Source organism: Aestuariimicrobium sp. G57 (assembly GCF_050110855.1).
In the GTDB taxonomy this organism is placed as follows: domain Bacteria; phylum Actinomycetota; class Actinomycetes; order Propionibacteriales; family Propionibacteriaceae; genus Aestuariimicrobium.
Genome location: NZ_JBNINW010000002.1, coordinates 235583 through 350359, shown reverse-complemented (window position 1 = coordinate 350359; position 114777 = coordinate 235583). Strand labels below are relative to the sequence as shown.

101 protein-coding genes, 1 pseudogene and 1 riboswitch (2 of these 103 only partly in view) are annotated in these 114777 nt (G+C 68.3%); of the genes and pseudogenes, 46 read left to right on the top strand and 56 right to left on the bottom strand.

Annotated elements, in window-relative coordinates; all coding sequences use genetic code 11:
* Together gyrA and gyrB are read right to left on the bottom strand one after the other, a co-directional pair.
* Positions 1-2481, bottom strand: partial view of a DNA gyrase subunit A gene (gene gyrA, locus ACQCX5_RS05655; RefSeq protein WP_434541299.1) — the 5' portion only. Its footprint begins 180 nt before the window's first position; only the first 2481 of its 2661 coding nucleotides appear in the window; its start codon is at positions 2479-2481; its stop codon lies off the left edge, out of view.
* Between the two features lie 149 nt (positions 2482-2630).
* Positions 2631-4760: a DNA topoisomerase (ATP-hydrolyzing) subunit B gene (gyrB, locus tag ACQCX5_RS05650; RefSeq protein ID WP_434541035.1), complete on the bottom strand. Its 2130-nt coding sequence runs from the start codon at positions 4758-4760 to the stop codon at positions 2631-2633.
* Between the two features lie 344 nt (positions 4761-5104).
* Between gyrB and ACQCX5_RS05645 the strand changes: the two genes are divergently transcribed.
* Complete coding sequence (locus tag ACQCX5_RS05645) at positions 5105-5830, top strand: hypothetical protein (RefSeq protein WP_434541034.1); 726 nt, start codon at positions 5105-5107, stop codon at positions 5828-5830.
* Positions 5831-5852: 22 nt separating this feature from the next.
* Here the strand turns inward: ACQCX5_RS05645 and ACQCX5_RS05640 are convergent, their stop codons facing one another.
* The 8 genes from ACQCX5_RS05640 to dnaA all read right to left on the bottom strand — a co-directional run bounded on the left by ACQCX5_RS05640 (position 5853) and on the right by dnaA (position 14390).
* Entirely contained in the window at positions 5853-6407 is a 555-nt protein-coding gene (locus ACQCX5_RS05640) for a hypothetical protein (RefSeq protein ID WP_434541033.1), read from the bottom strand.
* Positions 6404-6976 (bottom strand): hypothetical protein, encoded by a 573-nt coding sequence (locus tag ACQCX5_RS05635; RefSeq protein WP_434541032.1) that lies wholly within the window; start codon positions 6974-6976, stop codon positions 6404-6406. The genes ACQCX5_RS05640 and ACQCX5_RS05635 overlap by 4 nt, the downstream gene beginning before the upstream one ends.
* On the bottom strand, positions 6973-8364 hold the full coding sequence (locus ACQCX5_RS05630) for a hypothetical protein (protein WP_434541031.1): 1392 nt from the start codon (positions 8362-8364) through the stop codon (positions 6973-6975). The genes ACQCX5_RS05635 and ACQCX5_RS05630 overlap by 4 nt, the downstream gene beginning before the upstream one ends.
* Positions 8365-8457: 93 nt before the next feature.
* Positions 8458-9090 (bottom strand): DUF721 domain-containing protein, encoded by a 633-nt coding sequence (locus ACQCX5_RS05625; protein ID WP_434541030.1) that lies wholly within the window; start codon positions 9088-9090, stop codon positions 8458-8460.
* A 53-nt stretch (positions 9091-9143) separates the two neighbouring features.
* Positions 9144-10400, bottom strand: coding sequence for a DNA replication/repair protein RecF (recF, locus tag ACQCX5_RS05620; protein ID WP_434541029.1), 1257 nt, complete (start codon positions 10398-10400; stop codon positions 9144-9146).
* A 6-nt stretch (positions 10401-10406) separates the two neighbouring features.
* The gene (gene gnd, locus ACQCX5_RS05615) at positions 10407-11288 is read right to left on the bottom strand and encodes a phosphogluconate dehydrogenase (NAD(+)-dependent, decarboxylating) (RefSeq protein WP_434541028.1); all 882 of its coding nucleotides are present in this window, start codon (positions 11286-11288) and stop codon (positions 10407-10409) included.
* Positions 11289-11359: 71 nt separating this feature from the next.
* On the bottom strand, positions 11360-12520 hold the full coding sequence (dnaN, locus tag ACQCX5_RS05610) for a DNA polymerase III subunit beta (protein ID WP_434541027.1): 1161 nt from the start codon (positions 12518-12520) through the stop codon (positions 11360-11362).
* A gap of 496 nt (positions 12521-13016) precedes the next feature.
* A complete protein-coding gene (dnaA, locus tag ACQCX5_RS05605) occupies positions 13017-14390 on the bottom strand; it encodes a chromosomal replication initiator protein DnaA (protein ID WP_434541298.1) in 1374 nt (457 codons plus the stop codon).
* 561 nt (positions 14391-14951) lie between these two features.
* On the opposite strand from dnaA, the gene rpmH reads away from it, so the two are divergent.
* The 8 genes and pseudogenes from rpmH (at position 14952) to ACQCX5_RS05565 (ending at position 20523) form a co-directional block, all read left to right on the top strand.
* Positions 14952-15089 (top strand): 50S ribosomal protein L34, encoded by a 138-nt coding sequence (rpmH, locus tag ACQCX5_RS05600; protein WP_434541026.1) that lies wholly within the window; start codon positions 14952-14954, stop codon positions 15087-15089.
* Positions 15090-15101: 12 nt separating this feature from the next.
* Positions 15102-15533 (top strand): ribonuclease P protein component, encoded by a 432-nt coding sequence (rnpA, locus tag ACQCX5_RS05595; RefSeq protein WP_434541025.1) that lies wholly within the window; start codon positions 15102-15104, stop codon positions 15531-15533.
* Positions 15533-15871, top strand: a pseudogene (gene yidD, locus ACQCX5_RS05590) (membrane protein insertion efficiency factor YidD); the annotation flags it as partial. The gene rnpA and the pseudogene yidD, both read left to right, overlap by 1 nt.
* A gap of 86 nt (positions 15872-15957) precedes the next feature.
* Complete coding sequence (yidC, locus tag ACQCX5_RS05585) at positions 15958-17028, top strand: membrane protein insertase YidC (protein ID WP_434541024.1); 1071 nt, start codon at positions 15958-15960, stop codon at positions 17026-17028.
* 235 nt (positions 17029-17263) lie between these two features.
* Positions 17264-17806 carry a protein jag gene (locus tag ACQCX5_RS05580; protein ID WP_434541297.1) on the top strand — a complete coding sequence of 181 codons (543 nt, stop codon included), beginning with the start codon at positions 17264-17266 and terminating at the stop codon, positions 17804-17806.
* Positions 17803-18447 (top strand): 16S rRNA (guanine(527)-N(7))-methyltransferase RsmG, encoded by a 645-nt coding sequence (gene rsmG / locus ACQCX5_RS05575; protein WP_434541023.1) that lies wholly within the window; start codon positions 17803-17805, stop codon positions 18445-18447. Before ACQCX5_RS05580 ends, rsmG begins: the two co-directional genes overlap by 4 nt.
* A 142-nt stretch (positions 18448-18589) precedes the next feature.
* Positions 18590-19540 carry a ParA family protein gene (locus tag ACQCX5_RS05570; RefSeq protein WP_434541022.1) on the top strand — a complete coding sequence of 317 codons (951 nt, stop codon included), beginning with the start codon at positions 18590-18592 and terminating at the stop codon, positions 19538-19540.
* 257 nt (positions 19541-19797) lie between these two features.
* Entirely contained in the window at positions 19798-20523 is a 726-nt protein-coding gene (locus ACQCX5_RS05565) for a ParB/RepB/Spo0J family partition protein (RefSeq protein ID WP_434541021.1), read from the top strand.
* Positions 20524-20817: 294 nt separating this feature from the next.
* Here the strand turns inward: ACQCX5_RS05565 and ACQCX5_RS05560 are convergent, their stop codons facing one another.
* From ACQCX5_RS05560 to ACQCX5_RS05545, 4 genes are all read right to left on the bottom strand, one after another.
* Positions 20818-21288, bottom strand: coding sequence for a DUF3817 domain-containing protein (locus ACQCX5_RS05560; RefSeq protein ID WP_434541020.1), 471 nt, complete (start codon positions 21286-21288; stop codon positions 20818-20820).
* A 34-nt stretch (positions 21289-21322) separates the two neighbouring features.
* Positions 21323-22042, bottom strand: coding sequence for an SURF1 family protein (locus ACQCX5_RS05555; protein WP_434541019.1), 720 nt, complete (start codon positions 22040-22042; stop codon positions 21323-21325).
* Positions 22039-23028 carry a D-alanine--D-alanine ligase family protein gene (locus tag ACQCX5_RS05550; RefSeq protein ID WP_434541018.1) on the bottom strand — a complete coding sequence of 330 codons (990 nt, stop codon included), beginning with the start codon at positions 23026-23028 and terminating at the stop codon, positions 22039-22041. The genes ACQCX5_RS05555 and ACQCX5_RS05550 overlap by 4 nt, the downstream gene beginning before the upstream one ends.
* A gap of 65 nt (positions 23029-23093) precedes the next feature.
* Positions 23094-24506, bottom strand: a complete 1413-nt coding sequence (locus ACQCX5_RS05545) for a PLP-dependent aminotransferase family protein (protein ID WP_434541296.1) — start codon at positions 24504-24506, stop codon at positions 23094-23096.
* Between the two features lie 66 nt (positions 24507-24572).
* Between ACQCX5_RS05545 and ACQCX5_RS05540 the strand changes: the two genes are divergently transcribed.
* Positions 24573-25178, top strand: a complete 606-nt coding sequence (locus ACQCX5_RS05540) for a hypothetical protein (RefSeq protein ID WP_434541017.1) — start codon at positions 24573-24575, stop codon at positions 25176-25178.
* A gap of 9 nt (positions 25179-25187) precedes the next feature.
* Here ACQCX5_RS05540 and ACQCX5_RS05535 read toward each other — a convergent pair whose 3' ends face one another.
* The 3 genes from ACQCX5_RS05535 to trxB form a co-directional block, all read right to left on the bottom strand.
* Complete coding sequence (locus ACQCX5_RS05535) at positions 25188-25898, bottom strand: hypothetical protein (RefSeq protein WP_434541016.1); 711 nt, start codon at positions 25896-25898, stop codon at positions 25188-25190.
* A gap of 7 nt (positions 25899-25905) precedes the next feature.
* A complete protein-coding gene (trxA, locus tag ACQCX5_RS05530) occupies positions 25906-26229 on the bottom strand; it encodes a thioredoxin (protein WP_434541015.1) in 324 nt (107 codons plus the stop codon).
* Between the two features lie 118 nt (positions 26230-26347).
* A complete protein-coding gene (gene trxB / locus ACQCX5_RS05525) occupies positions 26348-27322 on the bottom strand; it encodes a thioredoxin-disulfide reductase (RefSeq protein WP_434541014.1) in 975 nt (324 codons plus the stop codon).
* 133 nt (positions 27323-27455) lie between these two features.
* Between trxB and ACQCX5_RS05520 the strand changes: the two genes are divergently transcribed.
* Positions 27456-28415, top strand: a complete 960-nt coding sequence (locus ACQCX5_RS05520; RefSeq protein WP_434541013.1) for an NADP-dependent oxidoreductase — start codon at positions 27456-27458, stop codon at positions 28413-28415.
* 16 nt (positions 28416-28431) lie between these two features.
* Here ACQCX5_RS05520 and ACQCX5_RS05515 read toward each other — a convergent pair whose 3' ends face one another.
* Positions 28432-29295 carry a GTP-binding protein LepA gene (locus tag ACQCX5_RS05515; protein WP_434541012.1) on the bottom strand — a complete coding sequence of 288 codons (864 nt, stop codon included), beginning with the start codon at positions 29293-29295 and terminating at the stop codon, positions 28432-28434.
* 135 nt (positions 29296-29430) lie between these two features.
* Entirely contained in the window at positions 29431-30051 is a 621-nt protein-coding gene (locus tag ACQCX5_RS05510; protein WP_434541011.1) for a hypothetical protein, read from the bottom strand.
* Between the two features lie 61 nt (positions 30052-30112).
* On the opposite strand from ACQCX5_RS05510, the gene ACQCX5_RS05505 reads away from it, so the two are divergent.
* Positions 30113-31165 carry an LppM family (lipo)protein gene (locus ACQCX5_RS05505; protein ID WP_434541010.1) on the top strand — a complete coding sequence of 351 codons (1053 nt, stop codon included), beginning with the start codon at positions 30113-30115 and terminating at the stop codon, positions 31163-31165.
* A gap of 368 nt (positions 31166-31533) precedes the next feature.
* On the opposite strand, the gene ACQCX5_RS05500 is transcribed toward ACQCX5_RS05505, so the two are convergent.
* A complete protein-coding gene (locus ACQCX5_RS05500) occupies positions 31534-32484 on the bottom strand; it encodes a sugar-binding transcriptional regulator (RefSeq protein ID WP_434541009.1) in 951 nt (316 codons plus the stop codon).
* A gap of 215 nt (positions 32485-32699) precedes the next feature.
* On the opposite strand from ACQCX5_RS05500, the gene glpK reads away from it, so the two are divergent.
* A complete protein-coding gene (gene glpK / locus ACQCX5_RS05495; protein ID WP_434541008.1) occupies positions 32700-34214 on the top strand; it encodes a glycerol kinase GlpK in 1515 nt (504 codons plus the stop codon).
* A 133-nt stretch (positions 34215-34347) separates the two neighbouring features.
* Here the strand turns inward: glpK and ACQCX5_RS05490 are convergent, their stop codons facing one another.
* The 6 genes from ACQCX5_RS05490 to ACQCX5_RS05465 form a co-directional block, all read right to left on the bottom strand.
* Entirely contained in the window at positions 34348-34656 is a 309-nt protein-coding gene (locus tag ACQCX5_RS05490) for a hypothetical protein (RefSeq protein ID WP_434541007.1), read from the bottom strand.
* Between the two features lie 246 nt (positions 34657-34902).
* On the bottom strand, positions 34903-35481 hold the full coding sequence (locus ACQCX5_RS05485) for a hypothetical protein (RefSeq protein ID WP_434541006.1): 579 nt from the start codon (positions 35479-35481) through the stop codon (positions 34903-34905).
* Positions 35478-36065 (bottom strand): RNA polymerase sigma factor SigM, encoded by a 588-nt coding sequence (gene sigM, locus ACQCX5_RS05480; protein ID WP_434541005.1) that lies wholly within the window; start codon positions 36063-36065, stop codon positions 35478-35480. Before sigM ends, ACQCX5_RS05485 begins: the two co-directional genes overlap by 4 nt.
* Entirely contained in the window at positions 36062-38146 is a 2085-nt protein-coding gene (locus ACQCX5_RS05475) for a protein kinase family protein (protein WP_434541004.1), read from the bottom strand. Before ACQCX5_RS05475 ends, sigM begins: the two co-directional genes overlap by 4 nt.
* A gap of 14 nt (positions 38147-38160) precedes the next feature.
* Positions 38161-40236, bottom strand: a complete 2076-nt coding sequence (locus ACQCX5_RS05470; RefSeq protein WP_434541003.1) for a DUF6049 family protein — start codon at positions 40234-40236, stop codon at positions 38161-38163.
* Between the two features lie 42 nt (positions 40237-40278).
* Positions 40279-41757, bottom strand: a complete 1479-nt coding sequence (locus ACQCX5_RS05465; RefSeq protein WP_434541002.1) for a CCA tRNA nucleotidyltransferase — start codon at positions 41755-41757, stop codon at positions 40279-40281.
* A 913-nt stretch (positions 41758-42670) separates the two neighbouring features.
* Here ACQCX5_RS05465 and ACQCX5_RS05460 point away from each other — a divergent pair.
* The 4 genes from ACQCX5_RS05460 (at position 42671) to ACQCX5_RS05445 (ending at position 47861) form a co-directional block, all read left to right on the top strand.
* Positions 42671-44431, top strand: a complete 1761-nt coding sequence (locus ACQCX5_RS05460) for a PHP domain-containing protein (protein WP_434541001.1) — start codon at positions 42671-42673, stop codon at positions 44429-44431.
* 141 nt (positions 44432-44572) lie between these two features.
* Positions 44573-45235: a uridine kinase family protein gene (locus ACQCX5_RS05455; protein WP_434541295.1), complete on the top strand. Its 663-nt coding sequence runs from the start codon at positions 44573-44575 to the stop codon at positions 45233-45235.
* Positions 45236-45381: 146 nt separating this feature from the next.
* Positions 45382-46584, top strand: coding sequence for an ATP-binding protein (locus ACQCX5_RS05450; RefSeq protein WP_434541000.1), 1203 nt, complete (start codon positions 45382-45384; stop codon positions 46582-46584).
* Positions 46581-47861 (top strand): tetratricopeptide repeat protein, encoded by a 1281-nt coding sequence (locus ACQCX5_RS05445; RefSeq protein ID WP_434540999.1) that lies wholly within the window; start codon positions 46581-46583, stop codon positions 47859-47861. The genes ACQCX5_RS05450 and ACQCX5_RS05445 overlap by 4 nt, the downstream gene beginning before the upstream one ends.
* A 130-nt stretch (positions 47862-47991) precedes the next feature.
* Here the strand turns inward: ACQCX5_RS05445 and ACQCX5_RS05440 are convergent, their stop codons facing one another.
* On the bottom strand, positions 47992-49293 hold the full coding sequence (locus ACQCX5_RS05440; protein WP_434540998.1) for a S1C family serine protease: 1302 nt from the start codon (positions 49291-49293) through the stop codon (positions 47992-47994).
* A 246-nt stretch (positions 49294-49539) separates the two neighbouring features.
* Between ACQCX5_RS05440 and ACQCX5_RS05435 the strand changes: the two genes are divergently transcribed.
* The gene (locus ACQCX5_RS05435; protein WP_434540997.1) at positions 49540-50871 is read left to right on the top strand and encodes a hypothetical protein; all 1332 of its coding nucleotides are present in this window, start codon (positions 49540-49542) and stop codon (positions 50869-50871) included.
* A gap of 378 nt (positions 50872-51249) precedes the next feature.
* Positions 51250-51361: riboswitch (SAM riboswitch) on the bottom strand.
* Positions 51362-51389: 28 nt separating this feature from the next.
* Here the strand turns inward: ACQCX5_RS05435 and ACQCX5_RS05430 are convergent.
* A complete protein-coding gene (locus tag ACQCX5_RS05430) occupies positions 51390-52007 on the bottom strand; it encodes a MerR family transcriptional regulator (RefSeq protein WP_434540996.1) in 618 nt (205 codons plus the stop codon).
* Positions 52008-52080: 73 nt separating this feature from the next.
* Between ACQCX5_RS05430 and ACQCX5_RS05425 the strand changes: the two genes are divergently transcribed.
* Together ACQCX5_RS05425 and ACQCX5_RS05420 are read left to right on the top strand one after the other, a co-directional pair.
* Positions 52081-52626: a DUF4188 domain-containing protein gene (locus ACQCX5_RS05425; protein ID WP_434540995.1), complete on the top strand. Its 546-nt coding sequence runs from the start codon at positions 52081-52083 to the stop codon at positions 52624-52626.
* Between the two features lie 4 nt (positions 52627-52630).
* Positions 52631-53098, top strand: a complete 468-nt coding sequence (locus ACQCX5_RS05420; RefSeq protein ID WP_434540994.1) for an OsmC family protein — start codon at positions 52631-52633, stop codon at positions 53096-53098.
* Here the strand turns inward: ACQCX5_RS05420 and ACQCX5_RS05415 are convergent.
* Positions 53037-54920 (bottom strand): DUF2339 domain-containing protein, encoded by a 1884-nt coding sequence (locus ACQCX5_RS05415; RefSeq protein WP_434540993.1) that lies wholly within the window; start codon positions 54918-54920, stop codon positions 53037-53039. The two genes, ACQCX5_RS05420 and ACQCX5_RS05415, sit on opposite strands and share 62 nt — an antisense overlap.
* Positions 54921-55035: 115 nt before the next feature.
* Entirely contained in the window at positions 55036-55581 is a 546-nt protein-coding gene (locus ACQCX5_RS05410; RefSeq protein WP_434540992.1) for a dihydrofolate reductase family protein, read from the bottom strand.
* Between the two features lie 80 nt (positions 55582-55661).
* Between ACQCX5_RS05410 and ACQCX5_RS05405 the strand changes: the two genes are divergently transcribed.
* A complete protein-coding gene (locus tag ACQCX5_RS05405) occupies positions 55662-56264 on the top strand; it encodes a DNA-3-methyladenine glycosylase I (RefSeq protein ID WP_434540991.1) in 603 nt (200 codons plus the stop codon).
* Positions 56265-56283: 19 nt separating this feature from the next.
* Here ACQCX5_RS05405 and ACQCX5_RS05400 read toward each other — a convergent pair whose 3' ends face one another.
* Entirely contained in the window at positions 56284-57447 is a 1164-nt protein-coding gene (locus ACQCX5_RS05400) for a cytochrome P450 (RefSeq protein WP_434540990.1), read from the bottom strand.
* A gap of 269 nt (positions 57448-57716) precedes the next feature.
* Here ACQCX5_RS05400 and ACQCX5_RS05395 point away from each other — a divergent pair, with 269 nt between their 5' ends.
* Positions 57717-59087, top strand: a complete 1371-nt coding sequence (locus ACQCX5_RS05395) for an MFS transporter (protein WP_434540989.1) — start codon at positions 57717-57719, stop codon at positions 59085-59087.
* 1 nt (position 59088) lies between these two features.
* Positions 59089-59511 (top strand): hypothetical protein, encoded by a 423-nt coding sequence (locus tag ACQCX5_RS05390; protein WP_434540988.1) that lies wholly within the window; start codon positions 59089-59091, stop codon positions 59509-59511.
* Between the two features lie 334 nt (positions 59512-59845).
* On the opposite strand, the gene ACQCX5_RS05385 is transcribed toward ACQCX5_RS05390, so the two are convergent.
* From ACQCX5_RS05385 to ACQCX5_RS05365, 5 genes are all read right to left on the bottom strand, one after another.
* Positions 59846-60457, bottom strand: coding sequence for an RNA polymerase sigma factor (locus ACQCX5_RS05385; RefSeq protein ID WP_434540987.1), 612 nt, complete (start codon positions 60455-60457; stop codon positions 59846-59848).
* A 248-nt stretch (positions 60458-60705) separates the two neighbouring features.
* The gene (locus ACQCX5_RS05380) at positions 60706-63129 is read right to left on the bottom strand and encodes an ABC transporter permease (RefSeq protein ID WP_434540986.1); all 2424 of its coding nucleotides are present in this window, start codon (positions 63127-63129) and stop codon (positions 60706-60708) included.
* Entirely contained in the window at positions 63129-64004 is an 876-nt protein-coding gene (locus tag ACQCX5_RS05375) for an ABC transporter ATP-binding protein (protein WP_434540985.1), read from the bottom strand. The genes ACQCX5_RS05380 and ACQCX5_RS05375 overlap by 1 nt, the downstream gene beginning before the upstream one ends.
* Before the next feature lie 162 nt (positions 64005-64166).
* Entirely contained in the window at positions 64167-64838 is a 672-nt protein-coding gene (locus tag ACQCX5_RS05370; protein WP_434540984.1) for a response regulator transcription factor, read from the bottom strand.
* Entirely contained in the window at positions 64835-66241 is a 1407-nt protein-coding gene (locus tag ACQCX5_RS05365; RefSeq protein ID WP_434540983.1) for a sensor histidine kinase, read from the bottom strand. Before ACQCX5_RS05365 ends, ACQCX5_RS05370 begins: the two co-directional genes overlap by 4 nt.
* Before the next feature lie 138 nt (positions 66242-66379).
* Between ACQCX5_RS05365 and ACQCX5_RS05360 the strand changes: the two genes are divergently transcribed.
* Positions 66380-68386: a hypothetical protein gene (locus tag ACQCX5_RS05360; RefSeq protein WP_434540982.1), complete on the top strand. Its 2007-nt coding sequence runs from the start codon at positions 66380-66382 to the stop codon at positions 68384-68386.
* A 30-nt stretch (positions 68387-68416) separates the two neighbouring features.
* Here ACQCX5_RS05360 and ACQCX5_RS05355 read toward each other — a convergent pair whose 3' ends face one another.
* Together ACQCX5_RS05355 and galE are read right to left on the bottom strand one after the other, a co-directional pair.
* Complete coding sequence (locus tag ACQCX5_RS05355) at positions 68417-68551, bottom strand: DLW-39 family protein (protein WP_434540981.1); 135 nt, start codon at positions 68549-68551, stop codon at positions 68417-68419.
* A 34-nt stretch (positions 68552-68585) separates the two neighbouring features.
* On the bottom strand, positions 68586-69575 hold the full coding sequence (galE, locus tag ACQCX5_RS05350; protein WP_434540980.1) for a UDP-glucose 4-epimerase GalE: 990 nt from the start codon (positions 69573-69575) through the stop codon (positions 68586-68588).
* Between the two features lie 407 nt (positions 69576-69982).
* Here galE and ACQCX5_RS05345 point away from each other — a divergent pair, with 407 nt between their 5' ends.
* Complete coding sequence (locus ACQCX5_RS05345; RefSeq protein WP_434540979.1) at positions 69983-70801, top strand: sulfite exporter TauE/SafE family protein; 819 nt, start codon at positions 69983-69985, stop codon at positions 70799-70801.
* A 6-nt stretch (positions 70802-70807) separates the two neighbouring features.
* Here the strand turns inward: ACQCX5_RS05345 and ACQCX5_RS05340 are convergent, their stop codons facing one another.
* Complete coding sequence (locus ACQCX5_RS05340) at positions 70808-72595, bottom strand: hypothetical protein (RefSeq protein WP_434540978.1); 1788 nt, start codon at positions 72593-72595, stop codon at positions 70808-70810.
* Positions 72592-74514, bottom strand: coding sequence for a PQQ-binding-like beta-propeller repeat protein (locus ACQCX5_RS05335; protein WP_434540977.1), 1923 nt, complete (start codon positions 74512-74514; stop codon positions 72592-72594). The genes ACQCX5_RS05340 and ACQCX5_RS05335 overlap by 4 nt, the downstream gene beginning before the upstream one ends.
* A 602-nt stretch (positions 74515-75116) precedes the next feature.
* Here ACQCX5_RS05335 and ACQCX5_RS05330 point away from each other — a divergent pair.
* Positions 75117-76400 (top strand): O-acetylhomoserine aminocarboxypropyltransferase/cysteine synthase family protein, encoded by a 1284-nt coding sequence (locus tag ACQCX5_RS05330; protein ID WP_434540976.1) that lies wholly within the window; start codon positions 75117-75119, stop codon positions 76398-76400.
* Positions 76401-76406: 6 nt separating this feature from the next.
* Here the strand turns inward: ACQCX5_RS05330 and ACQCX5_RS05325 are convergent, their stop codons facing one another.
* From ACQCX5_RS05325 to ACQCX5_RS05310, 4 genes are all read right to left on the bottom strand, one after another.
* The gene (locus tag ACQCX5_RS05325; protein WP_434540975.1) at positions 76407-77555 is read right to left on the bottom strand and encodes a hypothetical protein; all 1149 of its coding nucleotides are present in this window, start codon (positions 77553-77555) and stop codon (positions 76407-76409) included.
* The gene (locus tag ACQCX5_RS05320) at positions 77552-78043 is read right to left on the bottom strand and encodes an RNA polymerase sigma factor (protein WP_434540974.1); all 492 of its coding nucleotides are present in this window, start codon (positions 78041-78043) and stop codon (positions 77552-77554) included. Before ACQCX5_RS05320 ends, ACQCX5_RS05325 begins: the two co-directional genes overlap by 4 nt.
* 39 nt (positions 78044-78082) lie before the next feature.
* Positions 78083-79279 carry a hypothetical protein gene (locus tag ACQCX5_RS05315; RefSeq protein ID WP_434540973.1) on the bottom strand — a complete coding sequence of 399 codons (1197 nt, stop codon included), beginning with the start codon at positions 79277-79279 and terminating at the stop codon, positions 78083-78085.
* A gap of 92 nt (positions 79280-79371) precedes the next feature.
* On the bottom strand, positions 79372-80178 hold the full coding sequence (locus tag ACQCX5_RS05310) for a PadR family transcriptional regulator (RefSeq protein ID WP_434540972.1): 807 nt from the start codon (positions 80176-80178) through the stop codon (positions 79372-79374).
* A 481-nt stretch (positions 80179-80659) separates the two neighbouring features.
* On the opposite strand from ACQCX5_RS05310, the gene ACQCX5_RS05305 reads away from it, so the two are divergent.
* The 7 genes from ACQCX5_RS05305 (at position 80660) to ACQCX5_RS05275 (ending at position 86113) form a co-directional block, all read left to right on the top strand.
* Positions 80660-81523, top strand: a complete 864-nt coding sequence (locus ACQCX5_RS05305) for a mechanosensitive ion channel family protein (RefSeq protein WP_434540971.1) — start codon at positions 80660-80662, stop codon at positions 81521-81523.
* A 232-nt stretch (positions 81524-81755) separates the two neighbouring features.
* A complete protein-coding gene (locus ACQCX5_RS05300; RefSeq protein ID WP_434540970.1) occupies positions 81756-82232 on the top strand; it encodes a hypothetical protein in 477 nt (158 codons plus the stop codon).
* Positions 82233-82379: 147 nt separating this feature from the next.
* A complete protein-coding gene (locus ACQCX5_RS05295; RefSeq protein ID WP_434540969.1) occupies positions 82380-83225 on the top strand; it encodes a HesA/MoeB/ThiF family protein in 846 nt (281 codons plus the stop codon).
* Complete coding sequence (locus ACQCX5_RS05290; protein WP_434540968.1) at positions 83146-84459, top strand: molybdopterin molybdotransferase MoeA; 1314 nt, start codon at positions 83146-83148, stop codon at positions 84457-84459. The genes ACQCX5_RS05295 and ACQCX5_RS05290 overlap by 80 nt, the downstream gene beginning before the upstream one ends.
* Complete coding sequence (gene moaC, locus ACQCX5_RS05285; RefSeq protein ID WP_434540967.1) at positions 84456-84932, top strand: cyclic pyranopterin monophosphate synthase MoaC; 477 nt, start codon at positions 84456-84458, stop codon at positions 84930-84932. Before ACQCX5_RS05290 ends, moaC begins: the two co-directional genes overlap by 4 nt.
* Positions 84925-85869 carry an NTP transferase domain-containing protein gene (locus ACQCX5_RS05280; protein ID WP_434540966.1) on the top strand — a complete coding sequence of 315 codons (945 nt, stop codon included), beginning with the start codon at positions 84925-84927 and terminating at the stop codon, positions 85867-85869. The genes moaC and ACQCX5_RS05280 overlap by 8 nt, the downstream gene beginning before the upstream one ends.
* Position 85870: 1 nt before the next feature.
* Positions 85871-86113: a MoaD/ThiS family protein gene (locus ACQCX5_RS05275; protein WP_434540965.1), complete on the top strand. Its 243-nt coding sequence runs from the start codon at positions 85871-85873 to the stop codon at positions 86111-86113.
* 34 nt (positions 86114-86147) lie between these two features.
* Here the strand turns inward: ACQCX5_RS05275 and moaA are convergent, their stop codons facing one another.
* The 3 genes from moaA to ACQCX5_RS05260 are packed head-to-tail and all read right to left on the bottom strand — an operon-like array spanning position 86148 to position 88089.
* Positions 86148-87143 carry a GTP 3',8-cyclase MoaA gene (gene moaA / locus ACQCX5_RS05270; RefSeq protein ID WP_434540964.1) on the bottom strand — a complete coding sequence of 332 codons (996 nt, stop codon included), beginning with the start codon at positions 87141-87143 and terminating at the stop codon, positions 86148-86150.
* On the bottom strand, positions 87140-87586 hold the full coding sequence (locus ACQCX5_RS05265) for a molybdenum cofactor biosynthesis protein MoaE (protein WP_434540963.1): 447 nt from the start codon (positions 87584-87586) through the stop codon (positions 87140-87142). Before ACQCX5_RS05265 ends, moaA begins: the two co-directional genes overlap by 4 nt.
* A complete protein-coding gene (locus ACQCX5_RS05260) occupies positions 87586-88089 on the bottom strand; it encodes a MogA/MoaB family molybdenum cofactor biosynthesis protein (RefSeq protein ID WP_434540962.1) in 504 nt (167 codons plus the stop codon). The genes ACQCX5_RS05265 and ACQCX5_RS05260 overlap by 1 nt, the downstream gene beginning before the upstream one ends.
* A gap of 193 nt (positions 88090-88282) precedes the next feature.
* Here ACQCX5_RS05260 and ACQCX5_RS05255 point away from each other — a divergent pair, with 193 nt between their 5' ends.
* Genes ACQCX5_RS05255 through ACQCX5_RS05240 form a run of 4 tightly spaced genes read left to right on the top strand, consistent with a single transcriptional unit; the run spans position 88283 to position 91330 of the window.
* A complete protein-coding gene (locus ACQCX5_RS05255; RefSeq protein WP_434540961.1) occupies positions 88283-88672 on the top strand; it encodes a TOBE domain-containing protein in 390 nt (129 codons plus the stop codon).
* A gap of 47 nt (positions 88673-88719) precedes the next feature.
* The gene (modA, locus tag ACQCX5_RS05250) at positions 88720-89424 is read left to right on the top strand and encodes a molybdate ABC transporter substrate-binding protein (RefSeq protein ID WP_434541294.1); all 705 of its coding nucleotides are present in this window, start codon (positions 88720-88722) and stop codon (positions 89422-89424) included.
* A complete protein-coding gene (locus ACQCX5_RS05245) occupies positions 89421-90212 on the top strand; it encodes an ABC transporter permease (protein ID WP_434540960.1) in 792 nt (263 codons plus the stop codon). Before modA ends, ACQCX5_RS05245 begins: the two co-directional genes overlap by 4 nt.
* Positions 90209-91330 (top strand): ABC transporter ATP-binding protein, encoded by a 1122-nt coding sequence (locus tag ACQCX5_RS05240; protein WP_434540959.1) that lies wholly within the window; start codon positions 90209-90211, stop codon positions 91328-91330. The genes ACQCX5_RS05245 and ACQCX5_RS05240 overlap by 4 nt, the downstream gene beginning before the upstream one ends.
* A gap of 286 nt (positions 91331-91616) precedes the next feature.
* Here ACQCX5_RS05240 and ACQCX5_RS05235 read toward each other — a convergent pair whose 3' ends face one another.
* On the bottom strand, positions 91617-93575 hold the full coding sequence (locus tag ACQCX5_RS05235; protein ID WP_434540958.1) for a penicillin-binding transpeptidase domain-containing protein: 1959 nt from the start codon (positions 93573-93575) through the stop codon (positions 91617-91619).
* Between the two features lie 111 nt (positions 93576-93686).
* Between ACQCX5_RS05235 and ACQCX5_RS05230 the strand changes: the two genes are divergently transcribed.
* Together ACQCX5_RS05230 and ACQCX5_RS05225 are read left to right on the top strand one after the other, a co-directional pair.
* A complete protein-coding gene (locus ACQCX5_RS05230; protein WP_434540957.1) occupies positions 93687-94352 on the top strand; it encodes a response regulator transcription factor in 666 nt (221 codons plus the stop codon).
* Positions 94349-95749, top strand: a complete 1401-nt coding sequence (locus ACQCX5_RS05225) for an ATP-binding protein (RefSeq protein WP_434540956.1) — start codon at positions 94349-94351, stop codon at positions 95747-95749. Before ACQCX5_RS05230 ends, ACQCX5_RS05225 begins: the two co-directional genes overlap by 4 nt.
* On the opposite strand, the gene ACQCX5_RS05220 is transcribed toward ACQCX5_RS05225, so the two are convergent.
* From ACQCX5_RS05220 to ACQCX5_RS05210, 3 genes are all read right to left on the bottom strand, one after another.
* Entirely contained in the window at positions 95746-96918 is a 1173-nt protein-coding gene (locus tag ACQCX5_RS05220; protein WP_434540955.1) for a hypothetical protein, read from the bottom strand. The genes ACQCX5_RS05225 and ACQCX5_RS05220 overlap by 4 nt on opposite strands.
* Before the next feature lie 113 nt (positions 96919-97031).
* Positions 97032-98324 (bottom strand): citrate synthase, encoded by a 1293-nt coding sequence (locus tag ACQCX5_RS05215; protein WP_434540954.1) that lies wholly within the window; start codon positions 98322-98324, stop codon positions 97032-97034.
* Between the two features lie 102 nt (positions 98325-98426).
* Complete coding sequence (locus tag ACQCX5_RS05210; protein ID WP_434540953.1) at positions 98427-99071, bottom strand: TetR/AcrR family transcriptional regulator; 645 nt, start codon at positions 99069-99071, stop codon at positions 98427-98429.
* Positions 99072-99242: 171 nt separating this feature from the next.
* Here ACQCX5_RS05210 and ACQCX5_RS05205 point away from each other — a divergent pair, with 171 nt between their 5' ends.
* On the top strand, positions 99243-99815 hold the full coding sequence (locus ACQCX5_RS05205) for a VIT1/CCC1 transporter family protein (RefSeq protein ID WP_434540952.1): 573 nt from the start codon (positions 99243-99245) through the stop codon (positions 99813-99815).
* Positions 99816-99895: 80 nt separating this feature from the next.
* A complete protein-coding gene (gene fumC / locus ACQCX5_RS05200; RefSeq protein ID WP_434540951.1) occupies positions 99896-101314 on the top strand; it encodes a class II fumarate hydratase in 1419 nt (472 codons plus the stop codon).
* Positions 101315-101411: 97 nt separating this feature from the next.
* Here fumC and ACQCX5_RS05195 read toward each other — a convergent pair whose 3' ends face one another.
* Together ACQCX5_RS05195 and ACQCX5_RS05190 are read right to left on the bottom strand one after the other, a co-directional pair.
* On the bottom strand, positions 101412-102701 hold the full coding sequence (locus tag ACQCX5_RS05195) for a hypothetical protein (RefSeq protein WP_434540950.1): 1290 nt from the start codon (positions 102699-102701) through the stop codon (positions 101412-101414).
* A 181-nt stretch (positions 102702-102882) separates the two neighbouring features.
* A complete protein-coding gene (locus ACQCX5_RS05190) occupies positions 102883-105117 on the bottom strand; it encodes a 6-phosphofructokinase (protein ID WP_434540949.1) in 2235 nt (744 codons plus the stop codon).
* A gap of 687 nt (positions 105118-105804) precedes the next feature.
* Between ACQCX5_RS05190 and ACQCX5_RS05185 the strand changes: the two genes are divergently transcribed.
* Positions 105805-107145, top strand: a complete 1341-nt coding sequence (locus tag ACQCX5_RS05185) for a CapA family protein (protein ID WP_434540948.1) — start codon at positions 105805-105807, stop codon at positions 107143-107145.
* A gap of 33 nt (positions 107146-107178) precedes the next feature.
* On the opposite strand, the gene ACQCX5_RS05180 is transcribed toward ACQCX5_RS05185, so the two are convergent.
* A complete protein-coding gene (locus ACQCX5_RS05180; protein WP_434540947.1) occupies positions 107179-108267 on the bottom strand; it encodes a branched-chain amino acid aminotransferase in 1089 nt (362 codons plus the stop codon).
* 235 nt (positions 108268-108502) lie between these two features.
* On the opposite strand from ACQCX5_RS05180, the gene gdhA reads away from it, so the two are divergent.
* Positions 108503-109849, top strand: a complete 1347-nt coding sequence (gene gdhA / locus ACQCX5_RS05175) for an NADP-specific glutamate dehydrogenase (RefSeq protein ID WP_434541293.1) — start codon at positions 108503-108505, stop codon at positions 109847-109849.
* A 189-nt stretch (positions 109850-110038) separates the two neighbouring features.
* A complete protein-coding gene (locus ACQCX5_RS05170; protein WP_434540946.1) occupies positions 110039-110923 on the top strand; it encodes a hypothetical protein in 885 nt (294 codons plus the stop codon).
* A 14-nt stretch (positions 110924-110937) separates the two neighbouring features.
* Here ACQCX5_RS05170 and ACQCX5_RS05165 read toward each other — a convergent pair whose 3' ends face one another.
* On the bottom strand, positions 110938-111855 hold the full coding sequence (locus ACQCX5_RS05165) for a MerR family transcriptional regulator (RefSeq protein WP_434540945.1): 918 nt from the start codon (positions 111853-111855) through the stop codon (positions 110938-110940).
* A 156-nt stretch (positions 111856-112011) separates the two neighbouring features.
* On the opposite strand from ACQCX5_RS05165, the gene ACQCX5_RS05160 reads away from it, so the two are divergent.
* Positions 112012-112308 carry a WhiB family transcriptional regulator gene (locus ACQCX5_RS05160; protein ID WP_434540944.1) on the top strand — a complete coding sequence of 99 codons (297 nt, stop codon included), beginning with the start codon at positions 112012-112014 and terminating at the stop codon, positions 112306-112308.
* A gap of 103 nt (positions 112309-112411) precedes the next feature.
* On the opposite strand, the gene ACQCX5_RS05155 is transcribed toward ACQCX5_RS05160, so the two are convergent.
* Positions 112412-113584 (bottom strand): hypothetical protein, encoded by a 1173-nt coding sequence (locus ACQCX5_RS05155; protein ID WP_434540943.1) that lies wholly within the window; start codon positions 113582-113584, stop codon positions 112412-112414.
* Positions 113585-114546: 962 nt separating this feature from the next.
* On the opposite strand from ACQCX5_RS05155, the gene ACQCX5_RS05150 reads away from it, so the two are divergent.
* On the top strand, positions 114547-114777 hold the beginning of the coding sequence (locus ACQCX5_RS05150) for a PIG-L deacetylase family protein (protein WP_434540942.1). 534 nt of this gene lie beyond the right edge of the window; 231 of the gene's 765 nt are visible here — the first part of the coding sequence; the start codon lies at positions 114547-114549; its stop codon lies off the right edge, out of view.

The following is a 114777-nucleotide window of genomic DNA, read 5'->3' as shown; positions in this document are numbered from 1 at the left end:
CTCATTCGACTCGGGGTACAGCGCGATCACGCTGACCTCGTCGCCCTCCTTCACCCGGACGAACTTCACGCCCATGGTGTCGCGGCCCTTCACGGGCACCTCCGAGACCTGGGAGCGGGTGACCTGGCCCGAGTTGCGGATCGCGATGACCTCGTCGTGCTCGCTGACGACCAGGCCGCCGACGAGCTTGCCGCGGTCCTCGTTGAGCTTCATGGCCTTGATGCCCAGCCCGCCACGGTTCTGTTCGCGGTACTCGCTGACGGCGCTGCGCTTGGCGAAGCCGCCGTCGGTGACCGTGAACACGAACCGGTCGTCCTCGGGCAGGTCGGCGTTGATGATGGCCATGCTCAACAATTCATCGCCCTCACGGAACTTCATGCCCGTCACGCCCGACGTGCCTCGTCCCATCGGACGAAGCTGGTCATCGCTGGCCGAGAACCGGATGGCCTGGCCCTTGCGAGAGATCAGCAGCACGTCATCGTCCTCGCTGCAGACCCCGGCACCGACCAGCTCGTCGTCCTCGTCGCGGAACTTCACCGCGATGATGCCGGCCTGTCGCGGCGAGTCGTACAGCGACAACTCCGTCTTCTTGACCAGGCCCTTGCGGGTGGCCAGCAGCAGGTAGGGCGCCTCTTCGTAGTCGCGCAGCGTGACCACCTGGGCGATGCGTTCGTCGGGCAGGAAGCTCAGCAAACCGGCGACATGGCCGCCCTTCGCATCACGACCGGCCTCGGGCAGCTGCCACACCTTGGTGCGATAGACCCGGCCCATGGTGGTGAAGAACAGGATCCAGTGGTGGTTCGACGTGGTGAACAGGTGCGCCACCTCGTCATCGGCCCGCAACGCGGCCCCCTTGACGCCCGAACCACCGCGCTTCTGCAGCCGGTACTGGTCGGTGCGGGTGCGCTTGGCGTAGCCACCGTGGGTGATGGTGACGACCATGTCGAAGTCCGGGATGAAGTCCTCTTCGCTGACGTCACCTTCGGGGGCGACGATCTCAGTGCGGCGCTCGTCACCATACTTGTCGGTGATCTCCTGCAGCTCCTCGCCGATGATCGAACGCTGCCGCTCTTCACGGGCCAGGATGTCCTTGAAGTCGGCGATCTGGCGCTCGTACTCGGCCAGCCGGTCGACGATCTTCTGCCGCTCCAGGGCCGCCAGGCGGCGCAGCTGCATGTCGAGGATGGCGGTGGCCTGGTCATCGTCGATGTCCAGCAGGTCTTTCAGGCCCTCGCGCGCGATCTCGGTGGTACGCGAGGCGCGGATCAGCGCGATGACCTCGTCGAGGGCATCGAGTGCCTTGACCAGGCCGCGGCTGATGTGGGCCAGCTTCTCGGTCTCACGCAGGCGGTACTCGGTGCGCCGACGGATGACTTCGAGCTGGTGCTCGATCCACAGGCTGATGAACTGGTCGAGGCGCAGGGTGCGGGGCACCGAGTCGACCAGGGCCAGCATGTTGCAGCCGAACGTGTCCTGCAGCTGGGTGTGCTTGTACAGGTTGTTCATCACCACGCGCGGCTGCGCGTCACGCTTCAGCTGGATGACCAGCCGCTGCCCGGTGCGCGCCGAGGTGTCGTCGCGCATCTCGGAAATGCCGCCGATCTTGCCGGCGTTGACCAGGTCGGCAATCTTGCGGGCCAGGTTGTCGGGGTTGCACATGTAGGGCAACTCCGTCACCACCAGGTTGGTGCGACCGTTGTCGTCCTCTTCAATGTTGATGACCGCACGCATCGTCACCAGGCCGCGGCCGGTGCGGTAGGCGTCCTCAATACCCTTGCGGCCCACGATGCGCGCACCCGAGGGGAAGTCGGGGCCCTTGATGCGGGCGATGCAGGCCTCAAGCAGTTTTTCGGCGGGGGCGTCCGGGTTGGCCAGCGACCACTGCACGGCGTCGTTGACCTCGCGCAAGTTGTGGGTCGGGATGTTGGTGGCCATGCCGACCGCGATACCGGTCGAGCCGTTGACCAGCAGGTTCGGGAACCGCGCCGGCAGCACCGAGGGCTCGAGCTCCCGGTTGTCGTAGTTCGGCTGCATGTCGACGGTGTCCTGCTCGATGTCGCGCACCATCTCCATGGCCATCGGCGCCATCTTGCACTCGGTGTACCGCATGGCCGCGGCCGGGTCGTTGCCGGGCGAACCGAAGTTGCCCTGCCCCTGGATGAGCGGGATGCGCATCACCCATGGTTGCGCCAGGCGCACCATGGTGTCGTAGATCGCCGAGTCGCCGTGGGGGTGGTACAGGCCCATCACCTCACCGACGACACGCGAGCACTTGTTCCAACCGCGATCGGGACGGTAACCACCGTCGTACATCGCGTACAACACCCGGCGGTGCACCGGCTTCAGGCCGTCACGCACGTCGGGCAGGGCTCGTCCGACGATGACCGACATGGCGTAGTCGAGGTAGGAACTCTCGACCTCGTCCTTCAGGTCGATCTGTTCAATGCGGCCCTTCTGGGGTGCGGCGATCTCGTCGACCATCGTCTCGGACTCGGTCTCGGGCGCCTCGTCGGGCAGGATGTCGTCAATCGGCGATTCGTCGTCAGCCATGGGTAATCCTCCTGGTTCGCGAGCAGGTGCTCAGCGCAGGTCGTGGGTGGCAGGTGGTGGTGAGAGGTGCTCGGTGATGCTCAGATGTCCAGGAACCGGACGTCGCGGGCGTTCTTCTGGATGAACGAGCGCCGCGCCTCGACGTCCTCACCCATCAGCACCGAGAAGGTCTCGTCGGCACGCACCGCATCGTCCAGGGTGACCTGCATCAGGATCCGGTTCTCCGGGTCCATCGTGGTGTCCCACAGGTCGCTGGCATCCATCTCGCCCAGACCCTTGTAGCGCTGGATCGGGTTGACCGTCGGCAGCTTCTTGCCCGAGGCGATGCCGTTGTCACGCAGCGCGTCACGCTCGGCATCGTTGTAGGCCAGTTCGTGGGGGGCATTGGTCCAGCGCAGCCGGAACAGGGGGGGCTGGGCCAGGTAGACATGCCCGGCGTCAATCAGCGGCCGCATGAAGCGGAACAGCAGCGTCAACAGCAGCGTGCGGATGTGAGAACCGTCGACATCGGCGTCAGCCATCAGCACGACCTTGTGGTAGCGCAGTTTGTCGATGTCGAACTCCTCGTGCACACCGGTGCCGAGCGCGTTGATGATCGCCTCGACCTCCTGGTTCTGCAGGATGCGGTCGATGCGGGCCTTCTCGACGTTCAGGATCTTGCCGCGGATCGGCAGGATGGCCTGGGTGCGGGGGTTGCGCCCGCCCTTGGCCGAGCCGCCGGCGGAGTCACCCTCGACGATGAAGACCTCGCATTCCTCGGGATTGCGCGAGGAGCAGTCGCTCAGCTTGCCGGGCAGGCCACCGCCGCCGAGCAGGCCCTTGCGGTTGCGGGCGATGTCACGGGCCTTGCGGGCAGCGATGCGTGCCGCGGCCGCGGCCTGCGACTTGCGGACGATCTCTTTGCCCTCGGCCGGGTTGCGCTCGAACCAGTCACCGAGCCGGTCGTTGACGACACGCTGGACGAACGACTTCGCCTCGGTGTTGCCGAGCTTGGTCTTCGTCTGGCCCTCGAACTGGGGCTCGGCGAGCTTGATCGAGACGATCGCGGTCAGGCCCTCACGGATGTCATCACCCGAGACACGGTCCTCACGCTTCTTGATCATTCCCCAGGTCTCGCCCCACTTGTTCACCGTGGTGGTCATCGCGGCGCGGAAGCCCTCGTCGTGGGTGCCGCCCTCGTGGGTGTTGATGGTGTTGGCGAACGTGTGCACCGAGGGGGTGTACGAGGTGTTCCACTGCATCGCCACCTCGACACCCATGCCCTCTTCGGGGCGGTGCGCCTCGACGGCGATGACGCTGGGGTGCACCGACTCCTTCGATGCGTTGAGGTATTCGACGAAGTCGATCAGGCCGCGGTCGTACTTGTACGACACGGTCCGGGAGCGCTCACGCTCGTCCTCGGTGGTGAACTCGGGGTCGTCGGAATCATCAGCGGGCACATCGGTGCGCAGGTCGGACAGCGTGATCGCGAGGCCCTTGTTGAGGAAGGCCATCTCGCGGAAGCGGGTCGAGAGCACCTGGAAGTCGAAGTGGGTGGTCTCGAAGATGTCACTGCTGGGGTAGAACGTGATCGTGGTGCCAGTGGCCTCGGTGGCCTCGAGGCGCTGCAGTTCGCCCACGGGGGTGCCGAGCTCGAATTCCTGGCGCCAGTGGTAGCCATCGCGAAAGACCTCGGCGATCATGTGGTCGCTCAGCGCGTTCACGACCGACGAGCCCACGCCGTGCAGGCCGCCCGAGACCTTGTAGCCGCCGTCGCCGAACTTGCCGCCGGCGTGCAGCACGGTCAGCACCAGCGTGACGGTCGGGATCTTCTCGACCGGGTGCTGCTTGACGGGGATGCCACGGCCGTTGTCGACCACCCGCACGCCGCCATCATCGAGCAGTTCGACGACGATGCTGTCGCAGTAGCCGGCCAGGGCCTCGTCCACGGCATTGTCGACGATCTCGTAGACCAGGTGGTGCAGGCCGCGGGCGCCGGTCGAACCGATGTACATGCCGGGGCGCTTGCGGACGGCCTCGAGACCCTCGAGCACGGTGATGTTGCCGGCGTCATAGCTGTCGGCATCGACCTTGGTGTCGGCACTGGTCTCATAGTCGCCCAGGGATTCTGCGTCACCGGGGGCACCGTCGAGGGTGGGGTCGACGCCTTGCGGGTCCCCCTCCGCATCGATCGTGTAGTCCTCGGGGAGGGAGTTGTCGGCGTCACTCAAGAGAGCGTTCTCCTCGTTCCAGGTCATGGGCTGCGTGCCCAGCGTTCCGAGTCTACCAAGCCGACGTCCAAAACCATGCTTCTGCGGGGGCGGCCCCAGCAGCGATTTCGCACCAACCGCCAGATTTCGGCGATTGGGCGCGATCAACCCCGGTTTGGACGGGGCCCCACGGGGGCAGGGCTCAGCGCGTGTGGGGCGATTTTCTAGCACAAGTGGCACTGGGGCCGGTTCCGCACCCCGGATCACCGGGAACGGCTGCACACGTGGCGCTGGCGCCAGTTGTGCAACTTCGGGGCCCGCCCAGCTGCACCCCACCAGACCCGACCACGGTTATCATCACGCAGGTGAGCACCCCGCACCCTGCCAGCCAGGCGACCCCCACCCGGGCGCCGCAGCAGGACGACGTCGCGCCCGACGAGCAGCCGGCCGGTGCGACGACATGGCAGGACCCACGCCGACTCGATACCGACTGGGACCCACCGAGCTGGCGCGACCGGTTTCCTCTGCAGACCCAGTTGCTCGGCCTGTTGCTCGCGCTGGCTCTGTTCGCCGGGGTGGTGTGGGCCGCGGGCGGTTTCAGGCGCACCTCGAGCCTGCGCCAGGTCGACTGGCACACCCCGGCGGTGACCGGTCCGGCCGAGATCACGCTCACCAGGGCGTGGCTGGTGTACTCCGACTACGGCGACCCCGAGATCCTGCTCGAGGCGATGTGCCGCCTGGTGACCGACACGGCACCGCGCAACCAGACCAGCGGTGTGCGCCACGGCATCGGCATCAGCATGGGCGGCGAGGTCATCCCGGAACGTGACCAGCGGGTGTTCTTCCAGCCCGATTCGAGCCAGGCGCTCGGACGACGTGAGCTCTCGCCGGGCACCCCTGCGGTGCCGTGCCAGGTCGAGGCCACCCTGCCCGAGGGATTCACCGAGCAGCCCTGGGTGCGCGTCGTGATCCGTGAGCAGGAATACCGCAAGAGCAGCTTCGGCTCGAATGACGACCGCACCTGGGTGCTCACCCGCAATGGCGTCGTCATGAACGTGCCGTTGACGGTGCGTGACGAGCGCAAGAAGTAGCACCGCCCGGGGCGGTGGGCGCTCAGGAGGGCGGCGGCAGCGCCAGCGCCGGGTTGTGCCGGAACTGCATGTAGTGGATCGTCACCCCGACCAGTTGCTCGGCCGCCCAGGTGGGCACCAGGTAACCGAGCCAGAATTCCCCGTCGCTGTCGACCTTGCACGACTCGTGGTCGCGCGGCAGGTTCTGGAACGTGCTGTCCCACAGCATCCGGTGCGACCCGAGCAGTTGCAGGCCGCACACGCTCTGTTCGTTGGCACCCTCCAGGCGGAACTTCACCCAGACATAGGTCGCGCCCTGCGGGGCCTCGGACGTGGTTGAGGACGACCGCTCAAAACTCGTGTGCTGCTGGTGTTCGAGCACGGTGTACCGCGCCCCGGAATGCGGGTCGGTCCAGGTCTGGCCGACGGGCACGACATGGCTGACATAGGCGTCCATGCGCACGTGGACGAACACGCCCCAGCCGATGCCCCACGCCAGCACCACGGCGAGACCGACGACGAAGCCGATCCAGTGCCGCCAGCGGCGGGCCGGGCGCGAGGCCACCCGGTCGGGGGCCACCTGCTGGTCCTGGGTCACGGCTTGTACACCTCCAGGGTCGACTCGGGCCAGTCGACCCGGGCCAGTGCGGACTCGTCCCAGACCTGGTCGATCGTGGCGGCGGTGACCCCCAGCGGCATCGTCAGCTCGGGTTCGCGGAAGACGATGACGCTGGTGGGCACGCACGACAGGCTGGCCCCCGTCAGGGTGGTGCGGGTCACCTCGAAGATCACCGTGCCCGTGCTGACGAAGCCGGGGTCGGGAAAGCGCAGGTTGTCGTCCTCGGCCCGCTCGATGGTGCCACCCCCGCTGGTGCGCAGGAAGCAGCGAACCCCCGCGTTCTCGCGTTCGCGGGGGGTGGCGAAGCGCAGGTGCACGGCTACGAACCGCTCGGGGGTGATGGTCGACTTGCGCACCCCGTCGACGGCGTACTGGCCATAGCTGAGCGACAGCACGGTGATCAGCTGCCCGTTGTCGAGGTTGAGGGGCTCACCGAGCGTTGCCTTCTTCTCGAAGTCGGCGGTGGCGGTGTCGCGGAACTGGCCCAGCAGTCCGGCGACAAGCACCGAGACGATGACCAGCACGGCGGTCATGGGGGTGACCTTCATGGGGCCACCCCGACCTTGGCCGACTCAGTCTGTGCCGATTCAGCCTGAGCAGCCTCAGCCTGTGCCCGGTGTTCGGGACGCACCGCTGACGGGTCGGCCGAATCCCGGAACAGGGTCAGCACCCGCTTGAACGCCACCGCCAGCAACGCCAGTTCGAGGGTGGTGCCGAAAGGTGCGGTGAGCCCGGTGATCAGGTCGGCCCAGGCCACCCAGAACTCGGGCGCCCGACCGCCGAAGAACTCGATCACCGAGTCGGTGAACCCGTCGGCGACCACGCTGACGACCGTGTACAGCAGCACGTATGCAGCCAGGAACAACACGCCGCCACGCATCACCAGCCGCAGCGACTGGAACGTTGGCAGGTATTTGTCGTTGAGGTCCCCGAACAAGGCCTCCTGCACCTCGATGATGGCGCGCCGCCCGGTGGTCCCGGCGTTGGCGCGGCGTCGTCCACGCTTGTCGAGCACGATCTGGCGCTGGGTGTCGAGGTGGGCGCTCAGGGGCTCGCCCTTGCGCCACATCTCGGCGAAGCTCAGCACGTGTGAGCCATAGACCAGGGCGGCCACGGCGAGCCACACGATGGGCTGCACGAAGGCGTGGGTGAACACCGGCCACAGCCAGTTGATGAAGTTGCCGAGGGCGTCCCAGAGCTGGGGCAGCAGCTCGTGCACCGTGCCGATCGTGGTCTTGAAACCGGCATTGACGGAATAGAACCAGGCGGCAACCCGGGTGGACTGCAGGCTGGCCAGCAGCGTCGAGAGCAGGGTGCCCGAGACGAACACGACCAGGAACAGGAAGAAACCCTCGATCAGGGCCGCCACCAGCCCCAGGGGCCGGAAGTCGGTCTTCTCGTGGGCCAGGTCGACCAGTCGCCGCACGATGTAGAGGGCAGCCACGATGATGATGAGCTGGCGGGCCTCGTCGAGGGTGCTGGGCCGGATATTGCCGAGGATCGTGTCGGTGAACAGGCCGCGGATGACGATCTCTTGCGCGACAAGGGTGTTGGCGACCCTCTGCACGTGGTCAAAGGCGGCATAGATGCCCAGGAATGGCAGTAGCGTCACGGCGATCAACCGGGTGAGGGACTCGTCGCGGTCGTCGTCCACCTCGTCGCGGGGAACCTCGTCGCGGATGCCCAGGATCTTGCCCATCACCTGCAGGCTGACGATCATGGCGCTGAGGGTGAACACCAGGCCGAGCGAGAGCAGGGCGAGTGCCAGCCAGGGCAGCTTCTCAGACGCGTACGCCGCCCCCAGCAGGGTGGCCTGGCTGAGCACATAGGCGACCATCGTGATCGGCACTGCGCGGGGCATCGCCTGCCACCACACGACGAGGGTGTCTCGTCCCATGGTCGACAGGTGGTCCCACCAGGTGTTCAGTTCCCTCACGGGGTCGGCTCTCTCATGACGTAGGCAGGATAACCAGCCCGGGGTCGCGGTTGCCGCAAACGAGCCACCGGGACGAGTTCCCACCTGAATGGGCTACCCATACGTGTCGCGCGGGCCGCGGCCGTCGCGCACGCTGCGGATCCCGTGCTTCCAGCTGGGTGCTTCGGGGCCGAGCACCAGGATCCGGGTGACCGAGCCGTCGCCGAGGCGGCCGTTCAACTCGGCCAGCAGGTTGGGGGCGATGGCGCGCAGCGCCGTGGCCCAGGTGGTCGACTCGGTGCGGATCGTCAGCACACCATCCTTGAACCCCTCGGGCGTCGAGTGCGCGGCATTGGTCGGCCCGACCAGGTCGGCCCACTGCAGCAGCAGCGTGCGCAGGTTCAGCTGGGTCGACCAGCCGCGCCGGCGCACCAGGTCACCGAGCACCGAGGCGAGCGGCTGTGGGTCGCGGTCGTCGGGGCGTGCGGACGAGAACTGGGCCGGGCCCCACGACCGGCGTCGGCGCCTGCTGGTGCCGGGCCCATCCGTACGGACGCCGCGGGGCGGCGGCAGGTTCACCCCGCTCGGCCCCGACGCCGCGGTCTGGTGGGCGACGGCCGTGGCCAGGTCGATGCCGGTGGCGTCGTGCCGGGCGAGCAGGTCACGGTCGTCGTCCTGCAGACCGGGTTCGTCGGCACTGTCGGGTCTCTCGGTCCCGGTAAACGAGTTGTCCCCAAAGTTGTCCACAGCCTGTGGGTTATCCACACCCCTGCTGGGTGGTGTGTGTGCTGGTGGCGTCGTCATTCGGCGCTCCCCGACGTGGATTCGTCACGATGTTGCCCACCGGTCGATGCCTGGCTGTGCACAACTCCTGTGGAAAACTCCGGACCGGCCAGGTGCACCTCGCCGCCGGCCACATCGAACCGCCTGCCATCGAGGCGTTCCGGCACGTCCGCGCCCACCGCGGCCGTGACCAGTACCTGCTCGGCATCGCCGATCGCCTCGGCCAGTCGCTGCCGGCGCACGGCGTCGAGTTCGGCGAAGACATCATCGAGGATCAGCACCGGTTCGACGCCGTCAGCCCGCACCAGCTGGAACGCCCCGAGCTTCAGGGCCAGCGCCAACGACCAGCATTCGCCGTGGCTCGCGTACCCCTTTGCGGGCAATTGCCCAATCGACAGCACGATCTCGTCGCGGTGCGGACCCACCAGTGAGACCCCACGGGCCAGTTCATCGGACCGCAGCGCCACCATCGCGGCCAGCAGCCGGGCCTCGAGCTCATCGCGGCCCACGGTCCCGCCCTGGTCACCCGTGTCCATCGGTCCCAGGTCGATACCCGTGCGGTACGACGCGGCGACCGTGTTGTTGGTGGGGGCGATGTCGGCATAGGCGCTGGTGACACCCGGCATCATCTCGGCCAGGGTATCCAGGCGCGCCAGCAACAGCTCGGCACCGATGCGGGCCAGCTGCCCGTCGAAGACCTCAAGGGTGAACAGGGCGTCGCCGTCCACCTGCCCTGCCCGTGCGCGTGCGCCCTTCTGTGACAACTGCTTCAGCAACTGGTTGCGCTGCTTGAGCACCTTGTCATAGTCGGCCTTGACACCCGCCATGCGGGGCCACCGGGTGATGACGACGGCATCGATGAACCGGCGCCGGTCGGACGGGTCACCCTTGACGATGGCGAGGTCTTCTGGCGAGAACAGCACCGTGCGCAGCACCCCCAGCAGGTCGCGGGGGCGCTGCTGGGCGTTGCGATTGATGCGGGCACGATTGGCCTTGCCAGGGGTGATTTCGAGTTCGAGCAACAGCGAGCGCGCATCGTCACGCCCCGCCCGCACCCGGGCCCGGGCAATGGCCTGGTCGGCCCCGGCCCGCACGAGCGGCGCGTCCTGGCTGACCCGGTGCGAGCTGAGCGTCGACAGGTACTCGACTGCCTCGACCAAGTTCGTCTTGCCCTGCCCGTTCTGGCCGATGAACAGGTTGACCCCCGGTGCCATTGGCACTTCGGCGGTGCGGTAGCAGCGAAAGTCAACCAGGCTCAGGTGCTCAACCCACACACCAGATCAGTCATCCTCGGGCAGCACCGCATGGCCGCCGAACTCGTTGCGCATGGCCGCGATCATCTTCATCGCGGGCGAGTCCTCCTGGCGCGACACGAACCGGGCGAACAGCGCCGCCGAGATCGCCGGCACCGGCACGGCCAGGTCGATGGCCGACTGCACAGTCCAGCGGCCCTCGCCCGAGTCGTCGGCCCAGCCCTTGATGTTCGACAGGTCGTCGTCCTTCTCGAGGGCATTGACCAGCAGGTCGAGCAGCCACGAGCGGATGACGGTGCCTTCCTTCCACGACTTGAAGATGTCGGGCACGTGCTCGACCTCTTCGGCGGCCTCGAGCAGCTCCCAGCCCTCGGCATAGGCCTGCATCACCGCGTACTCGATGCCGTTGTGCACCATCTTGGCGTAGTGGCCGGCACCTGAGGGGCCGGCGTGGACGAAGCCGTAGGCACTGTCGGGCTTGAGGGTCTCGAAGATCGGCATCAGCGCCTCGACGGCATCCTTCTCGCCGCCGGCCATCAGGGCATAACCGAGTTCCTTGCCCCAGACGCCGCCCGAGACGCCGCAGTCGACGAACTTGATGCCGACCTCGGCCAGTTCGGCCGCGTGGCGCTTGTCGTTCGTCCACTTCGAATTGCCGCCATCGATGATGATGTCACCGGCGCTGAGCAGGCCCTTGAGCTCGCCCACGACCGAGTCGACGGCCTGTTCGGGAACCATGACCCAGACCACCTTGGGGCCCTGGGTCAGCTGCGAGACCATGTCGGCCGCCGAGGTGGAGTCGGAAATCTCCTGGTTGCGGTCGAAGCCGACCACAGTGTGACCGCCTGCGCGCAGGCGGTCACGCATGTTGCCGCCCATCTTGCCCAGACCGATGAGACCGAGTTCCATGTGGAGTCCTTTCGAAAGACGAAGGCTGCGGGCAGTCCGGGACTGTCCGCAGCCAAGCGTAGACCCCGCGATCAGTTAGGCAGGCGCATCAGCATGATGACGTGGCGGTAGTCGTCGTGCTGGTCGCCGTCGATCGAGTCGAGACCGGTCACCAGGCAGGGCTTGCCCGGTGCCGTGAACGAGAAGTGGACGAACGGCGCATCGACGGCCGACAGCGCATCAGAGAGGTAGTGCGGGTTGAACCCGGCCGCGGTGATCGCGGGCTCGCCGCCGGCGTGGTTCTCGACGACTGCCTCGATCGCCTCGGACGCCTGGGCCTGGTCACCGGTGGCCGCCTCGAGGGCGATCTGGCCATCACCGATGACCATGCGCAGCGGGGTGTTGCGCTCAGCCACCAGGGCGACACGCTTGACCGACGCGATGATGTCGGCGGTGTTGGCGCGCACGCTCACGTTGGGGCTGATGTTCATCAGGTGGCGCACCTTGGGGAACTCGCCGTCGAGCAGGCGGGTGGTGATCTGGCGCACGCCGCCGTTGCCGTCCCCCTCGAAGCCGATCAGGCCGTCACCGACCGATCCGGACGACAGGCTCATGGTCACGGCCTCACCGCTGGTCATCGACTTGGCGGTCTCGTTGAGCACCTTGGCCGGCACAAGGGCAGCACCGCTGGTCTGTGCCGAGGCGGGGTTCCAGGTGAGTTCCTTGAGCGCCATGCGGTAACGGTCGGTGGCCAGCAGCGACAGCTTGTCGCCCTCGATCTCGAGGCGCACGCCGGTGAACACCGGCAGCAGCTCGTCACGGCCGGCAGCGACGACGACCTGGGTGACGGCCTTGGCAAAGTCATTCGAGGTGACCGCACCGGTGGCGGCGGGCATCTCGGGCAGGTTCGGGTATTCGTTGACCGGCAACGTCTGCAGCGTGAAGCGTGCAGACCCGCAGACCAGTTCGGCCTTCGACTCATCGCTGGTGAACTCGACGGGCTTGTTCGGCAGCGAGCGGGCGATGTCGGCCAGCAGCTTGCCCGAGACCAGCGCCTCGCCCTCGTCGATGACGGTCGCCGGCACGTCGATCTGCGCCGAGGTCTCGTAATCGAAGCTCGACATTGTGACGCCGGAGTCACTGGCCTTGATCAGCAGACCCGCCAGGATCGGCACCGACGGCCGCGTGGGCAGGCTGCGCGCAGCCCATGCGACGGCTTCGGCCATGACATCGCGGTCGAGGCGGATCTTCACTCGGGTTCCCCCTGGTCTGGACAAGCTGCTCTGGGACAGTGTGGTTTCTCGGCGCGTCGCACCCAACAGGTCGCAACCGTCGGTGCTTCGGCATGGGCATCATATCCAAGCCGGCCCGGCTGTCCGCCCCTGACGGCTGCTGGTTGCACCTTGGGTTAAGACTTCTTGTCATTCGTTGCGCCGACAGGGCTGACGAACACTGTCCCCAAGATGTGCGCCGACTGACTTGAACGGCTTGTAGTTACATGTCTTTTCATCATGGTGGTCACTGCTGTGGATACTGTGGACCAGAGGCATAGCTCCTAGTCAGCACGCATGATCGGACGTCCACAGGTGATGTGGGTGGGGTGTGGATGCGGGCCGGTCGTTGTGGACGAGTCAGGGGTGCCCGGGCTTCGTCCACAGTTGTCCACAGCCTCTCCACTGCTGCTCCCACGGCGTCTGCACAGGATGTGTGCACGATGACCGCACAGGGTCTCTGGCCGCATGGCGTGGTTCAGCGACCGGCTTCCTGCTTGATGCGGTTGGTCAATTCGGTCACCTGGTTGAACACGCTGCGCCGTTCACTCATCAGGTTCTTGATCTTGCGCTCGGCGTGCATGACGGTGGTGTGGTCCTTGCCACCGAACTGCTGGCCGATCTTGGGCAGTGACAGCTCGGTGAGCTCGCGGCACAGGTACATGGCGATCTGGCGGGCGGTCACCAGCACATGGGTACGCGAGGTGCCGGTGAGCTCGTCGACGGTGATGCCGAAGTACTCCGCGGTCGTCCTGATGATCAGGGAGGACTCCACCGGTGCGTCGCCGCCCTCGGGCATCAGGTCGCGCAACACCTGCTCGGCGGCGTCCACGTCGACTGCCTTGCGGTTCAGTGAGGCGAACGCCGTCACCCGGATCAGGGCACCCTCGAGCTCGCGGATGTTGGTCTGGATGCGGCTGGCGATGAACTCGAGCACCTCTGGTGAGACGCTGAGCCCGTCGGCGGCCGCCTTCTTCTTCAGGATCGCGATCCGGGTCTCGAGGTCGGGCGGGGTGATGTCGGTGATCAGGCCCCACTCGAACCGGCTGCGCAGCCGCGGCTCGAGCGCCTCCAGGGCCTTGGGCGGCCGGTCAGACGTCATCACGATCTGCTTCTGCGCGTTGTGCAGTGTGTTGAACGTGTGGAAGAACTCTTCCTGGGTCTGGATCTTCGACTCGAGGAACTGGATGTCGTCGATCAACAGCACGTCGACGTCGCGGTAGGTGCGCCGGAACGCCGAGGTGCGGTTCTCGGAGATCGCGTTGATGAACTCGTTGGTGAGCTCTTCGGTGCTGACGTACTTCACCCGCAGCCGGCTGTAGAAGTTGCGCACGTAGTGGCCCAGGGCGTGCAACAGGTGCGTCTTGCCCAGCCCGGAGTCGCCGTAGATCATGAGCGGGTTGTACGACTTGCCCGGCGCCTCGGCCACGGCGACGGCGGCGGCATGCGCGAAGCGGTTGGACGGGCCGATGACGAAGGTCTCGAACGTGTACTTGGGGTTCAGGCGGCTGGCGTCGGCCTCGTTGACCTGCAGCTGGCTGGCCAGGTCGATCACGGGGGCTGACGCTGCTGCCTCGTCCTCGCCGTCGTCGTCGAGGCGTTCGGGTGCCTCGAGGTTCAGTTCGAGGTCGGGCTCGATGGTGATGGCCAGGCGCATCGACTTGTGGAAGGCGTCGGACAGGTATTCCTCGAGCTGGTGGCGCAGCTTGGTCTCGATGTGCTCGCGGGTGAACTCGTTGGGCACGGCAACCATCACTGTCGACTCATGCACGGTGAGGGGCTTGGTGCTCGAGAGCCAGGCGCGGCTGGGGTTGCTGACCTGCTTCAGGATCTGCTGCCACGCCTCGTCCAGTGAGACACCGGCGGGGGCGGGGGGAGCATCAGCGGCCGGGTTCTGGTCCCACGATGCCTGCTGTCCCATGTGTTCCTCCCGGCGCGGGTGCCCCCTGCGCATCAAAGATCGTTGTGGCGGGCCACTTGGCGGTGGCGTGCGGTGGTCGTGGCCACAGCATCCGGCCGTCGGTGCGACGTGGTGGTGACCGGGTGGTGACCATGGGTGTTGACCGTGGTGCCGCGGCGGCGGAGGTGACAGTTTTGCACAGTTCTGTCCACAGGGGAACAGGGTGTGGAAAACCCATGCCTGCGTGTCATCCGCGTTCTGGGAACGCTAGTCACGTCCAGGCCCCGAGGCAACTCCGAGTAAGGAAAAGCACAGAATTTCCGGCGTGTCGGCTGGACTACATGGCTGTGATTCGTTTGAGTGCCCCAGGGCCTCGCCCTGCCGGTTTGCCCGGGCGAGGCAGAATTGCGTATCGTTGACCAGTCACCGGTTGCCGGTGTCCACTTCCCGCACGCCCTGTGGCACCCCCTGGTGTCCCGTGGCCACGAACGACAACTAGACGGAGAGATCCCCGTGACCAAGCGCACCTTCCAGCCCAGCAACCGGCGTCGCAGCCGTACCCACGGCTTCCGCGCCCGCATGCGCACCCGTGCCGGCCGCGCCATCCTCGCCGCCCGCCGCCGCAAGGGCCGCGAAGAGCTGTCGGCCTGAGCCAGAGACATCATGCTTCCCGCCTCGTCGCGGCTGAAGTCGGCAGCCGAGTTTCGGCTTACGATTCGCCGCGGCGTGCGGGCGGCTCGTCCCACCCTCGTCGTGCACGCCAGGCTGTTGCCACCAGCAGAACTGGCAGCACCAGGCTCGGACTCGACCAAGAATCCTCAGGATCCCACCCCCGCTGCCACCGCACCGAGGGTGGGCTTCGTCGTGTCCAAAGCGGTGGGCAATGCCGTGGTGCGCAACCGTGTGAAGCGACGCCTGCGCCACCTCGTCCGTCCACAGCTCGAGGGTTTTCCACAAGGTGTCCACCTGGTCGTCCGGGCGTTGCCGGCGGCAGCGACCGAACCAGAACGAATGGCGGACGACCTGGCCGGGGCGATCCGGGCCGCAGTGAGGCGACTCGGCGAGCACTCCCCCACTGCTGCGGTGGTGTCGTGATGTCAGCCTCGACTGCGCACGAGCACGGGTTTGATGGGCACGGGTTTGAAATCCAGCCTGATGACCCCCGCATCGTCCGAGCGCGGTTCAGGTTCCGACCGCTCACGTGGCTGCTCATTGGCTTCGTGCGGCTGTGGCGGGCGCTCATCTCGCCCCTGTACGGCAACGTCTGCAAGTATTACCCCAGCTGTTCGGCCTACGGCTTGCATGCCCTCCAGGTCCACGGTGCGTTCCGCGGTTCTGCCTACACCATCTGGCGGATCCTGCGCTGCAACCCGTGGTCCAACGGTGGCTACGACCCGGTGCCGGGCACCCAGGAGGCGCTCGCCTGGGAAGAAGAACGACGCCACCGCCAGACCTGCCCGGCTGACCATGACGCTGGGACCGAACACCAACACCGAGGTGTGCAGTGAACACTGTCGTAATGGCTTCCCTCTGGGACAGCTTCATGGGCCTGTTGTCATCGGCGATCCAGCCGCTGTACTGGGCCGTGTCGGGGCTGCTGGCCCTCTTCCACTGGCTGTGGACCCCGGTCTTCGGCTACGACTCCGGCGTCACGTGGGTGCTCTCGATCATCTGCCTGGTGATCCTGATCCGCACCCTGCTGATCCCGCTGTTCGTCCGGCAGATCAACACGTCGCGGCGCATGCAGCTCGTGCAACCGAAGATTCGCGCGTTGCAGGAGAAGTACGCGGGTGACCGCGAGAAGCTAGGCATCGAGACGCAGAAGTTGATGGCCGAAGAAGGCGTCAACCCCATGGCGTCGTGCATGCCCCTGCTGCTGCAGATGCCGATCTTCCTGGCCCTGTTCCGGGTGCTCGACGGTGCGGCCCGCGGCATCCCCCGTGGCAAGTTCTTCCGCGATGACCCCGACCTGATGCACTCGCTGCAGAACGCAGATTTCCTGGGCGCGAGCCTGGCGGGCAAGGTGTGGCCGATCACCGACGGGTTCGGCGCTACCCAGATCATGGCGCTGGTGCTGATCATTGGCATGACCGCCGTGCTGTTCATCACGCAGTTGCAGCTGATGCGCAAGAACATGCCGCCGGAAGCCCTCACCGGTCCCATGGCCCAGCAGCAGAAGATGATGCTGTACCTCTTCCCGGTGATGTATGCGGTCGGTGGCGCCTGGATCCCGATCGGTGTGTTGCTCTACTGGTTCACCACCAACGTGTGGACGCTGGTGCAGCAGTACCTGCTCATCCACAACAACCCGACCCCCGGCACCCCTGCGCATGTCGACTGGCAGGAGCGCATGCGCGCCAAGGGCAAGGACCCCGATGCGATCGAGGCAGCCCGTCGGGCCAAGATGAACAAGTCCGCCAAGGCCACTGCCCCGGCGACCGTCACGACCGCCGACGGCACCACCAAGGCCGCAGTGGCCCGTCAGGGTGCCACCCGAAGTGTGGTGCGCACCGATGCCAGTGGTGCGAAGCAGGTGGTGACGCGGCAGCAGCCGTCGCGCCAGACCCGCTCGGCGCGCAAGAAGAAGTGACCACTCCCGCACCCCGCGTCATCCCCCAACGAACCCGTAGACACGAACCCGTAGACCTGGCCGCTACGACAGCGGCAGCTTGCAAGGAGCACCCGTGACCGACACCCATGCTGTGAACGAGACCGACCCCGACGACCTGGCGGCCAGCGCCGTCGATGAAAAGGCCCACCCCAACGCCGAGAGCGAGTCGGCGCCCGAGGTCGCCGAGGCGGCTGCTGGGGTCACCGGGGGCGACGTGGACGACGAGGACTCTGACGTTGATGGCTCTGACGTTGATGACTCCGACGATGATGCCGGGACGACGCCCGCGTCGAAGCGCCCCAGTCAGTCCGAGCGCCTGGAAGCCGAGGGTGACATCGCGGCGGACTACCTCGAGGAGCTGCTCGACATTGCGGACCTCGACGGCGACATCGACACCTATGTCGAGGGCGGGCGCGCCCACATCTCGATCGTGACCGAGGGCGACCAGCTCGTCGGCAAGAACGGCGAGGTGCTCGAGGCGCTGCAGGAGCTGGCCCGGCTGGTCGTCATGACCGAGACTGACCACCGTTCGCGGCTGATGCTCGACATCGCCGGACATCGTGAGAAGCGTCGCGCCGAGCTGACCGACCTGGCCCAGGACGCCATCGCCGAGGTGAAGCAGACCGGCGAGGCCGTGCGCCTGGCGCCCATGAACCCGTTCGAGCGCAAGATCGTGCATGATGTGGTCGCTGAGGCGGGCATGGTGTCGGAGTCCGAGGGTGCCGAGCCCCGTCGCCGGGTGGTCATCCAGCCGTGAGTACCGGCGAGGTGGTCGCTGACGATTCCGCTGCGAGGCAGGTGGCGGAGCGTGTCTACGGCGAGCGCTTCGAGACGATTAGTCAATATGTCGATATATTGACGAGTCGAGGTATCGAGTGGGGCCTGCTGGGACCGCGTGAGCCTGAGCGCATCTGGACCAGGCACATCCTGAACAGTGCAGCAATGGAGTCGCTGCTGCCCCGTGGTGCCTCGGTCATGGACCTCGGCTCAGGGGCCGGCCTGCCCGGCCTGCCCCTGGCCATTCTGAGGCCGGACCTGCGGGTGGTACTGGTCGAGTCGCTACAGCGCCGGGCCACGTTCCTGCAGTTGGCAGTGGACGAGTTGGGGCTGTCGGACCGGGTAGACGTGGTCCGGGGTCGGGCTGAAGAGACCAGGCTGGCCGTGGACGTCGTGGCGTGCCGGGCGGTGGCGCCGTTGGACAAGCTCGTCCGCTGGTCCGCCGGGCACTTCCTGCCGGATGGGCAGCTCATGGCCCTCAAGGGTGACCGAGCCGAGCAGGACCTGGCCGATGCGGCGGTCGAGCTGAAGCGCCGCAAACTCCGGGGTGAGGTGCTGACCGTTCGCGCGGATCAATTGGCTGACCCCACGCAGGTGGTCGTGGTCCGTCGAGCGGTCTGAGGCCCGGGGTCGGTTCGAGGGTTGCTCCCCCCGTTTCGGTGATTTCAGGTGTTGATGTACGCCACGGCGGTCTGCCGTGGCGTTTTGTGTCGGTGGGTGCCGATAGGCTGACGGGCGTACTCCCCTGAGGCTTAGGAGCCCAATGAACGACTCGGTCGACGTGGATGTTTCACGTGAAACATTCGAGGATCCGGTGAAGCGCCCGAAGAGGGCCCACTACCCCACTGACGAGACTCCGCCCGAATTTGTGGAGCCCGAGGTCGACGTTTCACGTGAAACGGCACTCCCCCGGGTGCTGCCCCAACCGGTCAGTCCGCGGATCATTGTGGTCGCCAACCAGAAAGGTGGCGTGGGCAAGACCACCAGCACCGTCAACCTGGCCGCCGCGCTGGCCCTCGGTGGGCTCAAGGTCCTCGTCATCGACGTGGACCCCCAGGGCAACGCGTCCACCGCCCTCGGCGTGGACCACGAGCAAGGCACGGAGGGCACCTACGAGATTCTGCTGGAGGGTGCCTCGATCGCCGATGTGGCGGCGCCCTCCCCCGAGCCAGGACACCTCTGGGTGGTGCCGGCGACCATCGATCTCGCCGCCGCCGAACTGGAACTCGTCTCGGCCATGGGGCGTGAACGTCGTCTCGACAAGGCGGTGCAGCGCTACATCGCCCGTAACGAGGTCGACTACATCTTCTTCGACTGTCCCCCGTCACTTGGCCTGCTCACGTTGAACGCCCTGGTCGCCGCGACCGAGATCCTGGTCCCCATCCAGTGTGAGTACTACGCACTCGAGGGTGTGAGCCAGCTGCTGCGGACGATCAACATGGTCACCGGCGAGCTGAACAACTCGCTGAGGCTGGGCACTGTGCTGCTGACCATGTACGACAAGCGGAACACGCTGTCGAAGGATGTCGCCGCCGAAGTGCGCAAGCACTTCCCGGAGCAAACACTGCCTGTGGAGATTCCGCGCTCGGTGCGTGTCTCGGAGGCACCCGGGTACCGCTCGACGGTCCTCAGTTACGACTCAAAGTCCGCTGGTGCCGTCGCCTATCGCGAAGCTGCCGCGGAGATCGCACGACGCAACGCAGGGAGCAAGTGATGGCAGCAAAGCATGGTGGTCTCGGACGGGGCCTGGGTGAACTCTTCAGGCCGACCGACGTGGACGAATCTCCGTCAAGCACGAACAACAGCAACCGCACGGTGAGCGACAGCCACGTGGAACACGACATGAGGGAGCCGCACAATGGCACCAGGCTCACGCCTGTGACCGCCGTGAGCGCACCTTTGGAAGACGGCTCCACCTACAGCGAAATCCCCGTCACGAGCATCACGCCGAATCCACACCAGCCACGCAGCGTGTTCGACGAGGAGCTGCTGCGTGAACTGGCCGATTCCATCAAGGAGATCGGCCTGCTGCAGCCCATCGTGGTGCGTCCGCAGGGGGACAGCTATGAGCTGATCATGGGGGAGCGTCGCCTGCGGGCATCGCAGCTGGCGGGCTTGAGCGTGATTCCGGCGATCGTCAGGGGTACTGACGACACCAACATGCTGCGTGATGCCCTGCTCGAGAACCTGCACCGGGCACAGCTGAACCCACTGGAAGAAGCCGCTGCCTACCAGCAGCTGCTCGAGGACTTCGGCTGCACGCAGGAGGAGCTGTCATCCAGGATCAAGCGTTCAAGGCCACAGATCAGCAACACGCTGCGGCTGATGAAGCTGCCTGCCCCCGTGCAACGGCGAGTGGCCGCCGGGGTGCTGTCAGCCGGTCATGCCAGGGCATTGTTGGCACTGGACGACCCGCTGGAGCAGGAGCGCCTGGCCCAGCGGATCGTGGCCGAGGGCCTGTCGGTGCGCAGCACGGAAGAGATCATCGCGCTGAGGGGCAGGGAGAGCTCAGCGCCACGCCGTCGCAGCCCGCGTCCGCAGTCGGAACGCGCGCTGCAGGTGCAGCAGGATCTCACGGACCACTTCGACACCAAGGTCAAGGTCTCGATGGGTCGCTCGAAGGGCAGGATCGTCCTGGAGTTCGGGGACCGGGAGGACCTGGACCGGCTGTTGCGGATCATCGATCCGTCGCTATGACGGCATAGCGATTTATCGACAACGGGATATAGAGCTTCTACGGTGTTGGCCTGAACTTGCTCCGGGATCTGGCTACGCCGAGGCCTCTTCAGTCGTCCTGACACCCCTGGTTGCACGACGCACCCCTGCAGGTGCACGACGCACCCTTTACGGCCATGCGACCCCTGCCCAAAGGGGGAGCGCCGTGTGCCTACAGGGGGCGCGGTGTCCCTGCGGGGGAGCGCGGTGCATCCTCAGGGAGCGTCACGCCCTGGCCGGCTGGTACCGCCAGCCGACCTTGCGCAGCAGGGAGGCTTAGATGCCGCGCTGCTCCACATCAGCGATGGTCGCGCGCACATTCTTCGTGGCCGAATGCTCGGCCACGAATGACAGGAAGGGCATGGTGCCGGCCAGGGCGATGCCCAGCAGTCGCTTCCAAGACCACTTCACCCGGCGACCAAGATCAATTGCCGTGATGATCAAGATCATGTAGAGCCAGCCGTGCGGCACACCGGTCCACGTCACCACGCGGCCGTCACCCCAGATGTACTTCAGCGGCATGCCGACCAGGGTCAGCACCACCAGCAGCACGCCCACCACATACGCCATGATCCGGTAGCGCTTCAGGGCACCCTTGATGGCGGGCACATCCTCGAGCAGCACCTGGTCTTCGCCAACCTCGCCGATGCCGCCGAACTCATCGAACTCATCGAACTGCTGGACGTCGTCGACCTGGTCAAGCGACGAGTCGGCGTTGCTGGTGCTGGGCTGGGACGATTCACTCACGCGGGCCATTCTACGTCGCGGGAATGAGCGCCACTCACTCGAGCCCGCGCGCCTTCCGAGCCGCCTCCTTGGCGGCGTTCTTGCCGAACTGCCTGGCCCGCACCGCGCACATCACCAGGGCGAAGGCAGCGAAGATCCACCACTGCAGCGCATAGCCCGCGTTGCGCTGGCTGCCCGAGCCATCCGGCAGCACCACCGTCGCGGGGGTCAGCTGCTGGTCCCTGGCATCGGCCTCGTTCAGGGTGACGAAGCCGTTCAGCAGGGGAGTGGGCCACTGCTGCGCCAGCGATTCGAGCTTCACCTGCACCATCACCGGCGTCGGCAGCCCGACAGTGGGTGTGCTCGTCAGGTCCTTCTCGGACGGCATCAGCAGACCCGTCTGGGTCTGCACACCCGAAGGCACCGGCGTCGCCGTCTCACCCTCAGCCACCTCACCACGCACCACCGGCACCACCTGCCCCGTCGTGGTCCTGAACGCCGTCACCACCCGCAGCGGTGGCTTCTCGCCGATGTAGTACTGGTATTCGGGCAGGTACTCACCGGTGACCGTGACCTGGCGCCCATAGAGCGCGCCGATCTGGTCGCCAGCGCCTGCCGGCAGTGCCACTGCCGCGATCTTCGCCCGCTCCTGGGTCGCCTCCTGACCCTGGGTCCGGAACGTGCTGGCCTGCCACAGCCCCAGGAACACCATCAACCCTGCCACCACCAGGCCGAGCAGCATCACCGCGGCCTGCTTGACCCGCACTGCGCTCACGCCGGCTCCTGCGCTGCAGCCACGACGAGCGCACTCACAGCAGCCCCCAGGTCAAGCCCTGCTGCCTCCATGGCCAGGGGCACCAGCGAGGTCTCGGTCATGCCCGGCGACACGTTGCCCTCGATGAACACCGGTTCACCCCCAGGGGTGACGATGATGTCGATGCGTGCGATGCCCGACAGGTGCAGCGCCCGGTGCGCGGTGAGCGCCAGCTGCGCGCACGCCTCAGCGACCTCGTCGCTGAGTTCGGCAGGTGTCACGAAGCGCGTCGCCCCGGCCGTGTACCTGGCCGTGTAGTCATAGACCCCTGAGTCGGGACGAATCTCGACCGCCGGCAACACCTGACGATCATCGCCGCTGCCCAGCACGGCGACGGCGACCTCGGTGCCGGTGATGAACTCCTCGACCACTGCCTCGTCCCCGTAGGCATAGGCCGAGACCATGGCGCCTGGCAGCTCGTCAGGACCGTTCACCTTCGTGCACCCGAGCGCAGAACCCGACCGCGTCGGCTTCACCATCAGCGGGTAGCCCATCGAGTCACCGATGGCCTGCACCAGCGAGGCCGCACCCAGCTCACGGAACACCTCGGCGGGCAGCACGACCTGGCGGGGCACCCGCACCCCGGCACCGGCTACCACCGGCGTGGCGATCGACTTGTCGAACGTGAGCCGCGACGCAGCCCCGCCGGCCCCGACGAACCGCGTGCCGAGCAGCCCGAACACCTCACGCAGGGCACCGTTCTCGCCGACGCCGCCGTGCAGCATCGACAGCACCACCGCGTCGGGGTTGGCCGCGAGCAGGGCGATCAGGCCCTGGTTCATGTCCGATTCGAGCACCTCATGCCCCACGTCCTGCAGGGCCTGGGCCACCCGTCGTCCCGACCGCACCGAGACGTCACGTTCGTGCGACAACCCACCAGACAGGACGATGACCTGGGGCAGTCGCTGATCGGGGGCCGATCGACGGGCCGCGGTGTTCTCGGTCATGGTGCTCCTTCGGTTGCTTCGACTCTATGCGACGGGCTGGCTGGGGGGTCCAGCCGGGGGTCGGCTCAGAACACGTCCGATGCCGGGGCACCACGATCGAGACTGCGGCGCTCGCCGCCCTGGCGCAGGCCGAACGTGTCGCGCAATTCGAGTTCCTGGCTCATGACGACGGCCAGGCGACGCACACCCTCGCGGATGTTCTCGGGCGTGGGGTAGCAGTACGACAACCGGATGTGGCTGCTGCCCAGGCCGTCGGCATAGAACGCGGTGCCCGGCACGAACGCGACCCGACCCGAGATGCCGCGGGGCAGCATCGACTGCGAGTCCAGACCGTCCGGCAGCGTGAGCCACACGAAGAAGCCGCCCGCCGGGTGCGTCCACGAGGCCCCTTCCGGCATGTACTCCTCGAGCGCGTCGAGCATCGCGTCGCGGCGCAGCCGGTACATGTCGCGGAACGCGACGATCTGCTGCTTCCAGTCGTGCTGGTCGAGATAGGCGGCCACCGCGTACTGGCTGAAGACCGGCGGCGACAACACCGCGGATTCCTGGGCCAGCAGCAGCTTTTCGCGCACCGCATGCGGCGCCAGCACCCAGCCGATGCGGAACCCCGGCGCGAACGTCTTCGAGAACGACCCCAGGTAGATCACCCGGTCGGCGTCCATCGACCTCAGCGCCGGCATCGGCTCGCCGTCGATGGTCAACAGGCCATAGGGGTTGTCCTCGACGATCAGCAGGTCGAGCTCGGTGCACACCTGCAGCACCTCACGCCGCCGCTGCAGGCTCTGGGTGATGCCGGACGGGTTGTTGAAGTTCGGGATCGTGTACAGGAACTTCGCCCGCTTGCCGGCCGCCCGCACGGCTGACACGGCGGCACGCAGCGCATCGGGCAGCAGGCCGTGCTCGTCCATGCCGACGTGCACGACCTCGGTCTGGTAGCTGTTGAACGTGCCGAGCGCGCCCACATAGCTGGGCGCCTCGGCGATGATGACATCGCCAGGGTCGCAGAAGATCTTCGTGACGAGGTCGAGCCCCTGCTGTGAGCCGACCGTCACCACGATGTCGTCGGGGTGCGCCGTGATGCCCTCGAGAGCCATCACCTCGGTGATCTTTTCGCGCATGAACGGCTCACCCTGGCCCGAGCCGTACTGCATCGCCATGGGGCCGTGGTGCATCACGACCTTGTTCATCGCGTCGGCAATCACGTCGAGGGGCAGGTCGACGATGTTGGGCATGCCGCCGGCCAGCGACACGATCTCAGGACGCGCGGCCACCGAGAACAGCGAACGCACGGCCGACGCCGTCAGCGAGCCGGCCCGCTCGGCGTAGTGGTCGACGTAGCGGTCGAGGCGCGTGTCAAACCGCTGCCCCGTGGCCCGGGCGACCGCGGCGGCTGCGGCGGCGGCGGTGCCACCCTGCGCATCTGCGGTCGTCGGGACGGGGTTCATCGGTTCGTGGGTCACACGCCCATATTGCCGCATCCCAACGAACACGCCGCGCCGCCCCGCTTCATAGGATGGTGGCACTTGCCGAGGAAAGGGGCTGCCATGGCGACGCGAGTGCCGAGGGTGCGCACGCTGGGCCCGGCCGACCTTGCCGGGTTGGGTTCGTGTGCTGACTGCGGGTTCAGCCTGTCAGCCGACCTGGGTTGGGCCCGGTCTGCGCAGCAACGCTGGGGGTTGGTGGGCCTCGATTTTCGCGGCAGCAACGGCGCCGCCCATGTGCTGCTCGGCGACCCGGACGACCTGCCCGAGGGCCACCCTCTCGCGGACAGGGCCATCGAGCCGGGGGTAGCGGTGCTGCTGGCCGTGCACATGGACCAGCAGTTCAAGGGATATCGCGCCGCCCGGCTGCTGGTCACCGCGCTGGCCGCGCGCCTGCTGGGACGAGCCCCAGCCCTGGTGACCGCAGCCTCACGGGGCTGGACGAGCTGTCAGGCCCCGTCGCAGGCCTGGTTGTCGGGGGTCGGGTTCCGTCCCCTGGAGCCCACCGAACCGGGCGGGGACTGGCTGCCTGCCGGCACCCGGCTCATGCGGCTCGACCTGTCAGCGACGGTGCGGTGGAAGGCGCAACTCGACAGGGTGGCCTCACAGTTGCGCGGCGTCAGGGTGGGCTGGGTGCGTCCGGCGCCCGAGACCTCAGCGCGGCGGTAGGAACCCTGCTCACACGTCGAGCTGGTCGGCCGCCTGCTGGGTGATCTTCATGAGTTGCTCTCGCGACATGTCGACCGTCGACAGCACCAGGATGCCCGTCTGGTCGCGGATCAGTGCGCACCCGTCGTTCATGTTGTCGCCCGAGACCCCGCACATGCCGGCATCGACGTTGCTGATGGCGTTCATGTTGAGGTCGCGCATGAACACCTCGGTGGTGTCATAGGGGCGCGCCAGCAGCAGCACGAACTGGGGCTGACCGCCCTTGGAATACGTCGCTGACAAGGTGGTCTTGCCATCGCGGTTCACGTTGGGCGTGTTGCCCTGGTTCGCATCGCGTGAAAACTCGCCGAGCTGGATCGGCAGCTCGAGCCGGAATGGCGTGCCGGTCGCGACCTGGGTCTGGGTGTTGACCACGTCGGGCTGCGAGCGGGCATAGATCCAGCCGAGACCAGCCGCCAGCGCCACCAGAAGCACTGCCACCACCGCACCGATGACCCAGGGCCGCAGACGGCTCTGCTGGGGTTCTGCCGCACGCGCCATCCGCCCACGACGACGCACAGGGGTGCGGACGAGCCCATCGGAGGGCTCGCCGGCCGCCTCGTGGGCGAGGTCCTGGGCCTGCTGGGGCAGCTCTGACAGGCCGTCGGGGGCCAGGTGGTCCATGCCGGTGAGGGGCTCGTCCTCGTCCCCGGGCTGGTCAGGTGCGGCGCGACGTGGCATGGCGGGCTCAGAGGTACTCGGCGAGTGCCTTGGTCAGGGCGGCCTTCGACTTGGCGCCGACGAGCTGGGTGACGACCTCGCCACCCACGAAGACCTGCAGGGTGGGCAGGCTCATGATGCCCTGGGCTGCGGGCACGGCGGTGTTGGCGTTGGTGTCCATCTTGACGAAGGTCACCTTGTCGCCGTGCTGGGCCGCGAGTTCTTCGACGATCGGCGAGAGCTGCTTGCACGGGGCGCACCAGTCGGCCCAGTAGTCGACAAGCACCGGCTTGGGCGACTGCAGCACGACCTCGGCAAAGTTCGCATCGGTGACATCAACAACATTCGACATGGGGCGTCGCTCTCCTTGGGCTGCGTGGTCGGCGGTTCCGGTGTGTGGGTGGTGCGTCCGGACGAGGCGGGCGCGGGGCCGCGAGCACTGCCCGCGGCCCCCTCAACGGTACCTGCTGTCAGCTGGCGGCGACGAGCGCGTCGGCCGACTCGGGTGCATCGGCCAGCTCGGCAAGGTGGCGTTCGGCGTCCAGTGCCGCCTGGCAACCGGTGCCTGCGGCAGTGATCGCCTGGCGGTAGGTGTGGTCGACCAGGTCGCCACAGGCGAACACGCCGGGGATGTTGGTGCGGGTGCTCGGGTGCTCGACCAGCACGTAGCCGGCATCGTCAAGGTCGACCTGGCCGACGAACAGCTCGCTGCGCGGGGTGTGGCCGATCGCGACGAAAAGGCCGTCGGCGGCGATGGTGCGCTCCTCGCCGGTGCTGGTGTCACGCAGGCGAATGCCCTCGAGCTTCGTCTCGCCGTCCAGGCCGACGATCTCGGAGTTCCAGGCCATGTCGATCTTGTCGTCGCCGGCCACGCGGTTGGCCATGATCTTGGACGCACGCAGTTCGTCGCGGCGGTGGATCATCGTCAGGTTCTTGGCGAAGCGGGTGAGGAAGGTCGCCTCTTCGGCAGCCGAGTCACCGCCGCCCACGACGGCCACGTTCTTGTCCTTGAAGAAGAAGCCGTCACAGGTCGCACACCACGACACGCCGCGTCCCGACAGGCGGTCCTCATCGGGCAGGCCCAGACGGCGGTAGCCCGAACCGGTGGCCAGGATGACGGTACGGGCGCGGTACTCGACGCCGTCGGAATCCTTGACGACCTTGATGTCGCCGGTCAGCTGCACCTCGGACACGTCGTCGGTGATGATCTCGGCGCCGAACTTCTCGGCCTGCTCACGCATCTGGCCCATCAGCTCGGGGCCCATCACCCCGGCGGGGAAGCCCGGGAAGTTCTCGACCTCGGTGGTGTTCATCAGCGCACCGCCCGCGTCCAGGGCGCCCTCGAAGACGAGCGGCTTCAGCATCGCCCGGGCGGTGTAGATGGCGGCGGTCCAGCCGGCGGGGCCGGAACCGATGATGATGACGTCGCGGATGTCGTCGGACATGACCTGTCTTTCGATGGTGGTGGTGACTGCGCCGAGTCTAGTCGGCGCTCTGCGCTCGGGTGAACGCCGGAAGGGCCGCTTCGATTCCCGCGGGTGGGGGGTGGGGGGCGGGCAGGCGCGCCACACTGGTGCCATGCGCCAGATCCAGATTGACCGCTTCGGCGGCGTCGACGAACTCATCCTGCGTGAGGCACCCGTGCCGGTGCCCGGCCCCGGCGAGGTGCTCGTCCGCCTTCAGGCCGCGGGCACCAACCCCATTGACTACAAGATGCGCGACGGCTCGTCCGGGGCGGTGCGGGGCCTCACGGCCGAGGACTTCCCGCTCGTGCTGGGTCGAGAGGGTGCGGGCATCGTCGAGTCAGTGGGCGAGGGCGTCGGGGGCGTGCACGTCGGCGACCTCGTCTTCGGGGTGCTGCCGTTCGGGCGCGCAGCGCATGGCACGCCGGTGCAGGGCTGCTATTCCGAGTACGCGCTCTTTCCCGAACCCAGCCTGTCGATCGCCCCGGCCGGCGCGGACGTGATCCCGCTGGCGGGCCTCGCGCTGGCCGGCTCGACGGCGTGGGTCGCCGTCCACGAACAGGCCAGGGTGCAGGCCGGTGAGAAGGTGCTGGTGCACGGCGGCGCCGGGGGAGTGGGCCAGCTCATGGTGCAACTGTGCCGCGCCGCCGGGGCCGAGGTCTGGGCCACCGCCTCGACACGCAACCAGGACCGCCTGCGCGAGCTCGGTGCCACACCGGTCGACTACACCACCACCGATTTCCGCCAGGTGGTGCCGCCGGTCGACGTCGTGCTCGACGCCGTGTACTTCGACACGTTCGTCCCGAGTCTTGACCAGTTGGTCGATGGTGGACGCATCGTGGTGCTGCCCACGCTCGCCGACACCACCCCGGCGAAACAACGGGGCATCGAGGTGCACATCCCGGCGATCCATCCGATGCCGGACGAACTGGCCGACCTGGCGCGCAGGATCAACGACGGGTTGATGTCGCTCGAGGTGTCGCAGGTGCTGCCCCTTGACCAGGTCGCCGAGGCTCACCGGCAGCTCGAAACCGGGCACACCCGCGGCAAGATCGTGCTCGACCTGCGTGGTTGATCCCTGGCATCCCCGCTCAGAACACGAATTGGTGGGGGTCAGGCCGGTCGAAATTGCCCTGGCCCTTGTACATCTCGATCGATTCGCGCAGCGCCTTGAGGAAGTACGGCGGGAACTCCATGCCGTTGCGGTTGGCCCACAACAACTTCGCCTCGAGGCGCCCGATCTCTTTGGCATAGACCTCGAGCTCGGCGTCCATCCCCAGACCCACGAGCACACCGCCCATGTCGCGCTGGTAGGCCTTCAGATAGTCGACACCGACGAGCGTGAAGCTCTTCTCGCGCAGCAGCCGGGTGACGAACAGCTGCCAGGGCTTCAGCACCTGGTCCTGGACCATCATCTCGGCCGACATGCGATAGAAGGCGAAGTGGCCGGGCTCCTGGCGTTTGATCGGCTGCACGATCGTCTGGCTGATCGCGTCTTCACCGATCTCGTCGAGCTCTTTGGTGAGGCTGCTGTAGGCGAGCACCGCCTGGCGTTCGGTCGAGGCGCCCGTCAGGTAGTAAAGCATCCGCGAGATGTCGTGGATGGGCTCCCAGTGGGCGAGCGCGCCGAGCAGCTTCATGCGCACGGGGATGGTCTGGAACGGGTTGGCCGGCGGCAGGCCCAGGTCGACCTGCAGCTGGTCGAGGATGACCCCGTGCGCGATCTCCTGGTCGGACCAGACGTCCTGGTAGAAGACCGTGTCGACCTTCGACGCATGCGGAAGGATCGTGAGCAGTTCGAGCACATTGCGGTCGACCTCAAGTTCGACGCGGGCCAGGTAGTCGATGACGCCTGCGAACCGCTGCTTGACGAGCTCGGGATTGTGGATCGTCCGGTCGACCGAACCCAGTTGGATCGGCGGGTGCTTGTCACCCAACTGCTGGACGAATTCCATCAGTGAGGTATCTGTGATTTTTTGCGCCGCCACACTTCGATAGTAGGTGGGTGGGTGAAAGGACGACGCCACTGCGCCCGAAAGGTGGACGGGTGTGGGGGCGCGCGGAGCCTTCAGGGGGTTCCGGGGCGGGTTTCAGCGGCTGCGGTGGCTGGCGGCCCAGCGCAGGGTGTCCGCATCGGTGTTCATCTGGCTGGTCCATCGCCGTCGGGTGCCGCGATCCACGCCGGTCTCGTCGTCGGCACCGAAGACCTCGACGACCTGCACCGCGTGGGGGTAGCCACGAAACCAGCCGTCGCGGTACAGGATGATCATGGCGGCGGCGGCCATCTCGTGCATCACCGAGGGCCAGTAGCGCTGGTCGACGTTGCTGACCCGGGCCCGGTGCTCGCGCAGGGTGGTCCACAGGTCGTCGAGGGCGTCGATGCGGGCCAGCGGCGCGGCGGTGGTGTTGCGGGGCCATTCCACGGGCGCCCAGCGCAAGTAGGCGTCCCAGTCGGTGTGGGCCTCGGCGAATGAGTCGGCGTCGTCGTCCCCGAAACGGCGCCGCGCGGTGGCGAGGTTCGCGTCATGGTCGGTGCGACGGTAGACAGCGGCCTCGAGGCTGGTCGCCACGGCGTCGGTGTACAGCGCAAAGCCGAGCACCTGCTCGTCCGGGGTGTCGCTGACCAGGTTCACCAGGACCTGTTTGGCCAGCCCGGCCATCGTCTTCATGCGCGAGTCGAAGAATTGACCGGTTTCAATGCTCAGCGACATGCCTGCAGGCTAGTTGGTGTGCGGGTGCCGGGGCGGCACCTGCGGCGATTACGCTGTCGCCATGACGTCAATCCTGCGGCGCATTGGCGCCATGCTGCTGGTGCTGTTCGCCCTTGCCGGGTGCGTGAAGTACGACGCCAGCTTCGAGATCAAGGACACCGAGAACATCAACGTCGTCATGGACATCGGCCTGCGCAAGGACCAGGCCGAGGGCCAGACGAAGGAGGACATGTGCTCGGACGACTCGCAGACCGGCGGGCAGCAGGCCCCGACGTTGAAGAACGCCAAGAAGGAGCCCTATGACGACGGCACCTACATCGGCTGCCGGCAGTCGGGCACGGCCACCGCGGCCGACCTGAGCTCGGACGGCATGACCGTGAAGCAGAACGAGGACGGTACGTGGCTGTTCAAGATCGACGGTGACACCTCGTCGGGCGGCAGCCAGGGTGCGGCACTGTTTGACTCGTTCAAGATCTCTGTGACGTTCCCGGGCAAGGTGACCTCGCACAAGGGCACGGCGACAGTTGAGGGCCGCACGATCACGTGGACGAATGCCGCGGACCTGTACTCGGCTGACGGCCTCGAGGCGACCGCGGCGAAGGGCGGGATCTCGGCGCTGGTGTGGATTGCGGTCGGGGCTGTGGTGGTGGCGGCTGCCGTCGGTGGGTGGCTGGTCTACACCAACAACCGCAAGAAGAAGGCGGCTGCGGCGGCTGGTGCCGGGTTTGGGCAGTACCCGGGTCAGAACATGCCGGGGCAGTATGGGCAGGGGCAGTATGCGGGCGTTGCCGGGCAGGAACAGTGGGGCGGCGGGCAGCAGCAGTGGGGCGCGCAGGCCCAGCCGGGGCAGCAGCCCTACCATGGCCAGGACCCGTGGGACCAGCAGGGCGGGTGGAGCCAGTACCCGCAGAATCCGCAGCTGCAGTATCCGCAGAGCCCGGAGTACTCGCAGAGCCCGGAGGGGCAGCAGTATCCACAGGGGCCGCAGGGCCTGCAGGGCCAGCAGTATCCACAGGGGCCGCAGTACCCCCAGAATCCGCAGAATCCGCAGAACCCGCAGAATCCGCAGAATCCGCAGAACCCGCAGAACCCGCAGAACCCGCAGCGGTGGTGAGCGCCTGATCACCCGCCAGGCAGCTCCGCCACCTGCAGATTCACCACTTGGCTTGCACAACTCGACTTGGCTTGCGCAGTAAGTGCAAGCCAAGTCGAGTTGCGCAAGCCAAGTGGGGCTTGGGGGTGGTGTTGGCGTGACGGTGGTGCTGCCCGGCGTGACGGTGGCGCCGGCACCCGGTTCGTCCACATTGACACCTTTGGATGCACGTCGACACCCGTCTGCGGGTGTCACTGCGCACCGAAGGGTGTCAGCGTGGACAGATCGGTACCGGCCAGGACGGATAGGTGCCCGTGAGGGCGGATCGGTGTCGCCGGCTGCGGATCGGTGTCGGCGTGCACCCCAGCGGCGCACCCCGGCCCCACGCCTCACATCAGGTCGAGCACCGCCCGGGCAGTGGCATCGTCCACGATCAGGTCGGTCGCCACCTTGGCCCGCAGCGCCGCCAGCAGCGGGCCGGCCTTGGCTGTTCCCGCCACCACGCAGATGCGACGGCTGAAGGCCTGCAGTTCCGTCGGGTTCGGCCCCGTGGCCCGTGAGTTCAGGGCCACATCGCGCCAGGACCCGTCCGAGCGCAACAGCACCGTGCAGACGTCGCCGATCACCCTGTCACGAGCGATTTCGGCCATGTCGTCCTCGTCGAGGTAGCCCTGGCTGTAGACATGCGACGGCAGCGCCGCCGTCAACGAGCCCACGCCGAAGATCGCCACGTCGACCTGCCGCTGCACCGCCAACACCGCCTGCACGCTGCGCTCACGCCACATCGCCCGCTTGGTCTCGGCGAAGTCGAAGAACGCCGGCACCGGGAACAACAGCGGTGTCGCCGACCATGACTGCGCGATCGCCCCGACGATGGCCCCCACGTACGGGATGCCCGTCGACGAGCTGTTCGCGCCACCGTTCAACTGCACCACCCGGACGCCGTGCAGGGGACGAGGGGTGAGGTGTTCGACGATGGCTGCCATGGTGGTGCCCCAGGCGACGCCGACGGTCATGTCGTCATGCACGGATTCCGAGAGCACCTGGGCGGCGATGCGGGCGACCTGGTTGAGGCGGTGCAGCTCCGAGGCGGTGTCACGCACCTGCACCACGGTCACGTTCAGACCAAAAAGGCGTTCGAGGGTGGTGCTCACTGATGAGCGCTCATTGGCGTGCGGGTTCAGGCTGATGCGCACCAGCCCGGTCTCGCGGGCTTCTTTGAGCAGGCGCGACACGGTGCTGCGCGAGGTGCCAAGATGGCGGGCAATGGTTTCCATCGTCTCGCCCTGGGCGTAGTACATGCTCGCGGCCGTCACGACCTCTTCCGACCACTCCTGCATGGAAGCCCACCCTACTTGCTGTGCTGCCGCCACCGACTGCCACCCCCCATATGTGTGACGTTCATCACATCACACTCGTGCAGCGTCCCACAATGTGGGCTGCACGTCGGTTCATGTCTCTTGGGTCAAGCGTTCAGGCGTGGTTTGGTAGTGGTGATGCGAGCCACCACGGGGGTGGCGACGCAGGTCAGCGTTGACCACTTCGGAAGGAAATCATGTCCGACAAGTACGTTCTCTCCATCGATCAGGGCACCACGTCGACCCGTGCCATCGTGTTCAATCACTCGGGCCAGATCGTCGCCTCCGGCCAGAAGGAGCACGAGCAGATCTTCCCACGCGCCGGGTGGGTCGAGCACAATCCCACCGAGGTCATCGCCAACTCGGTGGGCGTGGCTGCCGCAGCCATGTCGAGCGCCGGTGTCACCTCGGCTGACATCGTCGCCATCGGCATCACCAACCAGCGCGAGACCGCCGTCGTGTGGGACCGCGAGACCGGCGAGCCCGTCTACAACGCCATCGTCTGGCAGGACACCCGCACCGCCAAGATCGTGGACGACCTGGGCGGCGGCGACCAGAACAAGTACAAGGCCACCGTCGGCCTGCCGCTGGCCACCTATTTCTCGGGTCCCAAGGTCAAGTGGATCCTCGACAATGTCGACGGCGCCCGCGAGAAGGCCGAGGCCGGCAAGCTCGCCTTCGGCAACATGGACACCTGGCTGCTGTGGAACCTCACCGGTGGTGTCGACGGCGGCGTGCACGTCACCGACGTCACCAACGCCTCGCGCACCATGCTGATGGACCTCAAGACCCTGCAGTGGGACGAGGGCATCGCCGCCGACATGACGATCCCGATGTCGATGCTGCCCGAGATCAAGTCGTCGTCCGAGGTCTACGGCAACGCCACCGTCGGTGGCCTGGCGGGCATCCCGGTCGCCGGCATCCTGGGCGACCAGCAGGCCGCCACCTTCGGCCAGGCGTGTTTCGAGCCCGGCATGGCCAAGAACACCTACGGCACCGGCAACTTCATGCTGCTGAACACCGGCGAAGAGGCCGTCCCGTCCGAGAACGGCCTGCTGACCACCGTCTGCTACAAGATCGGCGACGCCAAGCCGATCTATGCACTCGAGGGTTCGATCGCCGTCACCGGTTCGCTGGTGCAGTGGCTGCGCGACAACCTGCGCATGATCGAGTCGGCTCCCGAGATCGAGCAGCTGGCTGCGACCGTTGAAGACAACGGCGGCGCCTACTTCGTGCCCGCGTTCTCGGGCCTGTTCGCACCGTACTGGCGTTCGGACGCCCGCGGCGCCCTGGTGGGTCTGACCCGCTACGTCAACCGCGGCCACATCGCCCGCGCCGTGCTCGAGGCCACCGCCTACCAGACCCGCGAGGTGCTGGACGCGATGGAGGCGGACTCGGGTGTGAAGCTGGCCGAGCTCAAGGTCGACGGCGGCATGATCGCCAACGACACCCTGATGCAGTTCCAGGCCGACATGCTCGGCGTCGACGTCGTACGTCCCGAGGTGGCTGAGACCACCGCCCTGGGCGCCGCGTACGCCGCCGGCATCGCCGTGGGCTACTGGCAGGGCGAGCAGGACGTCATCAACAACTGGGCCGAGAACAAGCGCTGGAGCCCCAAGCTCGACGAGACCGAGCGCGAGCGCCTGTACCGCAACTGGAAGAAGGCTGTCACCAAGACCTTCGACTGGGTTGACGAGGACGTCAGCGAGTGATGTGCTGAACCAGCACCGCTGATCCAGCAACACAGAGGGGGCGTGGCCAGTGGCCACGCCCCCTTTGCTGTGTCACATGTGTGGATCAGGTTCTGGGTGGATCAGGTTCTGGGTGGATCAGGTTCTGTGTGGATCAGGTGCTGGGCGACTGCTCCGAGATGCCGATGCCATTGCGGTCGTACCGCGTCGGCGCGTTCTTGCCGAAGGTGCCCAGGTCTGATCGGGTCTCGAGTTCGAGGTAGCTGCGCTTGGTCGATTCGAGGGCGGCACCGGCATCGCGGGTGGCGGCCTCGGCGGCGATGGCGCGTTCGATGCGCTCGGCGACGGCGTCGGGCATCTCGACGGCGGAGCGCTCCGACAACCACTGCGAGACCAGCTGCTCTGGGACCAACTGCTCGGTGCTGTCATCCACAGGCGCTGCGTCCTCAGCGAACTGCGACATCGGGGCCTCCTTCAGGGGCTTGCGGCAACGGGAGGGATGGATCTGGCCTCCAGATACGTGTCTGACGACCCGCGGCTGCATCCGGTTCCCGATAGTTCAAGATTGTATTACGCAGCTTGCCGACCGGGCAGGGCGGGGGCCGGATAACGCCACCCGGCCATCATGGGTCGATCTGGTACCTCACACGGTGCTGGATTGGCCAATGATGCCCACAGTTTGAGTCCGGCCCCCCGGACGACGCCAGCGCTACAGCGCGCCCTCGTCCACGAGCGCCTGGCGCCACCTGGCCGCCCGGCGCTCGACCACCGCCTGCGGCGCATGCACGTCGAGCCAGCTGAACAGCGTCGAATGCCCACGTTCGAGCCGCGATGCCGGCACCCACACCTTGCCGGTGTCGGTGACCAGCTGGAAGTCAGGGCTGCGGCCGTTGTACTGGTGCACCACCCGGCGCACCTGCTCGCCGTGCAGCTCGTGCACCCGCCAGACGTTGCGCACCCGCAGCATGCCCGCGGTGGCCTGCATGAACGCCCGGCGGTCGGCCCAGACGAATGCCGCCATGAAACCCCAGAAGCCGAGCCCGACCAGGCCCATCGTCCAGTTCGCGCCACCCATCAGCAACCCGGTCACCGCCAGCACCACGCACACGATGCCGCCGAAGATGAGCCTGCCCCGACCGGTCGACAGCGGGGGCAGGGGGTCGGCCTCGAGCAGTTCGGGGCGGGCGATGATGCGCGGCAGGGGGGTGCCGTCAGCCGCGCGCCCACCCGGTGCGGTCGTCGAGCCGTCGGCCGCGACCTCGGGCCCGGACGACACGGGCCCGCTCATCCGTCGGGCTGTTGCAGGTGCGCCAGGGCCACGGCGAGTTTGGCCCGGCCCCGCGAACAGCGGCTCTTGATGGTGCCGGCCGCACAGCCGAGCATGTGAGCGGCCTCTTCGACCGAATAGCCCTGCATGTCGACCAGCACGAGCGCGGCCCGCTGGTCGGCGTTGATCCCCGCCAGTGCCTCGGCCACGTCATCGCGCAGGTCGGCGTTCATGACGATCTCGTCGAGGTTCTGGTCGCTGGCCAGGGCCAGGTCACGGTCCGGGTTCTCGGGCATTGGCGAGGCAGCCCGCACCTGGTTGCGACGAATGCGGTCGAGGCTGGCATTCACGACGATGCGGTGCAGCCACGTGGTCACGGCCGACTGGCCCCGGAAACTGCCGGCACGCCGGAAGGCCGAGATCATCGCATCCTGCAGGGCGTCGGCTGCCTCTTCGGGGTCGCGCAGGGTGCGCAGCGCCACGGCCCAGAGCCGATGCCGGTGCCGCCGGAACAGCTCGGCGAACGCCTGGCTGTCACCCTCGACGTGCAGCGCCAGCAGTTCTTCGTCTGTCCGCTCGGCGCCCTGCTCTGACCCGATGGTCACCGGTCAAAAACCCCAATCTCGGCGATGCCGCCGCGGTATGCCTGCCCGCCGATACTAGGCAATGACGTCAGATAGACCAAGATGTAGCGCGACTTGGTGACCTGGCTGGGGGAAAGGTTTGCCGTGGCACCCGCCGCCGGGTTCGCCGCAATCTGGCGCCACTGGTCGATGCCGCCCATGGGCGCCTCGGCATCGGCCTTGTCGGTGTTTTCGGCCGGCACGTGGATCGCCACGCCTGTCGGTGAGCCCTGCATCGTCAGCTGCACCCGGCCCACGTCGACGACCTGGCCGAGGTCGACGACCAGCCCCACCCCGGGCTTCAGGCCGCCGAGTTTGGCATTGTTCAGGTAGCGCAGGGTCGTCCATGCGGTCTTGGGGTCGTTGTCCCACGCGAGCGCGACCTGGTTGGGGTTCTCTTCGTCGTTGCCGCCGTCGGCCTCGGGGTCGAAGTCGTCGACCTTGGCGATCGGGTGCTTGACCGGCTGTGCCGAAGCCGACGCCGACGGGCTGTCACCGCCCCCGGACTCGGGCGTGCGCATGTTGATCGCGACCGCGATCAGGCTGCCGACCAGCACGATCGCGACGATGGCGACCAGCACCGACAACCAGCGCCGCGGGGCGGGGCGTGGTCGTGCCAGCCCCGAACCCATGACCGGCGCCGGGGTCGTGGACGATGCAGGTGCCGGGGTGCTTCCCGGCCGGGGCAGCGCCCCGACGGCAGGGGCGGCACGCGGCCCGCCCTGGGGCAGCCCGCCGAGCTGTTGCTGCGCCGCCGTGGTCGGCGGCGGGTGCCCGCCGGTCGGCTCATTGCGGCTCGTGACGGGGTAGCGCACCCGGTGTTCCAGGTCGGCCGAGGCGTCCGCGGTGCCGAGCACCCGCGACAGCGCATCGTTCAGCTGCGCGGCCGTCGTGATGGGCGCGGCACCCGTGCGGGGCACCGAGCTCAGCACCTGGTCGCAGACCACGTCGAGTGCGGGTGAGACACCGGCCCTGACCTGCCGCGGCGTGAGCCAGCCGTGGCCGTCCATGGGGGCGGGGGCCAGGCCCCAGTGGCGCCGGTCGGCCTGCGCATGCGGGGCCGGCCAGCGGTTGACCAGCATGGCGTACAGCAGCTGCCCGAGTGCGCGCACGTCGGCTTCCTGCTTGCTCTGCCACGAGTCGTCACCGGGGAAGGGCCGCTCGGCGGTCGGGTACATGGCCTCTTCGATCAGGAAGCCCACGATCTTGATGTTGCCGGTGGCGGTGATGATCACCGTGTCGGGGTTGAGCTGCTGGTGGAACAACCCCTTCTGGTGCATCGGCGCCAGCGCATCGGCCAGTTCGCGGACGACCCAGGCCGCCTCGACGCCGCTGAGCGGGCCCGAGGCCAGCAGCTTTTCCACGGACAGGCCGGGCACGAACTCCGAGACCACGCAGGCACCCACGCCCGGCACGTCGATGTTCGGCGCGTCGATGGCGTCGAGCACACGCAGGAACCGCGAGTCGGTCGCCACCGCCGAGTCACGTGCGGCCGTCAGCACCCGGGCATTGCGCGTCGGCGAATGCTCGACCAGGTGCACCATCACCGGCCGCGACAGCTTCTGGTCGAACGCCTGCCAGCTGTGGGTGTTGCCCCGCAACGCCAGCTCGGTGACCAGCCGGTAGCGCCCCGCGACCACCAGGTCGGCGTTCAGCACGAGCGGTTCGCCGGTCACCGGGTCGGTGTCGTCATAGTCGGGGTAGTCGTCGTCATCCGCGTCGTCACCCTCGAGTCCGTCACCCTCGAATCCGCCGGACGCCGCGAGGTCGTCCACGGTCGGGTCTTCGGCGTCATCGGCGCCGACCGCCTCGGGGAACTGCCACTGTTGTGTCGATTCGCCCGGGCGCTCGTCGTCCCCGGCAGCGGGCACCGGGTAGTTCGACGGCTCGTCCGACCAGCTGTCCCACTGCGGCGGCACGTAGCCGGCGTACGGGTCGCCCGACTCTCCGTCGAAGTCGTCCTGGTTGAACACCGGGTCCTGCTCGCCTGTCGAATGGCTGCCCGGAACCTCGTCCGGCCAGCGCGAACGGGCGGACTGGTCCCCGGCTCCGTTCTGCTGCATGCCTGCCAGCCTACTCAGGGGTGGGGCCTCGAGCTGGTGTCCTGCCGGGGCGTCGCCGGGCCGGTCGCCACCTTGGCCGCCGCTGCCCTCTCGACCTGCTGCCGGGCCCGTTCGCGTTGCACCTGCTTGATGCGCACCGCCGTCCCGCCCAGCACCACGGCCCCCGAGGTGATGATGATGATCCAGCCGACTCGTCCGAAATTGGTCGCGTTGACGCTGAACCGGCGCGGGGCACCGACGGTGCGGCCCTGCTCGGTCACCAGCTGGGCGGTGAAGCCGACGACACCGTTGCTGCGGGCCTGCGGCGTGAACTGCACCGACGCCGACGACCGGGCGGGCACCCGCACCAGCGCGGTGTCGGGGATCGAGATGCGTTGGGCGTTGTCAGAGGTCATCCGCACCTTGACGAGCACCGGCCTGTCGGAGTTGTTGATGACCGTGACCGGCAGTGTTCCCGAGGTGTCGCCCAGCACGAACGTGTTCGCCATCTGGATCGACAGCCCCGACGCCGACAGCGGGGTGGCCGCGGCGGTCGCCTCGGTGAGGTAGCGGCCCGCGTGCTGGCCGAGCAGCGGGTTGGCCGAGCGTGACGTCACCTGCGCGATGGGGACGACGCCGTCGCTGGTCTGGCCGGCCAGGTCGTACCAGGCTTCGAGGCGCCGTTGCGTGCGCACGATGGCATCCCAGTTGGGGGCGCCGCTGATCGGGGCCGGGTCGGCATCGGGCACCGCCTGGGTCGAACTGGGCATGTCGGCCAGGCCGACGGTGGTCACCCACCCGGGCAGGTTCATCACCACGGCCGCCTCGGCGGCGGTGCGCACGGGCAGCACGGTGGGCCGCCGGCTCACGACCAGCTGGCTGAGCAGCCGTCCCTGCCGCTGCGGCAACGTGTTCTGGGGCGCCGGGCCCGGGCCGCCGGTGGTGATGGTGCGGTCATAGAGCAGCCGCGTCGACCCGTCGGTGAGCGTGGTCAGGTCGGTCGTGGACGACGGCTGCACCCACAGGTCGACGCCCAGCGGCGCCATGAATGCCCGCGATGCCGCAGTCGACGGGTGGTTGTCGGTCGGCCACACCGCCACCGGCAGTGCCGCCAGGGGGTGCTCGCCCGTCAGCGCCTTCTGCGCACGGTCGACCACCTCGAGGCGCTGTGCGGCCGCGGCGGCGACCAGGTCGGGGTCGCCATAGGGCACCCGGTACTTGGTGTTGCTGATGGCCTCGAAGTCGCTCAGCCACTGGCGGGCGGCGACGGCGCGGGGGTCCTCGGCCGCCACCTGGTTGCCCTGAAAGCTGTAGCCGTCGGACATCGCCCGCAACTCGTCGTACAGGCCCGGGTCGATCAGCACGGTCGCTCCCGGCAGGGCCGCGGCCCGCAGCAGCGTGTGCAGGCGGCCGGTGAGCTCGCCGGCGATGTGGTCGTCGACCAGGCTGCCGTCCACGGCCATCGCCGGCGCCGAGGTGAGCAGCACCACGGGGGCGACGGTGGCCTTTTCGGGGGCGTAGGGCATGAAGACCCTGGATCGTCCGACGGTCTGGTTCACGTCGTCGGCCGGGATCGCGCGCACGTGCACGCCCAGCAGGTAGAGGGTGCCGGGCTGGGGATAGGCCAGTCCGAGCTGGTCGACGCTGGCCGAGACGGTGAACTCGGCCGTCGCGCCGGCCTCGAAGGTGGGCCGGGCGTCATCAGTGATGTTGAACAGGTTCCTGGTGGGGTCGGTGCCCTGGCCGCCCATGCGGGCGCCGATGGGCACATCCCAGGGCGAGCTGAGCAGCAACCTGAAGTCGGCCTCGGTGGTGACCGCGTCGGTCGAGCGCCAGAACGACACCTGCACCTGTCGCATCGACTTGCCGCTGGTGTTGGTGACCTTGCCCTTGATCGTCACGGTGCCGCCGGCGCTGAGCGTGTCGGGGGTCACCGAGGTCAGTTCGATGGTGACGATGCCTTCGGCCGCGCGGGCCTGCGGGCCCGGGGACGAGACCATGCCCAGCAGGGCCAGGGCGGTGGCCGTGGCCAGCAGCACGAGCTGGCGCAGCCGGGCCGCGGCGCGCCGGGGCCTTCCGCCGGGGGGCGGCGCGGCACGGGGGGCGCTCATGCTGGTCACATCACCCATTCTTGCAAGTTGCCGGCCAGCCGGTCAGGCGTGGCGGGCGCGCCACCACTCATCGAGTGCGGCGCGGGCGTCGTCCTCACCGAGTGGGCCACGCTCGATGCGCAGGTCGAGCAGGTATTTGTAGGCCTCGCCGACGACCGGCCCGGGCTTGATGCCCAGGTGGGCCATGATCTGGGTGCCGTCCAGGTCGGGGCGCATCGCGTCGAGCTCTTCTTGCTGGGCGAGCTCGTCGATGCGGTGCTCGAGGTCGTCATAGGCGCGGCGCAGGCGGGTGGCCTTGCGCACGTTGCGGGTGGTGCAGTCGCTGCGGGTCAGGATGTGCAGGCGTTCGAGCTGGTCGCCGGCATCTCGGACATACCGGCGCACTGCAGAGTCGGTCCACCCGGAGCCATCGGCGTCCATCACATCGGCGTAGCCGTGAAAGCGCAGGTGCAGGTCGACGAGCTTGGCGACGGCATCGGTCTGGTCGTTGCTGAACCGCAGCGCCCGCAGGCGTTTGCGGGTCAGCTTGGCGCCGACGACGTCGTGGTGGTGAAAGCTGACCCGGCCGCCCGGTTCGAAGCGGCGGGTGGCGGGCTTGCCGATGTCGTGCAGCAGGGCCGCGAGGCGTCCGACGAGGTCGGGGGCATGGCCACGCTGCTTCTCGAGCACGATCGACTGCTCGAGCACGGTCAGGCTGTGCTCGTAGACATCCTTGTGGTGGTGGTGTTCGTCGGTCTCAAGGCGCAGCGCCGGCAGCTCGGGCAGGATGCGCTCGGCCAGGCCCGTGCCGACCAGCACCGACAGGCCCTCGCGGGGGCTGTCGGTGAGCAGCAGGTTGCTGAGCTCGTCGCGCACCCGTTCGGCGCTGATGATCTCGATGCGGTCGGCCAGGCGGGCCATTGCGGCGCGGGTTTCGGGTTCGATGTCGAAGCCGAGCTGGCTGGTGAACCGGGCGGCGCGCATCATGCGCAGCGGGTCGTCGCTGAAGCTGCGGTCGGGTTCGAACGGGGTGCGCAGCAGCTTGCCCTGCAGGTCGGGCAGGCCGCCGTGGGGGTCGACGAAGTCGCCGGTGCGGGCGTGGATGGCCATCGCATTCACGGTGAAGTCGCGCCGGATCAGGTCGTCGTCGATGTTGTTGCCGTAGACGACCTCGGGCTTGCGGGAATCGTCGCGGTAGCTGTCGGCGCGGAACGTGGTGACCTCGATGATCCACTCTTCATTGGTGCCATAGGCGTTGGTGGTGGTCTTCTTCGCCGAGATGGTGCCGAACTCCTTGCCGATGTCCCAGACGGCCTCGGCATAGCGGCGCAGCAGCGACTCGGTGGTGCCCGGGTCGGCCGAGGTGGTGAAGTCGAGATCGTGGACGAGGTTGCCCAGCAACACGTCGCGCACGGACCCGCCGACCAGGTACAGGTCATGGCCGGCCCCGGCGAACAGCGCGCCGAGTTCGCCGATGACCGGGGTGGCGGCCAGCAGCTCGTCAAGGGCGCGGCGCTGGTCGCTGGAAAGAGTGGAAGACACGAGAGCCCAGCTTACCGGGGTCGCCGTCGGGGCAGGAGTGGTCCCCGGCAGGTGTGCGCGTGGGTTGGGCCAGGTGGCCGGGGGTTCGGCAGCCCGCGGGGTTCGGCAGCCCGCGGGGTTCGGCAGCCCGGTGGGTTCGGCAGCCCGGTGGGTTCGGCAGCCCGGTGGACGAGCAGGCCGCCGCGGCGACCTGAACTCGTCCGGACCGCGCGTGACCAGACCCGCCACACCCACTTAGCTTGCGGAACTCGACTTGGCTTGCCCTTACAGCACAAGCCAGGTCGAGTTTCGCAAGCCAGGTCGGGCGGGGCGAGGTGTCGGTGGGCCCCGGCGACTGAGGGGTCTCGGGCGGCAGCTTCGCCGAGTTGCAGAAGTGGCACCGCTGGCGCGTGTGCAGGTGATTCGGCCGATTCGGGTTGCGGACGGGGCGACAGTGCCAGTTGTGCAGGTTTGCGGCCCGTCGGGGGACGATCCTGCCGGTGTTCCTGAGGAGGGGTGTGGTGGGGGGTCGGGTGGGGTCGGGCCGGGCGGGGTCGGGTCCAGGGTTGCCGAGTTGCAGAAGTGGCACCGCTGGCGCGTGTGCATGTGATTCGGCCGATTCGGGTTGCGGACGGGGCGCCAGTGCCAGTTGTGCAGGTTTGCGGCCGGTCGGGTGGACGAGCAGGCCCGCATCCGCCCAGGCCTGCATCCCCATCAGCCCCGCATCCCCATCAGCCCCGCATTCCCATCAGCCGCGCATCCCCATCAGCCCCGCATCCCCTCCCACGAGGCGTTCATCCCCAGCAGCCCCGAAACGTCACCAACCCTTCACCGGGATGCCACCTGTCCTGCCCCCGTCCCGTGATCCGGGGGCCATAACGTGACGCGCGGCACCACCACATCATTGAAGTTTGAAAGACCCAGGAGGACACCGATGTGCGACACCTGTGACCACACCCCCACCCCCGATGAGCTGGCCGGCTTCACCGCCGCCGCCGACCGCGAACTTGCCCAGCTGGGCTTCAGCCGCCGCGGCATCCTCGCCTCCGGCGCCGCACTGGCCGCCGCTGCGGGGCTGGGCGTGGCCGGCGCATCCACCGCGGCCGCCGCGCCCCGCTCGTCCGACCCCGAACTGACCTGGCTGGTCGGCGACCACCACGTGCACACCCAGTACAGCCACGACGCCAAGTACCTGATCAAGCAGCAGCTCGACAACGCCGAGCAGTGGGGTGTCGATTGGCTGGTGTTCACCGAGCACTCCAACTTCGCCCACGCTGACAAGGGTGTTTACAGCTCGCTCGAGCAGATCAAGGCCGAGCGTGCCCAGCGCAACCTGCTGATCTTCCAGGGCATCGAGTGGTACATCCCGGCCGCTGAGCACTGCACGGTGTTCGTGCACCCCGGCGAGAACGAGGCCACCACCCTGCGCGCTTTCGAGCTGGCCTGGGACGGCAAGCTCAACGGCTGGGAGAAGCCCCCGGTCGGATCCGAGGCCGAGGCATTCCAGGAGGCCAAGGCCGTCGAGGCCATCGCGTGGCTCGGTGGTCAGGTGCGTGACAAGCGCATCGCCGATGCCCTGATCATCGCCAACCACCCCATGCGCCTGGGCATCGATTCCCCGAGCGAAATGCGTGCGTGGCGTGACGCCGACCCGTCGATCATGATCGGCATGGAGGGCGCTCCCGGGGCCCAGGGCTATGGCGCCGGCAAGAATGTCTGGCCCGGCGACCAGCGCGGTGAATACACCAACAACCCGCGCCCCGATTCGTGGACCGGCTACGCCGCGGACATGTACCGCCCCTTCGGTGGCTTCGACTGGATGACCGCGACCGTCGGTGGCCTGTGGGACTCGATGCTCGCCGAGGGCAAGAAGTTCTTCATCTCATCGAACTCCGACAACCACCTGACCGTCAAGGACACCTGGCGTATCGGCGACTACCCGAACACCGAGCCCTACACCTCGATCCCGCGCGAGTTCGACCGCTGGGCCGTCGAGGGCAAGCGTCCCGACCCGGTCGACACCGGCGAACCGCAGGGTGGCTCGGACTACTGGCCCGGCCAGTTCTCGCGCAACCACGTCGGCGTCACCGACCGTTCGTACGCCGGCGTCATGGCTGGCCTGCGCGCCGGTCGCAGCTGGGTTGACCACGGCCACCTCGTCGCGGGCTTGGACGTCCGTGCGGTGGCGAAGCAGCCCGGCAAGGGCAACGGCCGCGGCAAGGGCCAGGGCAATGGCTTCGGCAATGCGTCCGGTGGACCGGGTGTGACGCTCGGCGGCACCCTGCTGGCCAAGAAGGGCCAGGACGTCGAGGTCAGCATCACCGTGACCACCACCGATCACGAGAACTTCGCCGGCATCCTGCCGCACCTGGCCCATGTCGACGTCATCGCGGGCCCGGTCACCGGCCCGGTTGCTGACCAGTCGGCGCTGCGCGCCCCGGCCACCCGCGTGGTCAAGCAGTTCGACACCACCGGACGCCGCGGCACCTTCACCCTCACCTACACCTTCGCCGATGTGCAGGGGTCGTTCTACTTCCGCCTGCGCGGCTCGGACGGCAACCGGAACGGTGCGGGTTACTACGGCGCGGCCGTCGACCCGGCGGGCCCGATCCGCCACGGCGACAACGTGGGTGACGGCAACCCATGGATCGACACCTGGTTCTATGCCAACCCGGTGTTCGTGGACGTGCGCTGAGGTATCGCCTCGGCCGCCGCTTGCATTAGTCAAACCTGCCCTCGAAATATCGGGGGCAGGTTTGTGTTCTAATCCAGGGGGTGCGCCGCGCACCGCAGAGGTGCGGCGTCCCGGCCGGCTGTCATTATCGTGGACGTGGCCATGATCGTTCCCGATGCTGAACCCGAGGCCGGGCCCTGGGCTGCCTGGTCGATCCCGCAGCTGGTCGACCATCTCATGCCGACCGTTCGTCCGAGTGGTCGTCCCGTCGTCATCGCCGTGGACGGCCGCAGCGCCTCGGGCAAGTCGACGCTGGCGGCCGTCCTCGAGGCGGCGATTCCGGGGGCTGCGGTCGTCCACACCGACGACGTTGCCTGGCACGAGCCGCACTTCGCGTGGGGGCACCTGCTGCGCGACGGCGTGCTGCAGCCGTTGGCCCAGGGCCGCCCGGTGGACTTCACACCGCCGGCATGGCGACCCCACGGGCGCGCGGGGTCCATGCGGCTACCGGCCGGGCTCGCCGCAGTGATCGTCGAGGGTGTCGGCGCGTCCCAAGAAGCGGTCGCGGGGCTGGTCGACGGGGCCATCTGGGTGCAGTCCGACGAGGACGAGGCCCGGCGCCGCGGCATCGAGCGCGACCTCGCCACGGGCGTCAACGGTGACCGCGAGCAGGCGATTGCCTTCTGGGACGAGTGGATGGCCCACGAGGTGGGGTTCCTGGCGGCCGACCGTCCCTGGCAACGCGCAGACCTGGTCGTGGCGGGCACTCCAGCGATCGATCTGGCCCCGGCAGAGGTGGCCGTCGCCCGGGGGAATCGCCGGTGAGCGGTTCCCGCTGACCCCCTCAGCCGCGTGCCCAGCGATGCCGAACCGTTCGACTACCAACGGTTCGGCACCGCGAACCCAGCACGCCCACTGACCCGGATACCCTTGTAGGCTTCCCCGCAGCCAACGGGAGGGACGCACATCACATGGCCGACGACCTGGATTTCCTTGGGGTGATCGAGCACGAGGTGCGGGCCGACCCCACCAACCTGGCCCTGCGTGAGGACTTCGTGACGCTGCTGCTGGGCTCCGACCCGGACCGGGCCGCCCACGAGCTCGACGAGTTCGAAGCCGCCGGCGCCGACCCTGCGCGAGTGCGCGTGCTGCGGGCCCGGTTGATGGCCGCACGGATGCGCAAGGGCGAGCCACTGACGCCGGCAGCGCCCACCCCAGAACCCACCCCGGTCCCAGCTCCCTCCGACGCCGACCCCGACACCGACCCGGACGACCCCGTCACCGTCGACAATCGCTGGGACACCCAGCGCCCCCGCATCACCCTCGCCGACGTCGCGGGCTTGCATGAGGTCAAGCAGCACCTCGACCTCACCTTCCTGGCGCCGCTGCGTAACCCTGAACTGGCCGCCGCGTTCGGCCAGCGTCCGGGTGGTTCGCTGCTGATGTGCGGCCCGCCCGGGTGCGGCAAGACCTTTCTGGCCAAGGCCATCGCGGGTGACCTGGGGGCGTCGTTCATGCACGTCACCCTCGCCGACCTGTTGAGCCAGTGGCTCGGCGAGTCCGAGAAGGCGATCCAGAGTGTGTTCCGGCACGCGCGTGCCGCGTCCCCGTGTGTGATCTTTCTGGACGAGTTCGACGCGCTCGGCGGGCGCAGGACCTCGGGCGGCGGCGGCTCGAAGGCCACCCGGATGATGCTGACCCAGCTGCTCGAAGAGCTCGACGGTGTGGCCAGCGACAACGACGGCGTGTACTTTCTGACCGCCACGAACCGGCCCTGGGACATCGACCCCGCCCTGCGCCGCCCCGGACGCATCGACAAGACCGTACTGGTGCTGCCCCCCGATGCCCCGGCACGCGCGGGCATCCTGGCCGGTGCGCTCAGGGGCAAGCCCGCCGAGGTCGACGTGCACGCCGTCGCCGCGGCGACTGACGGCTTCTCGGGCGCCGACATCGCCCAGCTGGCCAAGGCCAGCCTGCAGCAGTCAATGTCGGCGTCGATGGCTGCAGGCGCCATCGTCCCGGTGACCACCGAGGCGGCGCTCGCCGTCGCACAGACGATCACGCCGTCGACCGCGACCTGGTTCGACCAGGTGGCGCCGGTGCTCGAATACGGCGTCGACGACGGCACCTTTGACCAGTTGCGTGCCTACCGGGTGAAGCATGGAATGCGATGAGTGACATGACTGAACGGATCACCGACCCCGCCGAGCGCGACGCGGAACTGGCTTGGGAGCTGTACGAGGCCCAGCCGACCCATCCCGAGATTCCGCGGCTCGCGATGAGGGTGCTGCTCGCCCAACCCGGACGCAGCGGCATGCGCATCCTGCTCGCGCGCTGGCACGATGCCCGCGGTGAAGTCGACGAGGCGCGCAAGGTGCTGCACGACCTGGTCGGTCTGCATGACCAGCAGTTCGTCAACGCCGTCCGCGAACTGCGAGACCTCGAGGCGCATGAGCGCAACTACGACCAGGCGCTGCACTGGGCCCGGCTGGTGCTGCGACGCGAACCGGACGGCTGGTTCGACCACATGCGCCTGGCCGTGCTGGTCGCGATGGCTGACGACCTTGAGACCGGCTGGGACATGATGGACGAAGCCGTGGCCATGTGCGCGCGGACGGCCGCCGATGCGATGCCCGGCGCGCTCACCTACCGGGCGCTGCACCTGCTGATCACGTTCGCGCCGGTACCCCGGTTCCTCGAAGCGGCCCGCCCGGCGTTCGAGGCGGATCCGGGCAGTGAGTTCCTGGCCCACGCCATGGCCTATGCCTACATGCACGAGTACCGCTTCGACGACGCCGAGGCGCACCTGTTGGGCATGCTGCGCATTGACCCCACCGATGAGGTGGCACCGCCGCTGCTGAACATGATCCGCACGATCATGGACTCGCTCGATGAGCATGAGGTGTCGGTCGACCTGCTGCGCGAGCAGGGCCTCATGGAATTCAGTTGGAAGTCGTTGCGCGCCAACGAATCGGGCACCTCGCTCGCGCATGCCCTGGCCGCGCTGGACGACGTGATGCCGGCCGAACTGCGGGCCGTGCTGCGCCCGCCGGCACCTGCCGAGATCGCGGCGGAATCCGGCGGTGACAGGGACATCGCTCTCTGGCGTGACGGCCAGCAGCCGGGCACGGGGGCGCTGTGGGGTGCCGATGAGCCGTTCCGGTTGCTGTCAGTGGCCGAGATCGCCGAGATGGATGCTGCGATCGAGGCCGACCCGGCGGCATTCCCGCACTGGGATGCCGAGGAGTCGTACTTCTCGCAGCTGCTGACCGATGACGCAGGGGCGTACCTGATCGAGGGACCGCACGGGTGTCTGTACCGGCGCGGGCCCGAGGGTGATGTCGAGCTGGCGCCGAGCGCGTCCGACTGGTTCTGGGACCGGGTGGTGGCGTTCGGCGGGGCGGACCCGCGGCCAGTGGCGCTGCGGGGGCAGGGGGCGGCGGGCGCCTGACCCGCCGGCGCCGTCCCGTCCCGTTTCACCACGTAGCTGGCGTTGTTCGACATGGCTGGCGCTCTAGGGACCAGCTGGGTCGAAGAGCGCCAGCCAGGTGGGCGTGGCGACTGGGGGACGCCCCCCCGCATCACTTGTTCGCATCACCCAGCGTCACGCTCACACTCGTCGGGCTGGACGAGCCGCTGCGATAGACCGTCAGCTGCACGGTGTTGCCCACCTGCATCGACCGGATGACCCCGATCAGCGCCGCCGCAGAGGCCACGCGTTCGTTGTCGACCGCGGTCACCACATCACCGGCCTGCAGTTTGCCCTCGGCCGCTCCACCGGACTGCAGCTGGGCCACCTTCGCCCCGGTCAGCGCGGTGCTGCCCAGGTCTGCGGTGCCGTCGGTCACCGCGATGCCCAGCGCTGCGTGCGCGGCGCGTCCAGAAGAAATCAACTGGTCGACCACCGACGCAACCTGCGCGGTCGGGATCGCGAAGCCGATGCCGATGCTTCCCGACTGGGACTGGCCCTGGCTGAGCGTCGCGATGCTGGAGTTGATGCCCACCAGGCTGCCGTCCGCATCGACGAGCGCGCCGCCCGAGTTGCCCGGGTTGATCGCGGCGCTGGTCTGCAGGGCGAGGGTGACGCTGGCGGTCGAGCCGGCCTCACCCGAGCTGACGACCGGGCGGTCGACGGCGCTGATGATGCCGGTGGTGACGGTTCCGGAGAGTCCCAGCGGATTGCCGATCGCCATCACCGGGTCACCGACCTTGGGTTCGGTCTTCTGCTGGGTGATGGGCGTGAGGTCCTTGGGCGGGTTCTCGAGCTGGATGACCGCGAGGTCGGTCACCGGGTCGGTCGCGACGACCTTGGCGGCATAGGTGACCTGGTCGGCCATGGTCACCTCGACGGTGGTCGCCCCCGAGACGACGTGGTTGTTGGTGACGATGTGGCCGGCGGTGTCCCAGACCACGCCGGAGCCCGCCCCGCTGCCCTGCTGGGTCGTGACATTGATCGAGACGACGCTGGCCGAGACGTTGGCGGCAATGGTGGTCCAGTCGGGGTCGGCGGTCTTGGTGCCCCCGTCGACGGCGACCTTCTGGGTGACGACGGCGGTGGTGGTGCCTGTGGCTGACGACGAGGTGCGGTCGAGGACGAGCGTGGTGCCGCCCACGGCGAGCGCAGCGGCGAGGACTGCGGCGACGGCGATGTCGGTGATGCGGCGGAGGGGTTTGGGGGATTTGGTGGGTGTGGTCGTTTGGGTTGTGGCGGGTTGCTGCTGGACGAACGGCTGCTGGTTCATCGAGTAGCTGGTGGGTGCGGCCGCGGGCCAGGCGTGCTGGGTGTTGGGGGCGACGAAATGGGGCGGCAGCGGTTGGTTGGGCTGCTGGTTCGGCTGGTTCTGGTGGTTGGGCTGCTGGTTCGGGTACTCGTTGGTGCTCATCGCACTGCCTTTCTGGTGCGGGGCCAGGGTGGTGAGGAGGTCCCGGAAGAGGTGACAGTTCGAGTCTGGGCCGGCAGTTGGTGAGGGGGCTGTCTGTTGGCTGTGAGCTGGCTGTGAGGGGGGAGAGGGCTGGATAACCACGGGCAGGCAAGGTTGCTGTCTCGAACGGGCTGTACGTTGTGTCCAGCAAGCCGCGACGCCGCGGGTGGCCCGAAGAAGTGGACGACCATGGATCATGGGATCGAATTGGTGAGTGACGGCGATGGCATCGCTGTCGTCGGCAACCCGCAGGATGTGGACCGGTTCCTGCTCGAGTCAGGCTTGGACAAGAGCCCCAGCCGTGAACTGGACGTGCAGCGATTGCGATCGTTCGCTGCCACGGGTGGCGCAGCGGTGCAGGTTGGTGCCGACATTGCCGCGAACTCTGGACGGTGGGTGAAGCTGACGACCGATTCCGCGAGGGCGGTGAACAAGTTCGGGCTGATGCCCACGAAGACGCCCGGCGTCAGCCACGCGATGATCGGCAAGCCCGGTGACATCCAGCAGTGGATCCAGATTGCACGGACGCCCACTGTTCTTCTTCAAGGGCCCTTCGCGTTCGCGGCCATCTCGACCATGATGCAGCAGCAGGCGATGCAGCAGCAGATGGACGCAATTGTCGAGTACCTGCAGGAGATCAACGAGAAGGTCGACGACATCCTGCGGAACCAGAAGGATGCGGTGCTGGCCGACCTCATCGGTGTCGACCTCATCATCGAGGACGCCCTGCTGGTCCGCGACCAGGTGGGTCGCGTGTCCGATGTGACCTGGTCCAAGGTTCAGGGTGCCAGCATGTCGCTGGCGCGCACCCAGGGGTATGCCGTGCGTCAGCTGGACGGAATCGCCGAGAAACTCGCCAAGCATGCTGACCTCGGCGACGTCGCCAAGGCCACGCGGGAGGCCGAGCCCCAGGTGCGTGAATGGCTGGCGGTACTGGCGCGGACATTCCAGTTGCTGGACGGGGCCGCGGTCATTGAACTCGACCGAGTGCTGGATGCCGCGCCGGAGGAGCTGGACAACCATCGGTTGGGGCTCATCGCAGTCCGTGAGAACCGGCTGGAGGTGATCGGACGGAGCACCGAGAGGTTGCTTCTGCAGATGGACGAGACGGTCAAACGGGCAAACTCCAAGGTGCTGTTCAACCCGTTCAACTCTCCGGCAGCGGTCAAGTCCAGCAACAGCGTTGCTTCTGGAGTACTGGAGTTCCGCGGCAAGCTGGGCATTGAGTCCGGCCACGAGGCGAGTGACGCGAGGCGGTGGGGCCAGGCAGCGGGTGAGGTGCGAGACAGGATGCTCGCATCCGCAGCCGACGCCCGCGAGCGCGCGTCCGACGTCTTCCGGGCGGTGGACACTGACGGCGACGGCGTCCCCGACAAGCGGCGGATCACCGCGGCAGCGGATGAGGCGGGCGCAGCGATTGCCGATGCTGCGAGCGGTGTCGCTGGGGCGTTTGGGTCGCTGTTCAAGCGGAGGGAGACGGCGGGGCCCAATGCGGCTGCGGAGGATGCGGCGCCTCAGCAGGATGCAACTGACTCGTAACACCGTTGAAGAGCTGATCTGAGGACCGAATCACCTCGCGAGAGGTCATTATCTGCAGAACAATCGCGGCGGATTTGCAGATCGCGACCTCTCGATGCCGGTCGAACGGGTTCCAGACCTCCTGCCGCTACTCGCCCGCCCTCCTGTGCACGATGTCGTACCGCACATTCGGATCCAGCGTGCCTTCCCGCCCCATCCGCTCGTACTCCTCCCATGTCGTCTCGACATGGGGATGCGCATTTCGGCAGTTCAGCTTGTAGCGGTTGTAGGCCGCGGCCCATCTGCGCCGGTCTGCTTCTGTGCTGTCCGGCTCAACTTTCCCGGGTGCTGCGCGGTGGATGACATGGAGGGCTCCTCAAGCTTCAGGCCTCGCTGGCGCAAGACCGCTTGACGAAGGCATCTGCCTCGGCCGGGTCTTCCTCGGAGGGCACCGGAGCGATCACCGGTTGCCGCGCGACCACTCCGGGGGTTCCGGCCGCGACTCTTGACCCGAAACCCAGTCTGCCGCCGACCACCCCTCAGCCCACCGACTTCGGCCCGAACCTCTCCGTCGACGCCACCTGTTCGGCCACCCGCCGCAGCGCCAGCAGCAGCGGTTCCACCAGCACCGAGCCCAGCACCACATACCGCACCGCCGCCTCCGCCGAGTCCGTGGGAATCCCCGCGATCTCCGCCCGCGCGATCCGCTGCATCGCGTCCACATAGGCCGCCATCACCTCGGCCGGCACCTCGAACCCCGCCCGGTCCAGCCCCACCAGGGCCTGCGCCACCCCGGCCAGCACCGCGTCATCACATGCCCCCGGCTGCCACCCCAGCCGCGCCACCACCTGTTCGGCCGCACCCAGGTCAAGGTCCTCGTCCACTCGCGGGGTGACCGCAGCGTGAGCCTGGCCGATCAGGTCGCTGGGTTTCTCGGACGGATCATCCAGCGCGGCCAATAGCTTGCGTGTCTCGGCGATGCTGACGCCCGACTCGATCAGTGCCCGGATCACCCGCAGCCGCCGCACGTGCACCTCGCCATACGACGCCTGCGTCGGCGAGGTGTGCTCGCCGGCTGGCAACAGGTTCTCGCGCAGGTAGTACTTGATCGTCGCCGCGGGCACACCCGACGTGGCGGCCAGTTCCGAAATTCTCATCCCACTCCTCTTGACATTGGATAGTAGCGCTCTCCAGTATGGATAGCGTCACTATCGAATGAGAGGCGACACCATGCCCACTGTCCACACGTCCCGCATGACCCACCAGCACACCGGCGAGCTCGTCGTCTTCCACATCGGCATGCAGGTCAACCACTGGTGGCGGCCCGACCTCTGGCTGCCCGTGGCCGCCGCCATGCCACGCATGCTGCGCGAACTGGCCACCGACCCCGACTCCGGTTTCCTGGGCTTCGAACTGCTGCTGGGCCGCGGCGGTCCCTACGTCGTGCAGTACTGGGACTCGGTCGACAAGCTCTACGACTACGCCTCTGACACCGGCCAGCCGCACAGGCCCGCCTGGCGACGCTTCAACACCGCCCTGCGCAAGGCACCCGGAGCCGTCGGCGTCTGGCACGAAACCTTCCGGGTCGCCAGCGCCGAAAGCATCTACGTCTCGACGCGCAAGATGGGACTCGCCGCCGCCACTGAACTCGTCCCGGTCACCGCACGCCATGACCGTGCCGTTGATCGTTTCGAGGGCGGGCAGACCGCGGCTGGGGTCGTCCCCACAACAACCGAGGACGCCGCTGACGCGCCCGCGGCCACGGTGGCAGGCTGAGGCCATGGCCACCCACACCTACTCGCTGTCCCTCACCTGGACCGGAAACACAGGCTCGGGCACGTCCGGCTACCGCAGCTATTCGCGCGACGTGCTCGCCCGCAGCGACGGCCGGCCCGACCTCGAACTGTCGGCCGACAAGCCCTTTCGCGGTGACCCTGGCCGCTGGAACCCCGAAGTGCTGCTGCTCGCCGCCCTGAGCGAATGCCACATGCTGTCGCTGCTGCACGTGGCGGTGATGCACGGGGTCACGGTCACGGCGTACGACGACGAACCCCAGGGCTGGCTCGAGCAGGAGGGGATCGGCGGGCACTTCACGCGGGTGCTGCTGCGGCCGCGGGTCACCGTGACCGACCCCGACCATGTGCCCCTAATGCCCGGGCTGCACGATGAGGCTGCAGCGGCGTGCTTCATCGGGGCTTCGGTGAACTTCCCGGTGGACCATGAAGCGCAGACGGTGGTCGAGGCGTAACCCCGTCCGCCGCCGCCTTCGCCCGTTCCAACGCCTTCGCATAGCCAATGCCCAGCCCCAGCAACAGCAGCCCGACAACGACAAATGCCGCGCCGCGCCAGATGCCGTCGAGCGCCGCGAGGTCATACAAGAACAGCTTCGCCACCGCGACCGCCGCCAGTCCCAGCGCCAGCTTGACGCCCAAGTCGGCATGCTCGGCACGCTTCAACCCGCGCACGAGCAGAATCGCCGCCGCCAGCATCCAGACGATGGTGCCGATGGCATGACCCGAGGTGAACCCCGCGTCCTCGTCCCCGATCGAACGGCCCACGCCCACGCCCGTGGCAACGGACGCGAGCATCAACCCCAACAGGCCGAGCAATACGGCGAGCACCAGGCTGGCGCTCCGCGCCGACTGCATGCGGGCCAGGCGTGAGACCGTCCACAGCGCCGAGCCGGCCCATACCGCCGCCAACAACCCCGTGACCAGCACCGGAACCCATGGCTGGTCGGCCATGTCGTCGCGTGAGAACGAGCTCAGCAACAGGGGCAGCAGGCTGAGCAGTCCCGTGGCCGAGAGAACGGCCCCGGCACCGGCGACCGGCTCGGCCCGCAACACGCCTGCGACAAGCACGAACACCGTCGCGGCGGCCAGCAGCGTCGCCGCTGGGTAGTCCCATGAACCGGGCAGCCGGGTCACCAGCACCAGCACCGCCAACGTCGGGGTGACCATCGTCGCCCAGCCGAACCCGTCGCCGTCGGTGCGGTCGCGGGGCGTCAGCACGAACGCCGCGAACCCGATCACCACCGCGACCAGCAACAACACGACCGCCGTGGCGGTGCCGTGGTCCCAGGCGACGGCCAGCCACGGCAAGCCGGATGCGATCGCGGCGACCACTCCCGAGGCGGTGGCCCGGCGTCTGCGCGCGTCGGCGACCGAGAACCCGATGCCGGCCAGGTAGAACGCCGCACAGACGACGGTGAGCAGCAACGCTTCGTGGGGGCGAGTGCCGAACGCGCTCGTGGCAGTCAGCAGGACGAAGCCCGCGGTGACGAAATTGACGACGCCCAGACGGGGCCAGGTGCGCAGGTGGGCCGGGGCCAGCCCGACGGCCATGATGACGACGAACGCCGCGGCCAGGCCGGGCGACTGCGCCAACGGGAACGCCAACAACCCGATGGCGACCACCTGGATGATGGCCATTTGTTCGCTCTGCCATTTCACGGCGGTGGCGATGCCGGCGATGGCGACGACACCGGCTAGCGCCAGCCCCACCGGCGTGCTGACCCAGTGGTACAGCTGCGTGATGGCCAACACCACCAGGTACAGGCCGGCGTGACCGGTGGCAGCCAGAGCGACCGCGCTGCCACCCGATCGTCCGGCCCGGCGCTCGGTCGCCCGCAACCGCCAGGCCAGCGCGACCAACCCGACCGACAGTGCGGTGCCCAGGACGACCCGCAGCGTCGGCGTGAACCAGTTCTGCTGCACGGCGAGCACGAGCAGCAGCACCAGTCCGATCAGGGTGACGATGGCGCCGGCGATGCCGAGCACCCGGACGATCGTGGACTCCCGCTGCCACCAGGCCACGAGCGCGCTGGGCGGCTGGGTGGGTGGCGGCAGCTGTGGACGCATCACCGGCACGGCCTGGGCGACGGGGGTGGGTGCGGCGGGGGTGGGGGCTGCGACTGGACCCGTCACCGGCTGCCTGGGCGGTGCCGGGCTTTGCTGCCCCATCTGCAACTCGAGCTGGTTCAACCCCTGGCCCACCCGGTCGATCGTCTGCTTGGCGCTGGCCAGCTCGGCCTTGAGCCGCCGGATCTCGTCGATGTGGGGTGAGCTCATGCGTCCATACTGCTGGAGCGGCGGTTCTTCGCGGGCTCTGTACAGCTCTTCACCAAGCTCTATACCAAGCTCTATACCTCGAAAGAGTATGCATAGAGCTGTGAGCAAGCTGGCCTCAGCGGTCCTCCAACAGCCTGCCCGCCACCCGGTACCTCGCCGTCACGAACCCGGCATTGCGGCCGGTCTCGAGCAGTTCGAGTTCGAGCCTGCGGGGCAGCAGTAGCCGGCCGGCGCCCAACACCACCGGGGCGATGCTGACCACGATCTCGTCCAGCAGGCCCTCGTCCGCGAACTGGCCGGCGAGGTCACCGCCGCCGACCACCCAGAGCTGCTTGTCGCCGGCCGCGGCGGCCATCTCGTCGTAGACCTGGCGCACGGACCCCTGGCTGAACCGCACGTCGGCACCGGGGGGAGCGGCGAGGTCGCGATGGGTCAGCACCCACGTGGGCATGGTGTATTCCCAGTTGTCAGGGTCGTGTTGGCGCACCCATTCATAGGTGGTCGCACCCATCACGATCGCGCCGATGTCTCGAATGAAATCGCCGTAGTTGGCGCTGCCGTGTTCGTCGAGGTCCTGGCGCAGCAGCCATGCCAGCGAGTCGTGCTGATCGGCCAGGAAGCCGTCGAGCGTGGTGGCGGTGTAGTAGGTCAAGGTGGCCATGTGCCATCCTGCCTCGTGACTGGCGCGGGGCCTGTGGATAACTCGGCGGAGATGTCAGAGTGCACACGTACTGTGTGCGCATGACCTCAACTGCTGGTATCCCCTCTGACGTCGCCGCCGACATCACAGCCGGACCCGACGACGTGCCACGCTGCCCCTGGGTGGGCGCTGACCCCGACTACATCCGCTACCACGACCAGGAATGGGGCAGGCCCCTGCACGGCGACCGGCCCCTGTTCGAGAAGATCGCACTCGAGGGTTTCCAGGCCGGGCTGTCGTGGCTGACAATCCTGCGCAAGCGGCCGCGGTTCCGTGAGGTGTTCGCCGGGTTCGACCCGGCGGTGGTGGCACGTTTCGACGAGGACGACATCAGCCGGCTCATGGGTGATGCCGGCATCATCCGCAACCGCGCGAAGATCGAGGCGACGATCACCAACGCCCGACTGGTCGACGAGATGGACGACGGCGCCCTCGACGAGCTGGTCTGGTCATTCGCGCCCGAGCACCATGAACGGCCACGCGAGCTGGCGGACTTCCTGACCGAGACGTCCGAATCGAAGGCACTCAGCAAAGAGTTGCGTCGGCGGGGGTTCAAGTTCGTCGGGCCCACGACAATGCATGCGTTGATGCAGTCGGCGGGGTTGATCGACGACCACCTGGCGGGGTGTTTCCGGGCGGCGTGACAGGTTCGTTGTGACCAGGCTAGTTCAGGATGACCGGTGAGTCGGCCCAGCCGCCCACCGGGTGCACCTCGCGTTCGCCCGAGACCTCGGCGAGGGTGATCGAGGTGGTGCCGGCCACCAGCGCGCGGGTGGCCACGCGCAACTCGATGGTCGAGAGCAGCCGTCCGGGGCAGGCGTGGCGTCCCAGGCCGTAGACCAGGTTGCGGTGGGCATTGCCGACGGGGTCGAACACGTCCGGGTCGCCGAACACTGTCTCGTCGCGGTTCGCCGAGGTCCAGTTCAGCTTCACCCGGGCGCCCTCGGGCAGGTCGACGCCGCCGATCGTGACCGGGCAGGTGGTGATGCGCCGGTTGGTGACGAAGGGGTCGTCGATGCGCAGCATCTCGTCGATCATGGCGTCGAGCTCGGCATCACTGACGCCCGACCGCACCCGGCTCTGCAGCGCGGCGTCGCCGGCCAGGTGGTGCGCGATGACCCCGACACACAGGGCGATGGAGCCAAGGTCACCACCAGTCCAGTTGCGCAACACCGAGACGAGCTCTTCATCGCTCAGCGCTCGTCCATGCACCCCATCGCGCCGCACGTGGGTGCGCATCAGGTCGCTGGTCACGTCGTCGCCGGTGACCCCGCCATGCGACGAGCGGCGGGCATCGACCACCCCACGGATCAGCGCGTCGAACTGCTCGGCCACCTCGGCCAGGTGCGTCCCGTCGCCCGACCTGGAGGCCTCGTGGTTGCTCTGCACCCACTCGACCAGGGTCTGCTCGAGTTCGGGCCCCCAGCCGAGCCAGGCACTCTGGGCCCGCACGGCGAAGCGGGCGCCGATGGTGTCGACGGCGTCCACGGCCTCACCGCGGGGCAGGGTGGCGACCAGATCGGTGGCGATGTCGGCGAAGGTCGGCTCGAACGGGGCCAGCGCCTCGGCCGACAGGAACGGGTCGAGCGCGGCCCGGAAGGCCGTGTGCTCGTCGCCATCAAGCCCGTTGGGCACCTGCAGAAACCGCGAGACCGCCGACGAGAACCGTTCGTCATCGAGGGCGATGGCACTGACGTCCTCGTGCTTCAGGAACACCCATTCACCGCGTGCGTTCTTCACCACCGCATGGTCACGGCGCAGTTCGTCGGTGAACTCGCGCAGGTCGCGTCCATCGGGTGAGACGTCTTCGGGAATGTGTCCGGTCACGGGTTCCTCCAGCGGCGTGGTGGGGATGGTTGGGATGGGTGCTGACCATCCCATCATGTCGCCGACGGCGGCTGGCCGCCAGAGGTGGGAATACGGCGCCCGGTGCCCCCCGCAGGCGTCGTCCAGGGGTCATGCGGCATCAGACCGTGGTCCACAGTCGCGGACGAATCACCCGGTGACGTCCCTGAGAGAACACCGACCGGCCGTGCGGCTGGATATTCTGGATCAGGCCCGCGCACAGGCAGGGCCCCTGACAGAGGGAGCCGTTGGTGGAGCTGTGGCACAGTCTCAAGCGGCTGGGGCGTCATCCCCAGTTCCGCAAGATCATGGCCGTGCGCATCACCACCCAGGCTGCTGATGGCACATTGCAGGTCGGCATGGCCAGCTATGTGCTGTTCTCTCCCGAGGAGCAGCCCAACGCCCTGGCCATTGCCGCGGTGCTCGCCATCACCCTGCTGCCGTTCTCGGTGATCGGCCCGTTCGTCTCGGTGGTGCTCGACCGGTGGCCGCGCCAGCGGGTGCTCGCCATCACCGATGCGATCCGCGGCGTCATCGCACTGGCACTGGCCGCGCTGGTCATCACTGGCAGCCGTGCCTTCGAGGTGCAGGCCACCATGATGGTGCTGCTGCTCATCGCGATGAGCCTCAACAGGTTCTTGATGGCGGCGCTGACCGCGGGCCTGCCCTACACGATTGACAAGGGCGAATACCTCACCGCAAGCTCGGTGATGCCGATGATCGGGCCACTCGGTGTGCTGATTGGCGGTGCCATCGCGGCGGGGTTCCGGCTGGGGCTGTCGCCGCACTGGATCTCGGCCTACCAGGCCGACGCCCTCGTCTTCGTCGCCGCCTTCGTGTTGTTCGCCCTGGCCGTGGCCCTGTCGATGCGGTTCACCAAGCACGAACTCGGCCCTGACCCCGATGAGGTGCACGACGTCAGCACCCGTGAGGTCATCACCGGTCTGCGCATGGGCATGCGGCACCTGTCCGAGCAGGGCCCCACTGCGCTTGGCCTGCTCGTGATCTTCTTGCAGCGCCTGGCCTTCGGGCTCATCAGCGTCGGCATGATCCTCGGCTACCGCAACACGTTCCACGAGGTCAGCAATGTCAACGCTGCCCTGGCCGACATCGGCCTGTGGGCCGGAGCCACCGGACTCGGGTTCATGCTTTCGTCCGTGCTGGTGCCGCCCATTGCCCACAAGATCGGCGTGCGCAAGACCGTCATCGTGCTGCTGGTGGCCAGCGGTCTTGCCCAGATCTTCCCCGGGTCGATCTTCGAGCGCATCCCGCTGCTGGTCGGCGGTTTCCTGATCGGGTTGTTCGCCCAGGCGATCAAGGTCTGCATCGACACGGTGGTGCAGGCCCACGTCGACGACCGCTACAAGGGCCGCATTTTCGTGATCTACGACATGCTGTTCAACGCCGCAATGGTGGTGGCGGCGTTCATCGCCGTGGTGCTGCTGCCGCCCGGCGGGTTCGACGTCGTGGTGTTCGTCGGCGTCGGCGTGTTCTACCTGCTGCTGGCCGGGTTCTTCTGGTGGCGCTCGAATGCGTACGGCGACGAGGACTTCAACCGCGGCACCCAGATCGGCGCCGCCGCCGAGCCCATGCTGGCCGACGCTGTGGCCGACCACCGCTGACATGGGCGACTCGACACCACCCCCGGACGCCGCTGCCCGGCGACGCGAGGACGCCGCACTGCGCGCGCGGCTGCACCAGGGCCAGGCGTTGCACGAGTCGGCCCGGGCACAGAAACTCGTGGATGAGTTCGTGGCCGAAGCCCGCCGCCGCGCCATTGCCACCCAGCCGCTGGTGGCGTCGACCCTGGACGGGCACACCGTGAAGACGGACAAGGTGGGGTGGTACATCCGCGCCAACCGGTCGGTGGCGGTGGGTGATGACGGCCAGTACTACGTGCTGACGGTGCCGGCGGGGTTCATGGCCCGGCTGCGCGGGGTGAAGCTCGAGCCGAGCCCGCCCCCGCTGGTGGTCGGCCGCGGTGGACGCGACGGCGATTCGGGCGACCTGTCGACCTTTCTGGCCTGGCGCCTCGAACAGGGCTGAGCCGGTACGAGCCCGGCCAACCCCACCTGGCTGGCGTTAATCGACGTGGCTGGCGCTCTAGACGCCAGCCACGTCGAACAACGCCAGCTACGTGGTGGGTAAGGGGCCCAGAAATGCACCAAGGGGCTGCTGGTCACCCCCAGCAACCCCCCGGGCGATCTTGGGCCACATCCGGAATCGCCTCGTCGCGATGATCCTCGTGTACTTGTTCAGACAGTATCAGGGTATTTTTAGGATTGGTGCAAGTCCGTGCGTGTCGAAGAAGCCAGGTGCTGCGCAGTTGAGGCGCATCCCACACCCTCACCGCTCCCGGGAACTGCCCTCACCCAGCCCCTCACCAGCCCATCGCCACCAGCTCTCCCCGGTGTTCGCGCAGCATCCTGATGGCCCGGCTGCATCGGTAGCGCACCATGTCGTGGCTGGTCCCGACCTGTGCCGCCGTCTCGCGCCCCGAATACCCGGCCAGGTAGACCCGGTCGAGCACCTCACGGGTCGGCGCATCAATCAACCGCAAGGACGACGCCTGGTCGAGCACCTGTTTCGCCTCGTCGCGCGCCGGTCGGTGGCGGTTGATGTCGGGCCCCCACATGGCGGGGTCGGGGTGGGGCAGCACCGTCGGGTCCCACCGGGTCACCCGGTCGCGGGTCAGGTGCTTCAACGTGTCGAGCAGCAGGTTCGTGAGCACCTGGTTGCGCCGCTCGAGGTTGAACCCGCTGACCACGAACCACGCCGCCGACACGAATGCCCCCAGCGACGAATGCACACTCGTCCGGGCCATGGATGCCAGCCCGAACGCCATCGCCGCCAGCACCTCTTCACCAGCGCGGTCGTCCCCGGCTTGGACTCGTCCGAGCAACACCACCAGCGTGTCGTCGTCAACAGGCACTGACCGTTCGGGGCGGGTCAGGCGGGCCAACAGCAGGCGGTCATCAGCGGTGATCGGCATGCCCCCAGTCCACTGCGGGGGCGTTGTCCCGGGTGTCGTCCGAAACCCGTCAGGTGTTGTCCGTCGTCGGCCGGGTGTTGTCCGTGCGCAGCCATGCAGCAGACCAACCCACCACCCCGGCCCAGCAACGTGCATCGACCGGGCGAAAAAGGCCCCCAAGAGGCCCTTTTCGCCCGGTCGATGCACATTGCTGGGTGACCGGCCCGACACCGGCCCGACACCGGCCACCGGCCACCCAGCTCGCAACCTCAGTCGATCGCCAGCGCCTCGGTCGGGCTGGCCAGCGCCGCCCGCCGCCCCGGCAGGATCGACGCCAGCCCGGCACAGACCACCGCGACCCCGAGCAGGATCAGCGTCTGCCAGATGTTGATCGAGAACTTCAGGTCGGACAGTGGCAGGTCGATCGCCCGGAACAACCCACTCAACCCCAGCCACGCCAGCCCGGCCCCACCGACCAGACCCACCAGCGTGCCGGTGATGGCCAGCAGCACCGCCTCGATCAGCAGCATGTAGCGCAGCGATCCACGCTTCATGCCCAGCGCCCGCAACAGCGCCGATTCGCGACGCCGTTCGATCACCGACAGGCCCAGCGTGTTGGCCACACCGACCAGCGCGATCACCACGGCCACACCCAACAGGGCCGTCACGACCGCCAGCAGGATGTCGAGGATCGTGTTGACCAGGTCGGCAATCAGCGCGCCGCCGCCCATCATGACCATCTCACCGCTGGTGAACAGGGGCAGCAGTTCCTGCTGCATCTCGGCCACCTGGCCCGTGTCCTTGACCTTGATCCAGTAGCCGTAGACCTCAGGCGTGGCGACCAGCTTCTGCATGGTCGCCTGCGAGACCAGCGCCTGGCCGCTCATCACGTCGCCGAAGCGCTTGACGGTCAGCGTGACCGTGGTGCCGTCCTTGCCTGTCAGCGTGAGCTTCGACCCCTCGGACGGGCCACTGCCCACGAAGACGGTGTCGTCGGTCACGGCCGGCATCTTGGGGGCGGCAGCCGACAACTTGTCATCAGCGGCCAGCACTGCCACGTCGCCGAACGAGTCGGAGGTCACCATGCCACCACTCAGCGCGGTGATCTGGTCGATGTTCTGCATCTTCTTGACCAGCGCCTGGTGTTCGGGCTTCATCGGCGTCATGGTCGCCAGCGTCATGTCGACCGGGAACTGTTCCTCGATCATGTTGACGAACGTGCCGCGCACGGTTGACGTGCCGACCTGCAGCCCGACGATCAGGCCCATCGCGAGCATCAGCGCCAGCGCCGTCGCACCAGCACGCTGCGGGTTGCGGGCCGAGTTCATCACTGCGAGCCGCGCCGTGGGCCCCGTCCAGCTGACCGACCGGCCGAGCAGTCGCAGCAGCGTGGGCACGTACAACGATGCCGAGAACAGCACCGACACGATCAGGAAGAACGAGGCCCCACCGGCGAACCACAGCGCCTGTGCCCGCGGGCCGACGAACGTGAGCACCGCCAGCACCACACCGATCGCGAACATCGCCGCCATCACGATGGCCCGCACACCCGAGGCCTTGCGCTGCTTGTCGGCCGAGAGCACCGGCTGCAGTGCCTCGAGCGGGCTCACGGTGGTCGTCTTCTGGATCGGGATGTAGGCCGCAGCCACCGTCACCAGCGTGCCGACGCCGAACGCGATCAGCAGCCAGAACCACGGGAACCCGACGCCGAACTGGATCGAACCCGTGTACCACGACCCCGCCATGGCCACCAGGTAGCCGAGCACGATGCCGAACAGCGACCCGATCATGCCCAGCAGCAGCGCCTCGCCCAGGAACATCCGTTGCACCTGGTCGGACGATGCACCCACCGCACGCAACAGGCCGATCTGGCGGCGACGCTGCGTGATGAGGATGGTGAACGTGTTGGCGATGATGATCATGCCGACGACGATCGCGATGAACTGGAACACACCGAAGATGTAGCGGAACACCTCGACGCCACCGGCCAGCTGGTTGATGGACTCCTCCATCGCCGCGGCGGCCGTCTGGGCCTGGTAGCCGGGCACGGCCGCGTTGAGGTCGGCCACCACCTTGTCGATGTCGGCGCCGTCGGTGATGTTGGCCGACCAGCCGGCCGGTGAACCGCCGCCTTCCTGTGACGTGAAGAACTCCGGCCCCGCATAGGCATAGACGTTCAGCCTGGTGGTGGGGTCGTCCGAGATGCCCACCACCCGCATCGGCTGGCCCTGGGCATAGATGGTGTCGCCCACCTTGGCGTCCAGGTCACCGGCGACCTGCTTGGTCAGCGTCAGTTCGTCGGCCTTCTGCGCCCAGGCACCCTCGGTGATCTTCGACCAGCGGAAACCCTCGGCCGGTGTGGAGATCACGACGATGCTGGCCGCCTGACCGCCGGGCTTGCTCATGCTCAGCCCGCTGACATAGGTGGCATCGACGGCCTCGATCCCGTCGACGGCCTTGATCTTGTCGGCCACCTGCTGCGCGTCGGTGCCCGGTTCGCCGGACAGGTCAGGCTGCACCACGATGTCGCTCGCCGAGTACTGGATCGAGCCCTGCTTGGCGATAGCGCTCTGCTCCGTGGCCAGGAACACGGCCGCCCCGGCGATGAATGCCACGCTGATCGCGATCGCAATCAGCGTCGCTACCACCCGCCCGGGGTGGTAGCGCACTTCCTTCCACGCGTTCTTCAGCATCACGCCTCCAGGCGGTTCATCGCGGCGTTGACCGAGTCGACGGTCGGGTTCGCGATGTCGTCCACGATCTGCCCGTCAACGAGGACGAGCGCGCGGTCTGCATAGGCGGCGGCCTTGGGGTCGTGGGTGACCATGATGATCGACTGCCCCAGCTGGCGCACGGAATTCTGCAGGTAGCCCAGCAGCTGCGTGCTGGTGCGGGTGTCGAGGGCCCCGGTCGGCTCGTCGGCGAAGATCACCTCGGGACGGGTGATCATGGCCCGCGCGATGGCGACGCGCTGCTGCTGGCCGCCCGACAGCTCGGACGGGCGGTGGCTCAGGCGATCAGCCAGCCCGAGCGAATCGACGATCTGGGTGAACAACTGCTCGTCGACCTTCTTGCCGGCCAGATCGAGCGGCAGCACGATGTTCTGGCGTGCGGTCAGCGTCGGCAGCAGGTTGAATGCCTGGAAGACGAAACCGACCTTGTCGCGGCGGGTGATGGTGAGCCTGGCGTCGTGCATGGTCGAGAGCTCTTCACCGGCCAGGAAGACCCGGCCCGCCGTGATGCGGTCGAGGCCCGCGAGGGTGTGCATCAGCGTCGACTTGCCCGACCCCGAGGGGCCCATGATCGCGGTGAACGACCCGCGCTTGAACCGGACGTTGACCCGGTTGAGGGCCACCACCTGGGCGGTGCCCTCGCCATAGACCTTGACGAGGTCGACGGCTTCGGCGACAGGCGGCTCTGACTGTGCGGGCTGCCCCGGGGTCATGCCCTGGGCCACCTGCTGGCTGGGGGAGGGGTAGGGGGCGAATCCCTGGTCAGCCTGACCAGCCTGATCGGCTGGGGCAGGGCCGGCGGGCGCCTGCTGGGTCTGCGGGGGTGCGTCGGTCATGGGGGCAGCCTCTCGTGTGCGGCGATGTCGCTGCCAGCCTATTTCGCGGCCCGGTTCACCGTCGTCGGCCATCCGGCGGAGATGTGCCGGCCTGTGGGTCATCCCACAGGTGGACCCCGGACCGACCCGCGATCAGGGTCGGACCGGGGTCGTCCCGAGGCGTCAGCGCCCGGTCAGGCCCACCTCGTGGGCGAACAGCACCAGCCCCACCCGGTCACGGCTCTGCAGCTTCGACAACAACCTGCCGATGTGGGTCTTGACCGTGCCCTCTGCCATGAACAACCGCGCCGAGATCTCGGCATTGGTGGCACCCTGGGCGATTTCGACCAGCACCTCGCGCTCCCTGTCGGTCAGCAGCGCCAGCCGCTCGTCCTCGACACCGGGCTTGTTCGGCAGGATCGGCACGACATGTTCCAGCAGCCTCCGGGTGGCCGAGGGGGCGACCACGGCGTCACCGGCCGCCACATTGCGGATCGCGCTCAGCAGGTCGTCCGGGCGGGCGTCCTTGAGCAGGAACCCCGACGCACCCGCCTTGAGCGCCGCGAACACGTACTCGTCGAGGTCGAACGTGGTCAGCACCAGCACCTTCGTGGGCAGGCTCGAGCCGACGATCCGCCGGGTGGCCTCGACCCCGTCCATGACCGGCATGCGGATGTCCATGAGGGCGACATCGACCGTGGTGCGGCGCAGCAGGTCGAGCGCCTCGGCACCGTCGCTGGCCTCACCGACGACCTCCATGTCGTCCTCGGAATCGATCAGCATGCGGAACCCGCTGCGCACCAGCGACTGGTCGTCAACCAGCAGCACCCGGATCGCGCCGGACTGTTCACTCATGATTCCTCCAGGCGTGGGTCACGGGGAATGGGGATGGGTGGGTTCTGAGCATACGGCGGGCGGTAGGGCACCGACCGCGAGGGCGGGGTTCCCACTGGACGGGCGGGCGCCCCTGAATCGTCGCCCCGGGGGGGCGCCCCCCGCTGCTGGCGGCCCGTCACAGGTCGGAAGGGGAACGTCGCCCGCACGATGAAACCGCGCTGGTCAGGGCCGGTGCCACCCTGGCGCGGGTGGGCCTCGAGGGTGCCACCCATGGCCTGCACGCGTTCGTGCATGCCGCGCAGTCCATGGCCCACGCCGTCCGAACTCGCGCCCGCACCCAGCCCGTCGTCGACGACGCTCAGCGTGACGCGTTCGCCCTCGTAGCGCAGCTCGACCTGGCAGCGGGCATCGGGCCCGGCGTGCTTGAGAAAGTTGGTGACGCCCTCCTGGGCGATGCGATAGATGGTCAGCTGCAGTGCCTGCGACAGCGGCGGCGCCATGCCGACCTGTTCGAACGAGACCCGCTCGCCGGCCCGCTCGACCATCGCGGCGATGTCGCCGACACGCGGTGCCGGGGCCCAGTCGGCGGCACCGGCTCCGGAATCGGGGCCGGCGCGCAGCACCCCCAGCAGCCGACGCATCTCGGTGAGCGCCTCGCGCCCCGTCTCGGCGATCGTGGTGAGCACCTCGGCGGCGGCCTCAGGCTTCTTCGTGGCCATGGCGCGACCGCCCTCGGCCTGCACGATCATCACCGAGACCGAATGCGCCACGATGTCGTGCAATTCGCGGGCGATCTGGTTGCGGGTGTCGATCTCGGCCATGCGCACGGCCTGTTCCCGGTTGCGGATGGCCGCCAGGTACTGCTCCTGCTGGGCGCGCATGCGCTGTTCCTTCACCAGCTCGGCGTCGCGGATGCGTCGTCCGAACGCATACGGCGTGACGACCAGGCCGGCGCAGACGATCACGAACAACACCAGGGCGGTGACATCGCCGCCATAGGTCATGTCGTAGTCGGGCGGCCTCAACCCCGGGAACCAACTGACCGGGCCCAGCACCGACGCCGCGAACCCGATCACGAGCACGAGCCGGGGTCGTCCCTCGACCCAGCGGGCATAGGAATACACGGCGATCGGGATCACGACCAGGAACAGCGTCGGCCAACTGACCGTGAGCATCTGGACGATGCCGGCGATGGTGACGATGGTGAGCATGCGGCGCGGATTGCGGCGGCGCCACAGCAGGCCCATCACCATGGCCTCGCCGGTCAGGTAGGCCGCGATCGCCCCCGGGATTCCGGCCGCGACCGCCAGCAGGTGTGGCACACCCAGCACCATGGCCATGACCACCACAACGATCGCGTTCGTGCGGAACGCGGTGTGGTCGTCCGCCAGGTCGTGCGGCGGGGCTGCGGGAAAACTCATCCGCTCCAGCGTAGTTCGGGGGGCAGGGGCACAGGTCAGACGCGAGTCTGAAGTTCGCCTGCAGACATCGGAGCGGCGTCGGGCACATGCTGCGGACACCCCCGCATGTGGACGGTTCTGGGCATTAGCTTGGGCACAATGAACGCCGCTACCCCCGGCGATGCGGGTGATGGCCCCTTCGTCACTCCGGACGACGCGACCGTGGTCGCGCCGGGGCGGGGTGCGCCCGCGTCCGGGCCGGCGGGTGGCGCCGCACGGCTGCCCCGTCGCCCGGCGACGCCGTCCGGGTGGGGGTACCGGTCGCTGGTCGCGCAACTGGACACCAGTTCGCTGCACCGTGTGTGGCTGCAGCAGATGGTCGACTTCGTCAACGCGCGCCTCGACCTGTCTGACCACCGCATGATCGTGCTGCTCAAACTCATGCTGACCGGCGAGGACATCATGCCGGAAGCCCAGCGCGAGTCGATCAAGAACGCCATCCTGGGGTTTCGCTACGGCATGCAGGAACCCGGCCGTGACGGCATGTGCACGTGGACCGAGAACCACCAGCTGATCTTTGCCACCGCCGAATACCTGGCGGGCCAGCTGTACCCCGACGAGCACTTCGACAACGACCACCGCAGGGGCTCGGTCAAGAAGGCCCACGCCCACGCCCGGCTGCTGCGCTGGCTCGATGACCGCTTTCACCACGGTTTCAGCGAATGGTTGTCGAACACCTATTACGAGATCATGGCCTGCGGCCTGGTGATGCTCGTCGACCACGCCGAGGACGAGGACCTTGCCACGCGCGCGGCCATGGTGCTCGACCTGCTGATGCTCGACCTGGCGCTGCACCGTTTCGAGGGGCATTTCCATGCCAGCGGCGGCCGGGTCTATCGCAACCAGAAGATGAGCGCGACGGCCGCCGAGGTGGCCGTGATCGTGAACTCTGCGTTCGGCACGCCCACCCGCTTCAACCACGACGAGCTTGCCGGTGTGTTCGTGGCCCGCGAGAAGTACCGGGTGCCCGAAGTGGTGCTCGAGATCGCATCGGCGTCAGGGGCCAGGCAGATTCGCACGAGCCAGGGACGCGACGTCGCCGAGGCCCTGGCCGATGTGCAGCGCGAACTGGGCGACGCCCCCGACGAGGTCAGGTTCACCGAGCAGCTGTACACGGCGTGGGGGCAGCAGGCCTATGTCACCCCCGAAACCATCGAGTTGACCCTGAAGGGGCTCGGGCGGTTCCGGCTCGAACAGAACCGCTTTCTGAGCCCCTTGAACCGGTTCGCGACCATCAGGTCACCGGCGCTGCAGCGGGCCACCGTCAAGGCGCTGAACCCGATCACCCAGGGCACGGCCCTGCACCGGGCCAATGTCTTCACCTACCGCACCCCCAACTATTTGATCTCGAGTGCCCAGCACTACCGACCGGGTGAGTTCGGTGACCAGCAGCACCTGTGGCATGCGGCATTCCCGGGCGACATTTGTGTGTTCTCGACCCACCCCGGGACGACGCAACTCACCGGCGAGGCTCGTCCAGCGTCGCCGTCGGCCTGGGTGGGCAACGGCGTCAACCCCGACATCGGGCAATTCAACAATGTCGTGCTGGTGCTGCACGACCTGCGCACCAGGCGCGGTTACCTCGAGGGACGTCGGCACGAGCTGAGCCACATGTACATGCCGCTGGTGAAGTTCGACGAGACCACGGTGCTGCCGCACGTGGTCGCCGGGCGCACCGGCACGTCGATGATCGGCGTCGTCGCGGTGGAACGCATTGAACTGGTGAGCCAGACCGAACTGGTGCAGCGTGGGCTGGTCACCGGGTGGGCCGTGGTGGCCAGCGACCTGAGCGAATTCAGCTCATTGGCGGCATTCGTGGCGGAACTGAAGAAGGCGACGCTGCAACGGGTGCGCGGCGGCATGGTGTTCACGATGCGGCACATCAACACCACCGACACCGTGCCTCGTCCACACACCTACCGACTGAAGTGGCGCGATGCGTTCACCGTCGACGGGGTGATGCAGAACCACCACTACTGGCGCCACGACAACGACTGGGTCAGCGCGGCGCGCGGGGCCGACCGCGTGGTGGTCGAAGGCCGCGACCGTGAACTCGTGCTCGAGTGGACGGCGGGGACGAGGGTGGAACAGCCGCTGACCGGGTGAGTGGTGGTGGGTGGTGAGTGGTGGTGGCAGCTACTCGAGCGGGTCGGTCGCCCCGGCCCAGAGCTCGGCCTCGGCCTCGGCGCGACTGACCTCGCGGCGGGCCAGGGCGGCCATCACCAGGGCGAGCGCTGCGGCGGCGATCAGCAGGATGCGGCGGAAGGACATGGTGGGGGTTCCTGTCTTTCTGGGGAGTGGGGCGTCAGTAGCCCAGCAGGTCGTGGCGGCGGGGCAGCCAGGCGAGCGCATCGCGGATGCCGTCGGCCTCGGTCAGCTGCGCCTGCCAGCCGAGCACGGTGCGGGCCTTGTCGCTGACCGTGTAGGCGCCCGCGACGTCACCGGGGCGCGAGGGTCCGTCGACGGATTTCAGCGGTTCGCCGGTGGCGGTTTCGAAGGCCTTGACCAGCTCTTTCACGGTGGAGCCCTTGCCGGTGCCGAGGTTGACCACCTGGTAGGGCTCGTCGGCGGTGGCCTCGTCGAAGTGCTCGAGGGCGGCAACATGGGCCTGGGCGAGGTCCCAGACGTGGATGTAGTCGCGGATGCCCGAGCCGTCTCGGGTCGGCCAGTCGACGCCGGTGACGGTGAAGGTGTCGTGGTGCTGCCAGGCCTCAATCATCTTGCCGAGCACGTGGCTGGGCTTCTCGGTCTGCAGGCCGGTGCGCAGCTGGGGGTCGGCACCGATGGGGTTGAAATACCGCAGGCTCATCACGCGCACGTCGGTGGCGGCGGCGGTGTCGCGCAGCACATATTCGACCATGAACTTGGTGGTGGCATAGGGGCTGCCGGGGGCCAGGGGCGAGGCCTCGGTGACCTGGAAATTCTCGTCGGTGGCATAGATCGAGGCTGAGCTGCTGAACAGCAGCCGCGGCACGTCGTGGGCGACCATGGCCTGCAGCAGGGTGACGGTCTTGGCGACATTGTTCTCGTAATAGCTGAGCGGATCGGCCACCGACTCGGGCACCACGATCTTGGCGGCGCAGTGCACGACGGCGTCGATGTGGTGCTCGGTGAAGACCTTGTCGAGCAGCGCGCGGTCGCCGACATCGCCGGCATATGTCGGGCGGTCGAGGGTGAACTCGCGGCGGCCGGTCGAGAAGTCGTCGAGCAGCACCACGTCGTGGCCGGCATCGAGGCAGGCCGAGGCGACGGTGCTGCCGATGAACCCGGCGCCGCCGGTGATGAGGACCAGCATGGGACTCCTGTGGTTGTGGCGGGTGCTCAGCGCCCATGCTAGCCAGCCGGGCGGTGGGGCGACAGGAGCGGGTGGTGTGTGGACGGGCGGTGTGCGGACGGGCGGTGGTGGGGGCACCTCGACCTGCAGAACTGGCACAGGTGCCACGTGTGCATCCGCAATCGTGCGATCGGGTTGCGGACGAGGCATGGGTGCCGCTTGTGCAAGTTCTGCGGGTGGTCCTGGATGCCGGGTGAGCGGGGGCAGCTGATGTGCTCGAGCGGCCCGGCCGTCGCTCGGCCGTGTCTCGAACCCGGCAGGAGTTGGCGATGAGCGGCAGGTGTCAGCGGGCTGCGGGAACTCCCGCCCGGTTCCGGACATGGGGCCCGGCAGCCCGGCCAGGGGTCCCCGGCAATAAGGTGGGCCCCGTGGAAGCCCTCGACCTGGTGATCTCAGTCGTAGCCGGCCTGCTGATCGGGTTCAGCATGGGCACCGTCGGCGGCGGGGGAGCAGTACTCGCCGTACCGGTGCTGGTGTATGGCCTTGGCCAGACCCCGCTGCAGGCGACCACCGGCTCGCTGATCGTCGTCGGGGTCACGGGCATCATCGGCGCGATCATCGCCCATGAACAGGGTCGGCTCGACCTGGGCCAGGGCACCGTGTTCGGGCTGGCGGCCATCGTCGGCTCAGCAGCCGGCGCCGTCGCGGCCCACCAGGTGCCGGGCCCCGTGCTGATGGCCCTGTTCGCCCTTGTCATGCTGGTGGTGGCCTTCACCATGGTCCGCCGGCTGGCGATCACACCCCGCGGCATCCCGGCACAGCACCTGCACGAGCCGTTGTGGCGCGACGGCCACCCGGACTGGCCGAGGGTCGCCAAGGTGGCCGTGCTCGCCACAGCCGTCGGGGCCCTCACCGGCTTCCTGGGCGTGGGCGGCGGCTTCATGATTGTGCCGGCGCTGACGCTGGTGCTCGGCGTGCCGATGAAGAAGGCTGCGGGCACCTCACTCATGGTGATCGCCATCAACTGCGTGGCGGCACTGGTCACCAGGCTGGTGACCGCCCCGGCAGAGGTGCAGCCGCAGTGGTCATCGATCACGGTGATCACGATCATGGCCGCATTGGGCCTGGGCGTCGGCACGGCGGTGCAGGCCCGGGCCAACAGCCGTCAGCTGGCCACCGGCTTCGCCGCGCTGGTGGGTGTGGTGGCGGTCTACACCGTCGTTCGGGCGGTGCCGACGCTCTTCTGAATCACCTCAGCGCCGCGCCACCTGATCGTCCACCCGCTCGCCTGGCTCATCGTCGGTCAGCCGGCCGACCAGCGCAATCAGCGCCCAGATGCCCGCGGCGAGCAGCAGCGGCTTGCCCAACACGTGGTCGCCGAGTTCGGTGATGGCCGACTCGCCGGTCGAACTCTCGATGCGGGTCTGGGCCACCCAGGCCAGCGCCACCGCCGAGAGCATTACGCTGGTCATGAAGAACAACACCCGCGTCGTCTGCGGCAGGCCCTTCGACGAGTGGCGCGTGAGCGCTCCGTCGGTGAGCAGGCGCCAGACCAGGCTCACCACCATGACCATCGAACCGCTGATGCCGGCGAAGACCATGCTCGGTTCGCTCAGCTGCTGCCTGAAGCCGAACAGGGTTGCCAGCCCGGCGACGAGCAGCACCTGCTTCCAGATGACCTGGTCGCGCCCCTCCCTGAGCCACAGCACCGCCGCGAGCACGAACATCAGCACCACCATCACGACGGCGAGCACATCGGCCTCCCAGACGAGCTGCACCCGGTTGTCGGTGAGGCTGCGCACGGTGCCCAGCGCCAGGATCGAGGCATAGCTGACCAGCAGCACCGGCGTGATGCGGTCATTGCGCCGGGCCAGCCGCACCGCGAACACCACGGCCACCACCGCCGAGATCAGTCGTGTCGCGGTGTTCACCCCGGGCGATTGGGCGAACCGGGTCAGCCAGTCCAGCGACCCGACGCCCGTCAGCGCCATGATCATGTCGCCGATCACCGACACCGCGCTCAACGCCAGCTGCGGCACCAGCAGGAACGCCAACGGGTAGACCAGCGGCGCCCAGGCATTGCTCAACGCATCCGGTGGTACCGGGTAGAGCCTTTTGTCCGGACGAAGCCTCAGCACCAGCAACGACCCCACCAGCGCCACCGCCAACAACACGACGGAATTGACCCACGTGGCGGGTGTCCAGATGGCATCGCCCTGCAGGGTCAGCGCCACCCCTCGCCAAGTGGCCGCCATGCCCAGCAGCACCGCCAACACGATCGTGGCCGGGCGGTACAGCAGCCGATGGGTGCGGTCGACGGTCCAGTCGGTGAACGAGATGGTCAATTGCGCGGCGGTGAACCCGACCACCAGCAGCGACGGCACCGCCAGCGACGTGAACAACGACAGCATCAGTTGGGTCAGTGAGGCGCGAAAGTCGACGGCATTGTGCACCCCGCCCGTCTGGGGCAGGTAGACCACCATCGCCGTGAGCACCAGCATCACCGGGAACTCGAACCACGCGAATGACGTGCCGACGCGGATCACCGTGAACCCCAGGATGCCCGCCGCGGCGACCAGGCCGCCCACCGCCCCGACGCTCACCGGCGTCAGCGACGTCAGCAGCACCACCATGGCCGGGGTCAACAACAACGGCACCACGAAGAACCGGGCGGCGATGTGCAGGTGCAGGTTGGCCGTCAGGCCCAGCGCCAGCGTCAACACCATCAGCCACATCAACACCGTGAGTGACCACGAGCCGATCAGGGCCTGGTTGTCGGCGAGCCTCGGTGCATCGAACTGGCGGATCCACGGAGAGGCGAAGATCATCACGATGCACGTCAGCACCCCGCACAGCGCCACGACCACCGTTGCCAGCAGCCCACGCGGCCACGTGCGGAACCGCGGCATCCCTTCACGCACCGCGTCGACGAAGGCCAGGTCGATGACCTCGCGGATCGATGTCCACAACCCCGGACGCGGTGGTTCGTACGGCGTGCCCACCCGCTGGCCCCTCACCTGGGCCGCACCGATCGTCGTCATGGTGCCCCCCAGCGTGCGAATTCGGCCGACGAGGTCACGTACAGCAGGCTGTTCGGCCCCCGGACGAGCCACTCCCACGTGCCCTGGCGCACCCCCAGGGGCCAGCGCCGATGCACTGTGCCCGAGGTGGTGATCACCTCGACCGCATCGCGGTTCACCACCGCGAACAACTCGCCGTCGGTGATGACGTCCTCGGTGGCCATGGGCAGCTGCCACAACTTCGCGCCGGTGGTGGCATCGAGCCCCGTCAGGGCCTGGTCGCCGGCGCAGGCGATGACCTGTGCCGTCGCCGCCACGGTGTCGCAATCACCCTGGCTGGTGGTCCACTGCACCCGGCCTGACAACGACACCGACGTCAGCCAGCTCGACTCGTCGAGCACCACCACGCCGCGCGCCGTGCGGGTCACCTGGGTGATGCGGCTGGGCAGCGACACCTGCAGGTGCACCCGGTCGCGGTCCATGACGATGAGGTCCTTCTCGGCGCCGAGCACCACCATCGGTCTGTCGTCCACCTCGATGACGACCAGCGCGGCCTTGCCAGTGGGGGCCGGGGCGCGCCACAGCTGGCGACCGTCGCGCAGGTCGAAGCCCGTGAGCCAGCCGTCGAGTGTGAGCACCGCCATCGTGTGCTGGTCGACCTGCACCGGCGGCAGCGCGGCGACGTCCGAGCTGGCCACCACCCATTTCACGTAACCCTGGTGGTCATAGGCCACGAGCCGGCGGTCGCTGGTGGTGGCGACGACGAGGTCGCCGGCCCCCAACAGGTGCAGGGTGACCGGCCCGGGACGACGCACCCACGCCAACCCCATCGGCTGGTCGGGGGCGCCCGGGGCGAAGGCGACGACCTGCTGGGTGAGCTGGTTGATGTAGACGAAGCCGGTCGAGACCACCACGGGGGCACGCTGCATGTTGGCCACCACCCCGAGCCCGCCGCCGGCGCTCAGGGAGCCGTCGGCCTCGGCGAGGTCACGCAGGGCCAGCGGTGGCGCCACCGTGGTGCCCACGTCGCCGGCGAGGCTGGTGGCGGCGGTGCGTCGTGACGTGTTGGTGCCGACCAACCCCTGGCCGGGGCAGCGGTGGGCGACGCTCTGGTTGGTCTCACCGTCGGTGGTGTCGCGGTAGGTGAGCGTGATGCAGCCCTCGCCCAGCTGCGGCGCGGCGGCGATGGAGCCCTCGCGTGCGAAGGCCAGCTGATGCTGGGTGGTGGGCAGCGTCAGGGTGGTCTGCTGGGTCCAGGTGGTGCCGGGTGCGGCATCGGCGGGCACCTCGATGACCGACGGGTTCGCCGTGATCGCGGTCTCGCCGACCAGCCCGGCGACGAACACGAGGCCCCGATCGTCGAGCTCGTACAGCGACCTCGTGGTGGATCGCGATCCATCGGGCTGCTGCTTGTATTCGGACTCGGTGACCCAGTCGGCCCCGGACAGGTCACGGTGCGCCAGGTTGTTCACCGCGAGCATGCCCTCGAGGGTCGGTTCGCTCAGCAGCTGGGCCCCGTGCAGCCGCGAGGTCTCGAGCGACGAGCGGGCACCGTCGTCATGCTGCAGAAAGATCAGCTGGCCGCCGGGTGCAACATACTGCGCGGCGGTGTTCGCGCCGCGCTCGCGGGGAAACGACGGTGCGCTCAGCGCGATGGATGCGGCCACGGCCACGAGGATGAGCGCCACGACGGGCCAGCGGCGGCTGCGGTTGATCTGCGGGGCCGGGGCGGCTGCGGGCGCGGTGGCGGGCTGGTGGTGGGGGTTGCCGGGCTGGCTTGGGGTGCCGGGGTGGATCGGGTTGCCGGGCGCAACGGCACGTGGGCGCAGGCGGGTCAGCGCCGCATCCGATGAGTCGGGCGGGGTGAATCGGGGTGGGCGCTGCGGGTCGCCCTGGCCCGGTGAACCCCATGCCGGGCCGGACGAAGGGGGCTCCGGCATGGCCAAAGACTAGCCCGTGGGCGGCCCGCCGAACAGGGGCCCACGAGCGCCTGTGGGCAACGTTTCGTGATGGCGTCACGATTCGGTCGCATGTCTGTCGGTGGGTACTGGACTCGCCGCCCGTCGGCCGTGTCCAGGACCCGGCCGAAGTTCTCGCATTCCGCCCCGGAATGGCTGGTGCTGCGAACTTTGGCCGGGTTCCGGACCTGGGCCGGGCTGGTCCGCCAGCTCTGGGGTCGTCGGGATCGCCGCAACCTGCACTACTGGCTGCAGTGTCACGAATGCGCCCGATCCCGGCTGAACGGGCTGCGGACGAGGCATGGGTGCCCGTTGTGCACGTCCAGGAGGTGTCCATCAGCGCCCCAGCACTTGCGGCGTCCAGAACCCGGCCGAAGTGCTCGAATTCCGCCCCGGAATGGCCGCTGCTGCCCACTCCTGCCCGGTTCCGGACATGGGTGCTGACCGCGCTCGCTGACCATGTCTGCCGTCTGCGGTGAAGACCCCAGCCCTGGCTCCGCCCAGCAGCCGTATTCGCGCACGGCGAACGCCCATCCCTCGGACCCTCTGGCGCCCGCCCCCTCTGTGGCCCAACGATGGAGTGCATGACTCTTCGTCCTGAAACCATTGCCGTCCACGCCGGTCAGGAAAGCGCTGACCCGGCCACCAACGCCCGCGCGGTGCCGATCTACCAGACCACCAGCTACGTCTTCGAAGACACCGACCATGCCGCCGACCTGTTCGCGCTGCGCAAGCCGGGCAACATCTACACCCGCATCATGAACCCGACCCAGGACGTCTTCGAGACCCGGGTCAACGCGCTCGAGGGCGGTGTGGGTGCACTGGCGACGGCCTCCGGCGCGGCGGCGGTCACCTATGCGGTGCTGACGCTGGCCGGGGCGGGCGACAACATCGTGGCGATGTCGACGCTGTACGGCGGCACCTATGCCCTGTTCGCGCACACGCTGCCGCAGTTCGGCATCGAGACCCGGTTCGTCGACCCGAACAAGCCCGAAGAACTCGCCCAGCACGTCGATGAGCGCACCCGCCTGGTCTTCGGCGAGACCGTCGGCAACCCCAACCTGAACGTCGTCGACCTGGACGCCTGGGGCGAGGCCGCCCATGCTCTGGGCCTGCCGTTCGTGGTCGACAACACCGTCCCCACCCCGATCCTGACCAGGGCATTCGACCACGGCGTCGACATCTCGATCCATGCCGCGACCAAGTACATCGGCGGCCACGGCACCTCGATGGGTGGCGTCATCGTCGACTCGGGCAAGTTCGACTGGGCCGCACATGCCGAGCGGTTCCCGCAGCTGACCGGCCCCGACGGTGCCTACCACGGCGTCGTCTGGACCGAGGCAGCGGGCCCGGCGGCATTCATCATCCGTGCCCGCACCGTGCTGCTGCGCAACACCGGCGCCGCCATCGCGCCGCTCAACTCATTCCTGCTGCTGCAGGGCCTCGAAACGCTGGCGCTCCGCATGGAGCGGCATTCGTCCAACGCCCTGGCCGTCGCCCAGCACCTGGCCGACCACCCGGCCGTGGCGTGGGTCAACTACCCCGGGCTCGAGAGCAGCCCGCACCACGAGGTCGCCAAGCGCATCCTCAACGGTGGTTTCGGCGGTCTGGTCGCGTTCGGGCTCAAGGCTGGACGAGAGGGTGGCTCGACCTTTGTGGAGGCCCTGGAGCTCTTCAGTCACCTGGCGAACATTGGTGATGTGAAGTCACTGGTGATCCACAACGCGTCGACCACCCACAGCCAGCTGTCCGAAGAGGAGCTCGAGAAGGCGGGCGTCGCGCCCGAGATGATCCGGCTGTCGGTGGGCATCGAACACATCGACGACATCATCGCCGACCTCGACCAGGCGCTGGCGAAGGTCAGCTGAGCGACCTCAGCGGGTGGGGCTGGCCGTCGGCGATGCTGCCGGCCCCACCGGCAGGCACTCCTCGGCGACGGACTGGCTCATGCTGCCGATGAAGAGCGGTTTCGTGCCAGCCACCACCGAGCACCAGCCCCGCTGGGCCACGCGCATCGTGGTGCCGTCGTCGATGCCGTTGTGGCGGCAATTGCCCAGGTAGGAATACAGCTGCTTCGGACCCTCCGCGGTGTTCAGCTGTACCACGACGGCCATCGCAGCCAGGTAGTCGGCCGAGCAGTTCTGTGGCTCGTTCGGGCCGGTGCCTGCCGGGGCTCGCTTGATGGCCGCCAACATCGCGGCGGCATCGCTGCCGCTCACCTGCGCGCTGGCCGTGAGTGAGGGCCGCCCGCTGGGGTCATCGGCATCTTTCATGCTTGCCTTGGCGTACTGGCACAGTGAGATCGACTCGACGGCAGCCACGGTGGTGACATCGAAGGGCTTGGCGGGCCGTGCCCAGTCCCAGCGCCGGATCGGGGACGTCGCCGCGCAGCCGAACTGGTCGTGGGTGAATGTGGTGGCGCTGGCCAGGATCGCCTCGGCAGTGGCCTCGTCCTGCGCCGAGCCCGACGGCACCGCCACAGCGATCTCGACCGTGCCGACGACGCGGGTGCGGTACCAGCTGGGCAGGGTTTCGCGCCCGTTCACCGTGCTGCGCATGGTCACGTGCAGTCTGTCGTCGGCCTGCTGGCGCGGCGGGCAACCGATCGCGAGCCTGATGACGTCACCGGAGAAGACGTCGTAATAGGGCTGATTGCCCGGGGCGATGATCTTCCGATCGCCTGCGCACCAGTCACTCCCCGGGGACGAGGCCGACACCCACCCCACCGGCACCTGCACCGCCACATTGCGGGTCGAGATCCACTGCTTTCTCGAGGCCGGGGCCGGCAATTGCGGCGAGGCGGTCTGCGCATCCCGCCCCAACTGGCTGATCGCCACCCCGCCCACCAGCGCGACCGCCACCACGGCTGCGGCGATGGCCCAGCCGCGCCATCGTCGCGGTCGTCGAGCAGGCAACGCCGGGCTCGCCGCCGGGGCCGTGTCGTCACCAGCCGCGTCATCCTCATGCTCGGCCAGGGCGTCGCGGAACGCCCGTTCAGCCCGGTCGTCGTCGTGCTCGGTCATGTCAGGTCCTCCTGGGTGAGTCGCGGCGCCAACGCCGCGAGCGCCCGCTTCAGGTGCGAACGCGCGGTCGAGGCCGGGATGCCCAGCACCTCGGCGATGTCGTCATGGGGCAGGTCGGCCCAGTAGCGCAGCACCACCACCGCGCGTTGCTGCGGCGGCAGTTCGCGGCACAGCTGCCACGCCAGGGCGGAGTCGGTGCAGCGATTGGCCTCGTCGGGGCCGGGTTCGGCGGTCGGGTGGTCGTCCCGGGGTGGGGTGTGGACGACATGTCGACCGTGACGGCGCCACCGGTCAATGGCGGCATTGGTGATGGATCGGCGCGCATACGCCAAGGGGTCGCCGGTCAGGGTGTCCCAGCGGCGCAGCAGCACCAGCAGCACGTCCTGGGTGATGTCGCGGGCCTCTTCGCGGTCGTGGCAGACCAGGTAGGCATAGGAGACCAGCCGAGCCTGGTGCTCGGCGGCCCAGTCGTCGAAGGCGGTCTGCATACCCCTATTCACGCACGCGGGGCCGTCGGCGTTGCAGTGCTAGGGCGAGATCTTGCTGGTCGTGACCAGTTCGACACCCCACCACGCGCTGACAAGGGTGCCTGCGACCAGGACGAGCACCAGCAGCGCCCTGGTCAGGGGCCTTGCGGCGCGCGCGTCCCAGAGCCGTGCGACGACGAGCGCGACCGGCACGACCAACCCGAACGCCGGCAGCAGGTAGCGCTCCCGGGAATGGAAGTAGGTCTGGGTGGTGGCCATCATTGCCCAGATGACAAGGGCATGCACCGCCGTGGGCCACCACCGTGGACGCCGCATGGCCACGACGACCAGCGCCACGAGCAGCGCCGTGAGCACCGGCAGGGCCCAGGCGACGGCGGTGTTGGTCTCGTAACCGGGCGGCTGGCTGGTGGTGATGGCCGTCCGCCACAGCTGCCAGGTGGTCGAGGGTGGGCCCAGGCGCAGGTTCCACTGGTCCTGCACGTCGAAGTAGCCACGCCAGCTGCCGGTGCGCCACGCGACGTGGGCGAACGACAGCCCCAGCCCGGTGGCCGAGAGCAGACCCGCGCCGATGATGGTGGCCCGGCCGGTGCGCACGCGGTCGCGCCAGCGGGGGACGAAGCTGGCGACCAGCAACACCAACAGGTAGCCACCGACGGCGGTCAGCGTGGCGGCGGCGGTGGGGCGGGTCAGGCCGGCCAGGGCGCAGAGGGCGGCGGCGACCCAGTAGCGGCGCGTGGCCAGGGCAAGGATCGCCCACACCGACAGCGCGGTGAACAGCCCCTCGGAATAGGGCATGACCTCGATGAATGCCCGCGGCAGCATGCCCCAGCCCAGGGCGAGCGCAGCGCCGGCGGTTGGGCTGGCGATTTTTGTACCCAGGGCATACAGCCCCCACGCGCCGGCCAGGCTGGCGAGGCCCGCGACCACCAGCAGGGCACCGGCCTCACCCAGGGGTGGTACTGCGGCGGCGAGGAATCGTCCGAGCAGGGGGTAGAGCGCGAAGAACGCGATGTTGGAGTTGATCTCGCGCCCATCGGACGCGTAGGTGGGGTAGGTGTAGCCGTGCTGGGCGATGTCGAGGTAGCGCGGGGCGTCCCACTGGTAGAGGTCGACGAGCAGCGGGTGGGTGTCGTCGGCCCAGGCCCAGCCCAGGAAAACAGCCTTCTGACAAGCGAAAATGAGCAGGACCCACCAGGCCTGGCGTAGTCCGACGCGGGGTCGGGCGGGCACGGGCATGGTGGGTCCTGGGGTGAGTGTGGTGTGGCTGTGGCCCTACCTTCTCACGAGTTGTGGGCGATCACCGGGTGGACGATCACCGTGGTGGACGATCACCGCTGCGGGTTGTTCCAGTCGTCGGGGGTGGTGTCGGGATCATCGCCGGGCTCGGCGTCGTAGCCGGCGTCATCGGCGTCATCGTCGTCCGGGGTCGAGGCGAGCAACCCGAACAGGTCGCGGCGGGTGCGGGCAAGCAGCGCGGCGGCCTGGTCGAACTGGTCGGCGGTGGCGTTGGCGGCCACGGCACGCAGGGCGACGGACAGCTTGCCGAACTCCTTCCAGAGGGTGCCGGCCGAGCTGGCCTCGAAGTGGCGCCCTGCATCCTGGAAAGTGGCCCACGGCGCCTCGGGTGAGGCGGCGACGGCCTCGCGGCCGGCATCGGTCAGTGTGAAGGCCTTGGGGTTGTCGTCGGACGGCGTGATCAGGCCTTCGTCCTCAAGGGCAGACATCGCGGGGTAGACGGCGCCGGGGCTGGGTTTCCAGAGGCCATTGGTCCGTTCGGCCAGGGCCTGGATGACCTGGTAGCCGTTGCGGGGCTCTTCGGCGAGCAGGTGCAGTACGGCCATGCGGACGTCACCGCGGCGGGCACGGCGTCCGCGGGGGCCGGGGTGGTGGCCGCCGCCGAAGGCGCCGGGTCCGAAGACGCCGCGGGGTCCGAAGAGACCCTCGGGACCGAACGGACCGCGGGGGCCGAAGGGTCCGGACGGGCCGAAGGGGCCCTCGGGGCCGCCGAAGGGTACGCCGGGTCCTCCGGGTCCTCCGGGTCCGCCCCACATGTCGCCGGGGTTGAAGCCGCCGTGGTGGCGGTGTCGGCGGCCGTGGCCGCGCTGGGAGTCGTGGGATTCGTCGTGGGTGTTCATGGTGTCCTCCAGGGGTGCGAAGCGATGGTTCAACGATATATCGCAAGCATTCGGGTGAACAAGGGCTCTGGTGGCATGGCAACCCTGAGGTCACCCGGAGCTGTGGTGCCAGGCGCAGGTGTCCAGAACGGGTGTCCAGACGGGTGTCCAGACGGGTGTCCAGACGGGTGTCCAGAACCTGGCCGGAGTTCGCGATTGCGCCCTCTGGACCGCGCCATCGGGCAACTCCGGCCAGGTTCTGGACACCCGCTGGCGGGCTGGCTCACGGGCCAGGGTTCGCCCCTGTGTTTGCCTGCCGACGGCAACCTTGCCCCCCGACGGGAACTTTGCCGTGCGGCGCCGCACGGCAAAGTTCCCGTCGGCAGGCAAACCCTCACGGCCAGGCTCAGGATCGGCGGCGGTGTTCGGCTCACCCCGCCCGGCGCAGTTCCCATCCGCAGACAAGGGCTCCCCGCAGCACCACCCCTGCACAATGGTCACCATGAAGAACCTCAGCTGGCCCGATACCGCCATCGAGATTGCGCTCATCGTGCTCGTCATGGTGGTGGCGTGGCGGCTGGTTGTCGTGGCCTCACGGCGGGTTGTCAAGGTCGCGCTCGCCCGTCACGACGAGAACCGCAGCGTGAATGGCGTCGGTGGTCGCACGCGGGCACTGTTCGGGCTCGACCACCCACGGCAGGTGCAGCGCACCAAGACGCTGGGTTCGCTGTTGACCTCGGTCGCCGGCTTCCTCATCCTCACGATTGGTGGACTGATGATCCTGACGGTGCTCGGCCTGCCCATGGGGCCGCTGCTGACGTCGGCAGGCATCGGTGGTGTCGCCCTCGGCTTCGGGGCCCAGAGCCTCATCAAGGACTTCATCTCGGGGATCTTCCTGATTGCTGAAGACCAGTTCGGCGTCGGCGATGTCGTCGACCTCGGCGAAGTCACCGGCACGGTCGAAGAGGTGCAGTTGCGCGTGACCAAGCTGCGCGATGCCAATGGGCAGGTTTGGTACATGCGCAACGGCGAGATCCTGCGCGTGGGCAACATCAGCCAGGGCTGGTCGAATGCGCTGGTCGACATCTCGGTCAGCCCCAAGGCCGACCCGCAGCAGGTGATCGGCATCATCACTGAGGTGGCGACGACCATGGCCGCCGAAGAACCCTGGAGCAACCACCTGCTCGAGGTGCCCACGGTGCTGGGTGTCGAGTCGATCAGCGGGTCGGCGATGACCATCCGGGTGACAGCGAAATGCGTGGCCAACGAACAGTGGGGCGTGCAGAGAGAGCTGCGTGAGCGCAGCAAGGTGGCGCTCGACAACGCAGGCATCGCGGGACCGCAGGTGCCGTGGACCCAGCGCTGAGTCGCTGACCCCGGCGGCGCATTGTGCTGCTGTTCGGCTCCCATTTCCGGTGTGCTGCGGGGTTGCTGAACGTGCCCTGCTCACGAAAGTGCCGCAAGGGGTCCCCATTTACCTGCTTGCCACGTAGCCTGTGTGACGTTGTTCTGTAACGCTGTTCTGGGCGCTGGCAAGGGCCAAGAACCAGGACACCGATTTCCGCCTCACCGGCACGGTCGCCCTCAGCAACCCCGATGTGGTCGATGTCACCGGCGTCGATGTCACGTTCGCCGTGCCCGATGGCACCTGCGCGCCCGTCAATGACGTGACCATCCCCGCCGGTGGCGCCGTCGACGTGTTCTACACGTGTGTGTTCACGTCGGCGACCGCTGCCTCGTCCGGGCAGGTTGTCGCCACGGTCGACGTGGGCGCGACCACGCTGACGCTGCCGGCCGCGTTCGACTTCTCGGGCGTTGCGCCGGTCGTGACCGACGACACCGTGACCGTGGACGATCCGCTCGCCGGGCTGAGCAGGACCATCACGGCGGCCGACGGCGAGGGCAAGCTGGCCTACCAGCTCACGTTCACCGCTGCCGAGGGCTGCGCCGCGTTCGAGAACATCGCCAGCCTGACCGACGACCAGCAGCCCGTGACGGCGAACCAGCTCGTCACGGTGTGTGGCCAGAAGGAATACCGTCCGCCGAGCCTGCCCAACACGGGTCTGGGCGGCTGATCCCGGCATCACCCGGCACCTCCCACCCGCGGGTCCACTGCGGGTGGGAGGTTGCATTTTCACCCATTCGCTGGCCTCCCGGAAGTTTTGTCAGGGGGTCTGCGTAGGATCTGACACATCTCACGACCCGTCCTGAGGAGGATCCACGTGCCCGGCCTGACCACCCATCCCGCGCCATTGATCGCCGAGGTGCGTCCGCTCACCGAAGACGAGGCGCACCGGCACTCGCGCACGACCGCGATCCCGGCGATTGGGGACGAGGGCCAGGCGCGGCTGAGGCAGGCATCAGTGGTGGTGGTGGGCGCCGGCGGACTGGGGTCGCCGGTGATCACCTACCTGGCAGGGGCGGGCGTGAAGCGCCTGACGCTGGTCGACAACGACACCGTCGAGGTGCACAACCTGCAGCGGCAGGTGGTGCACGGCACCGCTGCGGTGGGCACCCCCAAGGTGACCAGCGCCGCCACCCGACTGCGTGACCTCAATCCCGAGGTCGAGGTCGTCGAGATTGACCTGCGTCTTGACCCCGACAACATCACCGATGTCATCGCCGGTCATGACCTGGTCGTGGACGCCACCGACAATCTGGCGGTGCGGTTCGCCATCGCAGATGCCGCCTGGGCGCTCGACCTGCCTGTGGTCTACGGCTCGGTCAGCAGCACCCGCGCCCAGGTGACCGTGTTCCGGCGCAGCTGGGGCATTGGCCTGCGTGACCTGCTCGACGAGCAGCAGCAGGCGGGCGTGACCAAGCTCGATGACGTCGGCGTGTTCGCGCCCCTGACCGGTATCGCCGGGTCGTGGATGGCCGTGGAGGCCATGAAGCTCATCACGGGTGCCGGCGACCCGCTGATCGGTCGCCTGCTCTACCTCGATGCGCTGACCGCCGAACCGCAGGTGCTGCCATTGACGGGTCACCATGAAGCGACGGGTCACCATGAAGCGACGGGTCACCATGAAGCGACGGGTCACCATGAAGCGACGGGTCACCATGGTTGAGCTCGTCCGTGAGCAGCTGACGGTCGAGCAGTACCTGCACGAGGTGCTTGCCCTTGTCAGCGCGCTGACCGATGCCGAAACGCTGCCCCTGCGCACGGCGCTTGGCCGCACGCTTGCCCGACCGGTCACCAGCATCGGCGACGTCCCGGCGTTCACGAATTCGGCCATGGACGGCTTCGCCGTGCGCTTCGACGGGTTGGCCGTGGGGCAGGTGCTGCGCGAGGTCGGCGACGTGCCCGCAGGGTCGGGCGATGACCCCGGCTTCAGCGAGGGCGAATGTGTGCGCATCATGACCGGTGCCCCGTTGCCCACCGCGGCCGACACCGTCGTGCCGCGGGAACTGGTGACCCAGCTGCCCGAGGCGTTCGGGGTTGGCCAGCCGGGCGTGCGCCTGGACAGCCTGCCGCCACGGCGGGGGGCGCATGTGCGCCATTCGGGCGAGGACTTCAGCGAGGGTGCGGTGCTGTTGCCGGCCGGCCAGGTGCTGGGTGCCCACCAACTGGGCGTGGTCGCCTCGGGCGGGGTGGCCGAGGTGGCGGTGGCGCGGCAGCCGGTCGTCGCCGTGGTGGCCACCGGCGACGAGCTCGTGGCTCCGGGCCAACCACTGCAGCGGGGGCAGATCCACGAGTCGAACCTGACCCAGCTGGCCGCGCTGGCGGTCACGGCGGGCGCACGGGTCGACCATGCCGTGATGCTTCCCGACAATCCCGAGCAGTTCATCGCCGGGCTGGCCGGGGTCAGCGCCGGGGCCGATCTGGTCGTGATCAGCGGTGGGGTGAGTGTTGGCGACCACGACGTCGCCCGCATCGCCCTGTCGCAGCACGCGCAGGGCACGTTCCGGCATGTGTTGATGCAGCCCGGCAAACCGCAGGGCTGGGCGCGGTTCGACGGCGTGCCGGTGGTGGCATTGCCCGGCAATCCGCTGAGCTCGGCGATCAGTTTCGAGTTGTTCGTGCGTCCGGCGATCGAGAAGCTGCTGGGACGACCCGAGCGCGGCTGGGGCTGGGCCATCGCGGGGGCCGACTGGTCATCACCGGCTGGGCGGCGCCAGTTCATCCCTGTGGTGACAAGCCATGATGCCGAGGGCCGCAGGGTCGTCCAGCCCGCCCACCGACGCGGGTCGGCATCGCACATGACCTCGGCGCTGGCGCTGGCTGATGCCCTGGCGCAGGTGCCGGCAGAGACCACCCAGGTTGCCGTGGGCGACCTGCTGTTGACCAGGAGCCTGTCATGAGTCATCCGTTCACCCACCTCGACAGTGCAGGCCAGGCCCGCATGGTCGATGTGACCGCCAAGCAGCCGACGGTGCGCGCCGCCACGGCTGCGGGCATGGTGCGCTGCAGCCCCGAGGTGGTGGCGCTGCTGCGCTCGGGCGAGGTGCCGAAGGGCGACGTGCTCGCGGTGGCGCGGATCGCGGGTATCCAGGCGGCGAAGAAGACCCCCGACCTGCTGCCGCTGGCGCATGTGATCGGCGTGCACGGCTGCGTGGTCGACCTCGAGGTGACCGACGAGGGCGTCGAAATCACAGCCACCACCCGCACGGCCGACCGCACCGGTGTCGAGATGGAGGCCCTCACCTCGGTCGCCGTTGCCGCGCTGGCCGTGATCGACATGGTCAAGGGCACCGACCGGACGGCATACATCGACAACGTGCGCCTGCTCGCGAAAGAGGGCGGACGGTCGGGAACGTGGCGCCGCGATGGGTGAGCTGAGCTTCGACGCGGTGATCCTGGCCGGCGGCAAGGGCAGCCGGCTGGGCGGGGTCGACAAGGCAGAACTGAAGGTGGGCGGGGTGCGCCTGCTCGACAGGGTGCTGGCCGCAGCCGATGGTGCCCGCACCCGGGTGGTGGTCGGGCCGGTCGCCGCCCCCGAAGGTGTCATCGTCACGCGGGAGGACCCGCCGGGCACCGGGCCCGCCGCCGGTCTGGTGGCCGGGTTGTTGGCGATCGCTGAGCCCGCGGAATGGACGCTGGTGTTGGCCTGCGACCTGCCCGGTGCGGCTGGGGCTGCGCCGCGCCTGCTCGAGGCGGCGGTGGCCGCAGGGCCGGACGAGAACGCGATCGCCCTGACCAACGGCCAGTCGGGCGACCCCGAATGGCTGTTCGCGATCTATCGCACCGAGGCGCTGCGGGCCGCGGCCCGTGACTACGGCGAGGCCGGCGGACGATCAGTCCGCGGCCTGGTGCGACCGCTCGGCATCCGCACGGTGGCGGCCGCCAGCATGCTCGATGTGCACGACCTGGACACCTGGGCCGACCACGCCCGCTGGAACGCCCACCTGCGCAGCACTGATCGCCGCGACGAGGACCGCAGCGCATGGCGCCCGTTCATCGAGCGGGTCTGCGCGGCCGTCGGCATCGACCCGGCAGAGGTAGACGAATCGGCCATCCTCGACATGACCAGGGAGGTAGCCCATGCCGGTGCCCGGCCGATGGCGCCGGTGAGTGCGTTCATCCTGGGGTTGGCCGTGGGTCGTGGGGGAGACCCCGACTACCTGCTGCGGGTCGTCGAGGACGCCGCCACCGCTGCGCCCGTCCCGTCGTCCACGGGGAACAGCGCAGACGATGCTGAAGCAGAAGATTCTGAACCTGACCACACCGAACCTGACCACACCGAACCTGACCACACCGACAAGGAGCACTGACATGGTGACCGTCCGCTATTTCGCCGCTGCCGCCGATGCCGCGGGGACCGTCCAGGAGAGCCTGCAGCCCGGCACGCTGGGCGCGGTGATTGCCCAGATGACCACCCTGCATGGTGACCGGCTGGGCGAGGTGGTGGGCCGCTGCTCGCTGCTGCTCAACGGCGCCAAGGTGGTCGACCACGACGTCGACATCGAATCGGGCTCGCGCCTCGACGTGTTGCCGCCGTTCGCGGGAGGCTGCTGAGGCCGGGGCCTCCGGGGGCAGGACGAGCGTTGGCTCAGCCGCCGATCGCGCTCATCGGGCGGTCCGGCTGCAGGAACCCCGGGTCGTTGATGCCGTGCCCCGGCAGCTTGCCCGCCAGGCATTCGTGGAAGATTTGCCCCAGCTGCTCGTCGCTGGCGCCGTCCCGCAGCGGCCCACGCAGGTCGGACTCACCGCGGGCGAACAGGCATGACCGCAACTGCCCGTCGGCAGTCAGCCGCAGCCGGTCGCACGCGCCGCAGAAGGGTGCCGTCACCGCGGCAATGATGCCGACCACCCCGGGCCCGTCGTCGACCAGGAACCGTTCGGCAGGCGCCGCCCCCCGCCCGGGCAGGGCGGTCAGCCGGTGTCGGGCCGACAACTGTTCGATCACCTCGGCCTGGGTCACCATCGTGCGGCGCGACCAGATGTGGCCGGCGTCCAGCGGCATCTGTTCGATGAAGCGCAGCTCCAGGTCACGCTCCAGGCACCAGTCGAGCAGGTCGGCCAGTTCGTCGAAGTTCACCTCACGCATCGGCACCGCATTGACCTTGATGGGGGCGAAGCCGACCTCACGGGCCGCCTCGATGCCGGCGAGCACGTCCGTCAGCCGGTTGCGTCGGGTCAACTGGTGGAAACGCTCGGCGTCAAGCGTATCGAGCGACACGTTCACCCTTGTCAGCCCTGCATCTTTCAGCGCCCCGGCGATCTTCGACAGGCCGATGCCGTTCGTCGTGATCGACACCTCGGGGTGCCCACCCGTGGGCAGCGACAGCGCCGCGATGCGTGCCACAATCTCGACCACATCCGGACGAAGCAGTGGCTCGCCGCCGGTCAACCGCACCTCGGTGATGCCCTCGGCCAGCCCGACGCGCACGATCCGCATCAGTTCCTCGGGGCTCAGCAGCGTCTGGCGCGGCAACCACGGCACACCCTCGGCGGGCATGCAATAGGTGCAGCGCAGGTTGCAGTGGTCGGTCAGCGAGATGCGCAGGTCGCGGTGCACCCGGCCGTACGGGTCCTCGAGCGTCACGATGCCCCCAGCCCCAGGTTCGACCACACCTTGCGGCCGCCGACCTCGGTCTGGTGCTTCCAGATCGGCAGTTCGGCCTTGATGCGCTCGACCAGTTCTTCGCACACCTGGAACGCCAGCCGCCGGTGCCCCGTCGAGACGCACACGACGATCGCCAGGTCGCCCACCTCGAGGTGGCCCACCCGGTGTTCGGCCGAGACCAGTGCCTCGCCGTCGGGGTCGAGTTCACCGAGCACGGCTTCGCAGATCGGCCCGATCATGGCGTCCGCGTCCGGGTGCGCTGAATAGTCGATGCTTTCAACCTCGCCGCTGGCCTCGTGGTCGTGGTCGCGGATCTGTCCCACGAACATCGCCATCGCGCCGGCGCTGGGCTGGGCCACCAGCGCGCGAAGGGCTTCGGGGTTGAGCGCGTCCTCGGTGACGTGGGCATGCACGAGCGGCATCAGTGATCTCCTCCAGCAAGCTGTGACAAGGCGTGGGGCAACATGGGCAGCAGCACGTCGAGGCCCTGGGCGACGGCCTTGGGGCTGCCCGGCAGGTTCACCACCAGCGTGTGGGCGACGACACCGGCGATGCCGCGCCCCAGGGCGATGTGACCGGCGGCCGCGGGGTTGGCCTCGGCCGCGGTGCGGCGCAGCAGCTCGCCGATGCCGGGCACCTCGCGCTCGATGACGCTGCGGGTGGCTTCGGGTGTCAGGTCGCGCGGGCCGATGCCGGTGCCGCCGCTGGTCACGACCAAGTCGGTGCCTGCAGCCACCGCGGCGCGGATGGCATGGGCGACCGAATCGATGCCGTCTGGCACCACCGTGGATGTCACTTCGTACCCGGCCCGCTGCAGTACCTGAACAGCCAGCGGGCCCGAGGCGTCCTCGCGCTCGCCGGCGGCGCTGCGGTCAGAGACCGTGATCACCACCGAGCGGACGGGTGCAGCGGGCGTGTCGGACATGTACCCACCGTACCGGGACCACTGGTACGCACCAGCCCCGGGGCACGGCCCATGTCCAGAACCGGGCGGGAGTTGGCCCGCTGCGCCATCCAGTGCGCCAATCGGCGAACTCCCGCCGGGTTCTGGACACACCGCATCATCGGCGAACACCCGCCGCCACATCACCGCAGATGCGGATGCTAGCCTCATGGCCATGCCACATTTGCGGATCAGCCATGCAGCCGAACTGCTTGGGGTGAGCGATGACACCGTGCGCCGCTGGATCGACCAGGGCCAGCTCAGCGCCGAGAACGACGAATCCGGGCGACAGGTTATCGAGGGCCGCCAGCTGGCCGCCTTCGCCCAGGAGCGCGCCCAGAGTGATCGTCCACAAGGCACCTCGGCCCGCAACGCATTCACGGGCCTGGTCACCCACGTCGTCAGCGACACGGTGATGTCGTCGGTCGAACTGCAATGCGGCCCCTACCGGGTGATGGCGCTGGTCAGCACCGAGGCGGTCAAAGACCTTGGCCTCGAGCCCGGCGTCGTCGCCACCGCCCGCATCAAGGCCACCAATGTGATCATCGAGGGTGAACACGAGTGAGGTCCGTCCGCCGTCTGACCGCCATCCTCATCGCGGCCGTCCTCGTCATGACCAGCTGTTCCACCACGGACGACGCCAGCGCCACCAGCGGGATCACGGTGTTCGCGGCTGCCAGCCTGAAAGCGTCCTTCGAAGACCTGGGCGCCCAGTTCGAGGCCGCCAACCCCGGCAGCAAGGTCACCTTCAGCTTCCTGGGTTCCCAGAGCCTGGTCGACCAGTTGGCCAATGGTGCCAGGGCCGACGTGCTGGCCACCGCCGACCAGAAGTCGATGACCAGCGCCACCGACAAGTCGCTGGTCACCACCCCGAAGCTCTTCGCCAGCAACACGCTGGTGCTGATCACCCCGGCCGACAACCCCGGCAGGATCACCGGCCTCGACGGCTCGCTCACCGGCAAGAAGCTCGTCATCTGCGATGCGGCCGTGCCCTGCGGCAATGCCACCAATACGCTCGCCCAGCAGCTCGGCGTCACCCTGGCCCCGGTCTCGAAAGAACAGAAGGTCAGCGACGTCGTCACCAAGGTGACCTCGGGTGAGGCCGACGCCGGCATCGTCTATGCCACCGACGCCGCCGCGGTGTCCGAGAAGGTGAAGGCGATCCAGATCCCGGGCGCCGAGCAGGTCGTCAACAAGTACCCGATCGCGCTGACCGCCGCAGCGGGCCAGGCGGCCCTCGGCCGGAAGTTCATCGACTTCGTGCTGTCGGATGCCGGCCCGGCGACCCTGCAGAAGTACGGGTTCGCCAAGCCGTGACCCGACCCGGACTGCCACGCTGGCTCGCTGTGCCGGCGGCGCTCGCCCTCGCACTGCTGGGCGTGCCGCTGCTCGGCCTGCTGGTGCGGTTGCCCTGGTCGGCACTGCCCCAGCTCATCAACTCAGAACCCGCGCGGGTGGCGCTGTCGCTGAGCCTGCGCACCTGTGCGATCTCGATGGGGCTCTCGGTGGCACTCGGACTGCCGTTGGCACTTTTCCTGGCCAGGCTGCGGGGCCGCGCCGCCGTCTGGGTGCGCACCCTGGCATTGATGCCGATGGTGCTGCCCCCGGTGGTCGCGGGCCTCGTCCTGCTGGTCACCCTGGGACGACGCGGGGTGCTCGGGCAGTGGCTGGCCCAGGCCGGCATCGAGATCGGGTTCACCACCACCGCCGTCGTCATCGCCCAGACCTTCGTCTCGATGCCCTTCTTCGTGGTAGCCGTCGAAGGCGCCCTGCGCACGCTCGACCCCGGGCACGAGGTGGTGGCCGCCACGCTCGGGGCGTCCCCCTCGGTGGTGCTCTGGCGGGTGACAATGCCGATGCTGGCCCCGGCCATCGTCAACGGGGCAGCGATGGCGTTCGCCCGGTCGCTGGGTGAGTTCGGTGCCACGCTGACGTTCGCCGGGTCGCTGCAGGGCACCACCCGCACGATGCCGCTCGAGATCTACCTGCAGCGTGAAACCGACCCCGACCAGGCGCTGGCACTGTCCCTGGTGCTCATCCTGGTCGCGATGGTGCTGCTGCTGGCGTCGGCGTTCGTCCAGCGGCGATGGGGGCACCGCGCATGAACCACGCCGCTGACCATCCCGCCGTCACCCTGCGCAACGTCCGAGTTGCCGCCCGTCACGTCGCGCTCGACCTGTCCCTCGCCCCCGGACGCACGCTGGCCGTCGTCGGGCCCAACGGCGCCGGCAAGTCCACGCTGCTGCAGCTCGTCGCCGGGCTCATCCGCCCCGATGCCGGTGAGGTGTTGCTGGGCGGCGACGTCGCCTCGACGGCCACCCACCTCACGCCCGTGCACCAGCGCGGCGTCGGCATGCTCACCCAGCGTTCGCTGCTGTTCGGGCACCTGTCCGTGCTCGACAACGTCGCCTTCGGCGTGCGGGCGCGCGGGGCGTCGCGACAGGCCGCCCGCGAACGCGCCGGGGCCGAGCTTGACGCGGTCGGGCTCGCCGAATTGGCTGGACGACGCCCGCACCAGCTGTCAGGCGGCCAGGCGCAGCGCGTGGCGCTGGCGAGGGCCCTGGCGACCGACCCGACGGTCGTGATGCTGGACGAGCCGCTCTCGGCCCTCGATGTCGATGCGGCGCACCACATGCGCTCGCTGCTGGCCAGCCGCCTGCGCGGCACCACCGCCATCCTCGTCACCCACGACCCGCTCGACCTGTGGACCATCGCCGACGACGTGCTGGTGCTCGAGGGCGGCCGCATCGCCCAGCACGGGCCCCTCGATGAGGTGGCCGCCCGGCCGGCGACGACCTTCCTGGCGGGGCTTCTGGGCACCAACCGGCTGGTCGGGGTGGCGGCCTCGGCCGAGGTGGTCACGGTCGGCGCGGCAGAGGTGGTCGGGGTACCGGCCACAGCCGACCCGCCGCTGGTCGGGCAGCCGGCGATGGCCCTGTTCGACCCGGCCGCAGTGGTGCTGCACCCCGCCGACGACCATCCCCACGGCAGTGCCCGCAATGTCTGGCCGATCGAGGTGGTGGGCGTCGAGCCGCGTGGGCCGCTGGTGCGGGTGCGCTGTCGGTTGGACGACGGGCAACTGTTGTCGGCCGACATCACCGCCCGCAGCGCGGCGACGCTGGGCGTGGTCGCGGGTCGGGACAGCACCGGGGCGGTGCGGTTGCTGGCCTCGGTCAAGGCGGCCCAGGTGGCATGCCTGGCGCTGGGCGACCGTCGTCCATAACCGGCCGCGCCCGGGCGCGGAAACCGACAGGGTCCGGTGGCCACGCTCCTCTGGGGTTCATCCCGCCCCCCGTCAAGGACACGCCGCACCCTTTGGGTTCATGCCGCTCCCTGTGGGGCCGGGTTGAAGGGGTGCGTCGTGGACCGGGAGGGAGCGTGGTCCACCGCAGGCGCGGGCATCGTGCAGCGAACGGGTGCGGCATGCAGCCAACTTCACGCCGAAGCCAGTGAACTGCCCAGCACCTGCCTCGTCCACGGACCCTGCAGAGACAAGACCGACCCGCCACCTACGCCAGGAACGCCTTCACCACCGGACCAGCCGCCTGCGACCCCGACGCGCCGTCGGCCACGAAGACCGCTACGGCCATCTTGCCCTTGTACACGACCATCCAGGCATTGGTCTTCGGGGGATTGCCGGCACCGTACTCGGCGGTGCCGGTCTTGGCGCCGTCGACCACCCCGCGCAGCGACGTCGCCGCCCCCGCACTGACCGTCAGCTTCATCATGGCCTGCAGCTGCGAGGCCTCATTGGCCGTGAGCGGCGCCGCCGCCGGCTTGGGCTGGTGCCCGGAAACCAGCCACGGCACCACGGTGCGACCGCTGGCCACCGAGGCCCCCAACGCCGCCACGGCAAGCGGGGACGTCTCGACCTGCCCCTGACCGATCGAGTTCGCCGCAGCCACCACCGGGTCGGTCGTCCCGGGAACAGAGCCATAGAACACCGGGAACCCGGCATCGAAGTCGACGCCCACCCCCAGCGCCGCCGCCGCCGCGGTCAGGTCACCCTGGCCCAGCTGCTTGGCCTGCAGCATGAACGCGGTGTTGCAGCTGTTCGCGAATGCCTCACCCAGTGTGATCCGCCCCAGCTTGTTGGCCGGGTAGTCGTCATAGTTCTTGAACACCCGCCCGTTCACGGTCGTCGTCGCGGGGCAGTCGACCATCGTCTGCGCGCTCAGTCCCTTGCGCACCAGTGCGAGCGCGGTCACGATCTTGAACGTCGAGCCGGGCGCATAGCGGCCGAACGTTGCCAGCGCCTGCCCGTTAGCCGCCGGGGATTCCGCCGAGGCGATCACCTCACCCGTCTCGGTGTTGATGGCCACCAGCGCAGCCACCCCCTTCTGACCGGCCAGCGCACTCTGTGCCCGGTGCTGCCAGTCGGTGTTCAGCGACGTCTGCACCGGCTTGCCCTCGACCGGGTCGAGCGCGTGCAACGTCAGCGGCACGAACGGCGGCTCGCCCGCCTTCGGCGCCGGGGCATCGCGGCGTTGCACCAGCATCACCAGATGCCCGACGGTGCCGCGCAACTGGGCGTCGTAGCGCTTCTGCAGCCCCGTCAACCCGATCGGCTCACCCACCGCGATCGCACCTGCGCTGTCCTTGGCCTGCTGCTTTGTGGCCTTGCCGACCGCACCCAGCAGCGACTGCGCGAAACCTGCGCTGACCCCGACCGTGCCGGGCACCGTCACCGTGATCGCCCCCGGTACTTCGCGCACCGCTTCGGGCAGCTCGCTGCGTCGCACCGTCTTGGCGATGACGAACGCGCGGGCCCCGGCCGAGGCCACCTGCTTCTGATAGGCGGCCACGTCGATCTTCATCAGCTCGGCCACCCGCTTCGCCGATGCGGCCCACTGCGCCTGGAGCAGGTTCTGCTTGTCGATGCCCACCTGGAACAGGTCGCGCGATTCCATGATGGCCTTGCCCTGGGCGCCCAGGATCGGCGCCCGTTCGGGCAGTTCGCGGGTGTGCCGCATCCGCGTGGTCGATGTCACCTGTTCGTGGACGATGTCCGGCTTCCACGCCACCCGCCACTGGCCACCCACCAGGTTCAGGCGGGCCGTTGTCGTGAACTTCCACACACTCTTGTCGAATGTGTAGGTCTGCTGCAGCGCGACGCCGGCGACCCCGTTGCCCTCATAGGCCACCGGCTCGGTCACCACCTTGGGCTTGAAGCCGTCCATGCCCGACATGATCACCGCATAGTCGTCGGCGACCGCCTTCGTGATCGTGGTCGGGTCACCGACCAGCGGTAGCTGGGACAGGTTTCCCGTCTGCAGCGCCTGGGCCAGCTTGGTCACCGTGTCGTCAGCGGCCGGTTCGCCGTTCGGCGGCGTGGCGCGCGTCGCGCTGCCACCGGCAGTGGGCGTGGGTTGCGGGGTGGTCAAGCCGATCTTGCTGCAGCCGGTGAGCAGCACGACGGACGCCGTCGCGACGGCAACCCAGCGGCGGATGGTGCGCGTGTGAGGCATGGCGGACTCCTCGGATTGGCCACCACGATAGCCACCCGGGGAAAGGGGCCGACGGGTGACCACGCGGGGGGCAAGTCGGCACCTGACGGCAAATCAGTGCACAATGAGCCTGTGAGCAAAATCGTCGTCGTTGAGGATTCGGATGTCATCCGGACCGCCATTTCGTCGGCGCTGCGTTCACAGGGCCACCTGGTGAAGGCACTGCCCGACGGCACCGAGCTCGAGGCAGTGCTCGTGTCGGGCCGCCCCGACGTGGTCATCCTCGACGTGATGCTGCCCGGCGGGCGGGACGGTTTTGAACTGCTCAAGGTCGTCCGGCGACTCTCACGCACCGGCGTCATCATGGTCACCGCCCGCGACGAGGTCGAAAGCCGCGTGCGGGGCCTGTCCGAGGGCGCGGACGACTACCTGCCCAAGCCGTTCAGCATGTCGGAGCTCATCGCCCGGGTGGAATCGCTGCTGCGCCGCGTCGGTGACAACGGCGCCGAGGTCACCATCGGCGACCTGACCGTGGCCGACGGCGCCAGCCTGGTGCAGCGCAGCGGCGTCGAGATCAGCCTGACCGACACCGAACGCAAGATCTTGGCCGAACTGGCGCGCTCGCCGGGCCGGGTAGTGTCGAAAACCCACCTGCTCACTGCCATCTGGGGTTACGACGGCTACGACGAGAACATCGTCGAGGTGCACATCTCGTCATTGCGGCGTCGGCTCGAGGCCGCCGGGCCCCGGGTGATCCACACCGTGCGCGGCCGCGGCTACAAGCTGGAGAGCGCGTGAGACTTCCGGCCACGATCCGGCTGAGGGTGCTGGTGGCCATCATCGCGGTGATGGTGCTGACGACCGCCGGCACCATCTTCGTGGCCGGGCGCAGCCATGAGCAGGCCCTCGAACGCAGCGTCACCAACCTGCTCGATGCCCGCGCCGCAGCCGTCGTCTCGGCGGCACCGGGTGCCACCGATTTCGCCACACTGTCGCGGCGGGTGGGCACCATCCCCGGTTACCAATGGGGCATCAGCACGCTCGACGGACGCACCCTCGGCAGCGTTCCACCGGCAGAACTGGACTCCGTGGACTACCGCTACCGGATCGTCCAGCTCTCAGGTGGGGGCGAACTCGCCGGGGCCACAGCGGTCATCTGGACCACCACCGATGCCATCCGGGCCGACCAGGCCACGCTGCTGCGCCAACTGCTGGTCATCGGCCTGGTCGCGCTGGCGTTGTCCATCGCGTTGACGATCCTGGTCACCGACGCCGCCCTGCGGTCGTTGGACGAGATGGCCGACCGCGCCCGCAGGATCAGCGCCGGCGAGCGCACCATCCGCATGGCCGGTGTCGGCACCAGCCCCGAGATCGCGCGCACGGCCCAGGCCATCGACGACATGCTCGACGACCTCGAGCAGTCGGGGCGGCGCACCCAGGCCGCCGAGCTCGAGGCAGTCACGGCGCACGAACAGGTGCGCAGCTTCCTCACCGACGCGGCCCACGAACTCAAGACACCGCTGGCCGGCATCCAGGCCGCCTCTGAGGCGCTGCTGCACCTGCCCGGGGATGCCACCCCCGAGGAGCGCGCAGAATTGACGATCCTGCTGGCCCGTGAGGCAAACCGGGGTGGCCATCTGGTCAACAGCATGCTCGAGGCCGCCCACCTTGAATCGGGTGCCCACCTGCGGGTCGCCGAACTCGAGGTGCTACCACTGCTGCAGGCCGAGAAGACGCGGTTGTCGGTCTCGCTGCCGAAGCTGTCGGTCGACGTGGTGTGCGACGAGAGCGACGGCCCGCTGCTGGTCGCCGCCGATCGCAACGCCTTCACCAGCGTCATCCGCAACCTCATCGACAACGGGGCCACTGCGGCGGGGGTCGGCGGCTGGCTGATGCTGGTCTGTCGCCCCTTCGGCAGTGACACGCCCGGCCCGATGGTCGAGGTGCTGGTGGTAGACAGCGGTCCGGGCATCGCGGCGGCAGACCGGGAACGGGTCTTCGACCGGCTGGTGCGCCTGCCCAGCACCGTCAGTTCGGCGAAGGGCTCAGGCCTGGGTCTGGCGATCGCGCGCGGCTATGCCCGGGCCATGGGCGGCGACGTGGCCTACAGCGATGAACCGCTCGACCTCACGCTGCCCAGCGGCGCGGGTGCCGTGTTCAGCGTGCGACTGCCGCGCGTGCAGGTCCAGGACTAGGACTTCTGTTCGCCGGCATGGTCGCTGCCCGGCCGGTCGTAGTTCGGCTGCCACGCCTCGGCCGGCTTCCACGCTGCCGTGGCACTGCTGCCGTAGTCCGGCGGGGTCCAGGGCCGTGGTGTCCAGCCTGTGCGTGACCCTTCGTCCGGTTGGCCCAGCTCCGGCTGGCCCAGTTCCGGATGGCCCAGCTCCGGCTGCCCCAGCGCACTGATGCCCATGGGGGCGCTGAGGGTGAACGGCGTGGGTTCCCATTCCATGGGCTTCCACTCACCGGCCAGCAGCGGGTTCTCGAGTTCTGCGGCGACCCGGTCGGGTGCTGCGCGCTGCAGTGCCGGGCGCTCGACCTGCTCGATGGGGCCGGTCTGCACGATCGCGGTGGGGTCGATTCCTGCGGGTCGGGGCCGTGGTGCGGGGCTGGCGGGACGAGCCTGCGATGCCTTGGCGGCAGGACGATCCTGCGGTGTGCGGCCCTGCACGCCCTGCCGCGGCTTCGACGCACTGGTCTGGCGACGCGGTGAGCCGACGGCAGCTGACTCCGCGTCCACCGTCTGGGTGATGACCTCGGCGATGCCGGTCAGGCGGCGCTTGATGAAGTCGATCACCTTCTCATCGGTCATCGTCCCGAGCTGCACCCAGAAGATGTTGCCGTTGCTGAGCCCGAACGCCTGGTAGTTGTCGGGGCGCCACCTGTTCAACAGGTCCTGCAGGCCGGCCGGAGCGGCTCCCTTCTCGAGGCTGACGCTCGCGTCACCTGAACTCTTCACCGTGAAGTCGGGGCCGCGCAGGTGCTTCGTCCGCAGGATCAGGAACGTCGGGCCGGTGCCGCCCTCGGTCGCCTGGAACACCGCGAGCTGGCGCTGGTGGGCGCGGCCCTGGCGCAGGTTGAACAGCGTGCCGTTGGGCAGGTGGTCGTGACGGCGGTTCCAGCTGTTCACCAAGGCGTGGTCACGCCGTTCCAGCGACCAGCCGGCGATCTCGTCGGCCTGCAGCGTTGTGCCGGGACCAGCCACGGCCGGGCGCGAGCCCTTCTTCGAGAACCGCCACAGCACCACGCCCAGGCCGATGGCCCCGATGGCCCAGGGCAGCACCACCTCGGGATCGTCCACGTTGAACGAGATGAACAGCACGATGCCGCCGGCAACCATCAGGAAAGAACCACAGGACTTCACCCGTTCAGGCTACCGAGGTGGGGGTTACCGGCTCGGTGCACGCAACAACAGACCTGCCCCCGAATGACGCGGGGGCAGGTCTGGTGTCAAGCTGGCCGTGACGGCGACAGGGCTCAGCCCTGGCGCTGGTCGATCGGCACGTAGTCGCGCAGCACCTCGCCGACATAGACCTGGCGGGGGCGGCCAATCTTGCGGACCGGGTCGGCCTGCTGCTCGCGCCACTGGGCGATCCAACCGGGCAGGCGCCCCAATGCGAACAGCGCGGTGAAGTAGTCGGCGGGGAAGCCCATGGCCTCGTAGATCAGGCCGGTGTAGAAGTCGACGTTCGGGTAGAGCTTGCGCTCGATGAAGTACTCATCGTTCAGCGCGACCTCTTCGAGCTCCAGCGCCATGTCGAGCAGCTGGTTCGACTTGCCCGAGGCCCGCAGGATCTCGTCGGCATGCGACTTGATGATCTTGGCGCGGGGGTCGTAGTTCTTGTAGACGCGGTGGCCGAAGCCCATCAGGCGCACGCCCGACTTCTTGTCCTTGACCTGGCTGACGAAGGTCTTGGTGTCCAGACCCTCTTTGTGCATCTCAGAGAGCATCTCGAGCACGGCCTGGTTGGCACCGCCGTGCAGCGGGCCCGACAGGGCGTTGACGCCGGCCGATACCGAGGCGTACATGTTGGCATCGGCCGAACCGACCAGGCGCACGGTCGACGTCGAGCAGTTCTGCTCGTGGTCGGCGTGCAGGATGAACAGGGTCTCGAAGGCACGAACGACGGCGGGGTCGATCTCGTAGTCCTCCTGCGGTGTGCCGAACGACAGGCGCAGGTAGTTCTCGACGTACGAGAGCTTGGTCTTGGGGTACAGGAAGGGCTGGCCGATCGAGGACTTGTAGGCGTTGGCGGCCAGGGTCGGCATCGACCCGATCAGGCGCAGGCTGGCCTCTTCGATCTGGGCGGGGTCGGTCACCGACAGGGTGTCCTGGTTGAAGGCGCCGAGCGCCATCACGCCGGCGGCGAGCACCTGCATCGGGTGTGAGCCGCGGGGGAAACACGAGTAGAGGTCGCGCATGCGCTCGTCCAGCATCATGCGGCGCGACACCTTGCCGGTGAACGTCTCGAGCTGCTCGACGGTGGGCAGCTCGCCGTAGATCAGCAGGTAGGCGACCTCGAGGAAGGTGGACTTGTCGGCCAACTGCTCGATGGGGTACCCGCGGTAGCGCAGGATGCCCTCGTCACCGTCGATGAAGGTGATCGAGGACGAGCACGAGGCGGTGTTCACGAAGCCGACGTCGAGTGCGACGTGGCCGGTCCTGCTCAAAACTTTCGAAGCGTCGAATCCGTGCTGTCCGGCAGTGGCCGGGATGATGGGCATCTCGACTGAAGCGTCACCCAACTGGAGAGTTGCAGCATCGGTCATGGGGTCGGTTCCTCCTTGAAACGAGACGACCCGGCGTGGGCAACACCTCGGGTCACGTGCAGCACACACTATCGCCAAGCGCGGCCCACCTTGAAAATCTGTTCACAGCAGGCCGGTGAGCGAGGTCGGCTCCTCCACGTGCTGGCTTGCGTCCCGGGCGGGGACGGCGGCAACGCGTTCGCGGCCGCGGGGGGTGGCCGAACTGAGCAGCAGCCGGTCGACGACCTGGTAGAAGCCCTTGTCGCCGCCGTAGTCGCCCGCAAATTCCAACGTCACGAAGCCGTGCACGCCAGCGAAGAGGGTGGTGGCGGTCAGGACGATCGGACCCTCGAGGTAGCCCTGTTCGATGGCAGCGGCGACCGCTGCTGCCAGTGGCTCCTTGGACTTGTCGCGCGCTGCACGCAGTTCTTCGGTGTCGATGGCGGTGCCGGTCATGATGGCGAACCTGGCCTGACTGGCCCGGCCCCAGCGTCGATAGGCCGTGGCGAGCCCAACGATCCAGAGCAGCGGGTCATCATGGTGCACGTCCCTGATCGCCGCGGCGAAGCTGGTGGCCACGTTCTCGGCGACCGCCTCGAGCAGGGCATGGCGCGACCCGAACAGCGAATAGATCGCCGTGGTCGAGGTGTCGAGCGACTCGGCGAGGGGGCGCAGGGCGAAGGTGTCACCCTTCGTGGCCACCAGATCGGTGGCGGCGTCTAGCAGACGCTGACGGAGTTGGTCGTCGTGAAGTTTCGGTCGTGCCACGGCCGGGAGTCTAGCCACATGTGGGGATCATCACAGGCCCCACAGCCCCGAAATCGTTGAATAGGTTAAGCAAATTTTTCCGGGCAGGCTTGCCTAGCCTTGCTGGCGCCCCTGTGACAGCGGGCGTTGACTGGGGTCGTCGGATGCCGAACCACGTCGTGAGGGGTCGAGATGTCACTCGCAGCAGATCAGCCGGTGGTGGACGAAGAGGCCGTGCGCACGTCGGTGCCGGATGAGCTGGGCCCACGCCTGAACCGGCTGCGTGCCGGGGTGCTCGGCGCCAACGACGGCATCGTCTCGACGGCGGCAGTGGTCGTCGGTGTCGCCAGTGCCCAGGCCAGCACTGAGGTGATCGCCATGGCCGGCCTGGCCGCCGCCGTCGGTGGCGCCATCTCGATGGCGCTGGGCGAATACGTCTCGGTGAGCAGCCAGGCCGACACCGAGAAGCAGCACGGCGTGAAGCCCGAGCATGTCGTCAGTGCCTGGCAGGCCGCCCTCACGTCCTTCCTGTCATTCTCGCTCGGGGCCGCGCTACCGCTGCTGGCGATCCTGCTCACCCCCGAGTCGGCGCGCATCGCCGTCACGGCCGTGGCCACGCTCATCGGGCTGGCGCTGACCGGCGGCATCGCTGCGAACATCGGCGGGGCGCCGAAGGTGCCGGCGATGCTGCGCACGGTCATCGGTGGCACGTTGGCGCTGGCCGCCACCTATGTCGTGGGCATGCTGTTCAACACGGGGCCCTGATTCACCAGGGGCCATGATCTGTCGTCCAACTCGGCAACCCGCTGCCGGGGCCCGCGTCGTCACGCCGTAGGCTGCGAGTCATGACTACTCGTGTCGAAAAGGACTCCATGGGCCCCATTGACGTGGCCTCTGACCGCTACTGGGGTGCACAGACCGAACGCTCCCTGCACAACTTCGACATCGGCCGCGACACGTTCGTGTGGGGCCGTTCGATGGTGCGGGCGATGGGCATCCTCAAGAAGGCGGCCGCCCAGGCCAACGGCGAACTCGGTGAGCTGCCGACTGACGTTGCTGACCTGATCGTGCAGGCCGCGGACGAGGTGATCGCCGGCAAGCTTGACGACCACTTCCCCCTGGTGGTCTTCCAGACCGGGTCGGGCACCCAGTCGAACATGAACTCCAATGAGGTGATCAGCAACCGCGCCATCGAGATCGCCGGCGGCGAGCTGGGCTCGAAGGCGCCGGTGCACCCGAACGACCATGTGAACCGTGGCCAGTCATCGAACGACACCTTCCCCACCGCCATGCACATCGCCGTGGTGCTCGACCTGGCCGAGCGGCTCTATCCCAAGGTCGCCGAGCTGCGCGACTGCCTGGCGGGCAAGGCCGAGGAGTATGCGGAGGTCGTGATGGTGGGCCGCACCCACCTGCAGGACGCCACCCCGGTCACGCTGGGCCAGGTCATCGGCGGCTGGGTCGCGCAGATCGACTTCGCGCTCAAGGGCGTGCACGAGGCTGACGCCGGCGTGCGTGAACTGGCCATCGGTGGCACCGCGGTGGGCACCGGCCTGAATGCCCACCCCGACTTCGGCAAGCTGGCCGCGACGAAGATCTCTGAGGAATCGACCCGGGTGATGGGCCAGCAGATCGACTTCGTGCAGGCACCAGACCTCTTCGCCGCACTCAGCGCCCACGATGCCCTGGCCCAGGTCTCGTCCTCACTGCGCACCCTGGCGATGGCGCTGATGAAGATCGCCAACGACGTGCGCTGGTACGCGTCCGGCCCCCGCAACGGCATCGGCGAACTGACGATCCCCGAGAACGAACCCGGCAGCTCGATCATGCCCGGCAAGGTGAACCCGACCCAGTCCGAGGCGCTCACCATGGTGGCCACCCGCGTGTTCGGCAATGACGCGACCGTCGGTTTCGCCGCCTCGCAGGGCAACTTCCAGCTGAACGTGTTCAAGCCGGTCATGGCGCATGCGGTGCTCGAGTCGATCCGCTTGATCTCGGACGGGTGCCACAGCTTCACGCTGAACTGCGCCGTGGGCATCGAGCCGAACCTGCCGGTGATCGAGGCCAACCTCGACAAGAACCTGATGCTGGTCACCGCGCTGAACCGCCACATCGGCTATGACCAGGCGGCGGCCATCGCCAAGAACGCACACAAGTTGGGCATCAGCCTGAAGCAGTCGGCCGTCGATTCAGGTGCACTGACCGCCGAGCAGTTCGATGCCTGGGTGGTGCCTGCCGACATGACCCACCCGTCGAAGGGCTGAGCTTTCGCGCCAACTGCCCCGTCGCGAGCACCGGCCCCCACCCGTTGATCGGGTGGGGGCCGGTGTCGTTCGCGGATGGTTTCAGGCGGTGGCAGTCTCAGGCGGTCGTGGTGAGGCCGTCCCAACCGGTGCCACCCAGCTGACGGGCAGAGCTCCAGCGGCCGGGGCCGATGTTGGCATAGAAGAACATCTTGCCGTCGTTGCGCACGCCGACCATGTCCCAACGCCCGCCACCGTTCATGTCGCCGGGGCTGAACGCGGTCTTGAAGGTGCCCCAGCCGTGGCCCACGACGTTGACCGAGCTGATGTTGCCGGCGGCGGTCATGTTGTAGCGGTAGAGCAGGCCGTTGGTGCCGATGGCCATCAGGTCGGGCACGCCATCACCCGAGAAGTCGCCGACGCTGAACAGGTGGCGGATGCTGTTCCAGTTCCTGCCGATCTTCGAGGCGCCGGTGATCGCGGTGGCCCCCAGCTGGTAGCGGATGAGGTCGCCATTGGCGGCCCGCGCCATGATCCAGGGGTTGGCTGACAGGGTCGACTTCGGCACGACCGACAGCAGCGTGATCCCGTTCCAGTTGGTGCCGACATTGTTGGCGAAGCCGAGCTTGCCGGACTCCATGATGCGTTGGTACTGCATGGTCCCGTCCAGCCGACGTACCAGCAGGTCGGACGAACCGTTCACGTCGAGGTCGGGCACCTTCGACATCCAGTTCCAGACAGGGTCGCTGATGGTCTGGTGGGCGATGTTGGGCGAACCGACATTGGGGCCGGCCACGGTGCGGAAGGCGTAGTAGTGGTAGCCGAACGAACCGTTGATGTCGGCGCGGTGGTCGTTGTTGTAGTCACCGTGGGTGCCGCTGGTGCCGGGGGACTTGGGCTCGCGCACCTTGAAGATGGCTTCCCATTCGGTCGCCGACAGGATGTCGACCCGCGTCTGGCCCTGCAGGATCTTGTGGAAGGCCATCTGCTCGGGCCTTTCGGTGCTGTGCAGGTAGCCCGTGGCGCAGCCGCCGTGGGGCAGCAGCTGGTTGGCCATCTGGCCGGTCCAGCCGGTGGTGAAGAAGAACGTGCCGTAGTTGTAGTTCGTGTAGCTGAACGTGTAGGGGCCGACGGGCAGGGGTGAACCCGTGGAGTTGCAGACCTTTACGTTCGTGCGCCAGTGGCCCGAAGAGGCCTCTGGGTAGCCGACGGTGAGGTTGACGCCGAGCTTCGTGGCCGCGTCACCGAAGTTGACCCACGGCACGCTGCCGGGCTGCGGCACGGCGGCCGAGGCCATGAGGGGGGACGCCGTGAGGCCGGTCACGGCCAGGGCAGCCCCGGCGACCAGCGCAAGGGCACGGCGCCACAGGTGGCGGATGGGACGGGGGGTGGGTGCTGGTGCGGACATCGGAACCGCTCCTTCGGGGGTGATGTCAGGTGCCTTATGGAGGTGAGGAACAAAGTCCTCGCCCGACTGATACGCCCGCACCGGGGCAAAGGTTGCGAAACCCGGGAAGGATTCCTGACGCCCGCCGGTTGGCGGACGCCGCGCCGATGCCTCGTCCGGTCTCTGGCCCAGCACCGCCCAGCTACGCCTGCGGCCCGACGCTCACGGCCTCGTGCACCTTGCGCAACTGCAGCCACCACTGCTTGCGGGGGCGGCGGTAGCGCGGGTCGAGCTCTTCGTGCATGTGCTGCAGCGGTGACTGCTGCATGCCGGACGAGACCAGTCCGATGTACCAGCTCTGGGGCCCGTCCTCGGTCTTGGTGAACTCTTCGTCGAGCAGCGCCAACGCCTTGTCGACGAGCCGGGTGGCCTGCAGCCGGTCGAACGGTGTCGGGGCCGAGCCCTGCTGGGTGTGGCCCAGGATCGACTGGCGCACGTCGTAGGCCTCGCCGCCGGCCTCTTCGAGCAGCCGGGCGATGAAGTCAGTCGTGAAGTGCTCGTTGGCGTTCTCATTGCGCACGGCCAGGAACAGTCGACGGCCGTTGTTGAACTCGTCGTTCAGCCAGTGCACGTCGGCGCTGAGCTGGTCAAGGGTGATGCCCTCTTCGTGCAGGTAGACCCGTTCGGCGCCGCTGGCCAGACCGCCCATCAGCGCCAGGTAGCCGCAATAGCGGCCCATGGTCTCGACCACGAAGCAGCGCTGTGCGGCCGCCCCGGACATCTTGATCATGTCGATGGCATCAGTGATGACGTTCAGGGCTGAGTCGGCGCCGATCGACAGCTCCGAGCCGGGCAGGTTGTTGTCGATGCTCGCGGGCACACACACGATGGGCACGTTGAAGGCGGGGTATCGTCCACGCTCGTTGTGAATCTGGTAGGCGCCCTCGTAGGCGTTCATGCCGCCGATCACCAGCAACGCATCGACCTCGTACTGCTCGAGGGTGCGGTTGATGGCGTACATGTCCTCCATCGCGGGGATGGTGCGGCGGGTGCCCAGCACCGAACCGCCCTCACCGGTCAGGCCCTCGACCTCGCGCCACGTGAGCTCATGCAGCTTGCCGTCGCGCAGCCCCTCGTAGCCGTTCTCGACGCCGAACATGGAATAGCCACGGTTGATGCCGAGCCGAACCGCCGCACGCAGGGCGGTGTTCATGCCGGGTGCCAGGCCGCCGGCATGCAGGATCGCGATGCGCTTGGCGTCAGGCTCGGGATGGGTGCGCTCGGTCGAGATCAGCTGCTTGTGGATGTTGGCGGCCGCCAGGAACGACGAGCCACGCATGGCCATGGCGCCCTCGTAGTCGTGGGCGGCGATCAGCTCGGGCACCTGCCGGGTCCTGGCCACCGCCTCGCGCAGGCTGATCCGCGCGGTGCGGTTGCCCTTGATGCCGATGACCTTGGGGTCGTCGTCGGGGGACGCGCCGAGCACCTCGTGGACGGCGTCATAACCGAGCCAGGTGCTGGCCCACCGGTCGTAGGCGCTGGGGGAGCCGCCGCGCTGCACATGGCCAAGGATGGTGACGCGGGCGTCTTCGCCGGTCTGTTCACGGATGACATCGGCGACGCGCTGGCTGGTGATGGGGTTGCCGTCGAGGTCCTGGGCGCCCTCTGCCACGATCACGATGGAGTCGCGCCGGCCGGCTGCGCGGCCGCGGCGCAGGCCCTCGCACATCGACTGTTCCCAGTCGGCCGGCGGCGGGTTCTCGGGCACGAACACGTAGTCACAGCCGCCCACGATGGCGCTTATCAGGGCCAGGTAGCCACAGTGGCGGCCCATCACCTCGAGCACGAAGCGGCGCTGGTGGCTGGCAGCTGTGCTGGTGAGCGAGTCGATGGCGGCCACGATGCGGTGCAGGGCGGTGTCGGCGCCGATGGTCATGTCGCTGCCGACCAGGTCGTTGTCGATGGAACCCACCAGCCCGGCGATCATCAGCGCGGGGTGGCGGTCGGCCTGGGACTGGCTGATGTCGCCGGATTCGACCAGTTCGGCCAGCAGTTCGGGCCACTCGCCGCGGAAGCGGTCAAGCCCCGACAGGGAACCGTCGCCGCCGATGACGACCAGGCGGTCGATGCCGCGGTCGACCAGGTTGCGCGCAGCACGGCGACGGCCATCACGTTCGCGGAAGTCGAGGGAGCGGAAGGTACCGATGACGGTGCCGCCCTTGTGCAGGATCGAGCCGACGTCCTCCCAGCCGAACTCGCGGATGCCGTCGCCGCCCTCGATCATGCCCTGGTAGCCCTCATAGATCGCGAAGACCTGGGCACCGAGGCTGAGTGCGGTGCGTACCACCGCGCGGACAGCCGCATTCATGCCCTGGGCGTCGCCGCCGCTGGTGAGGATTCCGAGCTTGGGCCGTTCGGGCTGCGTCGACGTGGTCACACGGCCATTCAACACCGGGGCGGGGACAGCCGGGAGCGGGGTTGCCGCCAATTGCCATGACGGGCTGGTGAACCCTCGGTGACGGGCGTGTCCAGGACCGGGCAGGAGTTGGCGAAACGGGCTGGTGCAGGGGTGGATTCGTGAAGTCCGGCCGGGTTCTGGACACGCTCGATCCTGCACCAGGGCGGCCGGCGGCGGTGGGCCCGTGGACGAGGCCTCCTGGGGCTCCTCGGCACCCATCCGCGGGCCGATGCGATGTGAGGCCGGTCTGAACAGCCCCCGAAATCTTGCACCCGAGAAATCTTGCACAAGTGGCACCAGTGCCTCGTCCGCACCTGATTCGCCCGGGATGGGGCGCAGTTCTGGCGCCCATGTCACATGTGCAGGGTTCGGTTGGTCTGAGGCGGGCAAGCCCGGGAGCGGGGTTGCCACCAATTGCCATGACGGGCTGGTGAACCCTCGGTGACGGGCGTGTCCAGGACCGGGCGGGAGTTGGCGAAACGGGCTGGCGCACGCGTGGATTCGTGAAGTCCGGCCGGGTTCTGGACACCCGGCCCAGAGCCCCGTACAGCGATTCGGCCTGCAAAACGTCCAGGGCGCTGGTGATGGCCGGCAAGCGACAGGGCATCATTGGCATGACCGCGCGAGCTGTCGCCCGCGCACTGACTGGTCCTGGTGAGGGGTCGCATGGCTGGAATCGCTGGGGATGGGGCGTCCGACCGCACCCCTGACAAGGGCGCACAGAACCTGGGCGCACAGAACCAAGGCGCACAGAACCAAGGCGCACCGCTCGGTCGGCGCGCACTGCTTGCCGGTGCCGCCGCACTCGGCCTCGGCGCTTGCGCCCCCGATCTGGAAGGCAGCAGCCGAACCCCCTCGCCGACGCCCGCCGCCAGCGGGACACCGCACGGGCCTGCGACCACCCCCAGTTCGACCACGACCAGCGAACCGGCTTCCACATCGCCGCCGCCCGCCCGCTCGCTCACGGTGGTCACCAGCGGCGACCTGCTGTGGCACAACACCCTGTGGTTCTCGGCCGACCGCGACCACCAGCGCACCGGCAAGGGTGACCAGTTCGACTTCGACCCGATGTTCGCGATGGTCAAGCCGATCATCAGCGGCGCCGACCTCGCCATCGCCCACAACGAGGTGCCGTTCGCGCCGGCGGGCGGCCCCTACACCGGCTACCCGGCCTTCGCCGCGCCGCCGCAGATCGCGGCCTGGATGGCCACCATGGGCTGGGATGCCGCCACCACAGCCTCGAACCACAGCATCGACAAGGGCTACCCCGGGCTCGTCCGCACTCGCAACCTGCTCACGAAGGCCGGCATCACGGTCGTCGGCACCTACGAGACCGAGCAGCAGGCCCACACCCCCGTGATCATCGAACGGGCCGGGGTGAAGGTGGCCATCGTGTCGGGCACCTACGACCTGAACGGGCTGGTGCCTCCCGCCGACAAGAGCTGGTGCGTCGACAGGTGGGACGTCGACCGCATGCTCACCGCTGCCCGGCTGGCCCGCGAGGCGGGTGCCGACATCGTGCTGGCGCACCTGCATGGCGGCGATGAGTATGCCACCGCTCCCAATGCCGACCAGGTGCGGCGGGCCACGGCACTGGCCAATGCCCCCGAGGTCGACGTCGTCTTCGGCGAGCACGTGCACGTCGTGCAGCCGATCACCTCGATCAACGGGGTGCCCGTCGTCTACGGCATGGGCAACATGGTCGCCCAGCACCAGACGTCGGTGCCGCGTGGCTACGAGGGCATCACGGTGCGCTTCACGTTCACCGAGAACCCCGAACCCCGTCCCGGCAAAGTCGGACGATTCACGGTGTCGCGGCTGGAATACATCCCCACCCTCGTCACCCATTTCGGCGATGGTGCGGGCGGGGGACTGGTGCGCCTCTACCCCGTCAACCAGGCCCTGGCCGAGGGCGTCGGACCCACTGAACGGCTCAAGGTCGCCCTGCAACGCACCCGGGCCGCCGTCAGGTCACAGAACCCGCCCCCCGGCCTGGTCGAGGCCTGAGGGGCGGGTCCTGGGGCAGGGCCAGACGTCGGCTCAGCCGACCTTCTCGGTCCAGCCGAACTCGTCACCAGCGCGTCCGTACTGGATGTCGAGCAGTGACTGGCGCAGCTCGTTGGTCTTCGGGCCGACCGAGCCGTCGCCCACGGTGACCTCCCATTCCGGTGCCTTGAACCCGGTGATGGGCGTGACCACCGCGGCGGTGCCGCAGGCGAACGACTCGGTGATGGTGCCGTCCTCGACGCGGCTGCGCAGCTCATCGACGTGGATCGGCCGCTTCACCGCGGTCAGGCCGTGCTTGGCGGCCAGCGCCAGCAGCGAATCGCGGGTGATGCCCTCGAGGATGGTGTCCGAATCAGGGGTGAGCAGTTCGTCGTCGGCGGTCACGAAGGCGATGTTCATGGTGCCGCATTCCTCGAGCCACTGGCGCCGTGCGCCGTCCAGCCACAGCACCTGGCCGCAACCGTTCTGCGCTGCCTCTTCGGCAGCGACGAGGGACGCCGCATAGTTGCCGCCCGTCTTGGCCTTGCCGGTGCCGCCCGGGGCCGCGCGGATGTAGTTGGGGGTCAGCCAGAGCTTCATCGGCGCGTTGTAGTACGGACCGGCCGGGGTCAGCAGCACGCAGAACGTGTAATTCTTCGCGGGGCGCACGCCGATCAGGCGCTCGCTGGCGAAGGTGAACGGGCGGATGTAGAGCGACTCCTCGTGCAGGTTGCCCGGCACCCAGCGGCGGTCGAGGTCGACCAGCTGGCGCACGGCATCGACGAACGTCTGTTCGGGCAGCGGCGGCATGTCGAGCCGGCGGGCCGAGGCGGCCATGCGGGCGGCGTTCATCGCGGGACGGAACAGCCAGATCGAGTCGTCATCGCGGCGATAGGCCTTGAGGCCCTCGAAGACCTCCTGCGAGTAGTGCAGCACCGCGGCGGACGGGTGAATCGGCAGTGTGCCCTGGGGGACGATCCGCGCATCGTGCCAGCCCTGGCCCTCGTCCCAGTCGATGAGCACCATGTGGTCGGTGAAGTGCGCGCCGAACCCGGGGTTGCTGAGGATCTCGGCCAGCTGCGCCTCGGAGACGGCGGCCTCGTTGTGGGTGACCTGCAGCGGTCCAGGATGTGTTTCTGCCATGTCGGACAGGGTAGACCGCAGGGTGCCGCGGGGCGCGTGAAGGTCAGAGGATGAACGCCGGGTGGGGCGGTGCAGGTCGTCCCCCCTGTTGAGCGGATTGCAGCGAGAGCGTCCCGGGTAGGTATCGTGGCCCCGTCTGATAGCGCGCCCAGGGCATCTGACCGTCGGCCGCGCCGATTTGTTGAGTGCTCGGGGCCCAATCCGCGGAGGTTGCCACATGAGCGACACCAACACCCTGCACCCGAACCTGCAGCAGATCTTCCAGACTGTGCAGCGGCGCAACAACGGCGAGGCCGAGTTCCACCAGGCCGTGTTCGAGGTGCTGCAGAGCATGAACCCCATCGTCGGTCGTCGCAGCGAGTACGCCGAGGCGTCGATCGTGGAGCGCATCTGCGAGCCGGAGCGCCAGATCATCTTCCGGGTGCCGTGGGTCGACGACAGCGGCCAGGTGCAGATCAATCGTGGGTTCCGCGTTGAGTTCAACTCGGCGCTCGGCCCCTACAAGGGTGGCCTGCGGTTCCACCCCTCGGTGAACCTGTCGATCATCAAGTTCCTGGGCTTCGAGCAGACGTTCAAGAACGCCCTGACCGGGCTGCCCATCGGCGGCGGCAAGGGTGGTTCGGACTTCGACCCCAAGGGCAAGTCCGAGGGCGAGATCATGCGCTTCTGCCAGTCGTTCATGACCGAGCTGTACCGCCACATCGGTGAGTACACCGACGTGCCCGCCGGTGACATCGGCGTGGGTGGCCGCGAGATCGGCTACCTGTTCGGCCAGTACAAGCGCATCACCAACCGCTACGAAGCCGGCGTCATCACCGGCAAGGGCCTGACCTGGGGCGGCTCGCAGGCCCGCAAGGAGGCCACCGGCTACGGCGCCGTCTTCTTCGCCGACGAGATGCTGCGCCGGGTCGGCGAGTCGTTCGACGGCAAGCGCGTCGTCGTCTCGGGCTCGGGCAACGTGGCGATCTATGCCATCGAGAAGGCCCAGCAGTTGGGTGCCAAGGTGGTGGCCTGCTCCGATTCGTCCGGATTCGTGGTCGACGAGGACGGCATCGACGTCGAGACCCTGATCGATGTCAAAGAGGTCGGCCGCGGCCGCCTGACCGACTACGTGGCCCGTCGCCCCGGCGCCGTCCACACCGAGGCCAACGGCGGCGCGAGCATCTGGGACGTGCCCTGTGACGTGGCGCTGCCGTGCGCCACCCAGAACGAATTGGACGAGAACCACGCCGCCACCCTCATCAAGAACGGTGTGAAGCTGGTGGCAGAGGGCGCAAACATGCCCACCACCCCCAATGCGGTGGTCGCCTTCCAGCAGTCCGGCGTGCTGTACGCCCCCGGCAAGGCCTCGAACGCCGGCGGCGTGGCCACCTCGGCGCTCGAGATGCAGCAGAACGCCAGCCGCGACTCGTGGGACTTCGAGACCACCGAGGACCGCCTGCGCCAGATCATGATCGACATCCATGACGAGTGCGTGAACACCGCCGAGGAATACGGCATTGCCGGCGACTACGTCGGTGGCGCCAACCTGGCGGGCTTCACCAAGGTCGCCAACGCCATGCTGGCACTGGGTGTGATCTGAGCGGCGTGTGATCTGAGCGGCGTGTGATCTGAGCGGCGTGTCAGCTGACAAATGCTGAAGGAACCGATCCTCAGGGCGGACCCCACTTTGGGCTCGCCCTGAGGATCTTCTAAACTCTGCGTGTCGCGGTAGCGCGGCGTGGGCGACGGAACAAGCGACGAAACAGGGGTAGTGATGAGGGTGCGTGGCATGCTCGCGGGCATCATCCTGCCCGTGTTGACGGTGGCGACGACCTTGGTCGCAGGTTCGGGGGCGGCATCGGCCGTGCCGGCGACCCAGACCCAGAAGCCCAGCATCAGTGGCCTGCCGGTGGCACCCCCTGAACCCGCTCCGCTGCCGGGCATCCCCGCCCCGTGCGTCTCGGCTTTCGCCTGGCCCGAGGACGCGAGCCCCACCCACACCCGCAACCTGATGCAGAAACACTTCGGGCTGAAGCTCAAGGGTGACTGGTGGACCGACCCCGAGTACCGCCCGATGGTCAAGATCGTCTGGCAGACGCTGGACGCCGTGAACTGCACCGACTACCTGCCCCAGGTGCGCGCGAAGGCCAAGCACAACCTCACCATTTACGCGGCCGCCACCCGCAGCTGGGCGTGGGGCGACTGGGGGCTCACGCGTCCGGGTGCCCTGACCTTCGACTTCGCCAAGTGGCAACAGGCCCTCGACGAGGACGACCCGGGCCGGCTGGCGCGCCTGGTCATCCACGAACTGGGCCACGTCTACAACGTCGACCGCGGCGATTCACCCCAGTACTGGACGAACTTCACCCGCGTCTACCAACGCATCGGCAGGTTCTCTGACTACGGCACCAACGACATGGAGACCTATGCCGATGTGCTGGGCTACTACGTCGCCCGGTGCGCCAAGGACAACCCGTTCGACCAGCCGGGGTTCCAGGCGTACTACGACTGGGCCCGCACGAATGTCTTCAACGGCGTCGAGTTCGGCCCGGCCCCGGGCACCAAGGTTGACTGCTCAGAGTCGTACAAGGCGATGAGCACCCCGGCGACGACCGTGGCAAAGCCGGGCGCTGCCACGTGGACGCCCGGCCCCGGGATCGCCCGCAAGCCCTGACCGGCGCCCCACGCTCATTCCCGGGTGCCACCGCGCAATTGGGCGAGCACGCGTTGGGTTGCCTCGGCGAGGTGGTAGGGCAGCACCCCCGACGTGGTCGTGTCATGGCCCTCGCCGCCCAACCACACCTGCACCGGCGGGTTGAGTGCCCGCAGCTGGGCAGCGATGTCCTGCGACATCCTGCGTCCCCTGGCGGTCGTCGAGATGATCGCCACGGCCCGGGGGCCGAGGTCGCCGACCGCCCGCAGCCATCCGGACGCGCGTACGCCTCGTCCAAGTCTTCGCACATCGACGCCATTGCGGCGCAACGAGACGGCAAGCATCAGCGGCAGGATCGTGTGTGACGACGGCTCCTGCTGGGCGATCAGCAGCATGGGTTTTGCGTCGCTGATCCGGGCTTCTTCCCAGCGCTCGCCGAGGGTGAGCGATTCGTCCAGCAGGGTGTCGAGGTACTGCACGATCACCTGCTCGGCGCAGGTGACGTGCACGTCCTCCAGGGCGCCGACCCGGTGCCGTGCAGACAACTCGCGGCCGACCTGGGCGAGCCAGGTGTCGCAACGCTCCTCGAACTCGTCGAGCCCGATTGCCTGGTGCAGCAACTGCGCCATCGTCACCACGTCGAAGCGGGTTGCGGCGTCGACAAAATCGGCCGGGGCACCGCTGCCGTGCACGCCCGGGCGTTCGCGCGCCCCAGCCGTGACCATGTTCGCGGCATGCTGTGCGCCGACGCCCGAGTCGACCAGTTGGGCCATGGTGCGCAGCCGTTGGACGTCGACCTCGCTGTACATGCGGTACTGGCCCTCGGTGCGCCGCGGCCGCACGACCGCATAGCGGCGTTCCCAGGCACGCACCCGTGCGGCGGTGAGACCAGTCATCGCCGACACCTGCTTGATCGAGTACACCCTGAGCCCCACCCCCTGCTTGTGATACATCCTTGCGGAAAAAAACCTTGAAGCTGACCTGAATACTGCCCTGCAGGGCTCTTGTCAGTGGCCCCAACGTGTGCAAGTGTGAGTGCAACAAGGCTGGACAAACATTGTACGAGAACGCACCCCGACGAGGGGCCGTGTTGTCGAAGGAGGCAGCAGATGGTTGATTCCACGAAGGTCCGCCACGAGTCCTGGGTCGAGCAGGCCCGCTGTCGTGGGGCAGAGGACGAGCTCTTCCCCGAAGGCAAGCAGCAGAAGCGTGCTGCTGCCATTTGTATGGGCTGTCCGGTCCGCAGGGACTGCCTGATCGAAGCTCTCGACAATCGTCTGGAGTGGGGAATCTGGGGAGGTCTCACCGAACGGGAGCGCCGCGCACTGTTGCGCCAGCACCCGCGCGTGACCTCCTGGCGCGAGGTGCTCTCGCCCGAGCGGACGGCAGCAGCCCAGGCCAGCTGACGTCAGCACGTGACCGAACAGAAGAACTCGAACACAGCACAGCTCCCGCAGACGATGATGTCTGCGGGAGTTGTTTGTGTGTGGAGCGTCCGGGGTGTGCGGGTCAGCGCTTGCCCTGCCAGGCCACCCGGTCGCTGTAGCCCTCGGTCGAGACACAGCCGGTGATCGTCAGGCGCGTGGCGGTCGAGTTGCGGCGGGTGTTGTCGCGGGTCAGGTAGCTGTAGCTCATGTCGGCCTCGAAGCGCCAGCACGGGGTGAGCGGGGCCGTGCCGTCGACGAGCTTGGCCGAGTCAATGGCATTCGACGGGTTGGCGACCCACTTCACTTCGGCCGGGTAGTTGGCGTCGGTGGGCCGGGTGGCCCGGAACGGGCAGCCCGAAGGGGTGAAGTCATCATTGGTGAGGCACTCGTTGAACGAGGTGACGACCTTCTCGCGGGCATCCTTCTCGGCCTTCACGGTCATCTTCGCCTCGATGGGCAGGGTGACGGAACCTGCTGCCAGCGGCACCTCGATGGTCGGCTTCACCGGCTCCCACGGGGCGGCGCCCGTCGAGCTCTTCGGGACGACGGTGAACACGCCCGGCATGAACAACTGCGGCCGGGCGGATGCGGTGTTGCCGCTGTCACCGAGCTCGAAGCGCAGGCGGTCCTGCGCCTGCAGGGTGACCTCGCTGAACGGCCGCTCGATCTTCCAGTCGTTGCCGTCCTTCTTGACGGTGAGTTCCGCAGTGAACTGCTTGTCCTGGTGCTTGAACTTCACCGGCACCTTGCCGTCCTGCTCGGCGCCGACCTCGATGTCGGTGTAGGCGCCGCTGGGCTTGTTCCTGGCGGCCTCGTAGACGCCGGACGAGCCGACGCCGCTGATGATCTTGTTGAGTTGGGACCCGCTCGGGCGCTGGTCGTTCAGGATGTCGAAGAACTCGTTGACGACCCCCTTCGCGCCACCGCCCGAGCCACGCTGGGTGACGGCCCAGATGCCGACGCCCCCGGCAAGCACCGCGACGATGACCAGGATCGGCACCAGGGGGTTTGCCTTCTTCGGGGCCTGCGGGGTCTGGTAGCCGGTGCTCGGCGCCCAGGTGCTGGCCCACTGCGAGGGCTGCTCACTCCAGCTACCGGTGGCGTCCTGGCCCCAGCCCTGCGCGTTCTGGCCCTGCTGGCCCCAGCCCTGCGCGTTCTGGCCCTGCTGGCCCCAACTCTGCTGGTCGTAGGCATCGCCGGGTTGCCCCGCCGACCACTGTCCTCCGGGGCTACCCGGACCATTCCATTGCGACATCGTTGCTCCTCCTGACCCCCGATGGTGACATCCGGCAGGTTCAGGGGTTCGACGCGGCGATCCCCTGAGCGGTGCCCATGTGCGTGTTCGGCGTGGACCTCAGGCCTGTTTCGCCGGTGGGTGAGCAGACGGGGCCAGGGCTTGGCGTCACGATGCTCCCGTGGGGTTCACGGCGCTCCCCCTTAGGTGCATGACGCTCCTTGTGGGTTCACGGCGCTCCCCTTGGGGCCGGCCTTGAGGGGGGCGGCGCGCGCCGAAAGGGAGCGGCGCGGAACTGAGGGGGAGCGGCACGGGACTGAGGGGGAGCGGCACGGCCAGAGGGAGCGGCGTGGTGCACCCGGGCCGCCACAACGAACCCAGGTTGCACGTCGACACCCTTGTGCACGCGCCGACACCGGTGAACGGGTGTCGGCGTGCCCACAAAGGTGTCGGCGTGGGTGAACGGGGTGTCGGCGTGCCCACATAGGTGTCGGCGTGGGTGAACGGGTGTCGGCGTGCCCACAAAGGTGTCGGCGTGGGTGAGCGGGGTGTCGGTGCCCAGGGGTGCTGGGCGGTCCTGGGCCGAACGGTGCCCATGAGCGTGTCCAGAACCCGGCAGGAGTGCGCATGGGAGCGGCTACCGCGGTGCATCCGGCCAGCTCCTGCCCGGTTGTGGACACCCGCCCGCGCACGCCCCCGCCCCGCTGGCCGGAACACCCGCCTACCCGCGCCCCCGCCCGGCTCGCCAGAACCCGGCAGGAGTGCGCATGGGAGCGGCGACAGCGGTGCATCCGGCCAACTCCTGCCCGGTTGTGGACACCCATGCCCGCGCCCCCGTCCGGCTCGCCGGAACACCCGGCCGCCGGGCCCCGCCCGGCTCGCCGACACCCCGCCCGCGCACGCCCCCGCCCCGCTCGCCGGAACACCTGCCCACCCGGCATGGTTGAATCGGTGCGGACTTCGACACCCCCCGAGGAGCTCACATGGCCACCCTGGTCTTTCTGCACGCCCACCCCGACGATGAGGCCAGCCAGACCGGCGGCACCATGGCATTGGCGGGCGAGCTCGGCCACCGCGTCGTGTGGATCTGTTGCACCGACGGTTCCCAGGGCACCCGCAGCGGCGAGACCGATGAGTCGGTGGCCGAGGTGCGCCGCCGCGAGGCCCGGGCCAGCGCCGAGGTGCTCGGGGTCGACAGGCTGGTCTTTCTGGAC

What these genes read in the sequence shown, in the direction of transcription:
- ACQCX5_RS05635 (WP_434541032.1), bottom strand. Translation starts at nt 6,976, where the DNA reads ATGAAGGTCACCCCCATGACCGCCGTGCTGGTCATCGTCTCGGTGCTT.
- gnd (WP_434541028.1), bottom strand. Translation starts at nt 11,288, where the DNA reads ATGGAACTCGGTCTCATCGGTCTGGGCAAGATGGGCGGCAACATGCGT.
- rnpA (WP_434541025.1), top strand. Translation starts at nt 15,102, where the DNA reads ATGCTTCCCGCCTCGTCGCGGCTGAAGTCGGCAGCCGAGTTTCGGCTT.
- yidC (WP_434541024.1), top strand. Translation starts at nt 15,958, where the DNA reads ATGGCTTCCCTCTGGGACAGCTTCATGGGCCTGTTGTCATCGGCGATC.
- ACQCX5_RS05570 (WP_434541022.1), top strand. Translation starts at nt 18,590, where the DNA reads ATGAACGACTCGGTCGACGTGGATGTTTCACGTGAAACATTCGAGGAT.
- ACQCX5_RS05550 (WP_434541018.1), bottom strand. Translation starts at nt 23,028, where the DNA reads ATGACCGAGAACACCGCGGCCCGTCGATCGGCCCCCGATCAGCGACTG.
- ACQCX5_RS05545 (WP_434541296.1), bottom strand. Translation starts at nt 24,506, where the DNA reads ATGCGGCAATATGGGCGTGTGACCCACGAACCGATGAACCCCGTCCCG.
- ACQCX5_RS05540 (WP_434541017.1), top strand. Translation starts at nt 24,573, where the DNA reads ATGGCGACGCGAGTGCCGAGGGTGCGCACGCTGGGCCCGGCCGACCTT.
- ACQCX5_RS05535 (WP_434541016.1), bottom strand. Translation starts at nt 25,898, where the DNA reads ATGCCACGTCGCGCCGCACCTGACCAGCCCGGGGACGAGGACGAGCCC.
- trxA (WP_434541015.1), bottom strand. Translation starts at nt 26,229, where the DNA reads ATGTCGAATGTTGTTGATGTCACCGATGCGAACTTTGCCGAGGTCGTG.
- trxB (WP_434541014.1), bottom strand. Translation starts at nt 27,322, where the DNA reads ATGTCCGACGACATCCGCGACGTCATCATCATCGGTTCCGGCCCCGCC.
- ACQCX5_RS05520 (WP_434541013.1), top strand. Translation starts at nt 27,456, where the DNA reads ATGCGCCAGATCCAGATTGACCGCTTCGGCGGCGTCGACGAACTCATC.
- ACQCX5_RS05515 (WP_434541012.1), bottom strand. Translation starts at nt 29,295, where the DNA reads ATGGAATTCGTCCAGCAGTTGGGTGACAAGCACCCGCCGATCCAACTG.
- ACQCX5_RS05510 (WP_434541011.1), bottom strand. Translation starts at nt 30,051, where the DNA reads ATGTCGCTGAGCATTGAAACCGGTCAATTCTTCGACTCGCGCATGAAG.
- ACQCX5_RS05505 (WP_434541010.1), top strand. Translation starts at nt 30,113, where the DNA reads ATGACGTCAATCCTGCGGCGCATTGGCGCCATGCTGCTGGTGCTGTTC.
- ACQCX5_RS05500 (WP_434541009.1), bottom strand. Translation starts at nt 32,484, where the DNA reads ATGCAGGAGTGGTCGGAAGAGGTCGTGACGGCCGCGAGCATGTACTAC.
- glpK (WP_434541008.1), top strand. Translation starts at nt 32,700, where the DNA reads ATGTCCGACAAGTACGTTCTCTCCATCGATCAGGGCACCACGTCGACC.
- ACQCX5_RS05490 (WP_434541007.1), bottom strand. Translation starts at nt 34,656, where the DNA reads ATGTCGCAGTTCGCTGAGGACGCAGCGCCTGTGGATGACAGCACCGAG.
- ACQCX5_RS05485 (WP_434541006.1), bottom strand. Translation starts at nt 35,481, where the DNA reads ATGAGCGGGCCCGTGTCGTCCGGGCCCGAGGTCGCGGCCGACGGCTCG.
- ACQCX5_RS05475 (WP_434541004.1), bottom strand. Translation starts at nt 38,146, where the DNA reads ATGCAGCAGAACGGAGCCGGGGACCAGTCCGCCCGTTCGCGCTGGCCG.
- ACQCX5_RS05470 (WP_434541003.1), bottom strand. Translation starts at nt 40,236, where the DNA reads ATGAGCGCCCCCCGTGCCGCGCCGCCCCCCGGCGGAAGGCCCCGGCGC.
- ACQCX5_RS05460 (WP_434541001.1), top strand. Translation starts at nt 42,671, where the DNA reads ATGTGCGACACCTGTGACCACACCCCCACCCCCGATGAGCTGGCCGGC.
- ACQCX5_RS05455 (WP_434541295.1), top strand. Translation starts at nt 44,573, where the DNA reads ATGATCGTTCCCGATGCTGAACCCGAGGCCGGGCCCTGGGCTGCCTGG.
- ACQCX5_RS05450 (WP_434541000.1), top strand. Translation starts at nt 45,382, where the DNA reads ATGGCCGACGACCTGGATTTCCTTGGGGTGATCGAGCACGAGGTGCGG.
- ACQCX5_RS05445 (WP_434540999.1), top strand. Translation starts at nt 46,581, where the DNA reads ATGAGTGACATGACTGAACGGATCACCGACCCCGCCGAGCGCGACGCG.
- ACQCX5_RS05440 (WP_434540998.1), bottom strand. Translation starts at nt 49,293, where the DNA reads ATGAGCACCAACGAGTACCCGAACCAGCAGCCCAACCACCAGAACCAG.
- ACQCX5_RS05430 (WP_434540996.1), bottom strand. Translation starts at nt 52,007, where the DNA reads ATGAGAATTTCGGAACTGGCCGCCACGTCGGGTGTGCCCGCGGCGACG.
- ACQCX5_RS05425 (WP_434540995.1), top strand. Translation starts at nt 52,081, where the DNA reads ATGCCCACTGTCCACACGTCCCGCATGACCCACCAGCACACCGGCGAG.
- ACQCX5_RS05420 (WP_434540994.1), top strand. Translation starts at nt 52,631, where the DNA reads ATGGCCACCCACACCTACTCGCTGTCCCTCACCTGGACCGGAAACACA.
- ACQCX5_RS05415 (WP_434540993.1), bottom strand. Translation starts at nt 54,920, where the DNA reads ATGAGCTCACCCCACATCGACGAGATCCGGCGGCTCAAGGCCGAGCTG.
- ACQCX5_RS05410 (WP_434540992.1), bottom strand. Translation starts at nt 55,581, where the DNA reads ATGGCCACCTTGACCTACTACACCGCCACCACGCTCGACGGCTTCCTG.
- ACQCX5_RS05405 (WP_434540991.1), top strand. Translation starts at nt 55,662, where the DNA reads ATGACCTCAACTGCTGGTATCCCCTCTGACGTCGCCGCCGACATCACA.
- ACQCX5_RS05390 (WP_434540988.1), top strand. Translation starts at nt 59,089, where the DNA reads ATGGGCGACTCGACACCACCCCCGGACGCCGCTGCCCGGCGACGCGAG.
- ACQCX5_RS05385 (WP_434540987.1), bottom strand. Translation starts at nt 60,457, where the DNA reads ATGCCGATCACCGCTGATGACCGCCTGCTGTTGGCCCGCCTGACCCGC.
- ACQCX5_RS05380 (WP_434540986.1), bottom strand. Translation starts at nt 63,129, where the DNA reads ATGCTGAAGAACGCGTGGAAGGAAGTGCGCTACCACCCCGGGCGGGTG.
- ACQCX5_RS05375 (WP_434540985.1), bottom strand. Translation starts at nt 64,004, where the DNA reads ATGACCGACGCACCCCCGCAGACCCAGCAGGCGCCCGCCGGCCCTGCC.
- ACQCX5_RS05370 (WP_434540984.1), bottom strand. Translation starts at nt 64,838, where the DNA reads ATGAGTGAACAGTCCGGCGCGATCCGGGTGCTGCTGGTTGACGACCAG.
- ACQCX5_RS05365 (WP_434540983.1), bottom strand. Translation starts at nt 66,241, where the DNA reads ATGAGTTTTCCCGCAGCCCCGCCGCACGACCTGGCGGACGACCACACC.
- ACQCX5_RS05360 (WP_434540982.1), top strand. Translation starts at nt 66,380, where the DNA reads ATGAACGCCGCTACCCCCGGCGATGCGGGTGATGGCCCCTTCGTCACT.
- ACQCX5_RS05355 (WP_434540981.1), bottom strand. Translation starts at nt 68,551, where the DNA reads ATGTCCTTCCGCCGCATCCTGCTGATCGCCGCCGCAGCGCTCGCCCTG.
- galE (WP_434540980.1), bottom strand. Translation starts at nt 69,575, where the DNA reads ATGCTGGTCCTCATCACCGGCGGCGCCGGGTTCATCGGCAGCACCGTC.
- ACQCX5_RS05340 (WP_434540978.1), bottom strand. Translation starts at nt 72,595, where the DNA reads ATGACGACGATCGGTGCGGCCCAGGTGAGGGGCCAGCGGGTGGGCACG.
- ACQCX5_RS05335 (WP_434540977.1), bottom strand. Translation starts at nt 74,514, where the DNA reads ATGCCGGAGCCCCCTTCGTCCGGCCCGGCATGGGGTTCACCGGGCCAG.
- ACQCX5_RS05330 (WP_434540976.1), top strand. Translation starts at nt 75,117, where the DNA reads ATGACTCTTCGTCCTGAAACCATTGCCGTCCACGCCGGTCAGGAAAGC.
- ACQCX5_RS05325 (WP_434540975.1), bottom strand. Translation starts at nt 77,555, where the DNA reads ATGACCGAGCACGACGACGACCGGGCTGAACGGGCGTTCCGCGACGCC.
- ACQCX5_RS05320 (WP_434540974.1), bottom strand. Translation starts at nt 78,043, where the DNA reads ATGCAGACCGCCTTCGACGACTGGGCCGCCGAGCACCAGGCTCGGCTG.
- ACQCX5_RS05315 (WP_434540973.1), bottom strand. Translation starts at nt 79,279, where the DNA reads ATGCCCGTGCCCGCCCGACCCCGCGTCGGACTACGCCAGGCCTGGTGG.
- ACQCX5_RS05310 (WP_434540972.1), bottom strand. Translation starts at nt 80,178, where the DNA reads ATGAACACCCACGACGAATCCCACGACTCCCAGCGCGGCCACGGCCGC.
- ACQCX5_RS05305 (WP_434540971.1), top strand. Translation starts at nt 80,660, where the DNA reads ATGAAGAACCTCAGCTGGCCCGATACCGCCATCGAGATTGCGCTCATC.
- ACQCX5_RS05290 (WP_434540968.1), top strand. Translation starts at nt 83,146, where the DNA reads ATGAAGCGACGGGTCACCATGAAGCGACGGGTCACCATGAAGCGACGG.
- moaC (WP_434540967.1), top strand. Translation starts at nt 84,456, where the DNA reads ATGAGTCATCCGTTCACCCACCTCGACAGTGCAGGCCAGGCCCGCATG.
- ACQCX5_RS05280 (WP_434540966.1), top strand. Translation starts at nt 84,925, where the DNA reads ATGGGTGAGCTGAGCTTCGACGCGGTGATCCTGGCCGGCGGCAAGGGC.
- ACQCX5_RS05275 (WP_434540965.1), top strand. Translation starts at nt 85,871, where the DNA reads ATGGTGACCGTCCGCTATTTCGCCGCTGCCGCCGATGCCGCGGGGACC.
- ACQCX5_RS05265 (WP_434540963.1), bottom strand. Translation starts at nt 87,586, where the DNA reads ATGCCGCTCGTGCATGCCCACGTCACCGAGGACGCGCTCAACCCCGAA.
- ACQCX5_RS05260 (WP_434540962.1), bottom strand. Translation starts at nt 88,089, where the DNA reads ATGTCCGACACGCCCGCTGCACCCGTCCGCTCGGTGGTGATCACGGTC.
- ACQCX5_RS05255 (WP_434540961.1), top strand. Translation starts at nt 88,283, where the DNA reads ATGCCACATTTGCGGATCAGCCATGCAGCCGAACTGCTTGGGGTGAGC.
- modA (WP_434541294.1), top strand. Translation starts at nt 88,720, where the DNA reads ATGACCAGCTGTTCCACCACGGACGACGCCAGCGCCACCAGCGGGATC.
- ACQCX5_RS05240 (WP_434540959.1), top strand. Translation starts at nt 90,209, where the DNA reads ATGAACCACGCCGCTGACCATCCCGCCGTCACCCTGCGCAACGTCCGA.
- ACQCX5_RS05235 (WP_434540958.1), bottom strand. Translation starts at nt 93,575, where the DNA reads ATGCCTCACACGCGCACCATCCGCCGCTGGGTTGCCGTCGCGACGGCG.
- ACQCX5_RS05215 (WP_434540954.1), bottom strand. Translation starts at nt 98,324, where the DNA reads ATGACCGATGCTGCAACTCTCCAGTTGGGTGACGCTTCAGTCGAGATG.
- ACQCX5_RS05205 (WP_434540952.1), top strand. Translation starts at nt 99,243, where the DNA reads ATGTCACTCGCAGCAGATCAGCCGGTGGTGGACGAAGAGGCCGTGCGC.
- fumC (WP_434540951.1), top strand. Translation starts at nt 99,896, where the DNA reads ATGACTACTCGTGTCGAAAAGGACTCCATGGGCCCCATTGACGTGGCC.
- ACQCX5_RS05195 (WP_434540950.1), bottom strand. Translation starts at nt 102,701, where the DNA reads ATGTCCGCACCAGCACCCACCCCCCGTCCCATCCGCCACCTGTGGCGC.
- ACQCX5_RS05185 (WP_434540948.1), top strand. Translation starts at nt 105,805, where the DNA reads ATGGCTGGAATCGCTGGGGATGGGGCGTCCGACCGCACCCCTGACAAG.
- ACQCX5_RS05180 (WP_434540947.1), bottom strand. Translation starts at nt 108,267, where the DNA reads ATGGCAGAAACACATCCTGGACCGCTGCAGGTCACCCACAACGAGGCC.
- ACQCX5_RS05170 (WP_434540946.1), top strand. Translation starts at nt 110,039, where the DNA reads ATGCTCGCGGGCATCATCCTGCCCGTGTTGACGGTGGCGACGACCTTG.
- ACQCX5_RS05165 (WP_434540945.1), bottom strand. Translation starts at nt 111,855, where the DNA reads ATGTATCACAAGCAGGGGGTGGGGCTCAGGGTGTACTCGATCAAGCAG.
- ACQCX5_RS05160 (WP_434540944.1), top strand. Translation starts at nt 112,012, where the DNA reads ATGGTTGATTCCACGAAGGTCCGCCACGAGTCCTGGGTCGAGCAGGCC.
- ACQCX5_RS05155 (WP_434540943.1), bottom strand. Translation starts at nt 113,584, where the DNA reads ATGTCGCAATGGAATGGTCCGGGTAGCCCCGGAGGACAGTGGTCGGCG.